The sequence below is a fragment of the Pseudoalteromonas phenolica genome (assembly GCF_044788725.1).
Lineage (GTDB): Bacteria > Pseudomonadota > Gammaproteobacteria > Enterobacterales > Alteromonadaceae > Pseudoalteromonas > Pseudoalteromonas phenolica_C.
This window is the reverse complement of the sequence record NZ_CP173161.1, coordinates 402,983-518,325: the sequence shown is the minus strand read 5'-3', so window position 1 is coordinate 518,325 and position 115,343 is coordinate 402,983. Positions and strand designations below refer to the sequence as shown.

The window sequence follows — 115,343 nt, the reverse complement described above, 5'->3', positions numbered from 1 at the left end:
ATTACCAACTGTGCGGCCTCTGGAATGGTCATAAAGAATCGCGTAATATCAGGGTGAGTAAGCGTAATAGGCCCACCTTCTTTTATTTGCCTTCTGAACAAAGGCACAACAGAACCTGATGAGCCAAGCACATTACCAAAGCGCACCATGCAAAAACGGGTTATGTGCTTTCCTTTTTCTTTATTCTGAGCAAGACCTTGCAAACATAACTCTGCCATACGCTTTGTTGTACCCATCACATTCGTTGGGCGCACAGCCTTGTCTGTACTGACTAAAACAAAAGTTTCCACTTTGGCATTAATTGCAGCTTTAGCTGCATAAAAGGTACCAAACACATTATTTCTGACACCTTCTACAACGTTGTGCTCAACTAGTGGAACATGTTTATAGGCTGCTGCGTGATAAACCGTTTGCACACCAAATGCTATCATACAAGTCTCTAATCGATTAATATGCTGTACAGAGCCCATAATAGGTATAAGTTCTATGTCTAGACCTTGCGCTTTAATTGTTTCATTCAATTCTTTTTCAATCGAATAAAGCGCAAACTCTGTTAATTCAAATAAAACAAGCTTAGTGGGAGCCTGTTTAATAATTTGTCGACACAACTCCGAGCCTATAGAACCGCCAGCACCTGTGACCATCACAGACTTGCCTTTTATATTGGCATTCAATAAATCTTGTTTAGGTGCTACAGGGTCTCGACCTAACAAATCTTCAATTTCAACATCTTTAATTTCATCAAGCGTAGCACGACCTTCAACAACGTCTGCCATACCTGGGATAGTCATCACTTCTACCGATAGGTTTTCAAGCTGAGCAAGAATTTCTTTACGACGAACTCTACTTTCACTCGGCATTGCCAATAAAACTTTTTTTACTTTTTTCCGTTCAATTAGATTAAAAATACTACTGAATGCAATAACAGGAATACCTTGCAAAATTGCACCTTGCTTAGACTTGTCATCGTCTATAAACGCACTCACATAATATTCATCGCCTGCACCAATTGCCGGCGCTAATTGGCGCCCTGCAGAACCAGCTCCATAAATAACAACCGGCGTTTTATTCACAGTTGCCAAACGCCCAACCATTGCACGCACCATAATGCGTGAGCCACCAACTGACAAGATAAGCAACCAAGCGTAAATGATCGGCATAGTTCGAGGGATAAAAACATGAGAAAAAAACGATGCCATAACTAAAACAACAGTACTAATTACTGTACCAACCAAAATAGCCCCTATTGCATGCGCGCCAACATATCTTAAGACGGCTCGATAAAGGCCAAGATTAATAAATGCAAATAAACTAACGGGTAGCAACAGAGATAAAATAAACCAATTCTTGATTTCAAAAAATGGCGATAAACTATCAAGCCTGACGATAAGAGCCAACCAAAAAGCACTAAAGATAAAAATTGAATCGATTAAAAGAGTAAGAAGGCGCTTTTTAGAACGTGACGCATTAAGAAGAGAACGGAACCAACTATCCACTGTAAATCCTTGAGCTAACAAATTTCAATCACATTGACTAATGATTTAGTTATAAGTAACAAATATACACAAATTTTCAACTACTGTCATTTGAGAATTCTAAATAAACACGCTATTGTGGTTTTATAACGTCAAGCTCATCATCTGTACCATAAGTATTAGCTTAAAAGCACAATCAATCAAAACCCATCGCCGTAGTTGACGAACGAAGTAATAATTTGATGGAAAAAGCGCGTTGTAATTACTAAATCACAACGCGCTTGATTTTCTGCACTAATAAAATTTTATTTTGCTAGAGCACTGTATTTCGTTCATGATCTAACTTTTTTGAATCAACTGAAAGACCTCTTCCATAACTTCAGTAGTTTTTGCTATTTCAACCTTTGTCAAAGTGGGGTGCACCAAAAACATTAGCGCAGTCTGACCTAACTCAACAGCATTCTTTAAACGCTCAACAGGTCGCCAAGGTGTATTATCAAACGCTTTTTCTAAATAAACCTCTGAACAACTACCTTGATAACATGGCACACCGCGAGCAACTATTTCGTCAATAATACGATCACGGCTCCAGCCTTCAACTAACCGCTCAGGCTTAACAAACATATAATGCTTGTACTCTGCATGTACAATATAATCTGGTACTTTAACCAAACGAATAAAATCAAACTGACTTGCTACTTTGTCTAGCTCAGCACTATATTGTTGACGCTTTGAAGTCCAATCTTCCATAAAGGTTAGCTGAATTCGACCTATTACAGCCTGCATCTCTGTCATACGCCAGTTGGTACCAAAGCTTTCATGTAGCCACCTAAAACCAGGAGGATGCTTGCGGTTATAAATCGCATCAAAGCTCTTCCCATGATCTTTGTAGCTCCACATTTTAGACCATAACTTCTTTGAGTTAGTAGTCACCATACCACCTTCGCCGCCTGTGCTCATGATTTTGTCCTGACAGAAGCTCCAAGCGCCAACATGACCTATTGAACCTACAGATCTGCCTTTGTATTTTGCCCCATGAGCCTGAGCGCAGTCTTCTATTACATAAAAACCATGCTGTTCACTTAAAGCCATAATATCATCCATTTCTGCAGGCATACCCGCTAAATGAACAACAATTACAGCTTTAGTTTTAGGTGTTAGCACTGCCTTTATTGATTCAGCTGTAATCGCTTGGCTATTTAAATCTACATCAGCAAATACGGGAGCCGCACCAGCCGTTACTATACTACTTGCCGATGCTAAAAATGTACGAGGTGTTGTAATTACTTCGTCACCTTCTCCGATACCTAACGCTTTCAATGCAATGTCTAATGCAAGTGTACCGTTGCCTAAAGCAACAGCATATTCACAATCTGACCATGCTGCGAATTCTTTTTCAAAATCGCGACATTCTGTTCCTGTCCAGTAATTAACTTTATTTGATAAAACTACACGACTAACAGCATCAGCTTCTTGCTGAGTAAAACTAGGCCATGGAGAAAAGGGTGTGTTTAACATAATATTCCTAATTACTTTTTGTGCACAGAAGTACTTAAAATTTTACTTTTTTAATTGTCGCTGGTGAACCATATGCAACTATATTATCTGGTAACTCTCTTACAACGGTACTACCAGAGCCAATTAAACTATTCTCACCTATTTTAAGCTGCTGATTAATTTTACTACCTAGGCCAATCCAACTTTTAGCACCAACAGTAACATTCCCAGCTAATGAAGACGCTGGACAGATATGAGCAAAGCTTTTTATATGGCAATCATGCTCTACTATTGCACCAGAGTTTATAATGACACCAACTTCAATATGTGTGAAAGCATTGATGACAGCATTGGCAGCCACAACAGTGCCTTCACCTAACAATGCCCTTGTACTAACATAAGCTTTTGGGTGTATTAAAATTGGAGATTTAAGACCTTTATTTAACAATTTAAGTAACCTATCAGATCTTATTTGATTATCTCCAATTGCCACAAAAACTAAGGCTCCCCTTTCTAAAGAAAGCATATCTTCACTGGTTCCTACAACAGGCCAACACTCGAGAGTAGTTTTTTTGGGGTATTCATCATCATAAAAACAAACTGAATAACCTAACAGCTCGGCAATATCAGCAATGACTTTTCCGTGTCCGCTAGCCCCTAATATATGAAGGTTTGTAGCATCGCTACTTTTCATGGTTGCTTCCTTTAAATGGCTCAATTGTCACGTGCTCGCCAGATGTAATCCCTTCCCTTATAAAAACTTTTTTTACAGTTAGTAGGAGAATCTTTAAATCTAAAAATAAACTGCGATTGTCTACATACCAAACATCCAGCTTAAACTTTTCTTCCCAACTAATTGCATTTCTTCCATTTACTTGCGCCCAGCCAGTAATACCTGGCCGAACATCATGACGTCTGGCTTGCTCACTATTGTAAAGCGGTAAATATTGAACTAACAAAGGCCTCGGGCCCACTAAGCTCATATCACCTTTTAAGACATTAAATAATCCAGGTAACTCATCTAAGCTAGTAGATCTCAAAAACGCACCAAATTTTGTCATTCTTTCAGAATCAGGGAGTAAATTCCCACTTTCATCTTTAGCATCAAGCATTGTTCTAAATTTCATCATTTCAAAACAGCGCCCTTTAAGACCAGGTCGAGTCTGCGTAAATAAAATAGGAGAACCTAGTTTATACCTCACCATGAGTATCAATATTAGTAAAACAGGCAAAAAGACTACCAAGGCAAACAAAGCCACTAAAAAATCGAATAATCGCTTGATCATTTAGGCAGTTTCCTTTCTTGCAGCTCGTAAAACTTAATAAACTCCTCTACTATTACATGCTCAGAAAATTCACTATAGACACGCTGTAGTGCACGTTCACTCATCATTTCAAGTTGAGGTTTATTTTGGCATAAGCTTAACATTTTAAATTCGATATCTTTTGCATCTTTGACTTGATGTAAAATACCAGTCTCATTATCAACAATAGCGTCTGATAACCCATAAATACGAGAAGCTAATGTTGGAAGTCCACACGCAGCAGCTTCAATAACAACATTTCCAAATCCTTCTCTATGGCTTGGTAAACAAAGTAAATCAGCAGCAGAAAAGTAAGCAGAAATATCATCACTAAAACCGCAAAAAATAGCGCCTTCAGTTTTATTCACTTCTGGTAAGAGACCATCTTCATCTGCACCTACTATAACTAGTACAGCTGGAATTTTTTTTGCAACATTCTTAAAAGCGGTTAAGAGTTCAGGAACTCCTTTATCTATTTTTAAACGTCCAGCATATAAAAAAACAAATTCATCACCTGAGAGCTGCAATTTACTTCGTATTTTGTCGCTTTTCTCCTGAGAGTATTGGAATTTGGAGAGGTTCACTCCTGAAATTGACCCTTGACCTAAAACTTGACTTTTACAAGGCAATACAACTTTATTTTCTATTAAAAAACTCTCTTGAGAAGGGCTATCCACAAGCACTGAAGTAGCTAAAAAAGCAGTTATCTTATCTAATGATTTCAAAAAAAATCGCGTCAAACCGGTTTGAGTAGCCCACACTTGACCAGTGAATGTATGAAACCTGAGTTTAACACCTGACAAGAACGAAGCGATTTGACCAATAAAGCCAGCTTTAGGGGTAAAACTATGAACTATGTCATATTTCTCAGCTTTCAATATTCGTATTAACTGAACCAGTGATAAAAGATCATCGAAAATAGAAGGCTCTCTTTTGATTGGAAAATCTACCATTTTCACACCTTCTGGCAAAAAGCTTTCATTGCCTTGCCAGCTTGAAATAACGTGTATCTCATAGCGCTTTGCTAACTCTGTGATAAATGGTATCAAAAATGCCTTCACAGTCATGGGAGAGGCAGTAATAAAAGCGACTTTATTTCTCATAACTGTCCTTTAAAACTTTTTATTTTGTCAATTTCCCTACTTACAAATTGATGTAAATCATCTTTTTGCGATGTTCCTCGATTCCTTACAGAAATCAACTTATTCATAATGCCTAACGCATGGAAGATTCGAGTTACCAATATTTTTATCTCTATTGTTAGATAAAAAAGAAACTTTACTTTTAAAGAAACCTTATTTTTATATTTTTTGCTAATTACTTGCCTTTGGTTTTTATAAGCCGAGATAACCTTAGCAAATTGTATCGAGCTTTCTTCCCTATAAAAATAAAGAGGGTCACGAATATAGCCAACTTTTAAGTCATTTTTTACCAAGGCATCGATCCACAGCTGATAATCTTCCATCAACTTCGCTTTTTCATCATATAAATTTCTAAAGTACCATTCTCTCCTCGCCATAATGGTCGCATGAGCTATCTCTGTAGCTCCTTTGATGCCATCATTTAACGTTAAATTTAAGTTCTTTTCTTTATTTGGCAATCTTGCGGACATTACATGACATGCATTCGTAATGGAGCACATCCCTGTCGAAACAACATCAACTTCAGGATTTAAGTTTAAATAATTAACCTGTTTTTCAATACGGTTTAAAGCAACTAAATCATCAGCGTCCATTCTCGCTATGTATTCACCACTAGCTAGCTTAACGATTTGATTTAAACGAGCAGGTAAACCTAAGTTTTTACCATCAGAGAAAACTTTAATTCTTGGATCTGAAAAAGATTGTGCAATAGAGAGCGAGTCATCAGAAGAACCATCATCCAAAAGTATTAACTCAAAATTATCATAAGTCTGAAGAAGTATACTTTTTATACTTTCCCGAAAATACTCTCCAGGGTTATAGAAGGGTATACCAATAGTTACTTTAATTTGGTTCATTTTCCACCATACGATTAAATGAGGCTTTCAATTACTGGATTCACTTTATAGGGTACTAAATTACTAAAATTTGAAGTCGTTAAATAAAAGTATGCTAAATAGAAAGTCAATACAGCGAAAAGCAACACAACTTTAACTTTAACAGAGTTGATACTTTGGAAAATAATTGGCCAAATTAATATTGAAGATACCGTAAAGTAAATACTCAACCTTGCAATACCTGAAGCCCCTAAACCATTGAAAACAGCGAAAACTGATATACTAACCCCAACTAAAAACAAATTGAGTAAAACCGAATACATTTGAGTGTGTATTTTTATAAAACGGTACATAAATACAAAAAACGAAGCTATGGCTAAATTGTATAGCGCAGTTAGCATGCCTGACGCTTTATTATAGTCAACATACTTTGAAAATCGCTCGTCCACACTCCCTGCTAAAGAAAACAATTCATTCAAAAATAAAGAGCTTACCGCTGAAATTACAAAAATATAAGCCAGGATCTTAAATGAAAAGTCTCGCCTTACCAAAAAATACGCAGGTATCAAGACAAGTGCTGTTATGTGAAAGAAACTAGCTATTATCACTACAAACATTAACCTTTTAAACTTTCCTTCATAAAAAGCGCCTATTGCAAAAAATGTAATAGCTAAAGCTAAACCTTGCCGAGCACCATTGAAGAAAAAGGTATAATACCCTGTGGCAATCATGAAAAAAAACGACCAATTAGGTGATAGTGAATACCTTTTTACACCACCAACTAAGCCTGCTACACATATAAAACCCGTAAAAGCAAATAACCAAATGTAATTTTCACCAAATTGCTTTGCTAACCAAGCGATGGCTAAATAGCCAGGCTCCATTGTTTGATTAAAAACATCATTCAATGTGTGAGTTTTTTCAAAAATCAAAACATAGTTAAAACTGTCACTTCCAACACTGACATCCCTTAAACTCGGAACTAATACCATAGCCACAAGAATCAAAAAGAACATTATGTTATTTAGAATGCGCCCCTGATTTATTGCAAGAGAGCATAAAAATACAAAGGTGAGTAATGAAAAATAAACTATCATGTATTTACTTATTTGTTGTTATGCAAGCCTTTCTAAATAGGCTACACACTTGAAACTTTCTCTATATAGGGAAGGTATTGTTCGTTAATAACCCTCTCCCACGAGTGCTTTAATGACTGCTCCTGAATTGTTTTAGAATTATAACTTTTCCGTAAGCAAGAGATTTTCTTCAACCCTTCGCAAAAGCCAAAATCTGTGTCTTGAATTAATACACCATTATCTTCACTAATGAGCTGTTGATTTTGGGTTGTCGCTGTTGCAATTAAGGGAAGACCTGCCAATAAAAACTCAAATGTTTTAGTAACTGGTTGCAAGTCATAATATGGAGTTATTGGAACAAACGAAACACCAATATTTGCCTTTTCTAAAAGGGCGCCTGTTTTTTCTCTTGGTACGTAGCCATGCAGTGTAACAATAGATTGAAGCTCATATTTATCAATTAAATCTTTAATTAATTGCTCATCATCAGGGCTTCCCGAACCAATAATATCATAGCTTTCTATAACATGATCTGAGGTTTCAGAAATATGCTTGTTTAGCCCTTCAATGCTAAGGTGTATATTTCGTTTCGATAGAGTTCCTACATAAATTAATTTAAGCTTCTCAAAGTTTCTATTGTGTGTATCAACAGGCTCCGCGCCCAAAGGCAACTCAGTTAATTCAGTATCTTTAAACCCCAAAAAATGACCTAGTATTTTAGAGTTTATCGTCACATTCGGCGTCAAATATTTCGATTCTTTACATAGCAAAGTATTTAATAAATAACGTTTTAAAGGATTGGCAAGTAAATATCCAGATCTGATGTCTACTATAATTTTTTGATTTGGCAGTTGATGCTTTAACCAAGAGATACCCGCAAGATATTGGGTAAACACGACATCGTAATCACCATTGCTCACTTCATCACGAAACAAACTCAACATAGCCTTACGCCCCTTTAAACCGGGTTGACAAGTATGCTCTTTTACATTTACACCTGGGTATGATAAAGACTCACCAGTCTGATCTAAAGTTAAGCCTAAATATGTAACATTATGCTTCTTGGAAGCATACTTACTCAAGAAATACGATACAACATGAAAGCCGAATTTTCCCGCATATACAACGAGTATATTTAACTTTTTTTCATCTTTTCCTACAGTCAAAATGGCTTCTCCTACAAAGCGTCTATTATTTCTGCTAGCTTTTTCGCCTGCTCTTTTCTGGAGTATTGATTTATGTAATCCAAGTTCACGTTCGATTTCAATTTACCTTCGCATTCCCATTCATGAAATAACGTTTTAAGTTCATTTTTAACTGCTTCAGGGGTCGAAGCATCCCCCCCTGCATTCGCTTTCAGTATCATTTCACTCGTAATGTCTTTATCGCCTGGCACAGATAAAATTCGCACCTGGGAAGCCAAGCACTCGTAAATTTTACTTGTTGTAATTCCTTTCTCTTGGACTGATAGAAATAGAATTAAATCGCTACTTTTAATTTCTTCTAATAAAGTCTTTCTCTCTACATAACCAGAAAATTTAAATATTTCAGGAAAAGGAAAACTTTTAATCATAGGCTTTATGAAATCAGAGCTTTGCCCAAAGAATTTAACAGACAGCTTAGAAGCTAACTCAGGGGAAGACTCTAGAAATAACTTTAAACCTTCTAAAAAAACTTCAGGAGCTTGAAATGGGTATATGGTTCCCCCATGTATGATTGTGAACTTATCACCCTGTTGTTTGATAGATTCAAATACAAAATCATTCGGATTAAATCCATTCATAACTAAATGAACCGATGAGTTGCCTCGTTCACATAGAATATCGACTATTTTTTGTGCGGCAGCCGTTTTTACAATTGCACTCTTTGTATACTGATTATCTCGTCTAATATACAGTGCTCGAGTTAAAAACTGACGAAAATAATCCATTTGATTAGTTGCCTGAATTGATACTTGCCCTATCACATCTCTATAATCTGCAATCCACGGTACATCATACTTCTTAGAGGCTTTACTGGATATCTCAGACAAATACTCCGGTAACCCTCCTGATATAATCAAATCTATATTTTCAGCTTCACAAATTGAAAATACCTTATTAAGCATTTTCTTTTTAAGATCTCCAAGAATATAAGAGCCCGAATTTAATGTGCACTTAGCTATCAGCTTTTCAAAAAAAGCTTCACCTAATGAATCTCTTCCGTTGAATTCAACTTTCACTACTCGATACTCATTTTGAAACGTATCCGCAGTAAAATTTGAATTAGTTATAAAGCCCGTTTTTTGCTCAAGATAATTTCGGCTGTTTTCAGTCCATTTAGGTGTAATGACTATGACCTCATGACCAAACTCTGTTAAATATTTAGCAAAAGAAACATACCTATTAGTAGCAGGGGAGTTTATTGGAGGAAATGAGTTGGTAAGTAATAAAATTTTTTTCATAGTCAATATCTTTTAGCTAGTAATTATAATTCATTCAATTCTAATAATTTACCAATTACTTTATCACCCTCATAGCTTACATAAGGAGGGACTCCTCCTGCGGGGGTAAAAGTTAACTCGCCAAAAACAACACGACCATTAAAATCATAAAAATCTACTCTCACGTAAGGTATTCCTTGAGACAAAGATCTTGCATACGAAACCATTTCATCCAAGCATGAGGGTTTGTCTTGATTTAATACTTGAGGGTAATAATCAGAAGCAAAGTCTAAAATATTCCAATCTAAGTCTCTATAAGTGAAAGTCAAATTTTTCTCTCGGTCAGTATTAACAATTAGGAATTTGGGTTCTCCATTAAAGCACCACAATTTATAATCTGTGGCGAAATCATGCTCATCACTCCCGATAAATCTCTCACAGATTATTCTTGGTTTAATTTTACTATAGTGAGACTCCCCCATTGATTTTGAGTAATCTGTATTCATCCACTTAGTTAAACTCTCAATCGCTTGATTCTGATCAAAAGATGATTTATCACTGACTATAATATTGCAACCACAACCATGGGTGCATTTTAAAACAAATTGATCTGGCAGCGCTTCAAAATCAATGTCTTCAACACGGTCATACACATGATAAAGCTCATTCAATATATGACTGCCTACTTTCTCTTCAACAAACCCTCTGACTTCATATTTATCAGTGCACCGAACCAGAATCGGGTTATTGTAATTTTGCATTAGCCAGATCAGCTTTTCAGTAAATAATTCTGGCGGATTTAAGTTAAGTTTGCGTCTGTAGACTACTCTATATAAGTACCTGTGTAGAAGTTTAGAAGAAACACTACCAAGAACACGCCTAATTTTAGGGTCTAAATACCAAAAGAGTTTAGAAATAACCCCTGACTTTTTTAACTTTTGTAACATTTATGTCACCTATAAATCTTTATTCTAATTTGTTAGCTTCTCTAATACGCTTAATTAACTTTGCTGGTGTACCAGCTACCACGCAATTGCTTTCAACATTCTTTGTGACAACCGCCCCAGCAGCAACTATAGAGTTGTCACCTATCTTCACCCCTGGCAGCACTACAGAATTCGCACCTAACCAGACATTTTTTCCAATTACTATAGGTGTAGTTTTGACTGGTTTAGTTCTGTTATTAAAGTCATGATTTGCAGAAATGAGCTTTACCCCAGAAGCAAAAATTGTATTGTCACCAATTTCGACACCATTAATGCCCTGAATATAACAACAAGAACTTACAGCAAATGAACCCTCAACATTTTTACCAATTTTAATGTTTCCTTTTACAATTGACGTAAAGTGAACAGACCATGGTATTGTGCTATTAATACGGAACACTCGTTGAAAAATGAAGTTAACAAAGCGTACTCCTGGATGTACAGGCCGACTTATTCTTTGTAAAAAAGCCCAAGGCCATCTCCAAGGTTTAAACTTAGAACGTACAATTTCACCATTAAACTTACTACTTCGCATCTAGTTTTCACTTCTCTTTTGTAAGTCATCTAGTTGCAACTGCTCTAGGCAGAATGCCCCCACTAAACCATTAACCCCTTGAAAGTCTTTCTCATCCCAGTTAAACGCTGTTCGAGCTAAGATGTATTGAGACGCTATATGAAAGTTCCCTTCATCTTTCTTTTTAGAACCAATATCTAAGCCCAACCTTTTGGCACCGTTTATTAGTAATAACTTGGTTTGTCTTGGAATCAGCCGTTTTATTAAGGGTGGAGTTACTGGCTCAGCTTTTTTAAAACCCACAGAAAGAGGCTCAAACAAGAATGAAAACAAATATTCATGATACAATGTGCTATTGGCTCTCAATTCAGCTGGTATGGTATACCACCAATCTATAAGTTCATTATCCCACAAAGGTAAGCGCCATTCATAACCAAAGGTTTCATAAGTTTTAGCTGTATAGTTTATAAACTTCGCAAGATGATTTTCTGTAAGCCATAACTCAAACGTAGATATATACGAGTATATGTCTTTGCTTCTTTTTTCACAGAGATTTGCCTCTATTCTTGCTAGCATAGCCCTTTCTACTTCAGGTGAAAGCGGCGCTCGATAATGGCCAAAGATATTGTAATAAACAAAGTCACTAACCCCAGCCTTTATCATATTTTTTGTTTTTCGGCTATTGAGTTCTTTGGGTACATAGCTTCCTCCAAGCACATCTGCGGCATAGCCAGGCACAATGATGCTATTTTGGGGTATAGCTCCAGAGTTGTGTAATTGGTAAATAGCTGGAAATTCCTGAATACAAGGATTAGAGCTATCACTAAGCCCTCTGATGCAGTACTTTTGGAACTCTTCAGATTCAATAGCCTCTTTCCATGTTCTGTCATTATATCTAACAATATGTATCGGATAACCAAGAGTGTCTGCAACCTGCTTTGCTACCTTATGCTCATAAGAATTCTCATTCCCATAGCTAAAGCACACAACATTCTCATACCCTTCTCTTTTTAGTGCACAAACTATTGACCTTGAATCATACCCACCACTTAATCCAGCGAATATTGTTCGACCATCAGCTGAGGCTATTAATCGTTTGGCCCAATTTGTTACTACTGAATCTAGTTCATTTAGCAGAATACGACGATCTTTTTTGCAGTCACCTTTATGGATATGCTGGTAGTAAGTTTCAATCAATAGCTGTTTTGAAGGCTTGTTAAAATATAAAAATTGACCTGCATTAAGTTGTTTTACATCTTTAAAGAGGGTTGCATTACCAATCGTAAAGCCAACACGCAGAAACTCCTCTTTAGAGCATTCATCGATCTCATTATACTGACTAAGATCCAGTATATTATCTGACAAGATAACACTGTCACTCTCAGCAGTATAAAAGATAGGAAAGCTTCTCAGGCGATCTACCGAAGCAAATATGAATTCTGGAGATTCATAATAGACAGAGAAGCAACCGTTTAAAGAGGAGACTACCGAGACTAACTCACTAAACGTCAATCCAACAGGAAATTTGTCTAACAATCTCTCTGAATGATAAAAGTCACCCTCATCGTCAAAAAAGTAACCTCTCACTTTGATGCTTCCATTTACAAACAAGGGAAAGCTGCTTTTTTGATCTTTTCTTAATTGCATATCCATTACCATTTAGAAGACCCAAATATGGGACGTAATTTTAATTTTATTTTGTCATAGTTCTGATTAATAAAGCTCAGCATTTCCTCAGAGAATAGTTTTAATTTTATACCCAGTAATAGATATAACGGGAAATAAATCAAAGCAACCACAACGAGCTGTAGGAAAGCATTTTCTTTATTAATTAGAAACAACAGCGGATAGATTGGTGCAGAACTTAACATTGAGCATAGAGCAAGCTTTGTAAAGACTTTTTTAGGGTAAAGCTCTGTCATTTTACACTTTAATGAACTACTGAGCTCTTTAAGTGAAATCATAACATCCCAGCAGTAAAGTACGATGATTGTGGCAATAATAGCACCAAAATATCCAAATTGATTAACAAGAACAAAAGTTAAACAACCATTTAGCACTAATGAAATGACTGAGTTTCTTAGTAGTATCTTGCCTTTACCCACCGCCGCCATAGCACCTTGCAATAGCGTTCTTGAAGGGATTATTAGTAAATACAGTAAAAAAGGAAGTGCACTTTCTATATACTTTTCAGAATACATAACAATAATAAATGGCGTTGCGACCAGCGCAAAATACGTCATTACTGGTAGTAATATAAAAGAAATCTTTTCAGACACTTTATGATAGATTTCTATACAAGAACTAAGTTCATTGTCACTAAAAGCCTTCCTGAATGGCACAATCATCACTATACAAACACTCGATGTGATAATACCTATTAGTGGTATTTCCATGGCCCCATTAGAATAAATTGCAAATAACTCTGGGGATGTTTTTGCCGAAACAATTATCTTGTCTAATTGTAAAGTTAACATACCAACACACATCGACATAGATAATGGTAGGCCATAACTAATCAAATCAGTGCTACTTTTAATTGAAGGATTGCAGGGAAGAGTAGTCACACAAGAAAACATTATTTTTAATGCTATAAAAGCCCCTAATATCAATAATGCAACTCGCGCCGCGACCATCCAAAATGGATCTTGGAAGTATACACAAGCAACTATTACTCCAAGACCTACAAGTAAGTTAGTAACCACTTGATATACTGATAAGGTGTTTACTTTATTTGCAACAACCAAAAATGAGTTTATTACAATATTCGGCGCAGCGAATAGCATTAAAAAGGCAATTAGAAATAAAACATTACTTAACTCTGCATTACCAAAAGTGTTTGCTATTAAAGTGCCGCCCCCCAAATACAAAGCTAGTGCGATTACCGAACCAGACAAGGTGCACACGATTAAAGATTCAATTAATATTGATTTACGCCTATCGGTTTCAACAGGCAAAAAGTAAAGAAGTGCAGATCCCATACCTAAACCTATAAATGGGGTTGCGACCTGAAATAGTAGGAGAGATTGACGATACGTAGCCAATTCCTGCATAGAAAGGAGCCTTGCAGATACCATCATAATAACAATTGAAATTATTGTATTGAGCAATTGTCCGATTGACAAAGCCAATACTTTTTTAGATTGTTGGCTGATAATCCGACTCCTAGCGGTGGTTCGCAGCATCTTAGTATTTTGATAAAATTGGCTTCGCTAATCCAGTTGTATTATTTATGAAGCTACTAAAAATAAATTGAAAGCTGCAAAACGTCTTATGAATTAGAGATACCCATGCATAGGCAAGCTAAACACCGAACTTGCTAAACGCTCTGCCACCGGAAAATCACCTTGCTGATAACCTAGCGCTTTAAACGCAGTTTGTTGATGCATACACGTGCCGTAGTAGACCATAGTTGGAACGCCTTCGGCTTTGTATTTAGCCATCTCTGCATCTCGGTCTTCCGCTACTAACGTATACTGAGCCCATGAGCTAACATAACCATTCGGGACAATCGGTGTTTTATATATACCTTTTAATTCTGCAGTGTACTTTTCTGCAGCTTTATTGCGATTGAGCAGTTCCTGGGGAAACGCAGCTAGCTTTTCAAGTAAAACCGCCGCTTGAATCGTATCAAGGCGTGAATTCATACCAATACGCACATTGTCATACTTATCTTTGCCTTTACCATGTACACGGTATGACTTTAGTAGTTCTGCATATTCATCATTATCTGTAAATAATGCACCACCATCACCATAACAACCTAACGGCTTTGCTGGGAAAAAGCTTGTTGTCGCTATGTCGCCAAATGAGCCAGCGCGTTTTCCATTGATTTCACCACCAAAGCCTTGCGCTGCATCTTCAATGATTTTTAAACCATATTTATCTGCGATGTTTCTAAGCCCAGGATAGTCAGCAGGTAGACCAAATAAGTCGACAGCAATAATTGCTTTAGGTTTTAATTTACCCTCTGCGATGACTGCTTCAATACGCTTTTCTAGGTCAATTGGGCAAATATTGAATGTATCTTCATTAGAATCAACAAATACAGGCGTTGCACCTTCAAAGGCTATGGTTTCTGCTGTTGCAAAGAACGTAAATGTCGGGCAAAAAACCGCATCACCCTCTTTAACATCTAACACCATCAGTGCGAGCGTTAATGCATCAGTACCATTTGCGCAGCTAATGGTATGTTTAACACCGACATATTCTGATAACTGCTGCTCTAACTCTTGCACTTCAGGACCCATGATGTAGTGACCATGGTCTAGCACTGTTTGAATGCGTGCATCGATTTTTTCTTTTAAGTGCTGATATTGCGCAGCCAAATCTATAAATTGCATTAGATTAATTCTTAATTGTTCTTAATACTTTTGCAGGATTGCCAGCAACAATCTCGTTGTTACCAACGTTTTTTGTTACAACAGCACCTAAGCCTATTAGCGCATTACTCCCAACATTTACACGCTGTTTAATAGTTGAATTTGGTGCAATTCTTGTGTTTTCACCTACACAAACATAACCACAAAATGAAACCCCAGCGGTTATAGTAGAACCTTTGCCAATATTCACATCATGAGCAATATGTACGAGATTATCTAGCTTCACATCATCTTCAAGCACTGTATCTTCAACTGCACCTCTTACAATGGCGGAATTATAACCGACTTCAACTCTATCTCCTAAGCGAACGCCTCCAATAAATGGCTGACGCAATATGGATTCACCATCTTGAATAAAGCCATAGCCTTCACCACCGATTGTAGCACCAGAACGAATAATACAATACTCTCCAATCACAGTACCAGAATGAATAACTACATTGTGCTCAATAACAGTATTGCTACCTATGACTACACCATCTTCAATTACTGTGTTCTTTCCTATTTTAACGCTTTCACCAAACTTAGGTGACTCACAAAGCGATTCAAAACCGTACTCTAACCCAACATGGTTAATTAATTTAACCAACTTCACAGTTGGATTTTCAGCTAGTAAGCATGTATATCCTTCAATAGCTTGAGGAGTAATCAATACAGTTCCTTTAGCTGGCAACTGACCCTTAACGTAATCACATATACTGTTGTTACCACCTACATTAGAGTCTGAGATAAACTCAATTTGTTGCTCTCCACCTTCGACCAAGCTAAGACCCAGAAATTCACAGACTTCATTTAACGAGATCGGTTTGTTTAACTTTGCAGCCATAATTAGTACCCCTAATACAAATGTTGACCACCATTCATGGCCAAATTACTTCCTGTGATAAATGCTGACTTTTCAGATGCAAGGAAAAGTACAGTTTCTGCGACCTCCTCAGGCTCCCCCATTCGACCAACGGGTATTTCACTAATAATTGTATCTAATATCTTTGGAGCTATTTTGCTTGTCATTTCAGTTCTTATATACCCTGGTGAGATAGAATTAACAGTAATACCTTTTCGAGCTCCCTCTAAAGCTAAAGACTTTGTTAACCCATAAATTCCAGATTTAGAAGCTGCGTAATTAACTTGTCCAAACTGACCTTTCTGACCATTCACTGATGAGATATTTATTATCCTACCGTAACCATTACTTTGCATTAGAGTGAAGGCCAATTTACACATATTAAAGCACCCTGTTAAATTTGTGTTAATCACCTCATTCCATTGCTCAAACGACATCTTTTTAATAGAAGAGTCTCGAGTAATACCCGCGTTATTCACTAATATATCTAAGCGTCCAAACTGTTCTTTAACTTGTGCGATTAACTTCTCGCAACTTGAATGGTCAGCAACATCTACTTCCAATAGGTGTAGGTGCTCATTGTTATCAAATCGCTTTTTCTTCCAGTCTGTTGCACGCTGTGAAGAACCAGGTCTTATAGTAGCAATTACAACCACTCCATTACTAAGAAAGCTATCTACAATGGCTGTACCAATTCCGCCGAGAGCCCCTGTTACGACTGCTATTTTTTTTCCTGACTTCATAACCTAATCCCTTGATATTTTATAAAACCTTAATTAGTAATGGATGTGCTTTCTCGCCTGCTTCAACAATATCTTGAACTCGAATGTTCTCAACAGTCTCAATCGCAATACGGTTTTCATCAATACCAAAACCATTCCCTGCCAACACATTTTGATAGCTTTGCGTATGTAGGTCTGTAAAACCGCCTGAAAACTCTAGCTCTTCAGTGTTATCACCGTCATTGATTGTGATACTACGGTAAGTAAGCTTTTCACCTTTCACTGCATTGTCAGGTAGATTGTTTGAGTCGATTGATAAGAACCACTTTACGCGCGCGCGCTCATACTCAAGATAACCACTTGCTGTTTTCTCATCTCTGAAATGCACTTCATTGCTTTTCAGCTCACCGAAGATGAAGTGCAGCATGTCATAGAAATGTACACCGATATTTGTCGCTACTCCACCAGACTTATGATCAAAGCCTTTCCAAGACTTCATATACCACTTACCACGTGAAGTCATATACGTTAGGTCTACATCAAACACTTTATCCGCTGGTGCAGCTGCTACTTTTTCTTTTAACGCAATGATAGATGGGTGTAGACGTAACTGCAGAATTGAATTTACCTTTGCCCCGTACTTTTTCTCATACTCTTTTAGAATATCCATATCTTCTGAGTTTAGAACCAATGGCTTTTCACAAATTACGTCAATACCATTTTTAAGTGCATACTTCATATGTGGTGCATGCAGATAATTCGGACTACAAATTGCAATGTAATCTAACTTCTTACCACGCATTTCTTGATCTTCAACAAATGCCGTAAAGCCTTCAAACTCAGTGAAAAACTCAGCTTCTGGAAAATGACTATCCATAATGCCAACTGAGTCGTTAATATCCATTGCTGCGACAAGGTTATTACCAGTGTCTTTAATTGCACGCAGGTGACGTGGCGCGATATAACCCGCCGCACCTATTAATGCAAAATTTTTCATTTTATATAAATTCCCTAAAGTCTAATATCTGCTTCTGATGGCTTAAGCACGTGTTTAACGTCATATAAAACATGCTTATCTTTACCGAATGAGCGGAGTTTCTGTTCACCCATTTCCTTTAACTCAGAATGATCAACAGCAAGTACAACACCATCATATTTACCTTCTTCAAGCTCGGTAATCAGCTCAAGTCCATATTCGTGCTTAACTTCAGTAGCATCTGCCCAGTTGTCATAAACATCAACAGACATATTAAAGTCTTTTAATTCGTTTACTATATCGATGATTTTTGTGTTACGTACATCTGGGCAATCACCTTTAAAGGTAAAGCCTAGAATAAGTACTTTTGCTTCATCTATATGAATCTTTTTACTAGAAAGTTTCTTTACTAGTTGCGTTGCTACATATTCACCCATACCGTCATTGATACGACGACCTGCTAAAATCACTTCTGGGCGGTAGCCTACTTCCTGAGCCTTGTAAGTAAGATAATAAGGGTCAACACTGATACAGTGACCACCAACCAAACCAGGCTTAAATTTTAAGAAATTCCACTTTGTACCAGCTGCATTAAGCACTTCTTCGGTATCAATATCTAGACGGTTAAAGATTTTTGCAAACTCATTAATAATCGCAATGTTCAAGTCTCGCTGGGTATTTTCAATAACCTTTGCAGCCTCCGCCACTTTGATTGAACTCGCTTTATGTGTCCCTGCTTCAACAATTGCGCCATATAATGTATCAACAAAGTCCGCAACCTCAGGAGTTGAACCCGAAGTGATCTTCATGATTTTTGTGAGGGTATTCACTTTGTCTCCAGGGTTAATACGCTCTGGGGAATAGCCAGCAAAAAAATCTTCGTTAAACTTCAACCCTGAAGCTTTTTCTATTATTGGCAAACATACTTCTTCTGTTGCACCTGGATAAACTGTAGATTCATAAATAACTACATCACCTTTTTTAACGAACTCACCTAACATCTCTGAAGCTTTTTGTAGAGGTGTCAAATCTGGAACATTGTTTTCATCAATAGGAGTGGGTACTGTTACTATATAAACCGTACACTCAGACAAATCGTTTTTTTCACTAGTAAAACGTAATCCCTTTGCTGACTTCAATGCTTCATCTGCAACTTCTAAGGTTGAGTCATGACCTGACTTCAGCTCTTCAACACGCGCACAGTTGATGTCAAAACCCTGTACATTAAACTTTTTCGACAATTCTACAGCCAGCGGTAAGCCAACATAACCTAAACCAATAATACCAATTTTTAGGTCTGTTAATGAATCCTGCAACATTTTTTAAGTCTCTTTAATTTCAAATAGTTCTGCAAATAAGGAAAAACAGTTTTTAACAACACTAAACTTTCAATATGGAATTAGTGCATTAAAAACTAGATTACATTACTTTCCTGACTTGTACTCATAGTTGTAATAACCATAATAGCCATAAGCATTACTGGCTTTCTTTTGTACACCGTTAAATACAACACCTTTCACTTGAATCCCATTTTGTTCAAAGCGATTTCGTGTTAACTCAATTTCTCGAATATGACTTTCTTCGAACCGAGTCACAAGTAACAAGGTACCTGTATGGGCACCAACGATTGCCGGATCTGTTACAGCTAAAATTGGCGGAGTATCAACCAAGACTATGTCATACTGACTTTTAACCTCATCGATTAGTTTGCTAAAGTTGCTATGCATTAATAGCTCTGATGGGTTTGGTGGAATTTGACCTCTTGTAATTACGTCAAGATTATCGACAGATGAGCTTTTAATTACATCTTTTAGTTCTAAACGACCTGATAGGTAATCGCTTAGGCCATTTTCCCACTTCATCGCAAACTGTGTTTGTAAATAACCTTTACGCATATCAGCATCTATTATAAGTATCTTTTTGCCGCCTTGAGCTAAAACGGTTGCAAGATTTACTGATACAAATGACTTACCTACACCCGGACTTGGACCAGAGATCGTAATAACATTATTTGTTGCTTCCATCATTGCAAAGTGAAGACTGGTTCGTAGACTCCTTAATGCTTCGATAGATAAATCAGCTGGATTATCAACTGCCAAAATAGATTTAGCTTTGCCCCTTGCGCCTTTTCTAGCCTTAGAGAAACCAACTAACTTAGTTTGATATTCAGAGTAAGGTACACTTGCATACACAGACAAACCCAATGCTTCTATTTCACTAGGGTCTTGAACTCCTCTATGCAGTACTTTTTTTAATATGACGATTGCTACAGCTAAGAACCCCCCTAGAAAAGTAAATACAGCAACAATAATAATCTTATTTGGTTTAAATGGTCTTAACGCGCTAGATTCTGCATAATCAATAACTCTCACATTACCAACTGTACCAGCTCTAACAATATCCAACTCCTGTGTTTTACTTAAAAGAAGCATATATATTTCGTTATTGACTTCAACATCTCTTCTTAAACTCAGTAGCATCTGTTGAGTTTTCGGCAATCCACCTACCTCACTAAGCAAGTCTTGTTTTTGTGCTTGAATTTGACTAATCTTTCCTGCAACACTTTGATAGAGCGGATGTTCGCTTTTGAATTTTTGACTCATTTCAAGGCGCTCTAAATCCAGCTCTTGCAGCTTAGTATCTAATTCAACAATACGCTCTAGAATCGATTCAGTTTCAATTGAAATATCAACAGACTGCTCGGCTATTTTAAATTGGTTATATTTGGACTCCGCATACTCTAATTGCTGTTTGACAATTGGCAACTGCTTTTGCAGAAAGTCCAATGACTTTTGAGCTTCAGCACCATTTCTAGCAATATTTTGTCTCATGTAATTGTCGGCAAGGGAATTGATAAAATTTTGGGCTTCACTAGGATTAGCAGAGTTCATTTCGAGCACTAATATACCGGTATTTCTACCTTTTTCGTATATTGTCAATTTATTTTGGTAACTTAATATGGTCGCTGATCTCATTCTTTTCCTGATCACAAATTCAGTTCCAGGTCGAGCGACCAACTCTTTAAGTGTTAAACTGATGGAACCTTTTGTTGCTGGTTTGCCAACAACACCATCTAAAATGAGGTTTTCACCACGAAAAAGCTGAAACTCACCTTCCTCGCCAGCAATAAGTATAAATGTCGCACCTATCAAACTTTCTGGTAAGCTAAATTTGAATACATCTATCTTCTCTCCGCCCCAGGCATAACTTGACGCTCCGAATTTTGGTTCAGCTAAAGAACTATCAGATGATGGCACATATCTTCTATAAAACCGCTCTCCTATGTAAGGAAATAGTTTTGGCTTTGCAAATAGATCTAATTCTAAATCATCAACAGTTTTACCAATAATTGCTCTAGACTTAAGCAACTCAATTTCAGCATTAGAATTTGATTTACTATCAAAAACTGCGCTCATTTCATCAAGGCCTGGCAAACTTGCTTTTTTATTCTCTACATGAACAATCGCATTCACTTTATAAATAGGTGTAGCAAACATCGCTTTAATCACGCCGATGACCATAAAGAACAAAGTAAATGCAATAACAAATAATTTTCTATCGATAATTGCACCGACATAAGCCATTAACTCTATTTCTTGCGCTTGTTGAGTGGTTTGCTTAGATTGCACACCACTTAAGTTTGATTGAGCGTTCATTGACTCTTTCATCCTCATAAATACTTCTGCCAAGCGCTGCAGGCGCTATCAATTAATTCGTATACATGCTCGAAAGCTTCACGGCTTTGACGGTAGGGATCAGGCACTTCTTTATCTCCCAACCATTTACCTAATAAAAATGTTTTACCACGAGCTTGCGGATAACGTGAGCATAAATCTTCAAGATGACGCTTTTCCATCACTAATATAACGCTGTTATGAGTAACAAGACTTGTGCTTATTTGCTGACCCTCGTGTTCAGACATATCAACACCATGCTGAAGAGCCAATTCTTGAGCAAAACTATCGGCCGACTTACCTTCAAGAGCAGTTAAACCAGCTGAACTTACCCTAACGTTTTTACCTGCAAGTTTACTTTTTAAAACGTACTCCGCAGTAGGGCTTCGGCAAATATTACCTGCACACACCATTAAAACACTATCAAACATACTGTTTTGCCTACTACTGGTTATCTATATCTTGAAGTCTATCAACGCTTGTTAGTGCTGGTAACAATAAGCTGATCACTTTATTCCATCGTGCAAGTGGCGCACTAGTTACATAGACGATATCTTGTGGGCCAAGTTCGAATTGCTCTGCAAGTACTAGTGACGCAATATTTTTGGCATGCAGTTGATATACATCCGCTATCACACCATCTCTTTCTAAATCGCGTTTACGTAACACAAAAATACCGTTGGCATCTGCACTTCGCTCATCAATACCACCGACTTCGCTGAGCGCTTCAGCTAGATTAAGACCATAGCGATTTATTTCAACTGTACCGGCTCGCTTTACATCACCTAACACATAAACATTTCGTTGGTCGTTGCGGCTTACGTGTACAACATCTCCGTGTTGCAATAAACGGTTTTGCGAAATATCACCTTTTGAATAAAAATCATCTAAACGAATTACTTCTGTATCGTTGCCACGGGTAAACGTCACCGTTTTCCAGTCAGCACGCTCATTAAGACCACCAGCTTGGGTTATTGCATCGATTAAAGTCAGAGGTGTCTCTGTAACGGGAAAAACACCAGGCTGTTTAACTTCACCAGTTACATAGACTTTTTGACTTATAAAACTGACAACCTTTACGTCAATTTGTGGATCTTCAATTACACGACTTAAACGCTTTACTAGCTCTTCTCTTACTTGAGAGACAGTCATTCCTAATGCAGGTACTTTTGGTGCATATGCAAAAGTAATTGTTCCATCTGGCTGAACTTTAAAACCGTCAAACTCAGCAGAACGTTGGACTGCTGCTGGAATTGTTAATTCTGGGTGGTCCCATACGCCAATAGTGAGCACGTCACCAACACCTAACTTGTACTCGTAAGAAGATACGTCCAATCCAGCTTTTGGCATTTTTCTTTGTAAGTCAGTGTTTTGCAGGTTTTTTTTGTGTAGCGAAATTAATGCAGAGTCAATGAGTTGGATATTTACCTTCTCTAATTCCTTCTCAAGGTTTTCTGTTTGCTCACCCTGTTGTAATCCCTCAAAATGACCGCCAGGTATAATTGTACAGCCACTCATTGCCAGAAAACATGCTGAAGCAATGATAGTTTTATAGCTTTGCGCCATTCGTTCTTCCCAAAATCGTTCTTGTTAGCCTTGTTTGATACCAATAAAAAACTGATATAAAGCCTTTGTGTAAAGCTTGGTAATTAAACCACTTGTGGAAATCGTTAGCAAGTAATAGGTATGTGAATTTTCTAGAATTACATAACATCTTAGCCCCTTCCAAAAAAAAACTTTTATTTCAGCGCATTAAAAAGAATTGGTCTTCTAAAACCTCACCAAATTCAATTTTTACATATCAGTAACAAACTGCGCTACTATATCAAGCCAACTTTTCTATTGTTAAATAAGAACTAAGATGAGTTTTAGTTATGAAATACATCTTATTCTTTCTAGTTAATTTAAAGCTCTCATTTTTAATGAATATTCTCACAATGAAAAACAATATTAAACTGGTATTATAGAATCACTCAGAACTAAGAAAAATTACGTATTCTTTTACATTCCACTTTAATAAATATGATCTTTAATGTAATTAAAAATAAAACGAGGATAATCTGACAGAAGCCTTTTCCTTACATGACTATGTAAGATTGCTCTTTGTAACCAACGTACGCCTAATTTTTTAACTATCGGATGATAGTAATCTCCTTTTGTTGCTGTTTGCTCTAAAAAGCCACCACAAGTGTAAAACTCTCGTGCGGAAGGTACACCGTCAACAACCTTTACAAGAAACTCTTCTTGGAGAGGAGTACCCATGCCAATAATAACAATATCAGGTTCTAATATTTCTAAACCTTCTATACAACCTTTCTTTTCTTGCTCACCATTAAAATATCCATCAATACATAAGACAATATTAAGCTTTGGAAACAACTCTAATAGCTTGCTAGGTAAAGTTTTAGCATGCTCTGGCTTACCACCGATAAGCGCTATTTTTAGGTTATTTTCTTGGGCTCTGGCTAGTGTATCTTGCGCAATCGATGAAAGGTCAAAGCTCACCCTATCAATCTTATGCTCGCAGAAAATATTATGAAGTTTTGTATGTAGGGCACCGTCAGAGAAAATTAAGTTAAAGCGTGATGATAAATCTGGCTTGTCTAATAAAATTGGATATGAAAATGGATTTACAAATGTTGCTATTATTTTTTCACCACTATCTTCAAGGTAAACATCATTAACTTTCTGCTCCCATACACTTTTAGACACTATTTGCCCATCAAGTTCATGCATTGTTTTCATAAATATCTAACCCTATACTACATAACTAGAAACTAATTTAATTGATACGGAAGCAATTGCTTTAGTGAATACTTTAACAAAACTATCAAGATGCTTTATTTTAAACGATACTCATGAAGCGGTTTCATTAAAACGATCACAATCAGTGAAAAAAAGATAATCGAACTACTAAAAGCAGATACAGAAAGCCCATTAACTGAAATAATACCCAGTGTAAAAAATGCCGCCCTGTTATCAAACCCTTTCGATTTAAGTATGCATATTGTCAAAATGCAAAGTATTAATATTACTAATAACCCATGCTCTAGAAAAACACGTAGCCAAAAAAGATGTAAGATGAGTGGATAACATACCCCATCACTCACTCTCGAAAACAAACTTTGATAATAAGATAACTGCTCACATGAAGCTGGTGTTAAGGGAGTTAAAGGGCTGTTACCTAATAAGAGCTCTTTTAAGCCCCAACCGGATAAGTTCTCGACAAAAACCATAAAGAATACATACCTATCAACGCCCTCCAACCCACCTGAAGTCATTCTAGACATAATTATTAACAATGCTAGCGAGCCGATCACAAATAACGCTCCAAGTTTAAGTAACTGAATAAGGTTGATTTTATAAAAAGGCCTAAATTGGTATAGGTATATCAGAACTAAGCAGAGTATGGCTGATCGAGAACCTGACAAAACTATCACAAGAGAAAATAATATAAACTTCCATCCATTGGATTTACCAAAAAACACATAAACTAAATACAGCACCGACAAGAAACACATTTCAAAGTTGTTTTCTGTATAGAGTGGAGGTCTTCTGTCTCCCATTATATGTGCCATTGAGTATTTTACTAAAAAGAACCCCATCAGGAATAAAAAACCCTTAGAAAAATACTCAACAGAAACAATTTCTCTTTTAACTAAACCACTCAAAATTGTGAAATAGAGTATAAATTTTAAAGATAATAATAAATCTCTAAAATGGGCACTACCAAAGAAATAGTGAACATATAAAAAATGATAAGAAATGTACGCTAATAAAAAAATAACTATAAGCGTGAACCCCCTAGTAGTTTTAAATAGGAAAATACTAGAAAAAATGAGCAGATCAAAAACAAACGTAAAGTATAGCTCAACACCTACTAAGTAGAATGTAAATGAGAACAAAAAACACAACGCAAAAAGCGCTGAAGTGACAGATTTATAACTCTCACCCAGCCATATAGGTTTAGTTAGCTTCATGATAACCCAGAGAGCATCTCTTTTACTTTGACTTCCATCGAAAGTCTTTCATGTGCATACTCTCTAATTTTTGATTTTTCTATAAATGAGGCTGGCCGCAACGAGCTCAATAAGTCAACAATTGGTTGAATACTTTCATCACATGGGACTGTGAGTCGAAAAGCAGGATTATCCGTAAAATCTACATCTATACCAGAGCCAAGTATCATTAAACCTCTTGCTGCATACTCTCTTGTTTTTAAATCCGCAGCCTCAAAAACTCCCTTTCGATGTAAACCAAGACTGGAAACTCCGATATGAGCTTTGCTATAAACTTGATCTAACTCTTGTTTATTTAGCATGCCTGTAAAAGTAACATTCTTTAAAGATAGAGCATTCGTCAAATTCTTTAAATTCTCTAACTCTTCTCCATCTCCCGCAATAGTAAGGTGGTATTTATTTGGATGCAGGCTATCTATCTTACTCAAAGCTCTCAGAAGTCTATCGTATCCATGCCAATATGCAATGAGTGCTACTGAGACAAGTTGAATCGGTTGTTCATCTGATAAAGTTGACTCTGAAAGCGGGAGTTTATCAACTAAGATTCCATTTCCCATTTTCTTTGTTTTACCTTTTAAACCAAAAGAAAACCAAAATGACTCCTTAGAGTATTGAATTACCCTGTTTGCAGGCCATAACACCCAAGGCCCAGAACAAAGGAGAATCAAATATTTTGCATACCCACCCAGTGTTTTCGTGTTTAAGATTTCACGGGCAACAACACACCTTGGTGTTGGCACATCAACAATTACCTTTTTCCCCTTCAAGCGCAAAAAGCAAATGATAAAAAATAGTAAAGGAGAGAAGATTAATGAATACCGGAAAAAAACAAACTCAGCTTCAGTCTTTAATGCAGCAGCAAGCATTTTAAAACCACCAGATATGGATAGGCTAAAAAACGAACTTTTAGATTTATACCCAACCTTCTCAAATGCTTCCACTGTATTTAAAAGTTTATTAGCAACACCTGGACTATTTTCAAAGTCAATTAGAGAGTAATAATCAACTTTCTTCATTTTGCTTTCCCTTAAAATAAAACTCTTTAATCAGTGCAATAAGCACACCAAGGAAACCACCAAAAAAAACAAACATCAACAATATAATCAACCTCTTAGGGCCCGATTTGTCAGATGGTAAAAAAGCGGGGTCTACTACAGTAAAAACAAATTCAGTGTTTACTGAAGCAAGCATTTTATCTTTCTCTTCGGCAACTAGCATATTAATAAAGCCTGTTTTAATTTCTGAGTCACTTGTATTTGAAATCGCGTCTTTTAAATAAGCAATCTTTTTATTTGATTTTTCTATTGCTTGGTTACGTAATTCATTATTTATATATTGAATTAGGTTATTTAAAGTGCTATAAGCAACATGAGGACTTACATGACTAACAGAAATGCTTACAAACCCTGTTTTGTCATCTAAACTAAGGGACAAATGCTCACTTCGAAAATTCTCTGACAATTCTTTATGTGTCGGCTCTTTACCTTTCAAGATGGTCTCTTCTCTAAGCCACTCTTTACCGTCATATAGCTTTTCATTGAAGAAAAGAGTATTCGAAGTTGGCTCCCAAGATTTGGATGCAAAAAATACTGCTTCTAAATTATGCTCATTCAAAAACTCTCCGATAAAATTATTCCCTTCTAAAAGTTTTAAAGCAATTGAAACGTAGTTATCTTGACCTTGCTTTCCTATTCCAAGCATACTCAACCCGCCGCTTAAAGCCCCTAACCCATTAGAACCGCTAGCATTTAAACCTTTCTCCGGCATCAGTTGAACATGGGAGGTATACAAGTTAGGTAAACTTAAACTATAAAATAAACCAGAAATTGAAGCTAAAAATATAAAAAGAGCGATAACCCACTTTTGTCTTATTAATGCATTTAAAAAAACCGATAGATCTATATCGTCGTTAGATAGTTCGCTTTTATTCATGTAAAACTCAGCCTTAAAACTGTATTCAAATTCATTTCTTTCCCCACTCATTCTTAAGGTATAACCTGTTATAAATTCCAATTATGGTGTAATTATATTTATTGTTCTCAACCTTCTGTGGTTTAGACAGTAATGAACCTAATTGCAAGAAGTGATTTTCAAAATCAGCCCTTAGCTTCCTCTTATAAATACATTTTTTAATGTATTTAGGAAGTATAGGATAAGTAGCGTGAGCCAATTTTCTAAACATGCTTTTTTCTGCAGCATTTTTTTTAGCAAGGCTATTCCTATCTCCGGCTTGAGATTCATAAATTTTCGAAACCTCTTCATTATACCAAAGCCTTTCCTTTCTTACTAAAAGAGGAACTCGACACCAAAACTCCACAAACTCTTTATCCCATAAAGGTAACCACCAATCGAAACCAAAAAACTCATATGTTCGAACGGAGTTAATAATATACTTTGACTGCCGCTCTCTCCAATCCCAACATTCATATATATTTGCATATGATGTATTTGTCTCTTCAAAAGACATAGGTAAATCGTCTTCAATCTTTTCTTTCAAGACAGAGCTATTTGCAAAAGTACTACTAGACTCAATAGGGAGACATGAATAATGATCTAATATTATTCGCTTTATAAGCTGGCTTTTATTTAGTTTTTCATTACTAAATACCTCGCTAGGAATATGTGAACCTGCAACAAAGTCTCCGCTATGTCCAGGAACAAAAATAGCATCCTTATCCACTACCCCTGAGCTCTTCAATTCATGTACTGCCAACCAATCTTGAATATGAGGTAAAGAAACTCCTTTAGAGGCCATTACCTGAAAAGCTCTTGCTTCTTCAGAAAACCACACCTGGTTCCACTTCTCACTTGTGTATTCAATAAAATACCAAGGATAACCTAATGTATCCGCTATATTTTTACTGAAGGTTGACTCTTTGTTTCCTGATTTCCCATAAGAAAAACAGACTACATTTTTATAATTTAGCTTCTTAAGTGTTGAAGCTATTAAGCGAGAATCAAAACCACCTGACAGAGGAAGAACTATTTGCCTTCCGTTTGCAATAGTTAATAGCCTAGAAAACACACTATCTATAACTTCTCTTAAGTTACATTCAAGATCACCCAACAGGTACTCAGCAGGTTCAATGTGATCAAGCAGGAAATAATCATGAAACTCTACCTCGCCATTTGATTTTCTTATTTTCACCAATTGCCCTGCTTCTACTTGTTTAATATTCTCATGCAATGTGTTTGAGCCGCATACATAGCCTGTTAATAAAAACTCATCATAAGAATGATTACACATGGCATTTGAGCCGAGTAACTCTTTTATCCACTCAAAGTCATCAGAAACGAGTATGCGATTCTCGCTTACTGAGTAGAAAAGAGGTATTGTTCTTGCCCTATCAGTCACCAGATAGACATTCTCTTCATCTTGAAAATGTATAGAAAAGAATCCGCAGAGCTCACGAATAACTTCAGATATAGTGGCACCACTAACTATATTTCCAAAAGCCTCAGTATCAATAATTTTACCGTCGTATACTGGCCGCCCAGTTACTTTTGAGGTCTCAAGAATGTTACTCATTACACTATAACTCATGTATTATTTTCCCTAGCTAAAGTTAAATGCTCAATAAGGCTTTTTATGATTACATTAGTTTTATAATTTTCTTTAACATTCAAAGAAATTAAATCAACATTGAATTTCGTTTTATTTTCTTTAAAGAAAAGCATTGTCTCAGCTAACTCATTTATATTACTTGGCTCTACCAACCTTCCATTTTCAGAGTCAACAAAGTCAACCGCCCCGGTCCCTTTACTAGCTATAACTGGCAGCCCTACACTCATTGCTTCAATATAGACCACACCAAAAGCCTCATACTTACTTGGTAAAACAAACACATCTGATTTTTCTAGATAAGCTGCAACCTGCTCTGGTGAAGCATGCCCTGCGAAATAAACCTGTTTACACAAGTCAAGCTGCTTACAAAGCAGTTTAAGCTTCTCTTTCAGAACACCATCGCCAACTATATATAACAAGTCATCACTTTGTACTATTTCGTGAAAAGCTCTAAGTAGGTTTTCATGATTTTTTAATGGGATAAGACTTGCTACACATATAAAGACGGTGCCCTTTTTAGGTGATACCGTTTTTACCTTAAAACTTTCAGTATTAACTAAGTTTGGTAATGTTTCGATATTGGAGCTAGGTGCTATACTTTTGATAAATGGGATTAGTACACTCGAGACACACAGTATTTTAGACGCATGCTGAGCAGCAAGCGCAACCTCTAAAAGTGACATTTCTTTTTTCTCAGCACAGGATACGAATTGATTGTTTGAGAACCGCCCTCTATGCTCTGTAACGATATATGGGATATTAAACTTGCTTTTGATTTTAAAAGCAGCAAAACCTGCCCATATGAGGCTATGTGCATGTATGACATCAGGGGTATAATCATTATTTTTACTGAATTTTTTAAATACTTTATAACTCTTATATGCATATAAAAAAGCATGTAGTCTATCTAGCCTAGGTATACCCGGGATTTGACTCACAATAACTGAAAGCCTTTTGTCTTGTCTTATATTATAATCTGCAAAGAAAATACATATTAGCGCCTTTACCCAAGATAAAAAATTACGCGGCGAAACTCTCTCTATAGATAAAACTTGAACATCCTGCTGCTGTTCAAGCAAACCCTCAGCTTGCGCTTCAAAAAACCCCCCTCCATAAGGAGGGTACCATGATGGTAAAACAAGAATTTTCAAAACTTTGCCTTTTTTATTAAGTAAAATTGCAAACTAACTAAGGAAAAAGAAATCATAAATCGACTAAGTTCGGAGTATTCACTCATTGAGAAGTAAACAACCAAAGTAGGTAAGAGGTAATAAGTAATATGCTTCAGATGTAGTGCATATACTCGTAACAGACTCACATTTAAGTTAGCAAATACAATTCCTATAAAACACAAAACAATCAGTGCGTTTAGAATAGAAAAGTAAATAAGCGCGTCTAAAAAAGACAGACGAGATAATAAAAAAATAAATCCCACTCGGATACACAAAACTATAGAATCAAATTGAGCACCAAGCTTTTGCTTTTCAATTGCAACTAAGACTGAACTTATAGGAGATGCTGTAAAAACAAAATAAACCCAAAGTAACAAATATTTTGATATTTCCCCAGCTTCACTCCATTCTTCACCAAATATTACAGAAAAAAGTGTTGGTAGATACATAGAAAACAACGCAGCCACAGGCGTTGAAATAGCAATAAGTTGCGTGTGAATCTTTAGCGTTTCACTATTCAGTCGCCCCTTTTCTCTATACTCACGTGCATTAGATAAAAATACGTTACTGACCGCAGTACCAACAATAGATACCGGTGCCATTAAAACTCTCTGAGCAAGAACATAAAGGCCTATTGCACTAGCCGAGTAAAAAGAAGAAAACAATATCACAGGTAGCATTGTGCTAGATGTATTCGCTAAAGAAGCGATTAATGAGTATTTAGGAAAGTTGATATACTTTCGAGCAACAGCTCTAACTTCCATAATTTTAACTGTTTTATAATATAAATATATCTTTCGAAAGTTAATAAAAAAAACTAGTGAAGATAAAAAAGCAATAAAGTAACCATAAACCAAACCAAACAAAGTAAAAAAGGAGCACAAAGATTGAGAGACTGCCATAGAAATAGATTGTACAACTTTTGATATACTAAGCATTTTAAACTTAGAGGTTCTAATACAGTAGAAATTAAAAACTTGATAAGCACCACAAAAAAATAATGTTACAGGCAAAAAGTACAAAACATTTTTAGCACTAGAAATACCCAGTATAGATGAGATCTCTTCAGTATATATAAATATTGGCACACTAATTATTGAACAGACTACAGTTAGAATAAACATGCATAGCTGAATTACTGCCTTAGCAATTCGATGAGTTTTAATTAACGGTAATGCCAATTCATATTTAAAACTTGCAGCAACAAGCAAAATCGTAGAGACACTTAAGAAAACTCCAAAGGTACCAAATTGTTCTGTAGTATAAAGTCTAGTTAATAGAGGGGATATTAATAGCAAGAGCACCTGCGCTGACGCTGTACCACTTGCTAGAGTTACAATATTTTTAGTGAATTTACTATTCATTACTTTAAACGCTAAGTGAGCAAATACCCATGCATAGGCAAGCTAAACACCGAACTTGCTAAACGCTCTGCCACCGGAAAATCACCTTGCTGATAACCTAGCGCTTTAAACGCAGTTTGTTGATGCATACACGTGCCGTAGTAGACCATAGTTGGAACGCCTTCGGCTTTGTATTTAGCCATCTCTGCATCTCGGTCTTCCGCTACTAACGTATACTGAGCCCATGAGCTAACATAACCATTCGGGACAATCGGTGTTTTATATATACCTTTTAATTCTGCAGTGTACTTTTCTGCAGCTTTATTGCGATTGAGCAGTTCCTGGGGAAACGCAGCTAGCTTTTCAAGTAAAACCGCCGCTTGAATCGTATCAAGGCGTGAATTCATACCAATACGCACATTGTCATACTTATCTTTGCCTTTACCATGTACACGGTATGACTTTAGTAGTTCTGCATATTCATCATTATCTGTAAATAATGCACCACCATCACCATAACAACCTAACGGCTTTGCTGGGAAAAAGCTTGTTGTCGCTATGTCGCCAAATGAGCCAGCGCGTTTTCCATTGATTTCACCACCAAAGCCTTGCGCTGCATCTTCAATGATTTTTAAACCATATTTATCTGCGATGTTTCTAAGCCCAGGATAGTCAGCAGGTAGACCAAATAAGTCGACAGCAATAATTGCTTTAGGTTTTAATTTACCCTCTGCGATGACTGCTTCAATACGCTTTTCTAGGTCAATTGGGCAAATATTGAATGTATCTTCATTAGAATCAACAAATACAGGCGTTGCACCTTCAAAGGCTATGGTTTCTGCTGTTGCAAAGAACGTAAATGTCGGGCAAAAAACCGCATCACCCTCTTTAACATCTAACACCATCAGTGCGAGCGTTAATGCATCAGTACCATTTGCGCAGCTAATGGTATGTTTAACACCGACATATTCTGATAACTGCTGCTCTAACTCTTGCACTTCAGGACCCATGATGTAGTGACCATGGTCTAGCACTGTTTGAATGCGTGCATCGATTTTTTCTTTTAAGTGCTGATATTGCGCAGCCAAATCTATAAATTGCATTTAATAATTACTTCTACGAATTATTTAATTGAAACAAAGCCGTTTTCTAACTGATATTGCTCACCTGTATGTTCGCAGGTTGCTATATCATTCCCTTCAAGCGGTAGGTCTAGCTGCTCACCGTATTTGCTTATCCAGCCAATTTGTTTGGCCGGTACACCAACCATAAGAGCAAAAGGTTTTACGTCTTTATTGATAACAACACCTGCACCAACCAGTGAGTATTCACCAATGGTTACACCACAGACTATAGTACTATTTGCACCTAACGTTGCGCCACGCTTTACTAAGGTATCGCGGTACTCCGTTTTTCGCTCTATAAATGAACGTGGATTATAAACATTAGTAAACACCATGCTAGGACCACAAAACACGTCATCTTCTAGGTAAACATTGTCATATACTGAAACGTTGTTTTGTACTTTTACATTGTTACCAATCGTAACTTTGTTGCCGACAAATACGTTTTGACCTAGTGAGCAATTTTCACCTATTTGCGCGCCACCACACACATGCACAAAGTGCCATACACGCGTGTTTGCACCTATTTGCGCACCTTCATCAACAATGGCGCTTTCATGTACATGGTAGCTCATAGGTTATAGCACCTTAGATAGTAATGGATGTGCTTTCTCGCCTGCTTCAACAATATCTTGAACTCGAATGTTCTCAACAGTCTCAATCGCAATACGGTTTTCATCAATACCAAAACCATTCCCTACCAACACATTTTGATAGCTTTGCGTATGTAGGTCTGTAAAACCGCCTGAAAACTCTAGCTCTTCAGTGTTATCACCGTCATTGATTGTGATACTACGGTAAGTAAGCTTTTCACCTTTCACAGCATTATCAGGTAGATTGTTTGAGTCGATTGATAAGAACCACTTTACGCGCGCGCGCTCATACTCAAGATAACCACTTGCTGTTTTCTCATCTCTGAAATGCACTTCATTGCTTTTCAGCTCACCGAAGATGAAGTGCAGCATGTCATAGAAATGTACACCGATATTTGTCGCTACTCCACCAGACTTATGGTCAAAGCCTTTCCAAGACTTCATATACCACTTACCACGTGAAGTCATATACGTTAGGTCTACATCAAACACTTTATCCGCTGGTGCAGCTGCTACTTTTTCTTTTAACGCAATGATAGAAGGGTGTAGACGTAACTGCAGAATTGAATTTACCTTTGCCCCGTACTTTTTCTCATACTCTTTTAGAATATCCATATCTTCTGAGTTTAGAACCAATGGCTTTTCACAAATTACGTCAATACCATTTTTAAGTGCATACTTCATATGTGGTGCATGCAGATAATTCGGACTACAAATTGCAATGTAATCTAACTTCTTACCACGCATTTCTTGATCTTCAACAAATGCCGTAAAGCCTTCAAACTCAGTGAAAAACTCAGCTTCTGGAAAATGACTATCCATAATGCCAACTGAGTCGTTAATATCCATTGCTGCGACAAGGTTATTACCAGTGTCTTTAATTGCACGCAGGTGACGTGGCGCGATATAACCCGCCGCACCTATTAATGCAAAATTTTTCATTTTATATAAATTCCCTAAAGTCTAATATCTGCTTCTGATGGCTTAAATACGTGTTTAACATCATATAAAACATGCTTATCTTTACCGAATGAGCGGAGTTTCTGTTCCCCCATATCCCTTAACTCAGAATGATCAACAGCAAGTACAACACCATCATACTTACCTTCTTCAAGTCATATAAAGCACTTAAGAGATACAATAACCATCATTCAAGCGCCATATAGCCCCCAGTTCTTACTTTTTATTATTAAAATTTCTTCTTAGCCAACGGCAAAATCGCCAAGAATGGAGAACCATAAAGCTATAACCAGCACACAAACATACAAACACAATTAAAACGATCAAGTCTGGGAAATGAAAAAACTCAAGAATAAACCCACATAAAGCACTTATAATAGATAGTGAGACTAAGACTAGCAGAGTTTGCCTAGGTGTTAATCCGCCTCGCATGAAAATATGATGTATATGATCTCGGTCTGCCACAAAAGGTGACTTCCCTTTTCGAATTCTCCTTACAATAATAGCTAGCATGTCTATAATTGGAAGGGCAGCAAAAAATAACAATGTTACAGGTCTAACTATAACCTGCCCGGATTGACTTGATTCTACCGATAACCATACGACCGTGAGGCCCATAAACATAGAACCTGCATCACCCATGAATATTTTTTTATTGCCTATAGGTTTGAAGCCCAAGTTAGCCAATAGGAATGGGATGAGGCAAGAGACCAGTATCAAACAGCCCATAAATACATAGTCATTACCATTCAAAAATGCCTGTATTCCTAAAAATGTGTAGAAAATTGAAGAAACAAAACCCAATAAACCATCTATACCATCTATCATATTAAATGCATTAATCACTGCCAGTACAGCCAATACAGTGAATACTATGCCTGTATTATGAAGCTCAATGTCGCTACCTAATGAAAATAAATCACCCAACGTAAAAAAGTGTTTTTCTAAACCTACAATTAGGATAAGTGCGACTAAACTTTGTCCAATTAAACGTGAACGGACCGTTAAATCATATTTATCATCCAAAACACCAATAAATACAATAATTGCACTTGCAACAAGAAATAGATCTCTTTTTAGTGAAGAATCTTGAAAGAATAAAAACATAAAAGCGGAAGCTATAAATACAGCCACCCCACCAACTAAAGGAATTTGCCCATTATGGCTCTTTCTTTCACAGGGAGAATCTAAAAGGCCTAAAGGAACTGCCAAACGGTGCATTAGTAACACAAAGATCCCTGAAACAAAAACACCAAAACAAAAAGCTGTAACAATAAAAGGAGTTGTCATATTAATACTATACTTTTAACCTGTTATATTCTTGCAATCGCCGCAACACCAACACCTAGCTGGTAGAAGATCTGAGTTGCTGTGCTCCAAAGTGTTAGATTATCCATATGAGATGCGTCCATAGGGACTACAATGGTGTCTCCTGGCTCTAACTCATTTTGGTAATTAACCGAAAACCATCCCGATGACTTAGGGATAAATACAGCACCGTTGGCTTTAATTACGTAGATTTGGTCTTCTTTGGCTCTGTCTTTAACACCACCACTTAGTTCTAAATACTGGTCAATTGATACACCTGATTTAAATAAGTGCGATGACGCGTAGTTAACTTCACCGATAATAGAAATTGAATCTTGCTTACCTGGAATGTAAAGCGCATCACCGTCTTGCAATACTAAAGAGTCGCGCTTTGCCAAAATGTCTGGTAAATCAATAACCAAACGGCCAACTGCTTTAACACTCGCAAGATCTTTAAGCAGCTTGTTCATTTCTTCATAGCTGATGGTGTTATTCATACCGATTGATTTTTGGAAGCTTTTTGATGCAATGTCTTTTCTCAACTCTTCAGAAAGCTTAGATAGCTGAAGCTGCTCTTGCTCTTTAATTGACTCTCGAGTAAAAATTGCAGCCTTCGGTTCTGCATATTCAGATAAGCCGCCGGCACGCTTTATTACATCTTCTAACGTTTCGCCACGACTCACAGTATAAGTACCCGGGAATTTAACCTCACCTTCTAGTGTAACTTTGTAGCCATGCTGCCAATTTGGTTGCATCAACACATTCAATGTATCTTTGCTCTTTAAAGGCATCATTAACGAAGAAGGTTCGTTAATATTGATTTGAATATGTTCAAATTGTTGACCGCTCTGATTCACAAATCGAGTTAGTTCGGCTTGTTGAATATAAGCTGACTCAAGTAATCCGCCTGCCGCTGCAATTGCATGTGCAACCGTTGAATTATGAGTAAGTGGGTAAATACCAGGGAAGCGTACTTGGCCTAAAACTTCTATTGTTGCATTTTGCTGTGTCGAAGTTGCTTGAAACTCTAGTCTCTTTAACAAAGGTTGTAGCAATTCGGTTCTGCTAAATGTTGCGTACTCGCCCTCTTGCTCAACAACCTCTTGCTCTTCTTCCAGAGCAATCTTTTCTAACTCAAACTGCACAACTTCATCGAAAGTTTGTACTTTATTCTTGAACTCTTGATATTCGAACAAGTGCCACAACTTTACTTTCTGCTGTTGAAGCTTCTGTTCTTCAGTAAGTGCTAAATTTGCTAAGGCCTGCTCTTCTGTTTCACGATACTCAAAACGACTAAAAACATACACTTCGTCATTTTTGTTCAGCAAAATATTCTTGTTCTTTAATGCCTCTGCTAATGAAAACTGTATAACTTCAACATCTCCAATTTCTGTCTTTTCACGAACGATAAGCGCATAACTGTAATCTGCTTGAGGTAGTAGATCAGCTTTTAAATTGTGTAATAACTTATCTACAGTCAGGTTTGGCTGCCATTCATAAACACCAGGCCTAACAACTGCACCTATCAAGGTAACTGAGTCTACAACCTCTTTATTTACCTCTTGGACTGTAAATGTATCACCACCTTGCGGTATAAAGTTTGAGTTTGAATTTGAAAAGTCAGCTGAGATAGCGAGGCTTTTAGCGCCATTTTTAATACGGCGTACTTGCACCTGCTTGGTAAATGCATTTTCTTTAAACCCACCAAACATCTTCACTAATGACTCTTTAGTATCTGATTTTGCCAGCTCAAAAATGCCTTCGCGTTTAACAGCCCCCTTGACGGTAACCTGAGGGCCAACTGAAGGGATAAAAATCACATCACCAGAGCGTAGAGTAATATCACCACTCGCATCTCCATCTAGTAACAGATCGTATAAATCTAATTTTGAAACTGTCTTGTTATTACGCTTAACTTGAATATTTCTTAAGCTTGCAATTTCTGTTAATCCGCCGCTTGCATGTAATGCATGTGTCACAGTTGATAATGCTGAAACAGTATAGCTACCTGGTTTGTATGCTTCTCCTACGACCATAATACGCATAGAGCGAAGTTCAGCCATCGAAACAAAGACATTTAGACCAATTGCTTCTTGAGAGATTTTGTTTTTAATAAGTTGTTTAAACTCACCATAGGTTACCCCAGCTACTTGTACAGGTGAAAAATCAGGAATAGTGAGGCGCCCTTCATTATCAACAACTAAGGTATGTGAAGCACTTTCTTTACCGTATAAATTGACATTAATTGTGTCACCGCGACCAATAATATAATCCGCAGGCACTGAGACATTATCTACTGGCGTAAAGGTAGATGGCTCACCTGAAAAAAGCTCATAACCAAAAGGTTTTAAAGGGTCTTCTGTCGGATCAAACTTGTCTTTCGGATTTTCTTCAAGGGGTGTATTTGTATTTCTTGGCTTTACCGTGTTATCAATATTTTCAACATCTTGACTTTTATTTGTCATATTATTGAGCGATGATATATTGATACCGTATTGTTTAGCTAGCGCTTCTTGCTGTGCTTTTGGTAGCTTTTTAAACTGTTCTATTTGTTCCGCAGTTGGGGTAAATGCTAACGTAGTACATGAAAATAGCACTACAATCATCGCAAAAACACGTTTAAAAAACATATTCAAACTAACATCCTATAAGTCGTGGCCAAAAAGATTGCATATTCTACACGAATAGTCACCCATAGAAAAAGGGACTTTCGTCCCTTTCTGCGTCTTTCTAGAGATTTTATCAGTCCAGTTTGTTAAAAACTGTAAACTAATGTCAATGAAGTCTCTGTATCTGTATTTTTTTTCTCTTCACTTACATCTGAATTATGCGTAATGTTATATGCAAACTTCATTTGTAGTGAGCCATTGATTTTTGTAAGAAGCGCTGATTCTGAGACTGTTTTCGTGTTTGTATCACCATATTCCATTGAAAGAAGTTGTGTGAAACGCGCATTTTCAGAAACCTGCCAGTTATAGTCTAATTTAGCAACGCCAATTACTTCGTTTTCAGATTCGCCAGCTAACGAGTTACCGCTGTCATCCAGCTCTGAGCTGTCTTCTTGGTACTCAAAACGCTTAACACCCGGACCAACCTCTGCATTTAGATACATGTTATCGCTGTTAAACAATCGAAGACCGTAACCAACAGAAAATACGGCTTCATTACGGTAAGCACCAAAGTAGTCTGAGTCATATGAACCATATACAAATAGGTGACTATGATCTTCGTTTAACTTGTAGTTACCTTGAGCTGAAGCTGAGTATTTTTCGTTCGTACGCTCTTTTTCACGCTCACCAGCTTCATTTTCAATTTCATCTTCTTTATAGATGCCACTTAACTTGTACTCATTATTCCAGTTTTCTAAGTGGTGTTTCGCTTTAATGCCACCTTTAAGTGTTGTCGTTGAAGTGTTACCACTGGTAACAATTGCGCCAACTTCACTTGTCACATCCCATGTTTTTTTCTCTTTTGCTTCCTCTGCAAAACTGTGAGTTGATGTTGCTGCAATAACGCAAAGAGATAAAAGTCTTAATTTCATTTATCAATAACCCTGTAATTAATCTTTATGAAGGTGAACATCCATTTGAGGATATGGGATTGTAATATCTGCTTCATCTAAAGCAATTTTAATATTTTCGACTAACGCAAAATATGTCGGCCAATAATCAGTTGTGTTAACCCAAGGGCGAACTACAAAGTTCACACTTGAATCAGCTAAAGCCTGAACAGCTACGGTATAAGCTGGCTCTTTTAGAATACGTGCTTCTTTATCTAATACACTCTTTAAAACCTCTTTCGCTTGGCGTAAGTCAGCGTCATAGCTAACCCCAATAACAAGGTCAATACGGCGCGTTTTTTGGCGAGAGTAGTTAACAATTGCTCCACCCATAATCGCTGAGTTTGGCATGATAATGGTTTTATTATCTGGTGTACGTAGCTCTGTAGCAAAAATTTCGATGCGCTCTACGCTACCAGCTTGGCCGCCAGCTTCAATGTAATCACCTGACTTAAATGGGCGTAATACAATAATCAGTACACCTGAAGCAAAGTTTGAAAGTGAACCTTGAAGAGCTAAACCTACAGCTAAACCTGCAGCACCTAGGATAGCAACAAACGAGGTTGTTTCGATGCCCACTTGTGAAAGCGCCATCAAAACTGTTGCCGCAAAAACAAGCGCATAAACAATGTTTGAAATGAAACCGGCTACAGCCTTGTCGATTTTTCTTTTAGCAAATGCTTTTTCAGTTAAATTACTAAAGAATTTAGCAACTTTTAAACCGATAAGCAGAACTACAATGGCTAAAATACCTTGTAGAGCATAGTGGGTGATTAGATCTGAGTTTTCATTGATCCAATTGATTAGAACTTCCATGCACTCTCCTTACATTTATGATGAGCGAATTTTTGCGCATTATACACGCTGAATATGAACATTACCTTTACGGAAAAATACTTTTTTATTAAATTTAAATAAAATAAAAATTATGCTTTGCAAGCTTATCTTTTTTATGTATTATGCGCGCCACACCAAACGAGGTGTTATTGCGGCGGCTGTAGCTCAGTTGGTAGAGCCCTGGATTGTGATTCCGGTTGTCGTGGGTTCGAGCCCCATCAGTCGCCCCATCTTCTCTTTGCTAAGTAAGTTCTTATTTAGCCTATTTCAAAGTATTAAAAAACCTTAAGTTTCAACACCTTCAAAATTACTTAACCCTGCTTCTCTAAATATTTTTTTATTCGCTGATTTATATTTAGCTTTCTAACTTACTTTGCACAAAAGCCATCAGCTCATCGACAGGCATGGGTTTACCAAGCAAGAACCCCTGGATTTCATCACATCCCATCTGCTGCAATCTTTCTAGCTGAACTTGAGTTTCAACGCCCTCAGCTATTGTTTTTAGTCCAAGATTTTTACCTAATGAGACAATAAGCTCAGCAATCGCACCGGTGTCGCTATCAGGAATGTCCTTTATAAACGCTCGATCTATTTTTAAACGTGATAAAGGCAGCTTTTGTAAATAACTTAATGACGAAAACCCAGTACCAAAATCATCAATTGCGACTTCTATACCGTAGCTTTTTAATTCATCGAGCGTGTCTATCACACTACTGATTTCGTCCATAACAACACTTTCTGTTACTTCAAGCTCAATTTTACTACTAGGCACATCATATTGCTCTAATGTATTCATTACTGTTGTTGCGTAATTAGCAGTTTTGAATTGAGGGACTGAGACATTAACAGCAACACCGATATCTAAACCTAACTGGGCAAACCGTTTTTGCTGCAAACAAGCCTGCTCTAAAACCCACTGACCAATTTCAACAATAAGGCCTGAGCTTTCTGCTAAAGGTACAAAGATCGCAGGTGAAATATATCGGCCGTTATCTGAGGGCCAACGAAGCAGCGCTTCACACCCTATTATCTGTTGGTTTTTGGCGGAAAATTGTGGCTGATACCAAACTTCGAGTTTGTGCTGTTCGAAGTCGCTTCTTAACTGTCGAATTAACCCCAATCTCCAAGCCATTTTTTCTTCTAGATCTGGTGTATACCAATCAAACACTTTGTGACTTTGCTTTGCTTGGTTTAGCGCAATATAGCCTTTCTTAAGGGTTTCTAGTCCTGTGTCACTAAAATCTTCACACTTACATAAACCCATATGGAAATGTATCGATAACAAATGTTCTTTTAACTGATAAGGAATGGTTAATTCATCAATCAAAGACTCTTCGTGAAGCGAAACCGTAGGTAGTAGAAAAGCAAATACATCAGCGCCAATTCTCGCAAGTGTTTTTGCATTTGGAATATCTTGCTCAAGGCGTTGCATGACAGCCATGAGTAATTGATTACCGACTTCCTGACCAAGACCATTATTGATATCTGAAAACTGAGCAATATCTAATAAGATGAGTGAAAGCGCTTCACTGCGATTGGTTTTTTCTAGTTGTTCAACAAAACTTGTGCGGTTAGCTAGCTTTGTAAGCGGGTCTTTATAAGCCACCTCTCTAATTTGACTAAACAGTTTAATATTGTCTAATCCGACACCTACATTGGCTAAAAATATCTCAGCAAATTGAATTTGTCTTGGTAAGGGTTGCAAAGCTAATTCAACAAAAATTGCAGCTTGTTCGTTATCTTTTTCTAAGAATAGGGTGAGATCATGCTCTGTCTGTTGATGCCGCTTTTGCTCAATGCATGTTTTAACTTGCATAATAGCGCGGCCATTATCGAGCTGTTCAACTCCCTGTCCTATATATTCATGGTATTGTGTCGTACCACCTAAAATAACTAATGAACTTGTGCCTGAAACTTGAGCGCATACAAAACCATTAGCATCGTTCGCCAAAATGTTAGCTAACTGCATCACCACTGACTGGCTAAACCCGCTAATATTGTTATGACCTAAAATGGCATTTGAGGCATCGAGAATATTTGCAAGCCCTTCACTTTGCGCTTCTAGCTCGCAGATTTGTTGAAATGAACGCAGCGCTGTCATTAAAGATGTAACCAGCTTACTTCGTGTCAGCTCTGTCTTCATTTTGTAGTCATTTATGTCGTATTCACGTATTACTTGTTCTTCAGGTGCATGACCCGGTTGACCCGTTCGTAAAATAATACGCACATTATTGTTATCGAGCTCGTCGCGCACCTTTTTAACGACTTTTAAACCTGCATCATCACTTTCCATCACTACATCGAGCAACAGTAAGCATATTTCAGGGTTATGAATGAGTTGTTGAATGGCTTCTTCACCAGAATAAGCATGGTGAAAGCGCAGCGCTTTTCCCCAAAACTCTACGCCTGATAAAGCGAGTTTGGTTACGGAGTGAATTTCAGGATCGTCATCAACCACCAGAATATCCCAATATCCCTGTGGCAAATTGCTTTCTGGAGTATCATCTTCGTGATCTAAAAACAAAAAGTCATCTTGCTCAGACGCCATTCAAAATCCTTCAACTCTTACCGCTTTAGTTAAAGTTTTATTATTCTTAATAAAACATAAATGAAGTGGGTATGTACGCTTTACCTTAAGATATAACTTAATTGTTAGCAGAGGTAAACCCTAGAGACCACAACAAAAATTTCTAAGTCACGACTTATTTATTTAGGTCATTAAACTATTATAGACTATCTTATCGAAATAAATACAAATCCAAATTTATCATTTTTGCTCAAGGAGCATACTTATTTCTGTTAGAGCCAAATCAATCAAAATATGCTTATTTGCCCTTGTCATTGGGTTGCTTATTGTTGTTTGCTTACCCCGTCAATTTAAGATAGAGCATCAGGCTGAAATTCATGGCTCGTTTGATGATGCAAAACTGATCCTGTTTGACATCAAACACTGGCCCGAATTAATGGCATGGAAGAAATATAATGATGATTTTGAACTGCACATTTCTTCGCCCAGTAATACGCTGGGTGCAAATGCATTCTTGCAATCACTTAATACTGATATTGAAATTAGTATTACGCGCTTGACCGATAACGCTATTCATTACTCTCTTTTAGTTAATAACGAACACAGTATGTTCGGGGTATTCTCAATAGATAAAACACCACATTCTCTTCAGCTAAATCACGTATTAAAGGGAACCATTCATTCAACTGTGAGTGGAGGAGTGACTGTTTTATTTATTCGCTCTTTGGCCGATAACATGTTTAGGTCAAGTGTTAATAATCTTCAATCCCAATTAAAGCTTGCTCAGAAGGATCTAAAATGACGGTCAAGAAAGCGAACAGTAAGGCCAGCCTAGCTCTGCTCATAGAAGAAAAGCTAGGTTATCCGATGGTAAAAAAGAGCAATATAACCAGAGCGCCTAGCAACTCGGAATATTCTCCTCAGGGAAAGCGCACCATAGAGTACTCAGTTCAGGCAAATCATTCTGCGTTAAAAAGGGCCCTGAAACGCCAACAACTTCAAAAAATACAACGACAAATCAATATAGAAGCTATTATGGCCGGTGCACTCAGTTTATGCCCTGACGTAGTGAGTAAAGGTCGACCTGACCCCGATTGGTTAGAGCACTTTATTGCGCTAGCAGAAGATATTACCAATCAAGCAATGCAGACTTTATGGGCAAAAATATTGGTAGGAGAAACCTTATCACCAGGTACTTTTTCAATTAAAAGCCTGCAAACCTTAAAACAAATGACTCAGAAGGAAGCTAATGCATTGCAAAAATGCGCACCCCTTTGCGGTTTTGTTGAGCATGAAGGCAGCTACTTAATTATGCTGGGGTATTACAAAAAACCTTCTTTTTTCGATCTTTTACGCAAAGGAAATAAAGAATCAATCAACTTAGCCCAGTCCGGATTGAGCTTTCCAAATATTCTAACGTTAATGGATATAGGTTTGATATACAGGAAAGAAATTGAGTCTCCGAGCTTAAAGCAAGGGCAAAGTTTTACTTTAAGCTTTCAAAATAAAAAGCTCACTCTCACCGCAAAAAGCAATGAACTTGTTTTGAGCTATTACAAGCTGACCCAAACTGGTGAAGAGTTAAAGCGCCTGATCACTGCACCAGTCAATAAACAATATAAGCAGCTATTAGAACAGGCTATGCAGGAAGAGTTTACTTGTGAATGGAGCTAGGTTTTTAAGAGGTAAGCGGTAAGCGGTAAGCGGTAAGCAAATTATCAAAGTCCACAAAAAATCGCGACATAAAGTCGGCGCCTACAGGGGTACAATTGCCCTTTGTAGGCGCGGGTTTACCCCGCGCAGATTTAATAAGTGCTCGTCACCTTGAATTTAATTCAGGGTCTATTTACACAAGAATAGATCCTGACCTTCGTCAGGATGACAACGATAAGCCAGTTTAACTTCTCAAGTGCCCTTTCCAAGTACCCTTTCAATAATTCTTAATCAGGAGAGCTGGTGTTAAAACCTAGGAAAGAGCCACAAATTATCAAATTTAACCCAATAAAAAAACGCGACATAAAGTCGGCGCCTGCTGGGGGGGAATTGTCCTTTGTAGGAGCAGGTTTACTCCTCGCAGATTTAATAAGTGCTCGTCACCCTGAATTTATTTCAGGGTCTATTTACGCAAGAATAGATCCTGACTTTCGTCAGGATGACAACGCTTGGTAAGTTTAACTTTTTAAACTTAGAGAAGCGCTACAAGTTATCTGGACTAACTAACCAATACAAAAAAGCGCGGGATAAACCCGCGCCTACTAAGATTTTATTTCTCGTAACTCGCTAATTTTTAACTCACCAGCTCATTACTTTCAGCTTTCATGCTTAGAAATGAACCTGAATACCCGCAAATGGGCCTGAAGCTTCTAAATCAGTACTGATGTCATCAACATCATCAAGTTCTACGATAAACGAACGGTATCCGGCACGGATTGCAATATCTACCGCAAGGTTGTCAATCACTTCCCAAGCGATACCAACTTGATAATCTTGGATTTTACTATCGTCGATTGCAAGCAAGTTACCTTCTGCAAATACACTCAGACCTGTTAATGGTAAACCTACCTCACCGCGTAAATAACCTAGTGGGATTGGCGCAGAGAAATCAATAGTTTCTGTTCTTGACTGGCCTTCAACGGTACCTTGTACCGTCGCGTCACCATCAAAATGTTTAACAGTTACACCGAAGTCTATAGATACTAAGTCGTTATCAAATAGTTCGTAGTAAAGCGTGTAATCCATATGGCTGAAATCAGTCATTAGGTTTGCGTCTGTACCCACTGTGAAGTTTTGGCCATCGAACTCAAATGTTTCTGTTAGACGAGTTTTACCATCTAACTCTAATTGTGTGTACTTCAACTTGATATTTGGAACCAGTGGCACTGGGTGCTCAAACGCCGCATAGTAGCTTGAGAATGTCTTGTCTTCAAAATTGAAGTTTTCTGCCTGACCTTTACCTGCAAAGCTACCTGAGTTTTCACTCTGCCAGCCATCAGCCCCTACGTATAAACCTAACAACATATCTGCTTTTGCAACGGGTGCTAAGAAAGCCATTGATAATGCTGCAGCTAAACAGTACTTTTTCATTTTTTATCCTTGCGCTAGAAGTTCACTGAGTTCAATAAGAGCTGCATTTGCTCTTGATATATAGTTTGCCATTACCAGCGAGTGGTTAGCAACAAAACCAAAGCCATTACCATTTAAAATCATTGGACTCCACACGGTTTCTTGGGTTGCTTCAAGCTCGCGAATAATTTGCTGTAAACTAACTTTAGCATTCTTTTTCTCAAGTACATCAGCAAAATCATGTTCTACCGCTTTTAAAAAATGTAAAAGTGCCCATGTAGCGCCTCGAGATTCATAAAATACATCGTCAATTTTCCACCATGAAGTCTTAACTAAGTGATGACTAGGTGCGTGAGTTGCCTGATTTGCAGCTGAATCTCCCGCTAAATCAGTATTAACTCTATCTTGACCAACACTTGCGCTTAATCTCTGACTTAAACTGCCTAAGCGCTTTTCAGCTTCTTTTAACCAGCTACGTAAATTATCAGCACGAGCATAAAACTGACTTTCTCTATCTTGAGGATTAGCAATCTGATCACGGTACGTTTTTAATTGCTCAATACCTACTTGATATTCACCCTCAGCACTTGGCCATAACCAAGCTGTCGAACTGATATTAAATTGCGGCTGTGCTTTTTTAAGCGCTGGATGCTCTGTCGATTGAGACTGAGAGCGACTAAAATCTTTTCGCATCGATAACGCCAGATCTCGCACCATTTCAAGTGCGCCATATTCCCAAGCAGGCATATTATCCATTAACACACTCGGTGGCATTTTATCATTCGATAAATATCCGCCTGGCTTATTAAGCAGCGTTTCACTCACCTCAATCAAAGCCGTAGTAGTGACATAGCCGGGTACAATCTTTACTTGCTGTTGCTCTGCTGTTTGCTTCGCCTTTTCAACGACATTGAAAGCACTAGGCTCTATACTCCAGTACACAGCAACAAAATAACTCAGTACAAAAAGCACACCAATCGCTGCGCTGATCTTTCCTAAATGTTTTTGCATAACCCCTCCTTAATGGTGATTATGATGAGCATGTTTCGGCTTTTCAAAAGCGTCTTTCAATGAAACAACTTCAACAAAGCTGTACAACCTGTCACCATTATCAAAATATAACGTCAATTTACGTTTCTCACCGACTTTTAGTTCAGATTCAGGCTCAAATGCCATTAAGTGAAAACCACCAGGTTGAAACACAATTTGCTGATTAGCTGGCACTTCAACAAAATCGACTTTTTGCATGTGCATCATGCCATTTTTGTGTACATGTTCGTGGATCTCAACGCGTCCTATGCCTGTGATAGAGGCTTTCTTCAAAGATACAAGCTTGTCTGTTGGATTATGAATGGTGAAATAGGCAGCCGTTGATTTAGCCGCAGGTAAAAAAGTGCGGATCTTCGCATCCGTTACCATGAGTTCTTTTTGTATATCATGGTGCTCGTGGCTATGACCTTCATGCGCTTGTGACATACCTGAGAATAATAGCGCAGCCGCCAGAGAAAGAGTTCTTAATAACATGCGTATTCCTTTGAAAAAGTTTAACTTGCAACATCATAGCATGAAAAATCAAGAAACCCTTTGATCTGGTAGAGATCTAGTATGCTGGAGACTCTTCCTTAAGTAACCAAGCTAATCCAACTAACATAAGTAATGGCAGAGCAATAAAGATGGAATTAAATAATAATGCTAACACTAGCCCAATGAGCACAACTAACACCAATCCAATTACTCCGACACTCACTAATGCCACCAGCGCAATGACAGCAATAATGCCTGCTAAGAGCGCGAATAATTCGATACCGACCCAGCTTATTTCCCAAATAAATTCAGGCATCGCAAAGAACATCACAGGCGTTTGAACCCAGCTTAATGCGCTTACAAAAAGAAGTGCCGCTAATAAAATTAATGCTGTTTTCATATCTACCTCCTTTGCCTCTATTACTTAATTCGCTTTTACTGTTTTGGCCATAACACGGCACAAAGTCCATAAGCCATAACAGTCAGCATTGGGAACTTCAAAAACACAAGTACTGTTAATACGCGCGTTAACCACACAGGTAAGTCGAAACGCTCCGCCAGCCCAGCACATACACCTGCTATTTTCTTTCTCGATAAAATACGACGACATGTTTTGGTTGTTTGTTGCATATTCATAACTCTACTCCAGAAGAATTTAGGGAGGCGCCTCATTGCGCCGAGCCTGTCAAAACGAATTAATACCTAGCAAACTTTTATTTACTATGCAGAAGTTGATTGCTCTACAGCCTGCTTGCCAGACACTTTTTGTTTCAATGCAGCCAGCTCTTCGCTTAGCTTTTCGTCTTGTTCCATTTGCTTGAACTCTTGATAAACATCATTTTTACCAAGGTCGTAGCTTTCAACTTGCGCTTCGATACGCTCCACTTTCTGTTCTAGCTGCGAGAAACGTGCGTACACGTTTTGCACTTCTTCGCTGTTCAGCGTACTACGTACTTTCAACCGTGCTACTGCGCTATTTTGTGCTCTGTAAAATTGCTGCTGTTTTGCTTTTACCTCTGCAATTTTATTACTTAGCCTACCGGCATCTTCATTAAGCTTTTGTAGCGCGTCTTCTAGTTGTGCCGCTTGCTTTTGGTTCTCTTCCTGAGCATCTACAAGCTTTTGCTTTTCGATAAGTGCCGCTTTAGCTAAATCATCACGCTCTTTACTGACCGCTAATTCAGCTTGTTGCTGCCAACGCTCAATACCTTTTGCTAAGTCATTGTGTTGACGAGATAAACCTTTTTGCTCTGCGATGATCTGTGCAGCAGTTGAACGACACTCAGCCAAGGCATCTTGTAGCTCACTCTCAATCTGCGCAGTCATTTTTTGTGGATCTTCTGCTTTGTCTAAAAACGCATTAATTTCTGATTTAATAAGATCTTCAATTCTGTCGATTAAGGCCATGTTCTGCTCCTATGCATTTGGCAATTGGGTTACTAAAGCTATTCCAATCTTTGTGCCAACAAATAAAAACAATTTAAAACATAAACTTAACTGTTTTTGGGTAGTTTTTACAGGAGAGGTAAATTTAATGATTTCGTGAAATAAACTAAAAAGTAGTCAATTTAGTCAACATGAGAATTGTTTGCAGATTATTGTCGGGCTAAAGCCACGACCTACAGGTGAGGCCCATCACGATATTTTTGTAGGTCTTCATTTACGGTTACAATCCAACAGCTGAAACCATCATTGTTATGTAGGTCGTCGTTTACGGCGACAACCCAACAACAACCAAAACCGCATATGTAGGCGCGGGTTTACCCCGCGCATTTTTACACTAGATTTAAAGTCATCGAATATAAAAACAAAGAAGCCGCTGATTTAGCGGCTTCTTTTAACACTACTTAAAGTTCAGGCACGAACGTCAGTGCTTTTTCCATGACCTCAATACCAGAACCCTTCTTATGACCATTTTCTGATAAATGACGGCGATACCCTCTCGCTCCCGGCTGATTTTGGAAAATACCTAACATATGGCGAGCAATATGCCAGAAGTTCGCACCTTCACTCATTTGTGCTTCAAAGTAATCATACATGCTGCGAACCACTTCATGGCGAGTCTGCGTAAACGCTTCACCACCGTACAACAACTCATCAACCTGCGATAACATAAATGGGTTGCTGTAAGCTTCACGACCAACCATAACACCATCAATATGCGTTAAGTGATGCTGACATTCTTCAATGGTTTTAACGCCACCATTAATACTGATGTGTAAATCTGGGTAATCTTTTTTCAACTGGTACACACGCGGATAATCAAGCGGTGGGATCTCACGGTTTTCTTTTGGACTTAACCCCTGTAACCAAGCCTTACGGGCATGGATGATAAAATCATCACAGCCCACATCTTTAACCGCTTCAATCAACGTGGTTAAAAACTCATAGCTATCTTGCTCATCAATACCAATGCGTGTTTTTACCGTCACAGGCACATTAGTTTGCGCTTTCATCGCAGCAACACACTCAGCCACCAGCTGCGGCTCAGCCATTAGACACGCACCAAAGCGGCCGTTTTGTACACGATCAGATGGGCAGCCTACATTTAGATTTATCTCGCTATAGCCATATTCATCGGCTTTTTTCGCACACTTTGCCAATGCTTCAGGATCTGAGCCACCTAGTTGCAGCGCCACAGGTAATTCATGCTCACCAAACGCCAAATAATCACCTTTACCAAATAAAATGGCACCGGTCGTGATCATTTCTGTATACAGCACCGCATGTTTAGACAATTTTCTATGGAAAGTTCTGCAATGACGGTCAGTCCAATCCAGCATAGGTGCAACAGAAAAACGGCGGTCTAGTGCTTGAGTCGTCACAAATTACCTCTAACTATATGATCTTAATGCAAAGCATTTATCAGCTTTGATTGTGTAGGGTTTGAATTAGGCAAAGCCTAAAAATAGCGGTGAATTATATCATTCATTAATAGATATAAAAACGGCCACATAATGTGGCCGATTTTATATCAGTAGAATGCTACCTACAGTAAAAATTAATACCCGTTTGGGTTATTGCTTTGCCAGCGCCATGTGTCTTCCATCATTTCATTGATGCCGCGCTCGGCTTGCCAACCTAACTCGTTTAAGGCTTTTTCTGGCGCTGCGTAACAAGCAGCTATGTCACCAGGACGACGCGGTTTAACTTCGTAAGGAACTGGTTTATTTGCGGCTTTTTCAAAAGCGGTGACCATTTCAAATACTGAATAGCCGTTACCTGTGCCTAAGTTATAAATATGCGCACCAGCTTCAACATTGATTTTATGTAGCGCTTTTAAGTGGCCGATGGCTAAATCAACGACGTGTATATAGTCACGAACGCCAGTGCCATCTTTGGTATCGTAGTCATCACCAAAAACACCGAGTTGCGCAAGTTTACCAACCGCAACTTGTGAGATGTAAGGCAGTAAGTTATTTGGAATACCATTTGGATCTTCACCAATACGGCCTGACTTATGTGCGCCGACTGGGTTGAAGTAACGCAAAATTGCAAACGCCCAACGCGAGTCAGATTTAGCAACATCTTGCAGTACCATTTCAACCATTAGCTTAGACGTGCCATATGGGTTAGTTGTGCCTCCAACCGGGAAGTCTTCACGAATCGGTAGGCTTGCAGGGTCACCATAAACCGTTGCCGATGAACTAAATACCAACTTAAATACACCGGCATCACGCATTGCGTCTAATAAATTTAAGGTGCCTTGAACGTTATTCTGGTAGTACTCAATTGGTTTTTGAACCGACTCACCCACAGCCTTTAAACCTGCAAAGTGAATCACTTGTTCAATACTATGCTTTGCAAATACTGAGTCTAAAAACGCTTTATCTAAAATATCACCTTGATAAAAAGCGGCTTCTTTACCCGTGATCTCAGCAACACGCTTCAATGATTCTGACGATGAATTACTTAAGTTATCGACAACAATCACTTCGTCGCCTTGGTTTAGTAGTTCTAAAACCGTGTGGGAACCAATATAACCCGCACCACCTGTTACTAAAATTGCCATCACTAGCCCCTAAAAATTTTATCCTAAATATAATCGTTTAATTGTAACTAACATCAAAAAAGATTGCTTCGAGAATTATAGTTTTTGACAAACAAATGCCATTTTGCCTTGTTTGTAACTTAAACGGGTGATTTGTGAATCACAATACGAAGTAAAGTTATGCCACTGAGACACCTGCTTTGGCTGCTCAATATTACGTGTATAAATGCGGTTATCAATGGCATAAGCAACAGTATCTGAATCAATCCAGGTGTAATCGCGTACTTGCTGTGGCATCACAAAGTGTTGCTTAACTTGCTGGGTTTTAGGTGAGAAAGTCGCAAACCAGTGCTGTTTATCTGCTTGATATGTGAATGAGTAAAGTGCACGTTTTTCGTTATACGCCAAACTTCTACCAATATCACCCGCGACCACTTTTGGTAGGTGGCCGGTTAAGTCTGTATATTGAAGAGTATGCGGCTCTCCGAGAATAAACATCACTAAATCTTCGGTGTTGCCCCAAGCGTGATAACCAACCGGTTCAATATGGTCGAAAATACGTTTTGGTGCTTGGCTTTTGTCGAATGGATAAAACCATAGCTTTTGTTTACCGTCAGCCTCAACAACAATACTAGATAAACCCGCATCATGGGGATATAAAGTCGGAGAATACTCTGACACCGGTGTATTCGTTAAATTCTCAGCGCTGGCTTTATTAAAATCATAAAAGAATAAATCCATCTGACTGTCATTGCCCTCGCCCACCGATTGGGTAAAATAAATGCCCGACTCAGTTACTAGCGGCTGATTATGATAGCCTTTCGCATCTGTAATAGGTGTTACTTTTATGCCATTGTCTAGTTCTGTCGCTAAATAAATCTGACTGCTCGGCATTGTGTCAGCAAACGCTGTTGTTGCTAAAAATAAGCTACCAAAAGCAGCCATCATCATTTTCTTATTCATGAAAATCCCTGATTTTATCATTCTTTTATAATTGCTTTTTTTATTAAGCTGCGTGGTTGTCGCTCTATCATAACGAGGCTTTTTAAATTCACCAAAAACAAAACACACATACAAAACAGTGAAGGCCTAAATTTGAAACACTTGCTATCTGTTTACCATAGGGTAACATCAATTTGGTCAGTATTTTTTATGCGCTTATAATTACAATCATTAGCAGGTTAATATGTCTCAAAAACACCCGATCATTGCGATAACTGGTAGTTCAGGTGCTGGCACCACCACCACTACCAATGCCATAAAGCATATTTTCCGCAGCCTTGAGGCAAATGCTGCTTTTGTAGAGGGCGATAGTTTTCATCGCTTTACTCGCCCAGAAATGGATAAGCTTAAGCGCGATGCCTTACAAGAGGGCAAACATATTAGCTACTTCGGTCAACAAGCTAACGACTTTGCAGGGCTTGAGGCACTATTTAGAGAGTATGGGGAGCATGGTACTGGCAAACTTAGACACTACCTACATACCTTCGATGAAGCGGTGCCTTATAACCAATTACCCGGGACTTTTACCCCTTATCAAGATTTAGAGCCGAACTCTGACATGCTGTTTTATGAGGGGTTACATGGTGGTGTAGTAACCGATGAGCATGATGTTGCGAAGCATGTTGATTTACTGATCGGCATGGTGCCTATTGTTAACCTTGAGTGGATCCAAAAAATGATCCGCGATACTAATGAGCGCGGCCATTCTCGTGAAGCTGTGATGACCTCAATTGTTCGTAGTATGGATGATTACATTACCCATATCACGCCGCAGTTTTCTCGAACACACATTAACTTTCAGCGCGTACCAACCGTTGATACCTCAAATCCATTTAGCGCCAAAGATATCCCTTCATTAGATGAAAGCTTTGTGGTTATTCGCTTTCGCGGCATCGCCAACGTTGATTTTCCGTATTACCTGCAAATGATCGATGGCAGCTTTATGTCTCGAGTAAATACCCTTGTTGTCCCTGGAGGGAAAATGGGCCTAGCGATGGAGTTAGTACTAACCCCGCTTATAAAAGACCTACTGGTGAAAAAGAGAGCGCTTGAGAACATGGCACCAGTCGATTTACCTATTTAGCTTTATCACTTAACTATTCACGATTTCTAACACTTATCCCGTGGTCTAGCCGCTCATAAAGCATTAGACTAGTTGCTCAATTGAAAAAAGGAGCACGGGATAATGCCTTCTTTAAAAATACTTGTTGGCTCACAAAATCCGGTCAAAGTGGCCGCTGCCAAAGAAATTTTCACACAGTACTTTCCTGAGCACACGCTTGATTGCCAAGGTATGCATGCCCCAAGTGGTGTGCCCGATCAGCCTTTAGGGGAAGACGATACCCGCATTGGTGCCGAGAATCGTGTTAAATACCTAATAGAACATCATCAGGCTGACTTTTACTGTGCTATGGAAGGCGGTGCAAATCAGTTTAGCTACGGCCCTGCCACCTTTGCTTTTGTGGTAATTTCAAACGGCAAACAAACCAGCATAGGTCGTAGTTGCAACTTGCCGCTACCACAGTCGGTGTATGATAAATTGCTGGCGGGTGAAGAATTAGGTCATGTGATGGATGATTTATTCAATACCGAAAACATCAAACAAAAAGGCGGCGCGATTGGTTTGCTGACCAATCATCTAGCAACACGCGAAAGTAGCTATACACAGGCTTTATTACTTGCGATGGCGCCATTCAACCACCCTGAACTCTACAATAAGTGATAGCACGATGCAGTACACACATATTTTATTTGATGCAGACGAAACCCTATTTAGCTTTAACGCCTATCTAGGTTTGAAAACCATGTTATTAAACTATGGTGTTGAATTCAGTGAGCAAGATTATCAAGGATATAAAGACGATAACGCAGCGCTTTGGGTGCAATATCAAAATGGTGAAATTAATGCAGAAACGCTGCAAGTCACTCGCTTCACAAAACTAGCGGCAGAGCTCAACGTTAGCCCTCAAGAATTAAACGACGCATTTTTAGATGCTATGGCGGAGATATGTCAGCCATTGTTAGGCGCTAAAGCCCTGCTTGAGTCGTTACATGGCAAAGTAAAACTTGGGATCATCACCAATGGTTTTACCAAATTGCAGCAAAAGCGTTTGGCCCATACCGGCTTTGCAGATTACTTTGAAGCTCTGATCATTTCCGAGCAAATAGGCAAGGCAAAGCCTGCATCCGAACCTTTCGAAGCAGCATTAGCAAAACTGGGTAATCCAGATAAAAGTAAAGTACTGATGGTGGGTGATACCTTAGAAAGCGATGTGCTAGGTGCGAATCGTTTTGGCATAGATAGCTGTTGGTTACAACACGCGGGTGTTGAAGGCAAAAAAGGTATTGAGCCAACCTATACGGTTAGTTCCTTGTATGAATTGGCAGATTTATTGGCTGATAAAATTGCTGCGTAGATTAATATTTGCCATTGTCGCCATAAATGACGACCTACATGAAAAGACCGATGTAAAATCTCGCCTACTATGAAAAGTTTGTTTTAAATGTAGGTCGCGGCTTTAGCCCGACAAATTATATCAAGATAACTCAAATATTAACGCTGCCAATGAGACAAAAAAGCACGATACCAATCGTGCTTTTTTGTGTGGTTATCTGATTTATTAAAGACTACGTTGACGTAGCACTTCAAATAAACAAATTCCCGTTGCTACTGATACGTTCAAACTTGATACCGTACCAACCATTGGAATTTTAACTAACACGTCGCAATGCTCACGCGTTAAACGGCGCATACCGTCACCTTCAGCTCCCATAACAATCGCCATAGGGCCTGTTAGATTCGCATCGAACACATGCGTATCCGTTTCACCTGCAGTACCAACGACCCACACACCGGCTTCTTTAATGTCACGTAATGTACGTGCTAGGTTAGTTACTTGAATAAGTGGAACGGTTTCCGCTGCACCACAAGCAACTTTACGGGCTGTACCGTTAAGCTTTGCAGACTTATCTTTTGGCACAATCACGCCGTGTACTCCAGCCGCATCTGCACTACGCAAACATGCACCTAGATTATGTGGATCAGTAACACCATCTAATACTAAAAAGAAAGGTGTTGCTTCACGGGCAATGATCTCATCAAGATCTTTTTCGCTGTACTGACGCGCAGGTTTTACACGTGCCATGATGCCTTGGTGCTGCTCACCATTGGCTTTGTTATCTAACGCTTTACGCTGCATAAATTGCACTGAAATGCCAAATTTACGCGCTTCATTAATTACAGGATTCAAACGCTTATCTTCACGACCTTTTAATGCAAAGATCTCTAAAAAGCGCTCAGGTTCATTCGCTAAAATTGCTTCGATAGAATGAAAACCAAAAATTAATTCACTGCTCACTGTCTTTATTCTCCTGCGCTCGGTTTATTACGCTTTCGGGCATTTTTACCTGGGCGCGTTTTCTTTGCTTTGGTCTTTTTAGACTTTTTAGCACCCGTTGGGTTATCGAGTGCTGCCTTCTTGGCTTTTTTTAGTTTGCCTTTAGGCGTCGTCTTTTTGCCTTTTTTAGGCTTTTTACCTTGTTCGGTACGTTTTGAGCTGCGCTTGCCATTATGGCTCTCGCCTCGAGTTTCACTCGCTTGCTCATCCGACTTAGTCGATTTACCCGGGATTTTACCTGCTTTAAGCTGCTCTCGCACGCTTGGTTTACGACTCGGTTTATCTGCCGAGCGGCTTGTTGAAGGCTTAGCTCTTCGGCGCGCATAACGGTCTTGCACTAACTCACCCGCAAGCACCAGATTGATACGGCGTTCGTCTAAACTGACTGACGACACTTGCACTTGTAACTTGTCGCCTAAACGATAAACCTGATGACTGTGCTCACCCACAAGGCAATGTTTCGCGCCATCAAAATGGAAGAACTCATTACCCAGTGTCGACACATGGATCATGCCATCGATTTGTAACTCATCTAGGCGAACAAATAAGCCAAAATTAGTGACTGATGAAACCACACCGCTAAACTCACTGCCAACATGATCTTGCATAAACTCACATTTCAGCCAGTCGGCTACTTCGCGAGTCGCATCGTCTGCACGGCGCTCGGTCATTGAACACTGTTCACCCAACTGATCGGCTTCATCATTTTCATAAGCATATTCGCCAGATGTTTGCTGACCTTGAGATGCTAAAATAGCTTTGATCGCGCGGTGCACAACCAGGTCAGGATAGCGACGGATTGGCGAAGTAAAATGCGCATAAGCCTTTAACGCCAAACCATAGTGACCGATGTTATCAGGCTGATAAACCGCTTGTTTCATTGAGCGGAGCAACATGGTTTGGATCAGCTCTTGCTCTGGACGCTCACCCAATTGTGCGAGTGCTTCGGTCAACTCTAACGGAGATGGGTCATTAGCAAGGTTACTTTCAATACCCAAGTCATTTAAAAACTGTCTAAAGTGGCTCAGCTTTTCTTGATCAGGCTCGTCATGCACACGATACAGCGCTGGCGCTTCGTGCTTTTCAAGCAATTTAGCTGCAGCGACGTTTGCTAAGATCATACACTCTTCAATGAGTTTGTGCGCATCATTACGGACGACAGGTACGATTGATTCAATCTTACGATGTGCATTAAACACAAAACGCGTTTCAACCGTTTCAAACTCAATCGCCCCGCGCTGCTGGCGAGAAGACTTAAGGGCCATATACATTTGGTGCAAATCAGTGAGATGTGGCACTTCCTCTGCATATTGCTCACGCAGCGCTTCATCGCCTTGCAAAATACTGTGTACTTTGGTGTAAGTTAGTCGTGCATGTGAATTCATCACCGCTTCGTAAAAACGATAACCAGATAAATTACCGGCTTCTGACACAGTTATTTCTGCCACCATACATAGGCGGTCTACTTTCGGATTCAGTGAACACAGGCCATTTGATAACACTTTTGGCAGCATAGGGATCACTTGCTCAGGGAAATAGACTGAGTTACCGCGCTCTATCGCTTCTTTATCAAGCGGGCTGCCTTTTGGTACATAGTGCGAGACATCAGCAATTGCGACCCATAAACGCCAGCCACCTGACTTTTTGCGTTCACAGTAAACTGCATCATCAAAATCTCGGGCATCTTCACCGTCTATGGTCACTAGCGGTAAGTGACGTAAATCGACACGCCCTTTTTTATCTGCTTCTTCTACAAATTCGCCGTGCTTTGAAACTTGATCAACGACTTTGTCAGGCCATTCATGGGGAATATCATGATTACGAAGTGCCACTTCGATTTCCATGCCCGGTGCCATATGGTCACCCAGTACATCAGTCACACGACCTACTGCATTCATTTGACGACTTGGACGCTGCGTGATCTCCACTTGCACCATTTGGTTGTGACGCGCACCACCTTCGGAGCCTGGCAGAATAATAATATCTTGCGTGATCCTTGGATCTTCTGGCACCACCACCGCAGAGCCATATTCCACGAAATAACGGCCAATAATCGGCGCGCGCTCACTCTCTAGCACACGAACAATACGCGCTTCGACTTTACCGCCGCTGCCGCGACTGGCCGCTTTTGCAAGTACGATATCACCGTGTAATACCGAATTCATCTGGTGTTTAGCAATAAACCAATCTTTTGGCTCACCTTCAACGACTAAAAAGCCAAAGCCATCACGATGCCCAATCACACGACCTTTCACTAACCCATCGTCAGTTGGGATCACGTAGCGCTTAAATTTATTAAAATGCAGCTGACCGTCACGCTCCATTGCACGCAAGCGACGCTTAAATGCAATTTGTCGGTCTTCTTCAAATACATTAAGACTGCTACAAAGATGGCTAAACGTCGTGGCTTTCGCTGGGGCTTTTTTGATGTGCTCTAAAATAAACTCGCGGCTTGGTACCGGGTTATCGTATTTTTCTTGCTCTCGTTGGAGATGGGGATCCTGTTTTGTCATTCACTGCTATTTTCGAATAAAGTTACCTCTATTCTAACGCACTTCTGAATAATGACCTAACTATCAAGATGAAGCTTTTATAAACAATTTAGTTTTTCGAGTAATATTTCGATTATGCTGTAAATTGTTTTTGAAAATTCTGCAAAGCCAGTGCATTTTGTTTTGCGTAATGATGCAGTGCTCGCCAATCAATTACCTGCTTAGCTTTTACGGCTTCACTAGTTTCTTTTAAGGCTGTTGCAAGTGCTTTTAGACCAAGCTCTGAGCTCTCTTTAATTAAAGCCTGTAATTTTACTTCAAGCTGATCTAAGGCTTGAATATCAGCTAAACCTTGTAACTGAGCAAACTCGTAATCAAAGGTATCTGCTAAATACATCAATTTCGTATTTAAGAAGTGACTATCATACTGTTGGTTTAATTGAACAATTACTTGCTCGTCTAATAACTGCAAAGGGTTAATTTGGGTTTTATGCGCAGTACCAATGTGCTCTAAAACAGACAATAATGTGGCGCCTGAAATAGGTTTTTCTAAACAATAAGTAATACCATGTTGCAGGTATGTTTGCTGTGCCTGCTCATCAGCGTCTCCGGTCAAGGCTATCACAGTCGGAGTTTGAGCCGGTTTTAGCTGTGTTTGAAGGCTTTGCCACCACGCAAGACCGTGGCCGTCCGGTAAATGCATATCGAGTAAAATCACATTAAACGATTGCTTATCTATGGCAGCGCTGGCTTCGGTGAGTGTTTGCACATATTCACAAGTCATTTTTGAGTCTTGTAAATAATGCTTTAGCACTTCTTGATTAAGTAAGTTGTCTTCGACTATAAGAATTCGATTAGACTCAAGCGTACCACTGTGTTCACTTAATTGGGCTTTTTGTTTGACCTGAACAGGTGCATCACACACTGGTAAATTAAGCATAAAGGTAAATGTTGTGCCTTTGTTTACTGTGCTTTTAACCATGAGCTCTCCGCCTAGGTTATCTACTAGTTGTTTGCTTAAACTCAGACCAAAGCCTGCGCTATTACTGATATTGTGTTCAAGATGCGAGCTTGCAAAAGGCTCGAAAATATAATCCAACGCACTTTGACTCAGGCCTACACCGGTATCTTCAACTGAGAATTTAATTAACTGACTTGCTTGTTCAACTTGCTCATTTTGTTCCTGCACACTCACAGATAAAAGCACTTCTCCTTGTTCTGTATATTTAATCGCATTTGAAACAAGATTTTTTAAAACAACAGGAAGGGACTCTTTATCGGTCAAGAAATATAGCGCATTTAAACGTTCATCAATGCGTATTTTAAACGAAAGCCCTTTATTTTTAGCGAGTGGTAAAAGCAGCTCATGCACCGAGTGCACTTGCTCTGCAAGATTAGTAGGCTTTAATTGAGCACCAACTTGCTCGCCCTTCGCTTGCAGCAGAACTTGATTAGCGAGGTCTGATAAAGACAATGCCGCTTCACTGATCACATCACATAATTGCGCATGTTTTTGAGGCTCGCGAGGTATACGCTTCAACATATCAGCATGGCCAACAATTGCGTTCAACGGCGTTCTTAGCTCATGACTTAACATCGTTAAAAACCGCCCTTTTAACAAACTCGCCTGCTGATTTTTCTGTGCTAAGACGGCCATTTTTTCCAATTGTTGCGCACCACACAAAAGGTTAAATGCCACACATAAAATAATAGGCAAACACACAGTCGCAGCGATCACTAGGACCTGCATGGTATTTAAACTGCTCAAGATAACCGTGTTTGGTTTCGCATCAAGAGAAACTAAATGAATTGATAAAACGGCAAAAACACTTAAACATGCAATCAAAAAGCCCCATCGAGATAAATTAGTTCGTTGGTGCTGGCTCGAAACACAAAGCATTAGCGCTCGAATAGACAAGCCCATAGCCATAGAGACTAATGAGTAAGCTGCGATGTAGCGCATAGCTCGATTTGAATCAATGAAGCTATACCAGGCAGAGAGGCCAATATAAATACAACCCATAACCACCCAGAGCTTTGCTGAATGTGAGACTTTAAAGAATTTTTCGGTGCCATTTACAAAGAAATAAAATGACGCAAATAAGCAGATTAAAGCGGTGAAAGTTATAACTTCTGGTTGATAGCTAATGCCAATTAATAGCAAACAGGTCAGTGCCATTAGCTGCATAGAATACATCCATTGCTTTACGCCTTCCGCAGTTTGATACATGAACCAGTTAAGTGTCATGACACAGGCAGAAATAATCGCTGTTAACGACATGATTGGCATCGCGAAATGTAGTTCTTGCATAATCCACTTATTTTGAACTAGGAAATTAGGATGAGTTTAATACTTAAAAATCTGATTTTGAAGTTATTTAATAGAGTAAAAACCTTACTCTATTAAATAAGCGTTTCACTTTTTGCAATACAGTATACTTAGAAAAGCTTTATAACCAACCTTTTTGTTTCGCAATTCGGGCCGCATCTACTCGGTTTGTTGCATTTAATTTGGCAATCGCCTCTGACAAATAATTGCGGATGGTCCCTTCACTGAGAAAAAGTTTATCGGCTATTTCAGAGGTTTTTAACCCTTCACTAGCAAAGCGAAGTGCTTTACGTTCTTTTTCTGTCAGTGGATCACTGTCTTCTAAAGCACTCATTGCTAATTCGGGATCAATGACTTTTTGTCCTAGCATGACTTTTTTGAGCGTATTAACTAAATACTCACTGGGCGCTTCTTTTAATACAAAACCCTTTACTCCCATTGCCATGGCACGACGAATATAACCGGCTCTTGAAAAGGTCGTCATGATCACCACTTTGCTATGCGGGTACTTTTCAATGACTTGCTCTGCAAGCTCAAGCCCTGTCATATTTGGCATTTCAATGTCAGATAGTACGACGTCTACATCCTGCTCTGCTAACACCTTTAGTCCTTCAAGGCCATCTTGCGCTTGCGCTACGACTTCAATTTGCAGATCTAATCCCAACAGTGCGCTGATAGCCCCTCGGACTAAACCTTGATCTTCTACCACCAGCACTTTAATCATGCTGTCATCTCCTTAAAATGAATGTGCAACGCCATACCAGAATTGATACAAATATCACACTGGCCACCTAAAGCATTAACTCTCTCTTTTATACCGTCAACACCATTACCAACCTGGTATTTCTTAACTTTACCATCGTCTTGAATGCTCATCGCGACCACCCCATTGTCGGCAGTGAGAGTTAATTTCACATGCTTTCCTTTACTATGGCGAATAATATTGGTCACGGCCTCTTTGAAAATAAAACAAAGGCTAGATTCCTGCTCGGCACTCAACGGAACCTTCTCGATTTGTTTTTCTACGATAAACCCAGCATCTTGCAGACGCTTTATAAGTACATCAATTTGTGCGTACAAGCCAACTTGTTTTAACCCAGAAACAGCCTGCCGCACTTCACTGAGTAATGTTCTTGCAAGCTCTGCGACTTGCTCTGATTCTTGTGCTGCCTGCTCGCTTGCTCCGGCCGATGATAGCTTGCTAGCAAGCTCAGCTTTAAGTGCTATCGACGATAACGAGTGACCTAGCAAATCATGTAAGTCTCGAGCAATACGCTCTCGCTCAGCTATCGCCCCGAGTTGTTCTATTTTTTGTTCACTCTGCACTTGCTGTATTCGATAGAATCGCTCTCTTTGCTCCATCATGCCAAAAATAAACAAGCCAATACTGACGATTGCCGCAGGCGCGACAAAGTACATCGACTTTACAGGAACAAAGAGCAACGCACTGATTAAAATCACGACCAGTAAAGCCGCCATCATCGCAAAGCAGTACTTTCTGCGATAATTAAAGCCACAAAAGAAACCAATAAAACCAAATAGAGAGTGGGTACCATAAGTAATATATGTGCCTAAACAACAGAGTAATGCCATCGCTGCCAGCACTGGAGTGACCGTTTCTCCTTTCTTATAAAGTGCAATGCCATACAGAGTAACAAAGGCTGCGTAAATCACGATTTGCGCAGCTATATTGCTTACAGCTAAGGTATGCCAATTAGTCAAAAGTGGAAAAAAGAAAAAACTCGAAAAGAATAAAGGTCCCCAGTTCCAAAACTTTTTATTTGGGTGCGCAAGCGCCATGTTGTGTGGCTTATTTAACTGATCCATCTCGATTCCAAAAAAGCACTAATAGGTACATATACTTACATAGACTAACTGCTATTCATAATTTGTTTAGTGACAAGTGTCATCAATGATAGACTCAAAAAAAAGACAACTCGACACACTCATGCGCTCAGAACAATCTGCACTTATTCAGCTCCATACTGCTGTATTACTATTCGGTGGTACTGCGCTATTTTCTAAACTCATCGCCTTATCAGCGCTTGATATTACGGTGTACCGTACAGCCATCGCCTTTATTGCCCTTGTTTGCTTACTCAAGTTTCAAGGTAAAGCCATCGCTCTTAATCACAAAAAAGATTACGGCATCGCTATAATCTTAGGCATTGTCGTTGGTTTACATTGGGTGACTTACTTTGAAGGTATGCAGTTGGCTGGCATTGCGACTGGCATTATTGCTTTCTTTACTTACCCGGTGATCACTGTGTTTCTAGAACCTTTCTTCAGTAAACAAAAACTTAAAAGCAAAGACATCATCAGTGCAGTAACGGTTTTATTCGGAATTTACTTACTCGTACCAGAGGCAAACTTAGGTAATGACGTCACATTAGGCATAGTCACTGGGATTTTCTCAGGGTTGTTATTTGCATTAAGAAATCTACTGCAAAAGCAGTATTTCTCATCTTATGGCGGTCCACAAACGATGCTTTATCAAACCATTGTGGCTAGTTTAATGCTGTGTGCTTTCGTTGATGTTGGGCCAGCTGACTTACCAGAACAAGATATTTGGTTGCTACTATTGGCAGGTATTATTTTTACCGCGGCGCCACATGCGCTCTTTGCCAGCAGTTTAAGATTTCTGTCAGCCACAACCGCCGGATTAATTTCTTGTTTACAACCCTTGTACGGGACCGTATTGGCTTTTATGCTATTGTCAGAACAGCCAAATATGATGACTTTAATAGGTGGTTTGCTGGTCGTCAGTGCAGCCTGTTTTGAAACTTGGTCAATCACAAGGAAAAAAGCCTAATGCAGATCTTTGCGCACCGAGGTGCCAGTGGTAACTATCCTGAAAATACAGCTTCTGCCATTACAGCGGCTTTGCAAGCGCAAGTTGATGGCATAGAACTCGACGTACAAAGTTGCGCCGATGACTTTGTGATCATTCATGATTCTTGGTTAGACCGTACCACAAATGGTACTGGCCGAGTGGTTGATACACCATTTTCAGAAATAGCCAAACTCGATGCAGGAAACGGTCAAAAAATACTTAACCTGCAGCAAGTGCTCGAGTTAATTGGCACGCAAACTCAAATTAACCTTGAGCTCAAACATACCTTTGGCCTTGATAAATTAGTCAGTACACTCGAACAAAATGTAGCTGATGGCATTATTGAACGTGAGCAGTTGTTAATTTCTTCGTTTGATCACCACCAACTTAAATGGCTTAAGCAAAATCTACCTTGGGTTAAAATAGGCGCTTTAACCGCCTCTATCCCGCTTAACTATGCCAACTTCGCAGAAAACCTGCATGCTTACAGTGTCCATTTAGACAAGAATTTTATTAACCATGAGTTTGTTGCTGATGCCAAGCAAAGAGGCCTAAAGGTGATGACCTATACGGTCGATAAACAACAAGAAATTGAAGAAATGCAGAACCTAGGCGTTGATGGTATTTTTAGTAATTACCCATGCTTCGCTAAAATGATTTTGTCGCGATAATGCAAGAAATCCCTAGTATGTTCTAAGATTAAAAGAAAATGGCGACAATAAGAGCCAAAATATGAGTCTATACATGAGTTTATATAATCAAATTGAACAGAGTTTCTTTTTTACTCTCTCTAGAAAGATATTCGGTAACCTGAGCTTTTTGTTTGCTTTTCAGCTCATCACTTTATTTTGGCTGTATGCCGAGTTAACAGAAGACAATCAAGGTACAGGGTTATTTTGGTTGATGGCACTTGGCGCTGTCGGCGGTTTTATTTTCACGTTGTTTTACATGCGATTTCTTATAGTGCGCCCAATTAAAGCCATGCGTGATACGCTTGAAAAAATTAACCGCGATGACGGTAATTTAGAAGCTAAGCTACCTCAATTTACTTACGATGAATTTAGAGAAGTAAGCGAGCAATATAACCACTTTACCAGCCGCTTAAGTGAACTACTCAACACCACTTATCACAGCGCTGAAGTCGCAGCCCACTCTAATCAAGAAGTCACTCGCTCCATGCAGCAAACCTCTGAATTAGGTGCGCAACAGATTTCGAGTAGTGACTCTATTATTGCAGCTAGTGACCAAGTTACCCATAGCCTACAAAGTATTGTGGGCAACACTGATCAGGTTTATCAGGCCAATACCGAAAGCCTGCACTTTGTGCGCGGTTCATCGCAGTCTTTGTCTACTTTAGTTGGCGAAATTCAGCACATTACACAGTTGCTTGGCAATTTTGCTAATACTGTCGCAGGACTAAAAGAGAACAGTGACAATATACGTAGCATCCTCAAAATGGTTGAAGAGTTTTCAGATCAAACTAACTTATTGGCATTGAATGCGGCAATTGAAGCGGCACGAGCTGGTGAAGCAGGTAGAGGTTTTGCGGTGGTGGCAGATGAGGTTAGAAACCTATCAGTGAAAGTAAACGATGCGACACGTCAGATAAGCGACTTCATCAACCAAATGGATGTGTTAGTCGGTGAGACACATCAAGAGTCACAACAGTTGATCAGTCATTCAAGCTCGGCTGAAAAAGCCATCAGCGAAACGTCTGGCGGCTTTACCAACATGTGCAGTGACTTTGAGCATAACCAAACTCAACTCGAAGAAATAGTGAGTGCCGTACATCAACTTGAAACAACACAAAACCACACCCACCAAACGGTACTTAATATTGTTGAACTTGCGCAACAGGCAAAACAGCAAATTGATGCCGCTTCAGAGCAGTGCCAACAAGCTCAAAAACTCACACAAACGACGCAAAACGAATTACGCCGCTTTGTGAGGTAATTAAAGTCAGATGTCACATGTGTTAGGCACGTGTGACATCAAAGGCAATCACCTCTTTAATCGAATCCTTACCCGTCGCTAGCATCACGAGCCTGTCAATGCCTAGCGCAACACCCGAACATTGCGGCAAACCATGTGCGAGCGCCGCTAAAAAGCGCTCATCTACTGCCACTTCTGACAAGCCCATTTGCACTCTGAACTGATTATCTTCCGCAAAACGCGCTGCTTGCTCTTTGCTATCGGTGAGTTCATTAAAACCATTGGCCAATTCCATGCCTTTAAAATACAACTCAAAGCGCCCTGCTACGCGAGTGTCATCTGGATTTAATTGCGCCAATGCTGCTTGTGAGGCTGGAAAGTGATATACAAAACAAGGCGCTTCAATGCCAATTTTAGGCTCGACTTCCATGCAGAATAGTAATTGTAACAGCGTTTCTTTATGTGTTTCGTTTGCAGCAATATCGCCATAGCCTTTTTCGATAGCGACTTGCTTTAGCTCCCTCAGCGTTGCTTCAAGGGGGTCTAGACCTAATACATCTATAAAGACTTGTTGATAACTCACAGAAGTGGCTTTTTTGCAATTCAATATAAGCTGCATCAGCTCATCAATCTCGTTCATTAAATCAAATTCATCAAATCCCGGACGATACCACTCCAACATAGTAAATTCAGGGTTGTGATGACGACCCGATTCTTCATTACGAAATGCTTTGGCTAATTGATAAATGGCGCCACTGCCTGCGGCAAGTAAGCGCTTCATGGCAAACTCAGGAGAGGTTTGCATGTATAAAGGCAAACCTTCGGCATTGCCTGGGCCCACAAACTCAGTCGCAAAAGTCGCTAAATGAACATCTGTCACACTGGCAGCTGATAAGCTTGGCGTTTCTACTTCCATCACATCACGCTCGGCAAAAAACTGACGGATCTTCGCAATAATTACCGCACGCTGTTTGAGTGTTTGAATATCCGCACTCGGTGCCCAGTTAATTTCTGACATACTATCTAACTCTTTTATAAATTTTCACCATAAAAAATCCCAGCCGAAGCTGGGATTTTTTGGTCTCATAAATAACTAAAAGTTACTTCACTCGACCTACATATTCACCGCTACGCGTATCTACTTTCACTACTTCGCCAATTTGAACGAATAGTGGCACACGTACTACTGCACCTGTAGTGAGTGTTGCAGGCTTACCACCAGTACCAGCAGTGTCACCTTTAAGGCCTGGATCAGTATCAGTGATCTCTAGCTCTACGAAGTTTGGTGGAGTTACCGCGATTGGGTTACCGTTCCAAAGTGTAATTGTACATACGTCGTTTTCAACTAACCATTTTACGTTGTCGCCCATTGCTTTTTCATCAGCAGCGATCTGCTCAAATGTGTCGTTGTTCATGAAATGCCAGAACTCACCGTCTGTGTATAGGTAAGCTAGCTCAGTTTCCATTACGTCAGCACCTTCTACTGAATCACCAGACTTGAAAGTCTTCTCAAGTACTTTACCTGAGATCAATTTACGGATCTTAACGCGGTTGAACGCTTGGCCTTTACCCGGCTTAACCATTTCATTTTCTAAGATGGTGCACGGCTCGCCATCGATCATAATTTTTAGGCCGCCCTTGAACTCGTTGGTGCTATAATTCGCCATCGGTATCCTCTAATCTTCTTTTATCGAGTAATAAACCTGCTAATGATACAAACAAATGAAGTAAATTTGCATAGTAACTGGCAAAAAGAATTGGCAAATGTGGTCACTTGCCCCAAAAAACTAGTAGAAATACTTGGTTTGGAGGCTCACTTCACTGAAAAAGACCTTGAAGCACGTCGTTTATTCCCGATGCGTGTACCACTGCCATTTATAAAGAAGATGCGTTTTGGCGATCCGAATGACCCCCTATTACTGCAAGTGCTACCTCAGCACCAAGAATTTATTACTCAAATAGGCTACAACAAAGATCCTTTAGAAGAACAACAAAGTGCCATACCGGGTTTATTGCATAAATATCGCTCTCGTGTGTTAGTGATGTTTAAAACCGGCTGCGCGGTGAACTGTCGATACTGCTTTAGGCGCCACTTCCCGTATCAAGATAACCAGGTAAATAAACAAGCTTTGCTCGAAGTGGTTGAGTACTTAAAAAATCACACGCATGTGAATGAAGTTATTTTAAGTGGCGGCGATCCTTTAATGGCCAAAGACAATGCCATTAGTTGGTTTTTAGAACAATTAGAACAACTACCACAAATTAAACGACTGCGTATTCACAGCCGTTTACCTGTGGTGATCCCTGCCCGTATTACCCCTGAGTTATGCGAACGATTTAAAGCAAGCCCACTAAAAATCATCTTTGTGAATCATATTAATCACAGCAACGAAATTGACGATGACTTTGAACGCGCTATGCAAATGCTTAAACAAGCGAATGTGACGCTACTTAATCAAGCGGTTTTGTTAAAAGGGATAAATGACACTGTAGAAGCGCAAGTCGCACTGAGCGAACGACTATTTGAGGCGGATATTCTGCCTTATTACCTACACTTACTAGACAAAGTAGAAGGTGCCAGTCATTTTGATATGTCTGAAGAAGCTGCACTTACTTTGATGGCGGGTATGCTAGCTGAACTACCTGGCTTTTTGGTACCCAAGTTAGTAAGAGAAATCGGCGGCAAAACAAGTAAGACGCCGATTGATTTACAGCTGCGCTAATATCAAAAAGTACGATTAAACGTACACGTTAATATTATTGCCTAAAGTTGCTGTGGTTGATTTTGCAGGACTTTGCGCAGCAGCGCTCGACCCTGCGGCTTCAATCAAAGCAAGTGCAGCTTTACCATCTGCTTGTTGCTGCGACTTGGCAAGTTTAGCGCTGTATACTTCGCCACTCTCGCCCGCACCAGACATAGCAGGTAGGTTACTTCCGGAAATATTCATAAGCATGTACCTGACTTTTTAGTTGAATCCTCGTAAACTATCGGCCGATTTACCGACAACTTTAGGAAAAACATGCAAGCTGTTATTGAAAAACTCAATGAAAATCTAAAAGTCGTTTACCGTCAAGCACTTGATGCTGATAAAAAATTAGATGAATTACAGCAACAAGGGCATGGAAAGTTCACTGCATTATTCGATAAAAATGCGGGCTTTGATTTTGAAGCAAAACGCTTCAAGCCTTATGTGTTAGATACAGCCGCTGACGTTGAAGCACTCAGCAAAATGGAAAATTTAGACGAAGAGAAACTAAAAGCAGTGGTGTTTAAAATTCAAAACTTACTGCAATTGCTAGCGACTTTCAAATAAGCCGCGTGACTTTCCTTCTTATAGTTACAAAAAAGCTGTCTTGCGACAGCTTTTTTAGTTTTTTTATACCTATTATTTAGGCTTGTTGGCCCTTTGCTTATTCGCACCAACTCTCGGCTTGGTATTGGCCTTTTTAAACTGACTAAACCCGGTATGACGCGTCAGTGCTGGTTTGCCGCCTTTACGAGCTTGTTGACCATGACCAGTACCTTTTTTGCCGCGCTGCGCTTTTTCTTGTCTGGTTTCGTCTGGCACCAAACAATTTGGCCCACCACCGATTAAATTCGCTTTACCCATGTTTCGAAGCGCTTCACGGATCATCGGCCAACCTGCAGGATCATGGTAACGTAAAATGGCTTTGTGTAAGCGGCGCTGTCTAGCCCCTTTCGGCACACTCACGACTTCTTTGTTGTTCTTTATATTGCGCAGTGAATTCATCTCTGTATGGTAAATCGTCGTCGCATTTGCCATTGGTGACGGGTAAAAGTTTTGCACTTGGTCGAGCTTAAAGTCATGGGCTTTCAGCCACAGCGCCATGTTCACCATATCTTCGTCGGTCGTGCCCGGGTGAGCAGAAATAAAGTACGGGATCAAATACTGCTTTTTACCCGCTTCTTTAGAGTACTTATCAAAAAGCTCTTTAAACTTGTCATAAGTGCCCATGCCCGGCTTCATCATTTTCGACAGCGGACCCGACTCAGTATGCTCTGGGGCAATTTTTAAATACCCGCCTACGTGGTGTGATACTAACTCTTTCACATAACGCGGATCTTCAATGGCTAGGTCATAACGTACACCTGACGCAATCAGGATCTTTTTGATGCCTTTTACATTACGTGCTTTTCGATACAGGTTAATCGTTGGTGTGTGATCAGTATCCATGTGCTTACAAATATCAGGAAATACGCACGATAAACGACGACAGGTACTCTCAGCCTTTTTGCTCTTACAGCGCAGCTTGTACATGTTAGCTGTTGGACCACCAAGGTCCGAGATAACGCCGGTAAAACCCGGCACTTTGTCACGAATTTGTTCGATTTCATCTAAAATCGACTCTTCTGAACGACTTTGAATAATGCGTCCTTCATGCTCTGTAATAGAGCAGAAACTACAACCACCAAAACACCCACGCATGATGTTTACCGAAGTTTTGATCATATCGTAGGCAGGGATCTTTTCATTGCCATATTTAGGATGAGGCACTCGCTGATATGGCAAACCAAACACCATATCCATTTCTTCGGTTTCTAGTGGAAACGCTGGCGGGTTCACCCACACATAACGGTCACCATGGCGCTGATATAACGCACGAGCACACCCTGGGTTGGTTTCTTGGTGTAAAATACGTGAAGCGTGGGCATAAAGCGGCTTATTCACACTTACTTGCTCAAAAGCAGGCAGCTTTACATACGCTTTTTCCCATGGTTTTAATTTTGGCGGTTGAACAACGATAGGTTTGGCTTCTTCTGCTTTTAAGTCTATGCCTGCTTTGGCAAACTCTGACTTGCTACAGCCCACATCATCGGCACCGTATGGGTTTGGAATTGGGTCTATCTTGCCTACTTTATCGATGGCTGTTGAATCACTACCACGCCAGCCCTCTAACGGCTCTTTGCGGATAACCGCAGTACCGCGAATATTCTGGATCTGGCTAATGTCATCACCAGCTGCAATACGATGCGCCACTTCAACTAACGGACGCTCAGCATTACCGTAAATGAGTATGTCAGCCTTAGCATCAAAGATGATGCTGCGACGTACTTTTTCTTGCCAATAATCGTAGTGGGCAATACGACGTAAGCTGGCTTCAATACCACCAATTACCAACGGCACATCTTTATAAGCTTCGCGACAGCGTTGGCTATATACCACCACAGCTCTGTCTGGACGTTTACCACCAACATTACCCGGCGTATAGGCATCATCGTGACGCATACGTTTTTCAGCCGTATAACGGTTGATCATCGAGTCCATGTTGCCAGCGGTTACACCAAAGAATAAATTTGGTTTGCCCAGTGACATAAAGGCATCTTTATTTGACCAATCGGGCTGCGCAATGATACCAACTCTAAAACCTTGTGCTTCTAGCACACGACCAATGACAGCCATGCCGAAGCTTGGGTGATCTACATACGCATCACCGGTTACTAACACAATGTCACAGCTATCCCAGCCTAGTTCGTCCATCTCTTGTCGAGTTGTCGGAAGAAAAGGTGCATTGCCATAACATTCCGCCCAATATTTGGGATAGGAAAACAGTGCTCGTTCCGCTTTTAACGCGTTCATGTAAATTGCCCCAATAGAAAAAAGGCGCAGATTATACCGCATATCGAACCATGCTGGAATCTGAAACAGTCGCAGTGAGCTCGTTACGTTTATTAGTAACTGCTAGGGTGTTGAAAGTAGGAAAAATATTGAGAACAAATTTTAGACAAAAAAATGCCACCTTGCGGTGGCATTACACACGGGATTATTTCTACTTTTAGATAGAAATGCTTTACTTCCAACTTCTCATTTTATGACCCTTTAGGGCATAGAAGAGGATAAATAGGTAACATGGTAATAATACCAGGTATGCTGTTTGGCTAGATGCAACGGTTGCTTCAGAACCTTTTGCTAAACCTAGGAAAAGTGGACCAAAAGCACCACCAGCTATACCCATAACTAATAAACCAGAAGCTACACTAGTTAGCTTGCCAAGTCCAGACAAAGCTAGTGGCCAAATTGCCGGCCACATGATCGCGTTTGCTAAACCACATAATGCTAAGAAGAATACCGCAACTGGCATTTCACCAAATGTCGGTACGTTTAGCGTAGCCGCACTATCTACAAATGCAATTCCCAATGTTAGAACTAATCCTAAAACGCCTGAAATTGTTAAAGCTGTTTGTTGAGAAATTACACGTGGGATTAAAATAATACCCAATACGTAACCGGTTACCATAAATGCCATAGTGTAAGAAGTCATTACACTATAGTTAGCAACGCCCAATGAGAGTGCAAATGAACCAACCGTGTCACCTGCAATTACTTCAGCCGCTACGTATAAAAATAATGCAACAACACCTAACGCTAAGTTTGGGTGCGCTAAAGCTTCTTTCACAGTACCAGTAGACTTATCATTGTCATCTTCCTCTTTAATTTCAGGAAGTGGCGCAAATTTAATACCTACAGCAAATAAACCTATGAATACCGCAAGGCCTAGATAAGGCATCACTAAGTTACCAGCCATAGCGTCTTTTTCTACTTGTGTAAGCGGACCCGTTGCAGCGGCTTCATTAAAGCCACCTAACACAAGCGCAGTGAATGCTAGTGGTGCAATAACACCTGCAAACTTGTTAAGAATACCCATGATACTTACACGCGCAGCTGCCGATTCTTCAGGACCTAAACGCACTACGTAAGGGTTAACTGCAGTTTGTAGAATAGTTTGTGCGATACCCATAGTAAACTGTGCCACTAGGAACAATGCAAATACCTGAGTTTTAGCTGCAGGGATATATAACAAAGCTGTTACCATCATCATACCGATACTGATGGCCATGCCGTTTTTATATCCCACTTTTTTAACAAATTTCGCTGATGGGATAGCAGTAAATGTCACTGCAATATAAAAAGAGAATAAGATCAGAGATGCCTGAATAGGGCTCAAATCAAAAAGTTGCTGTAGATACGGCATTAATGAACCATTTAACCAGGTAACAAAACCCAGAATAAAGAACATCGCCGCAACGATAGCCAAAGGAATGGCATTGCTTTTAGTCGTCGTTGAATTTGACACAGTTGCTTCCATAAACTTCTACTCGTTGTGTGATTTTAATTATGTCAGATAGGCACAATGCCATAAAATTTTTCAGCGTTTTGCACTTCAAAAACCAAAAATGACAGCGCTGACATTTAACTTTACGTTAAAATTTGTTCTATTACTAGCCTTACCAGATATTAAAAAAGGGCCTTTCGGCCCTTTGTTTGATGGGTAGACTCTTTACTAAAGTGTTAACTGCGTAACACGGCTAAACTTTTTGCCGTTTAATGTTGTACGTAATTGCACCGTATTTTTACCACTTACAGAAACAGGTGAGGTGTACTCAGACCAAGATTGACCACCATCTGTACTGTATTGAATCACTAAATGTGGGAACGCAGAATTAGCCACTAGCTGACTATTTTCTACTTTTGCGCCTGGTACAGGTAAATTGACATTAATACCATCACGCTCAAGTTTAGCAAGCTCTTTCACACTCAATGCAGCAGCATAAGTGTGCCAGTCTTTAGCAAATGCCTTTGGTTCAATCTTACTGCCTTCCCAGCTTGCTTGATGCCATGCTCGTTCAGCTAAAGCCAACAAACGTGGGAATACCATCGCCAGTACTTGGTCTTCTGTGCGGATAGTTTCACTCCACACTTGGCCTTGAATACCAAGAATATTCTCTGGCTTCTCAAGTTTAGGTAATTCACGACCAACAAGCGCTTCTAGGTTTACAATTGGTTCTCGGGCACGCGTATAGTCTGCGTTAGCATATACATCGTCAGGCATGTAGCTGAATACTTTTTTAGTATCTGCATAACGTGTTGCCCAGTAGTAACCTCGCTCTTCTGGGTGTGCTTCGTATGGGTGATCAAAGTACAAGTGTGTACCATGAGATAAAATTACCTGATAACCGCTGTTAGCAAGACGATGCGCTCTATCTGCCACGCCCCATTCCCAGATGTTATCCCATACGTTCGCTGTAAAGACTTCATTCGGGAATTCATCTCGCTTAAACGGGTTTACTCTGTCATACATCAAACCATCTTCCCACGCACCTGGTGCAATACCACGCTTAGCAAACATAGCTGCAATACGCTGAGTGAAATAAGGTTTTAAATCATTGGTACCCGCTATGCCATTACCCGGTTTATCGAATAAAGCCTGACATGCTGGAGATTTAGCCCATGAACCAACGCCAACTTCATCACCACCAAAGTGTAAATTGGTCAAGCGTGTACCGGCGTCACGATACATATTTTGTAATTCGTAGGTGACTTTTTCCATAAAGGCATAAGATGATTCTAAACACACATTTATCGAGTTATCGGTATAGTTTTGTACCGTAATATATTCAGAAGTATCTTGTGGATCACTCAGCAAATACGCTTTTGCTTGCTCGGGCTTTCCCTCGGCCATTAGGCGCGCATAGCGGGCCTCCATAGCTTTTACAGATGCTCTAGCATGACCAGGGCTTTCTATTTCTGGAATAATGTCGATGTGTCGTGCTTTAGCAAATTTAAGTAACTCTACAAATTCGTCTCGGCTCACATAACCATTGCCTGAACCTGATTTAAATGGACCAGTGCCAAGTTGCGTAAGTAAGCATTTGCGCTCTTCTAGATCGAAACAACGATACGCGCCTATGTCTGTTAATTCAGGTAGACCCGGGATCTCTAAACGCCAGCCTTCATCATCAGAGAAGTGCCAATGGAATTTATTCATTTTATAACGACCCATCTGTTCAACCATTTTGAACAGGGCATCTTTACCATGGAAGTTACGACCATTATCGTAATGCATGCCACGCCATGAGAAGCGTGGTGTATCTTCAATTTCTACATTTGGTACTGATACTAAATTTTGTGCATCAGCAGGGAATAGCGCTAAGAAACTTTGAATGCCGTAAAACACACCCGCGTTGTCGCTACCAGTGATAACTACTTTGTCATCATCAATTTCTAGGTGATAACTTTCGCTCGCCACTTTACCATCTACTTTTAATGCGTCATTCACTTTTAAGAAAATGGTCGGTGTTTTACCTGCGGCAATATGATCGGCTTCAGCATCTAAGTTCAGCCCGTAATCAGCTAGATCTTCTTGAAATACCGCAATTTCTGATTTTAATCGTCCCGCAAAACGAATTTGCCAGTCATTGTTAAGCTGAGCAGTTCCACGGTTGAAGTCTACAGCTAGGGGTTTGGGAATAATGCGCTTTAATGCATCTTCTTTGCTCACTTCAACACGGCTTTGATTGCGCTCAAAACGCAGAGTTGGTGTGGCTAATTTTGTTTGGTCTTTAGGATTGTTATATCGATAAAGCTGGTTATCACGCTCGATAGGCGCCACAAACGCTTTAAGATCTTCAGTATCTGTGTTGCCAAAAATAGCTGGCTTTAAGCCTTTGCTAACAATAAATGCTCTTGGCATAAAATCAGAATATGTAATTGCCCATGCAGCCCATTCAAACTGCATACTTAACGTTTCACCTGCCGCTAAACCCGAAAACTCTGACGATGGAGTCACACGATGTAAGTCACCATTGATGTGCTCAACTTGAATGCCCGGCGTATTCGATTTTAATATGCGTCTAACTGAATGTACGTAAATTTCCCACTCAGCCTGACCTTTTGGCAGTGCTACTGAAGAGTTATTTGTAATTTGAATTGCGCCTAATGACGTCGACGCACCGTTATGAAAGTTATCTTTGATAACAAAAGTCAGCTCAGTGCCTTTTGCAAAACTATCAACTTGTTGTTGATATAAACCAGCCTGAGCAAATAATGGCATCGCCACCATCATACTCGCTAGAGCAAATTTCTTGTTTATCATTTTAGCTCCTGGGTAAACGTAAAGATGTGCCGACTCACTTTAAACTGCAATAAGCATAGGACGACTTGCCTCGAACTGCATGCCACAGCAACCAGTAATGAAACATGTTTGGCTGCACCAAATAAAAATGATTGCTATGCATTCGATTATTGCATCATAGTAAACGCAAAATGACAGCGCTATCAAATATTTTCCATAAAACTGTCATAAAATAAAAAAACCCGCAATTTCGCGGGTTTAGATAAATTAAATTTTATTAAATTGGTAGTATAAATAGATTTTTACCAAATTTTTACGCGTTTCTCAGGTGCCAAATACATCGCATCACCTTCTTTGACGTCGAAGGCTTTATAAAACTCAGGCATATTTGGCAGCACCCCAATTACGCGATAATGACTCGGTGAATGGCTGTCTGTCATCAGGCGATTACGTAATTCTTCATCACGATATTTACGACGCCAAATTTGCGACCAACCCATAAAGAAACGTTGTTCACCCGTGTAGCCATCGATCACTGGCGCTTTTTCATTACCTAATGACAACATATAAGCTTTATAAGCGACCGTTAAACCACCTAGGTCGCCAATATTCTCACCCAGTGTCAGCTCACCATTAACATGTGCATCTTCAAACGGTTTAAATGCATTGTATTGTGCGACGAGTTGGTCGCCACGCTGTTCAAACTGCGTAAGATCAGACTCGCTCCACCAGTTACGTAAATTACCGTTACCATCGTACTTGGCACCTTGGTCGTCAAATCCATGACCTAATTCATGCCCAATCACAGCACCAATCGCACCATAGTTTACGGCATCATCGGCTTCTAAATTAAAAAATGGCGGTTGTAGAATAGCAGCAGGAAAAACAATCTCGTTATTCACTGGGTTGTAATATGCATTGACCGTTTGCGGGGTCATAAACCACTCACTGCGATCAACCGGCTTGCCAAGCTTATTGCGCATATCAGCATAAGCCCATTGGTTATAGCGCACATAGTTACCGAGTAAATCGCCCGATTGGATCTCCAGCGCAGAATAATCTTTCCACTTATCAGGGTAACCTATTTTAGGCGTGAACTTACTTAGCTTATCTTTCGCAGCTACTTTGGTGTCTGCACTCATCCATTCAAGGTTATCAATTGATTGCTCAAAGCCTTTAATTAAGTTAGCAACCAAGTCTTGCATACGCGCTTTTGCTTCAGGTGGAAAATATTCTTTTACGTAAATCTTACCCAGAAGCTCTCCTAAAACTGAATTACTGGCATCAACCGCTTTTTTCCAAGTTGGTGATTGCGCTTCTAATCCTCTCAGCGTTTTACCATAGAAAGAAAATTGTAATTCAACCATGTCACTGCTTAGCTTATCAGCATGTGCATTAACAAAATGAAAAGTCAGGTAGTGCTGCCAAGTAGTCAGCTCTGTTTGTTGATAAATATCTGCCAGTTTTTCTAAGTAACTAGGTTGGCTCACAATCAGTTCGTCTAATTGCAGATTTGATGCAGTTAAGTAAGCAGCTAAATCAAAGTTGCCCAGCAACTTATTCGCCTCTGCAACGGACATTTTGTTATAAGATTTGCTTGCATCACGAGATTCAACACGACTCCACTGTGCAGCTGCAAGCTTAGTTTCAAGCTCAATCACTTTAGCTGCCACCGCTTCTGCTTCTTTATAACCCAGTGAAGAAAATAACTGCGTGATGTAGTCTTTGTATTGACCACGGATAGTCACAAACTTGTCGTCTTGTTTGCTGTAATAATCTCTATCAGGAAGCCCCAAGCCTGACTGGTAAAGGTAAAGTGCATATTCACTTGAGCTTTTAGCATCATTATTAACATACCAACCAAATGGATTACTGCCACCTTGTTGCAGCGTTTTCGCCATTAATTGTGGTAACTCAGCTTTACTGTTAAGCCCATTAATTGCATCAACATAAGGGTAAATAACACTTAAACCTAGCTCATCACGCGCAGCGACATCTAAATAACTTCTATAAAACGCTGCAAGCTTACCTTCATCCGTTTTTGGATCGTGACCAGCTTGTGCTAGCTGTTCAAGGATGTCTTTTAATGCTTTTTGAGACTCATCGTATAACTGACTAAAAGATCCAAAATTTGATTTATCAGCTGGGATCTCTGTTTTCTCTAACCATTGACCGTTTACATGGTAGTAAAAGTCATCTTGTGCACGCACACTCTTATCCATATTCTCAAGTTCAATGCCTGACACAAGTTGAGATTCAGCTTGTGTAGCTTCTACCTGCTCAGCCTTTGCAGTCGGCTTTTGTTCAACTTGAGGCGCTTCACTACAGCCTAAAAGGCCCAGTGAAAAAGCCACACTCAATGCGGTTAAAGAAAGTTTTCTCATAATGTTTACCCGATGTTTTTATTTTTTAGATGAATACATTAGCAAATATAATCTCTTGCGCATTATTTATTTTGTAACGCTTTAATAATGGCAACATTTGCGGCAGGAAACGCCCAATTGTGAAGCTCATTAATTGCAACCCATTGTGATGCTTGGCCTTCAAGTCCTGTAGCTTCACCAGAGAAATCTTCAACGATATGAATAAATAATTTTACGCACTTATCTCCATAGTCATGCTCAATATCAAGCAAACTCTGTGAGCTATGTACGTCAATATTCACCTCTTCTTTTAATTCTCTCGCCAATGCCTCAGTCACTGATTCGCCATTTTCAATTTTACCGCCCGGAAATTCCCACAAACCACCTTGATGTTGAGACTCATCACGTTTAGTAATAAATATGTGCTCATCGCGCTTGATCACACCAACTGCTACTTCAACTACTTTCTTTGTCATTTTTTTCTCCGATAAAAAAAGCGACTAAAGAGTCGCTTTTTTAAAAAACATTGAATGAGTGGTTATTTTAACTTACCACAACACTGTTTAAACTTTTTACCCGATTGACATGGGCAAGGCTCATTACGGCCAACTTTAGGCTCTGTACGTGAAGCAACAACTGCACCTTCAGGTACTTCACCGCCTACATGTTCAGCTTCTTCGTGCTGGTATTCACGCGGCGCTTGCTCTGAACGTCGATGTTGTTCTTCAACCTTTTCAACATCTTCTTCAGCACGTACTTGTACTTTCGCAAGGATACCAACAACATCTGTTTTAAGGTTTTCAAGCATTGCAGAGAATAGTTCGAAAGATTCACGCTTGTATTCTTGCTTCGGATTCTTCTGAGCATAGCCACGTAAGTGGATACCTTGACGAAGATGGTCCATTGCAGCTAGGTGATCTTTCCAATGTTGATCTAGGCTTTGTAGCATTACAGCTTTCTCGAAATGACGCAGTACATCTGGACCTACCATCAATTCTTTTTGCTTATAAGCACTGTCGATCTCTTCAGTGATACGCTCACGTAATGTTTCTTCGTAAAGCTTGTCATCATCAGCTAACCATTGAGAAATCGGTAAATCTAGTAAGAAGTCAGCTTTAATTCGATCTTCTAAACCAGAGATATCCCACATTTCTGCTAAGCTTTGTGGCGGAATGTATTGGTCGATCATGCCATTCACAACATCACTACGGATAGCTGTAATAGTCTCAGAAATATCGCCTTCTTCAAGTAGCTCGTTACGCTGCTCGTAAACAACGCGACGTTGGTCGTTTGCAACGTCATCATACTCAAGTAACTGTTTACGAATGTCGAAGTTACGCGCTTCTACCTTACGCTGTGCATTTTCAATGGCGCGGTTTACCCAAGGGTGCTCAATTGCTTCACCGCGTTGCATGCCTAGCTTACGCATCATGTTCGTCATGCGCTCACCGGCAAAGATACGCATTAGTGCGTCATCCATTGATAGATAGAAACGGCTCGAACCTGCATCACCTTGACGACCAGAACGACCACGTAGCTGGTTATCAATACGACGTGATTCGTGACGCTCTGTACCGATGATGTGAAGACCACCCGCAGCAATAACGGCATCATGAGTTTCTTGCCACTTCGCTTTAATTTCAGCGATTTGTTCTTCCGATGGGTTTTCTAGCTTAGCTACTTCACTCTGCCAGTTACCACCTAATACGATATCTGTACCACGACCAGCCATGTTAGTTGCAATGGTTACTTTGCCTGGTAAACCTGCATCAGCAACGATGTCTGCTTCTTGCGCGTGGAATTTTGCATTCAGTACGTTGTGTTCAATCTTTTCTTTGCGTAAGAACTGAGATAAGTACTCTGAGCTTTCGATTGAAATCGTACCTACAAGTACTGGCTGACCACGTTCTTGACAATCTTTAATGTCTGCAAGAATAGCCTCAAACTTTTCATCTTGTGTTAAATAAACTAAATCAGCACGATCATCACGGATCATCGGGCGGTTAGTTGGAATAACAACAGTGTCTAGACCATAAATTGACTGGAACTCGAACGCTTCGGTATCTGCTGTACCTGTCATACCAGACAGCTTTTCGTAGATTCGGAAGTAGTTCTGGAAAGTAATAGACGCAAGAGTTTGGTTCTCGTTTTGAATGCGCACACCTTCTTTTGCTTCTACAGCTTGGTGCAGGCCTTCTGACCAACGACGACCTTCCATTGTACGGCCTGTGTGCTCGTCAACGATGATAACTTCATTGTCTTTTACAACGTAGTCTACATCTTTTTGGTAAAGCTTGTGTGCACGAAGTGCGGCATAAACATGGCTTAATAGCGAAATATTACCCGCTGAATATAAAGAGTCACCCTCTTCAATTAAGCCGTTTTCAATTAATAATTCTTCAACTTTTAACTGACCGCGCTCTGTTAGGTGCACTTGCTTAGATTTTTCATCAAGGGTGTAATCACCGTCACCTTCAACACCTTCTTCGTCTTCTTTTTCTTGCAGCGTTAGAGACGGTACTACAGTGTTAATTTTTGCGTAAAGCTCTGAGCTGTCTTCTGCAGGACCTGAAATGATTAATGGCGTTCGCGCTTCATCGATTAAGATTGAGTCAACCTCATCCACAACTGCAAAGTGCAATGGACGCTGTACACGTTCTTCAATGCTAAATGCCATGTTATCGCGAAGGTAGTCAAAACCAAACTCGTTGTTCGTACCGTACGTGATATCAGCAGCATATGCTTGCTTTTTCATATCAGGCATCATGCCTGGTACGTTACAACCAACAGTTAGACCTAGGAATTCAAATAGAGGACGGTTTGTTTCGGCATCACGCTTAGCTAGGTAGTCGTTTACGGTAATAACGTGAACACCTTTACCTGTGACACCATTAAGGTAAGCGGGAAGAGTTGCAGTTAACGTTTTACCTTCACCGGTACGCATTTCTGCGATACGGCCTTGATGCAGCACCATACCACCGATCATCTGCACATCGAAGTGACGCATACCATAAACACGCTTTGATGCTTCACGTACTGTTGCAAAAGCTTCAGGTAAAATATCGTCAAGGCTAGTGCCTTGCTCGTAGCGTGCTCTAAACTCTGCTGTTTTCGCTTTTAATTCTTCATCTGAAAGCGCGCTATATTGTTCTTCTAATGCATTAATTAATGCGACCGTCTTTGTTAGTTTTTTAATCGTACGGTCATTACGACTACCAAAAATCTTGGTAAAAATATTAGCTATCATGTTTAAACCATTTCACTCTAGTGATGGCTGACCTCATATCCATTTTTAGGATTGGATATCATTGGCCACCCTGCGTCCTGTTGGCAGTAAAAGCAATCAAGCCTTACTGAGTGCCGAATATAAAATTGCCTCTATCATACCAGACTCACGCTGTCTGCAAACCTTTGAAATGCAATCAGCCAAAAAAGCTTTGGCAATTCATTTGTTCCGCAAGATGGTCCAACTGGTAATTCTTTTTATATGGTGACGATTACAAGATTTTTCAAGCGCCGTTAACAGCTAAATGTATTAATTTCTCATTAAGAAATACCACAATCCCCGACCACTTGATTTCTCGACTGGCATTATGCTGATATACTTTAGAGAGTTAATTTTGATGTGACGTCTGCTGTATGGCTAAAAATCGCTACGACCCAAAATCTATCGACGAGCTGATGGGAAAGTGGTCAAACAAGATCACCCAATTTGGTGCGAAAACTGACAGTTTGCAAGTATTACAAGCAGAGCTAGACAAGGCGCTTGGCCCTATCTTGTCTAAAAAATGTCGCGTTGCAAATTATCGAGAGGGTACTTTAGTGATTGAAGCCGTTTCTGCCACATTAGCAACTCGACTTAACTATCTGAAACTAGATATTTTGTCTCACCTTAGACAAAACGGTTTTGCTGAATGCGGGCAAGTGAAAGTCACTTCTAACCCAGATGCACAGTTAAGATTAAGTGAACCAAAGCCTTCCATAAAGCCACTAAAAAGCGGCCGTACGATGAGCGAAAGCACAGCTGAACAATTAACAGAGCTTGCAGCGCATGCCCCCCCGAGTTTACAAGCCAAACTACTCAAGCTCGCTACCCACGCGGCAAAAAACAAGCAAAAAAAATGACGCTAAAAAGCGTCATTTTTTATAATTAATCTGTATTAAGCTTTCGCAAGCTCCATACCTGGCGCAGGCATGTGGATTGGCTCTTCAAATGTCGCCCATTCCCACGCAGATTCAGTCGCCATAATTTGACGTAACAATTTGTTATTCAAACCGTGACCTGACTTGTAGCAAGTGATCTTGCCTAGAATATTATGGCCAGCCATAAACATGTCACCGACACAGTCTAAAATCTTATGCTTTACAAACTCATCATCGTAACGCAAACCGTTCGGGTTAAGTACTTTGTACTCATCTAGAACAACCGCGTTATCCATGCTTCCACCTAGTGCAAGGTTGTTAGCATGCATGTATTCGATGTCTTTCATAAAACCAAACGTACGTGCACGACTGATCTCTTCAGTAAAGCTCTGTGCCGTTATATCAAGAGCAATGCGCTGACGGCTATCATTGATCGCAGGGTGATCAAAGTCGATCTCGAAATCAATGTGGAAACCATCATAAGGGGTAATTTCAGCCCACTTATCACCGTCTTCTACACGTACAGTTTCTTTGATACGAATAAAACGTTTAGCAACTTGCTGCTCTTTGATACCGCCTTTTTGTAATAAATAAATGAACGGTAATGCACTGCCGTCCATAATTGGTACTTCAGCACTATCTAATTCAACAACAAGGTTATCAATACCCAGGGCTGCAACAGCGGCAATAAGATGTTCTGTGGTCGATAAACGCACGCCATCTTTGTTAGTCAAACATGTACATAACTGTGTGTCGCCAACAGCTTCTGGTGTAGTTTCAAAGTCAACAACAGGATCAAGGTCGACACGACGGAATACAACACCGGTATTCTCGCTCGCTGGTCGGAGAGTAATGGTAACCTTTTCACCTTTATGTAGACCGACACCTGTCGCTTTAACAACTTCAGCAATTGTACGTTGTCTAATCATAACTTCGCCTATTCATGTCACTTGGACCGCGGATTGTATCACAGATACGACCAGCTGCCAATCGTTTATTATGTAACCAGTTTGTTAGTCAGACTGTTTACGTAAAAAGGCAGGAATATCAAAATAATCGCCTTTTTCAGTCTCACCAGACGCAGCTGGCTTGCTCTCTGGAGCCGGTGTTTTAGGAGCTTGAGTTGTTTGACTCTGTGTTTGCTCCGGCGCACTTGTTGGCTGCTCAGTGCTGGTTTGTGTAAAGCTTGGTACAAACATACCTGGCTGACTTGATGCTGGCGCAGCACTTTGTGCGTCACTACCAGAAACTTGCTTCATGCCATTATCAATAATGCCAAACTGAGGACGACGGTCGCCACCTAAGCCTGTTGCAACTACAGTTACACGTAGTTCATCACTCATTTCTGGGTCAATTACCGCACCGACAACCACAGTTGCGTTTTCAGATGCTAATGCCTTCACATGATTACCAACCACTTCAAATTCTTCGATGGTGATATCCATACCAGCCGTAATATTAACCAAAATACCTTTCGCACCAGTTAAATCTACGTCTTCTAACAGTGGGCTAGAGATAGCCGCTTCTGCAGCTTCTTGCGCACGGTCTGGACCAGATGCCGACGCTGTACCCATCATTGCTGTGCCCATTGCCGACATAACTGTACGTACGTCTGCAAAGTCCACGTTGATAAGACCAGAGCGTGTAATAAGTTCAGCAATACCTTGTACCGCACCGTATAGTACATCGTTCGCTTTCGCGAATGCGTCTAACAGTGTAGTGCCTTTACCTAAAACCTTAAGTAATTTGTTGTTAGGAATTGTAATAAGTGAATCTACAATTTCTGACAACTCACCGATACCTTGATCTGCCGCAGCCATACGCTTTTTGCCTTCAAGGTCAAATGGGCGTGTTACCACTGCAACGGTCAAAATACCTAAATCTTTGGCTACACGCGCAACTACAGGTGCTGCACCAGTACCCGTACCACCGCCCATACCAGCTGCAATAAAGACCATATCAGCGCCATCTAACGCCTCTTTGATCGTTTCAATATCTTCTTCCGCAGACTTGCGGCCTACTTCAGGGTTTGCACCCGCACCTAAACCAGATGTGATCTGAGTACCTAACTGTACTGTTACATCTGCAGATGATTTACGTAGCGCTTGCGCGTCTGTGTTAGCAGCAATAAATCGCACACCTTCGATTTCTTGTTTTACCATGTGCTCAACAGCGTTACCGCCGCCGCCACCAACACCGATCACTTTGATCACAGCTTCTTCGCTGTGTTGTTCCATAATATCAAACATCATTCACTCTCCGACTCGAGTTTAAAACTCACCTTGGAACCACTTTGAAACGCGGCTCCACCAACTCACGTCCGCATCTACTCTCGACTTTTGTGCATTAACCGAATGTAGAGAACGACCGTATTGTAACAAACCTACGGCAGTTGCATATGCAGGATCGTCAACATAATCTGTTAAACCTGTGATATTTACAGGTTTGCCTATTCTAACTGGCATTTGGCAGATATCTTCAGCCACTTCTAGTGCGCCAGCCATTTTTGCAGTACCGCCTGTTACGACTAAACCTGCGGCAATTTGATCTTCAAAACCAGAACGGCGAATTTCTTCTAATGCCAGTTCAAATAATTCTCTGAATCTTGGCTCTACCACTTCAGATAATGTATGGCGCGACATCAATCGCGCTGGACGCCCACCGACACTTGGCACTTCAATGGTTTCTTCACTGCTGGCCATTTGACTGCTAGCACAAGCATATTGCACCTTTAGCGACTCAGCGTGTGAGATTGGCGTCCTGAAAATCTTTGCTATGTCGCCCGTTACTTGGTTACCTGCCACTGGGATCACTGCGGTATGGCGCAATGCACCATTGACATAAATGGCCAAGTCCATGGTACCACCACCAATATCAAGTACTGCGACACCTAACTCTTTTTCATCATCAGTCAAGACCGCATAGCTTGATGCCAATGCGCCAAACGTTAATTGGTCAACCTGAAGACCACAACGCTCAACACATTTCTCAATGTTTTTGGCCATATCATTTGAGCAGGTGATGATATGGGCTTTCGCTTCCATACGCACACCACTCATGCCCAGCGGGTTCTTAATGCCCTCTTGCATATCGATACTATATTCTTGCGCCAATGAATGAAGCATTTTGCGCTCTGCAGAAATAGGCACTGAACGAGCGATATGCATTACATTATCCATATCGTCTTCTGTCACTTCTGCATTATTAATCGCAACAACGCCACTCTCGTTTTGACACTGAATATGCTTACCTGAAATGCCCAAGTAAACCGAGCCAATTCGGCAATCAGCCATTAATTCAGCTTCGTCGACTGCGCGGCGAATGGAATCAGAAACCAGGTTGAGATCGTTCACTCCCCCTTTATCCATTCCATGAGATTCCTGACACCCCACGCCAACGATGCTGAGCTTATTATCTGCTGTTATCTCACCTACCGTTGCTACCACTTTTGAAGTACCAACATCGAGGCCGATTACTAAGTTTCTTTCTACTGACTTAGTCATGCTTCACTCTTATTTTGTTGTTCTGTTTGTGCTGGAAATTTCCAGCTCACCGCAAGGCCGGTGTCATACCTTAAATCTACCGTATCAAGTACCGCCCCTTCAGGCATTTGCATACTTGGATACACATCTATAAATCTTTGTACTCGTTTGGCTTTTTCTTCACGTCCGAGATTAAGGCGAACGCCGTTTTCTAGCCACAATTGCCAAGCAAAGCGCTCTGATAGCGCCAAGCTCACCAAATTAAATTCATTCACAGCCAGCATATCTTTAAACTGCAAGAAAGCTTGCCAAGCTTCTAACTCACTGCCTTCAGGCCCGTATAACTGCGGTAAATAAGCCTGTAATGCTTCATTATCAGCCTGAAACACCTGTCCTTTGGCATTTAATAACAAGTCACTGTTCCAAATTGCCACGGGCTTATGTTCAACAATGTAAACCTGTAATTCATCAGGCCATTGTTTTCTTACCGACACAGTCGCTACCCAAGGTAAAGTCTGTACCGAATGCTGTACTGATTTAACATCAAGTTGAAAATAACTACTTAAATCAACCTGTTTAATAGCAGTCACCACTTCTTTATCTGTGGTATATTTTGGCTTGCCAAGCACCACTATTTTTTTTATTTGTGCATCTTGGTTTTCAACAAGCCAATCAGAGATCCAATATCCGCCACGAATAAGAAGACCAGTAACCAATACGAAAAAGCCCACACTCAATATTTTTTGCCAATTGAGCTTCTCATTCACTAACTGAGCTTTCTCAAAAAGAGCACGCATATTAAAGCGTTTGCTCCAAAATGCGAACAACTAATTGCTCAAAAGTTACACCCACCGCTTTGGCCGCCATGGGTACCAAAGATTTCTCTGTCATGCCTGGCACTGTATTCACTTCTAATAAGTAAAATTGACCATTTTCGTCTTGCATCGCATCAACACGACCCCAACCTTGTGCACCAACAAGAGCAAAAGCATGCGTCGCCATAACTTGTAATTGTTGCGTATGCGCATCGCTCAAAGCTGCTGGGCAGTGATATTCAGTACTATTTACTTTGTATTTGGCCTCGTAGTCATAAAAGCCACGCGGGGTTACCATTTCAATAACAGGTAATGCTTCATTACCTAACATAGCAACAGTAAACTCACGGCCGGTGATCCATTGCTCAACTAAAACCTGATCGTCATACTTAAAGGCATTATTCAGTGCATCTGTTAATTGCTCTGCAGTTTCGGCTTGAGCCATACCTATGCTTGAGCCTTCATGGCTTGGCTTCACCATGACTTTGCCAAACTCATTAATAATGTTGGCTGCATCAAAGCCCGCTTTCGCATCAACAACCGCAAATGCCGCAGTGCTTAATTGTGCTGACTGGAACAGCTGCTTACAGCGAATTTTATCCATTGCCAAAGCACTGCCCAACACACCACTGCCAGTGTATGGAATCCCCATAAATTCAAGTGCGCCTTGAATGGTGCCGTCTTCACCACCACGACCATGCAAAGCGATAAATACACGATCAACCCCTAAGGTCTTTAGTTCTGAAAGCGCACGTTCCGCTGGGTCAAACGCAAACGCATCAACACCTGCAGCAATCAGAGCATTCAACACGGCATTGCCTGAGTTTAATGACACTTCACGTTCAGCTGACGTTCCGCCTAGTAATACTGCTACTTTACCAAACTGTTTCATTATTCACCTTTTAACGCAGCGATTGACATCTCAGTTGCTGCCAACTTCTTAACGATTTGACCAATGTTGCCCGCGCCTTGCGTGATCACAAGGTCGCTGTCTTGTAAAACATTCGAAAGGACTTTGCCCAACTCTTCATTGTCTGAAACATGAATTGGCTCAACACCTCTTTGACGTAAGCTACGGCATAAGCTCTTGCTGTCTGCACCTACAATTGGGGCTTCGCCAGCACTGTATACATCTAACAAAATAAGCTGATCAACTTTTGAAAGTACTTTGACAAAGTCTTCATATAAATCACGAGTACGCGTAAAGCGGTGCGGCTGATAAATCATCACTAATCGACGTTCAGGCCAGCCTGCTTTTGCTGCTTCAATGGTGACATCAACTTCAGATGGGTGGTGGCCATAATCGTCAACTAGCATCACATTACCTTGCTCATTATCAAATGTGCCGTAATGTTGGAAACGACGACCAATGCCTTCAAACTCTGTAAGTGCAGCTAAAATCGCAGCATTGCTTATATCATGATCTTTTGCCACGGCAATCGCCGCAGTCGCATTCAACGCGTTGTGTTTACCTGGCATGTTTAAATGTACGGCGATCTCTTCACCAGACTTAGTCACAACTTTGAATTCGCTGCTATTTACCGTCTGCTTGAAGTCTACTAAGCGATAGTCTGCCGCTTCATGCTCACCATAAGTAATTGTCGGGCGTGCGAAACGAGGAATGAGTTCAGCGGCAACGTCCGAGTCAATACACACCACAGCCAAGCCATAAAAAGGCAAATTATGGATGAACTCTACATAGGTATCTTTCATCTTTTCGAAGTCACCTTCGTAGGTATCCATGTGATCCGCTTCGATATTGGTAACAACCGATACCATTGGCTGTAAATGCAAGAAAGAAGCATCACTTTCATCGGCTTCGGCGATTAAATAATCACTGGTGCCTAACTTGGCATTGGTACCCGCACTATTTAACAGACCGCCGATGACAAACGTGGGGTCAAGTTCTGCTTTAGCAAAAATGCTTGCGATCAAACTGGTGGTCGTTGTTTTACCGTGTGTACCCGCAATGGCGATACCATGACGATAACGCATTAGCTCAGCCAACATTTCAGCACGACGTACAATTGGAATTCGCGCCGCTTTCGCAGCTTTAATTTCAGGGTTATTGACATCAATCGCTGTCGATACCACAACCACATTGGCATCTTTAATGTTATTTTCGTGATGACCAATAAAGACTTCAGCGCCCGCTTTAATCAAACGCTCTGTCATCGCGTTTTGTGCTATATCGGAGCCTGTAATACGATAACCTTCATAGGCTAGTACCTCGGCAATACCGCCCATACCAGCACCGCCAATACCGATAAAATGTATGGTATTGATGCGTCTCATTGCTCTTCGATTATTCGCTTCGTTCACTTGCGTCTCTTTCTCTAAATTCATTTATTTTGCCAACTCACCACACACCTTCGCGACGCGTTCGGTGGCATCAAATTTCGCCAACTGCTTTGCTTTATCAGCAATCTCAGACAATAAGCTTGGCTGTTCAAAATACGGTGTTAATAATTCAACTAATCGCTCAGTCGTAAAATCATGTTGCGGCATAAGCAAACCGCCTTGTTGATCGACTAAATAGCGGGCATTTGCTGTTTGATGGTCGTCAACCGCATGCGGTAATGGCACAAACAAAGCTGCTTTTCCTGCTGCAGCCACTTCACTGACAGTTAAAGCTCCAGCACGACAGATCACCAAATCAGCCCATGCATAGGCTGCATCCATATCGTGAATAAATTCATCAACTTGTGCATCTAATTCGCGACCAACATAAGCACTTTTGAGTTTATCTTGGTTATTTCGTCCACTTTGATGGCGTACACGCAACGAAAAGTCTTTTGCCAATGTCGAAAATACCTCTGGCAAGCGCTCGTTTAACACTTGTGCGCCCAATGACCCGCCAACAACTAGCACATTCAACTGTTCAGTCTGTGGCTTTTTAGCAATAGAACTGACACTGGTTCGAACCGGATTGCCAACCACTTCAGCTTTATTTGCAAAAGCATTAGGAAAGGCTGCCAATACTTGATTAGCGACTTTTGCCAAAAGCTTATTACTAAACCCAGCCACAGCATTTTGCTCGTGGATCACCAAAGGCACGCCAGATAATTTTGCAGCAATACCAACAGGGCCCGTGACGTATCCGCCCATAGCTAAGATCACCGCAGGCTTGCGCTGTTTGATAATTTTCTTCGCCGCCAAAATGGCTTTTAGCACCATAAATGGCGCTTTGAGTAAACGAGTTATCCCGTTACCACGCACCCCTTGCACTTCAACAAAATCAATCTCAAAACCATGCTTTGGCACTAATTGCGCTTCCATTCTGTCTGCAGTGCCTACCCAAGATACAGTCCAACCTTGTTGCTGCATATGCTCTGCAACCGCAATGCCCGGGAAAATATGACCGCCCGTGCCACCGGCGACCACCATTAAATGTTTATTCACTGTCATCGTCGCCCACTCCTCGCCGTTGCTTGTCGGCTCGATAACTTAGTTTCAAAATCAATACGCTGCAGTACACCCGCTGCAATCACCATAATTAAAAAGCTCGACCCGCCGTAAGATACAAACGGCAACGTTAAGCCTTTGGTCGGTAAAATGCCTGCGCTGGCACCAATGTTCACCATAGTTTGAAACGCAAACCAAATACCAATGGCCAGCGCAAAATAGCCTTCATATTCTTTACCATGCTTTAATGCTTTCTGGCCGATTAATAAGGCTCTAAATACCAAAACACCAAGCAACAGCAAGATACTGGTTACACCGACAAAGCCTAGCTCTTCAGCGATTACCGCAAAAATAAAATCGTTATGCGCCTCAGGTAAATACTGTAGCTTCTGCACACTATTACCTAGGCCTTGACCAAACCAACCACCTTGGCTGTAAGCCATTAATGACTGTACTAACTGATAACCTGCTCCAAATGGGTCATCCCAAGGGTCTAAAAAGCCAGTAACACGTCGCCAGCGGTAGGGTTCGAATACGATCAGTACCACTATCAAGCCAATGCCCGTTAAGATCAGCATAAAAAACTGCCATAACTTAGCGCCCGCTAAAAACAGTAATCCCACCGTCGTTACGAACATTACAACGACTGTGCCTAAATCCGGTTGCTTTAAAATCAATAGTGCGTAAACAGCAAAAACCGCCATAGGCTTGGCAAAGCCCTTTAAATTTTCTTGTACTTCTTCACGTTTACGAACCAAGTAACCGGCAATGTAACTAAAAAAGTAAAGTTTGGCGGCTTCAGCGACCTGAAAACCTATCGGCCCAATGGGGATCCAACGTTTCGAGCCATTCACCTCTCGGCCTACTACCAGTACTAAGCACAATAGAAATAGCCCAAAGAATAATAAATAAGGATTACACTTCTTCCACCAGTTCATTGGCACGCTAGTGCTAAACCAAAATAAAAAGAAACCTAATCCTAAAAACACCCCGTGACGCATCGCTATGCCATAAGGGTTGTTATAAAGTCGCTCAGCCACTGGCATAGAAGCACTGGTCACCATCACAAAACCAATGCCGATTAAACACAGCATGGCGTACAACAAAGGCACATCAAAAAGTGCATTTGACTGTTTTGGCGTAAGTTGCATTCTTAGCTCAGCGAAGGTCATCATGGTGCAAGCTCCGCTACGGCTTTACAAAAAGCCTCACCACGAATCATATAATTCGGGAACATATCTATGCTCGCACAGGCAGGTGCTAATAACACTGCATCGCCGTTTTGTGCCAGTGACTGCGCCTTTAAAATGGCTTGTTGTAAATCAGCAACTAGGTGGCTTTGTTCATGTAATGGTAAAAACTTTGCACCATCTTGACCAAAACAAATCACGGCTCGACAAGCTGCTTGCAATGGCTCACGCAAAGGTGATAGATCAGCACCTTTGGCATCACCACCTGCGATAAGCACGGTTTTATTTACATCGTCTTTTAAGCTTTCTAGTGCAGCGACTGTCGCACCGACATTGGTCGCTTTAGAATCATTAAAGTATTTAACTCCTGCAACATCAGCCACTAACTGACAACGGTGTGCAAGGCCTGTGAAGTTTTTAAATGCTGTTGCAAATGCCCCTTTATCAATGTTAAGTGGCTCAAGTAATGCCATCACAGCCAACGCATTAAACTGATTATGTTTACCCACCATAGTCAAGCTAGAGACAGGTAAAACAGGCTGTTGATGTGCAGCGAAATACAAATCACCGTCATGAGTCTGAAGGCAATAATCGGCTTGCGCTAATGCCACACTCACACCGATACCTGCATTGGCCAGTGTATTATTGTCTATAGCATTGAACACCACGTGCTTGGCATGTTGATAAATTCGCTGTTTCGCTTGGCAATAGGCGGCGAAATCTGGGTAACGATCCATATGATCTTCAGTAACATTTAAGATCATGGCACTGGTACAAACTAGGCTTTGTGTGGTTTCAAGCTGAAAACTCGATAATTCTAAAACAAACACATCAAAATCTTGCTCAAGAAGATCGAGTGCTGCGGTACCAATATTGCCACCTAACCCCACTTTATAACCGGCTTCTTTAAGCACTTCAGTAGCAAGACTCACCACCGTCGATTTACCATTTGAGCCAGTTACAGCTATTACAGGTTTCGTGTTCAAGCGAGCAAACAGCTCAATATCACCAATAACTTCAACGCCTTGCGCTATTGCCTCAGCGACACTTTGCTCAAATAGAGCAATACCAGGGCTGATAATGATTAAATCAGCACTCGGTAAACTTGCCTGTGCCAGCGAGCCAAAAACTGCTTCGCAGTCAGGCGCATTATCAGCAAGCCATTGCGAACCCGGCGGTACAGCACGACTGTCGACCACACGCGGCGTGATACCGTGAGACAGTAAAAAACGCACAATGCCCAGACCGGTAATTCCCAGTCCGAGCACAGTGATGTTTTTATTTTTTAACTCGTTTAAATACTGCATTTATCTGATCTTCAGCGTTGCTAATCCAGCGAGTACTAATACAATCGAAATGATCCAAAAGCGCACGATCACGCGCGGCTCTGGCCAACCCTTTAATTCATAATGATGGTGAATAGGCGCCATTCTAAAAATACGCTGGCCACGTAGCTTGTATGACCCCACTTGTAAGATAACTGACAAGGCCTCCATCACAAACACACCACCCATAATCAACAGCACAAGCTCTTGACGTACTAAAATCGCGATAATGCCCAACGCACCACCTAGCGCCAATGAACCTACATCGCCCATAAACACTTGTGCTGGATAGGTGTTAAACCATAAGAACCCAAGGCCCGCACCAACAATGGCAGTACATACTACGACCAGCTCACTAGCCAGTGGTAAGTGCGGTAAATGTAAGTACTCCGAGAAATTTGCGTTACCAGTTAAATAGGCAATAATCGCAAGGGCTGAAGCCACTAAAATAGTCGGAACAATCGCCAAGCCATCAAGACCATCGGTGAGGTTTACGGCATTAGATGTACCGACAATCACAAAATAGCTCATGACCAAATAGAAAATACCAAGCTGCGGCATCACCTCTTTTAAGAAAGGCACAACCAACACAGTTTCATTCGGATTAAGTGACGTGAAATATAAGAAGCTCGCAACAGTCATGGCTATAACCGACTGCCAGAAATATTTCCAACGTGCAATTAAGCCTTTTGAATCTTTGCGGATCACTTTGCGATAGTCATCAACAAAACCAACAACGCCCAAACTGCCTAACACAAATAGCGTCACCCATACGTATTTATTACTTAAATCGCCCCACATTAGGGTGCTGGTAAAAATGGCGCCTAAGATCAACACCCCACCCATAGTCGGCGTACCAGACTTAGATAAATGAGATTCTGGACCGTCATCACGCACAGTTTGACCAATTTGCATACGCTGAAGTGCTCGGATCAAAATCGGACCAAAATAAAGCGATAACAATAACGCGGTTAAAATACCTAAAATCGCACGTAGCGTTAGGTAAGAAAAGACGTTAAAGCCACTGTAATACTGGGTTAAATATTCAGCCAACCACACTAACATGCTGATACTCCATCTGTGGCTGCTTGTTCACCACTTGTTGTTATTAATTCTTCTACTAGTAATTCCATACGCGCACTGCGAGAACCTTTTACTATCACAGTACATGGACCATTTTGCGCCGCTAAAGTTTGGTTAATTGCAGCTAATAAATGTGGACGCGTTGAAAAGTGTCTATCGGCAATTTCAAACACATCGCTGCTATAACGACTCAGTACCCCTAGGGTAAATAACGCATCGATACCTTGCTGTTTGGCATATTCACCAACTTCTTGGTGATACTCACGAGCATGTTCACCAAGCTCCCCCATATCACCTAGCGCAAACACCTTATAGCCCGGCATTTTAGTCAATAAATCGATTGCCGCTTTGACCGAGCGCACATTGGCATTGTAGGTATCGTCAATCACAGTTAAATTTTCGTTGACCTTAATAAGGTTCACACGGCCTTTGACTGCACTCATGCTCTCAAGCGCCGCAGCCACCTCATTTAGGCTAGTGCCGAGCTCAGTGGTCAAAGCTGCTGCAATTAGAGCGTTGGTGACATTGTGCTCACCCGGTAACGCCAGTGTCACAGGTACTTTTTGTTCACCATCACAAAGTAAGAAACTGGCGTGCGCAGTGTCGTTTAGCGTGACTTGTTCAGCCCAAATATCGAGCTGTTCATGGGTGGCAATGCGTTTGATGCGCTTATCAAACATGCTGCTATCCCACATCTGGCGAAACTCAGGGTTAATATCGCAATTAAAAACAGCACAACCATTTGCTTTTAAGCCAGAGAAAATCTCACCTTTGGCCTGCGCCACACCTTCAATTGAACCAAAACCTTCAATATGTGCTGGTGCAACATTACAAATGGCAGCAACGTCTGGTTTGGTCATTTGCGTGGTATAAGCAATCTCACCAATATGGTTTGCACCAAGTTCAATCACCGCATACTCGTCGTCTTCTGACAAACGAATTAACGTCAGTGGTACACCGATGTCATTGTTAAAATTGCCATTGGTTGCCAGCACTTTGCCTTTTTGCGACAAAATCGCTGCGCACATTTCTTTTACTGTGGTTTTGCCCACACTGCCCGTAATAGCAATGGTTTTTGGCGCTACTTGTGCCATTACGGCAGCACCGATATGTCCTAAAGCTAAACGAGTATCGGCTACCACAAACTGAGGAATATCGCACTCCACTGGTTTATCGACAATCGCTGCTATGGCGCCTTTTTCATACGCTTGCTGGACGAATTTATGTCCGTCAAAGTTTGGCCCTTTCAGCGCTAAAAACACCTCATCATTTTTTATTGTTCTGGTGTCGGTGTTGATATTGCTGACAGATAAATTCTCGCCACAACTTACTGGGGTGTTTAATACGGCTGTAAGCCAAGCAAAATCCATTGTGATCATGCTTTATCCCCTTTTAAAATTTTCATTACCCATGCTCTGTCACAGAAGGTGATCGTTTGATCACCGATAATTTGATAATCTTCGTGTCCCTTACCAGCTACCAGTACCACGCCTGAAGCAGATGTTTGCTCAACCGCGTAAGCAATGGCTTTAGCTCGGTCAGGTTGGCAGTAAGCATACTCAGGTTGACTGAGCCCAGCCTTAACGTCTGCGATAATATCGTCGGGACTTTCACTACGTGGGTTATCACTGGTGATCACCAGTTTGTCGGCGTTTTGCTCCGCCGCTTGCGCCATCATCGGTCTCTTGCCTTTATCGCGGTCGCCCCCGCAGCCAAACACACAAGTCACTTGGCCAGGTACGTGCTGCTGAAGCGCTTGTAACGCCAAAGCCAGCGCATCTGGAGTGTGGGCATAATCAACCACACACGTCGGTTTACCTTCAACCGAAAATGCCTGCATACGACCGGCAACTGGCTTCAAAGAAGAAACCGCATTACACAACCCATTAAAGTCATACCCTTCAACCAAGAGCGCCGCCATCGCAGCCACCAGGTTATAAAGGTTAAATTGACCAAATAGCGGTACATTAATCGTCGCTTCACCCCAAGAAGTGGAGAGCGTTGCACGAATACCGGCCTGATGACATTCAGCCTCATCAAACCAAACAAACTGAGAAAAATTGTGTGCCGTTGGCTTTTTGCCATATACCACTAGATTGCTAAAACTAGATTGTGCGATCCAGCTTTGGGCAACTGCATCGTCATGATTTAAAACACAGTGTTTCGGCATACAGTCAGTAAACAGCAAGCGCTTAGCTTGTGCATAACTGTGCATGTCGCCATGATAATCTAAATGGTCACGAGACAGGTTGGTAAAAACCGCCGTACTAAATTGTGTTTCTTTTACACGGCCTTGAACTAAACCATGAGACGACACCTCGATAGCTGCTAGCTGATTATGTTCTGCAAGGGTTGCAAAAATACGTTGTAAATCCACAGCCGACGGTGTGGTATTTTGCAGTGGCGTTAAGTCATCTACTTTGCCATAACCCAAAGTACCTACAACCGCAGCAGGTGCATCAATGGCATCTGCAAGCGCAGCTATCATGGCTGTTGTGGTTGACTTACCATTGGTGCCAGTTACACCAATTACTTTTAAGCGCTCGGTCGGATTCTGATAATAGATTTTGGAAATTTCAGCAATCCGCTTAGCCAAATTCTCAACCGGGATCAACAAACCTAGGCTTTGATCTAGTGCCGTAAAACTCGTTGCATCAACCAATGCACAACTAGCGCCATTGCTAAAAGCCGCAGTAATAAAGTTTTCGCCATTACTTACATGGCCTTTAATGGCAATAAATACATCATTGGCTTTTACTGCACGACTATCGAGCTGTAAGTCAGCAGTTTGTGTGGGGATCTTTGCCTCTGAAGGTTCAATGTTTAACGCTGCTAATGCGTGAGATAAATTAAAGCGCATCTTTTTTCTCCGACAAATAAGCAACGCGGCCTTTATCTGGTGCCACATTCAAAATACGTAATGCGTTCGACATGATTTCAGCAAATGCAGGGCCTGCGGTTTGACCACCGTAGTAAACATCGCCGCCAGGTTCATTGATCATCACCACCACAGCTAAACGTGGGTTCGTAACTGGGGCAACACCCGCAAAGTAACCAACATATTCGTCACCATAACCACCGGCTACCGCTTTCTCTGAAGTACCGGTTTTAGCTGCGGCACGGTAACCATCCACTTTAACATTGTCTGCAGTACCGCCTTTTTCAAATACGGACTCCATCATTTCAATAACGGCTTTGACATCTTCTTCTTTGAAAATACGTTCACCTTCTGGCGCCGATTTTTGTTTTAAGATGGTTAATGGACGAGAGATACCACCCGACCCCATTGTGGCGTAAAGTCTAGCAACTTGAGCTGTGCTTACAGAAACCGCATAGCCATAGGATAAGGTCGCTATTTCAAAATCAGACCAACGGCGGTTTGGATAGAAAAGGCCGCTACTTTCGCCCACCATCATGGTGCCTGTATCTTCACCAAAACCTACTTTTTGATATAAACCAACAAGGTACTCTTTAGGCAGCATTTGACTAATTTTAGCCACGCCCATATTGGATGATACTTTAAGAATTTCTCTGAGCGTCATCTCTCCATGATTGCGAGTATCTTTAACTAGGCTACCACCTAACCTCATCCAACCAGGGTAAGTGTTGATCGTATCATCGGCTTTGATCACGCCGTGATCTAAACCAGCCAAAATAGCTAAGGGCTTCAACGTTGAGCCCGGTTCAAATAAATCGGTGATTGCTCTATTACGACGTTTATAAGGCTGAGCATCTCGCATATCATTGGGGTTGAAGCTTGGGCTATTGACCATCGCCAGTACTTCACCTGTGTGTACATCAACCACCATGGCTGAACCCGATGTTGCTTGATAGCTCAAAACAGCACTTTTAAGCGCTTTATACGCGATAGCTTGAATACGTAAATCGATACTCAGTTGGATATCTTCCGGTTCGACACGTTGTTCTTCAGATAAAACTTGCACTTCTCGACCGCGGGCGTCTTTTCGAATGGTACGTTTGCCTTCCGCGCCAGTTAGCGCTTCTTCAAACAACTTTTCAACGCCTTCAATCCCTTCACCGTCAATATTCGTGAACCCCAACACGTGGGCCGAGACTTCTCCGCTCGGATAATAGCGTTTTGATTCATCGAGTAAGTGAATACCTGGCAATTTCAACTGACTGATATAATTCGCTACCGCAGGGGTTACTTGGCGTTTTAAATAAACAAAGCGTCTTGCGGGGTTGTCACGTAAGCGTTCATCGACCTCTTGGTAATCGATTTGCAACACATCTGCTAATTCACGCCAACGAATATCATTGTCATATCGCACTTGCTTGCGATACGTCATTTCTTCTTCATTTTCCGCTAACGCTTTATGATCTTCTTTGTCTTTGCGAGCCTTTCGCAGCACCTTCTTTCCAAGGGCCTTGTCGAGTGCTAATGGATCAGCATATACACTCACTACAGGCACACTTACTGCCAACTCTTTGCCGTTTCGGTCGAAGATCATACCGCGCTGAACTTTGAGCGTTTCAACACGTACGGTACGTTTCGCGTTTTCTTGCCTTGCTTGATCCGGTTCGATGACTTGTAAGTAAGCAGCTCTAGCCATTAACGTGATGAACACCATAATCAGTACAGTGCAGACAAGTGCAAAGCGCCAAGTAATTAAGGTTTTAGGAGTATTAGACTTGGCTTTCTTCATGGCAGCACCACCACTTGCTCGTCTTTACTGGTTGGACGCTTCATTTCAAGTTGCGTGGTTGCGACCTCTTCGATGCGCGCATGTTGTGAATAGAACTCTTCTTCAACCAGTAAATAACGCCATTGCAAATCAAGCTCATCGCGTTGTTGGAGTAATTTGTCTTGTTGAATAACCTGTTGGCGAGACAAATAAGTAACCTGTACCACACCCAAAGCCGAGGCAAAGATACAAATAAGCAAAAAGCCCGTTAGCTTATTCGCTAAAAGGCCTGCAAATATCTCGTTAAACAGCTTAGGCTGTCGGCTTTGTGGTTTATTCATTATAGTTTTTGTGCAACTCGCAATACTGAACTACGCGATCTTGGGTTAGCAGCAATCTCCTCAGCAGTTGGTTTAATTGCTTTACCTAGCGCTTTCAGAGTCAGGTTTTTATTTAACTGTGCTTCAGTTAATGGCAACCCTCTTGGTACGGCTTCGCCTTTACTTTGTTTCTTGATGAACTGCTTAACAATGCGATCTTCCAAAGAGTGGAATGAGATCACCACCAAACGTCCACCAGGCTTTAATACCGACAACGACGCTTGCAGTGCAGTTTGAATTTCTTCTAATTCGCTATTGATATAAATACGAATAGCTTGGAAAGTACGTGTTGCTGGGTGCTTGTGCTTATCTTTCACTGGTACCGCTTCATCAACTAGATCAGCCAGCTGCTTGGTAGTGGTAATCGGTGTTTCGTCGCGGGTTTCAACAATTTTATGCGCTATGCGACGGCCAAACTTTTCTTCACCATATTTTTTGATCACAAACGCGATATCTTCTAATTCCGCTTCGGCTAGCCACTGTGCTGCACTTCGACCCGATGTAGGATCCATACGCATATCAAGTGGGCCATCTTTCATAAAGCTAAAACCACGGTCAGCATCGTCTAATTGTGGTGAAGAAACACCAATATCTAATAAGATGCCATCAACTTGGCCTAGAATACCCGCTTCTGTTGCCACCGCTTCGATATTCGAAAAGCGTGTATGCGCAATATTAAAGCGTGCATCATCGGCAAACTTTTTAGATGCTTCGATCGCTTGTGGATCCTGATCGATAGCTTGCAAACGGCCTTGCTCACCTAAACGGCTTAAAATTTGACCCGAGTGGCCGCCTCGACCAAATGTGCCATCGATATAAGTACCATCTGCTTTGATGTCTAACGCGTCTAGCGTTTCATTCATCAAAACTGATACATGGGTAAATTGCGCAGTCATGCGTTGTGTAAGCCTTTTTGTTTGCTAAAGCGAAAAGTTTTCAAATTCCGGCGTCATTTCAAAGTCACCTGCACGCTCAATTTCAGTATCAAGCTGCATTTGCTGGTGCCATTTCGACTCATCCCAAATCTCAAATTTATTTAATAGCCCTATGAGCATGATCTTTTTCCCCAAGCCTGCGTAATTACGTAGTGCCGGAGAAAGTAAAATGCGGCCATTCTTATCTAATTGGTAATCAGTGGCGTGCCCGACCAACATTCGCTGCAGTCGGCGAGCTCTTGGGTTCATACTGGAAAGCTTTACCAGTCGAGCGGCAATCTCATCCCACTCGCTGCGAGGGTATAACCAAAGGCATGGTTCGTTAATCGCAATAGTGCAAATCAGCGAGCCCTGTTCTTCAGACAAAAGCGGCTGACGATACTTAGTTGGTATCGCAAATCGACCTTTATCATCTAAATTTAGCGCACTTGCACCTGAAAACATGGAGCAACCAACCTTATCGTATTTTTAACCCTTCAGATCCAATTTGATCCACAAAAAACCACTTTTTCCCACAACTGCACAGTCTATGACTTGAGGAGTATTTTTGTCAAGCCGAAAACTAAGCCGAAAATATCAAAAAACCCAGATAAAATGCGGCTTTGCTGAAAGCCTATGAAATGGTTAAGAAAACCTAACAAGGTGGGTTGAAAACTTTTTTATAACAAAATTTTCATCTATTTTTCGCATTGTGCGAAATTCTCAAGAATGAAAATTGACCAGATAAAAAAGGGACAAAGCTAACTTCATTTTTGTACAAAGAGTAAGCATCTAAACTGCTAGACAAACTTGGCGATTGACTGGATTTTTTATACAATTACCAGTCTTGCTGCAGCTTGTCTCTGGACGTTATTATTTTAAATTTATCAATACCACGTCGATTTAATCGCTTATTGTTCTTGCTTTGCCTTCCAGGCCTAGCCGTGATCCTTTTCCAACTATTGGAAGAGCGTACAGACATATTAAAAGAACATGAGCAGCAAGCACGTGCGCTCGCATTACAAATCTCCCAGCTACAACGAGCCGATTTAGACAATACCAAACGCCTATTAAATCAACTTGCCATGCATGATGATTTATTACAGGCTGAAAACGGACAATGTAGTAAGTTACTTTCGCACGCGAGTTTGATCACCCCAAATATCGCCAATATTGGCTTAATCGATCTCGAGGGGAATGTCTTATGCACAGTAAAAAACACCACACAAAACATCAGTATCAAAGATAGACGTTACTTTCAGACAACACTTTCAACGCAAAAGTTTGCGGTAGGCCAATTTCAAGTTGATCGCTCAATAAAGCGTTTAACCGTCAATTTTGCAATGCCTGTATTTGACGCTCAAGGGAACCTAACCCATGTATTAGCAGTCGCAAAATTGCTTGAACAATGGAGTCAAAGCCTTAACCAACTTACCTTACCTGAAGACTCTCTGGCGATTATTACCGATGCCGATCATAATATCGTCGCCAATTACCCTTTTGATTATGGGTTACTAGGCACTAAACCAGATAAAAACTGGCCTTCGCTGAATTTTCATGGCGTATTGCAATATCAAGACTTAACTGGAGAGCGACGTATCTACCTTCGCCACCAAATCGAAGGAAACGATCTAAATAATCAGCTGACTTTGCATTTATCGATCCCTTTTGAAAATGCCATTGCTACAGCAAACAAAAAAGTAGGCATGATTTTATGCGTATTTTTAGTAGCCCTATTGTTGATGTTTTGGCAAGCGAGAAAACAGTTAAATCGTGTGTTACTGCAACCTTTAAAGTCGCTACAAAATGCTTTAGATGCGTTTGCCAAGGGTAATAAAACCTCTTGGCACCAGCAACCGCTCTCTCCTGAGTTCAAAGATGTGGCGATCCACTTTGAGCATATGGCGACACAGCGTCTTACAGCTGAAAATGCCCTTGCACATAAACATGCTGAATTAGCGAGCCTAATTCATGCCCTCCCAGATACTTACATACGTATCGATAACAAGGGGAATGTGCTGGCCTCCAATGTCACTTTTTCATTACCGCCAAAACACATAAGCGATTTACTGCCTCCACAACATTGTGAACAGCTGCTCGAAACATTGAGAAACAGCTTAAACACTCATACTAACCAGTTTGAATTTTATTCAAATATCAAAGACGAAGTACGTATCTTCGAAGCCCGAACAAATGAGCTAAAAACACATCAGCAAGCTATTGTGGTGCTGCGTGATATCACCGAACGCAAACAGCAAGAAAATGCCATGAAGTTAGCCGCTATGGTGTATAACAACTCAAGCGAAGGCATGACCATCACCGATGCCAACGGTATGATTCTTGACGTAAATCCAGCCTTCGAAAAAGTAACTGGTTACACAAAAGACGAAGTACTCGGTAAAAACACGGCGATCTTAAGCTCAGGTAAGCACAGTAAACAGTTTTATATGGATATGTGGCAACAGATCCAATCTAAGGGTGCCTGGCAGGGTGAAATAATCAATAAGCGTAAAAATGGCGAGCTATTTACTGAGTGGTTAACCATAAACTCAGTCTACGACAAAGCTGGAGAGCCTTACCAAAGAGTGGCCATCTTTACCGATATCAGCGAGAAAAAACGCCAAGACGAACTCATTTGGCGACGTACTCATTTTGATCAGCTAACTGAACTTGCCAATCGCTTAGAGTTGAAACGCCACTTAAAGCAAAAGTTGAACGAAGGTGTTGGACTTGCGATCCTGTTACTCGATCTCGATCACTTTAAAGATATCAATGACAGCCTAGGACATTACCACGGCGATAAACTTCTCAGAGAAGTAGCCAATAGGCTCAATCAATTAGTCGCAAAATGTAGCTTAATTTCACGCATTGGCGGCGACGAGTTTGTACTCGTTATTTCTGAACATACTGAGCATGAGCAATTAATGCAGATCAGCGAGCAAGTTCTTAACTTATTAAGGCCTGCGATTATGCTCGATGGCGAAGCATGTCATATCAGCGCCAGCGTTGGGATAGCGACCGCCCCTAAAGATGGCAACACGAGTGGCTTATTACTTAAAGCAGCTGATCAAGCAATGTATCTTGCAAAACAACAAGGTCGAAATGGGTTTGCCTTCTTTGATGCGCAAATGCGTCAGGCTACCGAACAACGTATGCAACTACTCAAAGACTTGCGCATTGCTATTCAGAAACAACAATTTGAACTGTACTTTCAGCCGATTGTCGATATGCAGTCACGTCAAGCGATTAAGGCTGAAGCCCTGATCCGATGGCAACACCCAGAAAACGGCATTGTCAGTCCTGCGACTTTCATACCTCTTGCTGAAGAGACTCAGTTGATCTTAGAGATAGGTGAATTCATATTTGAGTCTGCCTGTCGAACACAAAAGAAATTACTGGCTGCAGAAAAGCAAGTACAGCTTAGTATTAACGTATCCCCAGTACAGTTTTCTTCCAAACATAGTCGCTTACTCGATTGGAAAACACATCTCGATGAGCTATCACTTAACGCAGAGCAATTTGTTATTGAGATCACTGAGGGCTTAATGATGAACGCACAACAGCGTACCCAATCACGCTTAACGCAGCTCTCAAAGCAAGGGTTTGCGCTCGCTCTTGATGATTTTGGTACTGGTTACTCTTCGTTAGCCTATTTGAAACAGATGGATACTGACTTTATCAAAATCGATAAACGCTTTGTCGATGGTATTGCCGAAAGCCCTGATGATCTCGCACTATGCGAAGCCATGATAATGATGGCCCATCAATTGGGCCTAAAAGTGATAGCTGAGGGCATAGAGACAGAGGCGCAACACCTGCAATTGCTTGCTGCAGGGTGTGATTTTGGACAAGGTTATTACTATGCCAAACCATTACCAGAGAAAGACTTTTTAGCGTTTATTAATAATGACTAACTCGCCACCATAAGCAGCTTTTAACGCTCCAGTAAACGCTTTAATAAAGTCATTAAAGCGTCAATTTCTATTGGTTTACCTAAATGCGCTGTAAAGCCAGAACCTAAGTACATTTTCACGTCCTGCTCCATTACATTCGCCGTTAAAGCCACTATAGGGAGTTTTGGCAATTGCTGCTTAATAATCTGACAGGCCTGAACGCCATCCATTTCTGGCATTTGAATATCCATTAAAATCAGGTCGTAATGCTGACTCGATGCCATTTGAGTGGCTTCGAGCCCATTTTCAGCAAAACTAATACTCGCCCCTGTTGGCGTCAGCATGGCGCCAATGACCAAGCGATTTACTTGGTTATCTTCAGCAACCAATATTTTAAAGTCCTGTAGATCAGGTAGATCGGCATGAACCTCTTCTTTTTCATTCACTTTATCTGCAGAAACGGCTTTTAACGGAAGCATAATTTTAAATGTGCTGCCTTTTTGTAATTCACTCGTTACAGTAATTTCGCCCCGCATCAGATCAACTAACTGTTTTGAAATCGACAGCCCTAATCCTGTCCCGCCATATTTTCTTGTCGTTGAACTATCTGCCTGCTCAAATCGATTAAATAAGCGGTTCATTTGCTCTTGGCTTAGCCCAATACCAGTGTCTGTGACCTCTATACATACATTGTCTTTATTAAGTGCAAACACATGCACTGTGATTGCTCCTTCAGAGGTAAACTTAATGGCATTAGACACCACATTCTCTAATACCTGTTTAATACGAGTGCTATCACCTTCTCTGTACTGCCAAAAATCAGCCTCAAAGTCACATGTTAGTGTTAATTCTTTTGATTTAGCCGCTCGAGCTTGGTTTCTGAGCACTTGATTAACTAGCACTTTTACAGAAAAAGGCGCTGTTTCAATTGCAACTTTACCGGCTTCTAATTTTGAGAAATCTAAAATATCATTCAAAATCGCCAACAGTGAACGACTTGAGCTAAGTGCATTACTAACTAATTCATTATGTTTTTCACTCAGCGCGGATTTTAATAACAGTTGCAAAGTACCAAGAATTCCATTCATAGGTGTGCGAATTTCATGGCTCATATTCGCCAAAAACTCACTCTTAACTTTATCTGCGTGTTTTAGCTCAACCACTAACTCTTCTAATCTAGCAGTTTGTTTATCTACTCGAACTCTCAGCTGTTCATTAAAGCCAGCTAAAATCATAGTAAATGACATGCCCAGAGCAGCAACAATTAAACCTATAGTGAGTGTTAACCAACTTAACCAGTCTTTATTGTTATTTTCAAAAACTTCGGTGCTTTCAAAACTTAATTTCCAACTACGGCCAAACCAATCCAATTGATATTCTGTTGTAAAGTGTAAATCATGCTCATTGTGCGCAGTTTCAGGTGTATAGCTATACCAAGTATCCTGTTTAGATAAGTCACTTAAGGTATAACTAAAGCTATGCTTGTATCGACTGGTCGATAAAATGCGCTCAACAATCACGTCTATTTCAAGAACGACTTCGCTTAGCCCCAATAATTTGTTTGGATCGTTTTTATCGTAAACAGGAAAATAAACGACATTACCCGTCGCTTTGTTAGTTTGCTGCGCCAAAACTAAAGGTGCTGTGGCGATAGGAATATGCTGCTTTATCGCTTTTGCCGCAGCGACTCCTGCAATAGGATGACTATAAACATCTAGTCCAACTGCAGGGGCATTAACGTTATAAGGGGCAATAAAACTAATGGGTAAGAGCGTGTCGCCAATGTCATTGCTACCCGGTGCCTGTTTGATTTTTGCATCTGATATGCCCGCCATTTGCAATTTCTTTTTCCAAGCCGCAACTTCATTTGCTGGCACATATTCTACCCAACCCAAGGCTCTGTATAACTCGAAGTTGTCGCTTAAGAAGTCACTATAATGTTCAAACTCATTGATTTTCATAGCATGACCGGTTTGCATCAGCACACCTAAAGCTTTTAAATCATTTTCTACTGAGTTCTTCAATAGCTGCATAGAGACGAGTTTTTGTTCAGTGATATTGGCAAAACGGCTATATAAATTGTCGAAGTATACGGTTCTCGAATAATTAAAAGTCCAACAAACGGTAATAAAGAGTAAGAAGGCCGAGGCTAAGATCCACCTTTTATGACTCACTTCGCTATAGCGCTTGCTTTTAAATAAAAAAGTACAAATCGGTAAAAAGAATAGTACCCCAACCGTATCACCTACCCACCAGGTAAACCACACGAACAATAAACTGTCTGAGTGAATAAATCCTTGTTGTAATAAACTCCAAGCCCCTAGGGAAGAGGACACGATACTCGCGATTGGACCAGCTAGCAGCAATACTTTGATTAAGGTTTCGGCATGTTGAAAATTTAAAGGAAAACGACAAAAGCGCTTTATCAAAGAGTAAGCAAAAATGCATTGCAACACAGCCCCAGCGCTGCGCAACGCATTCCAAAACAAATTAGATATTTCAAAAGGTGAGCTAAAGAAGCCAGAATTATAAGTATTTACAAGCAAAGTACCGATAAACAACGGCAATAGTGAAAAACGCCCAAATGCTAACAGGCAAGCGATCGACCAACCAGCCGCAGGCCAAATCGCACTCGCAAAGCCAGGTTCAATATTAAACAGCGTGCCAAACAAGCCTAACAGAAAACAACTCAAGGCAATGCCTATAAAAAATACCCCTTTGGTTGTTAACGATGAGGTTTCTACGCCTTCGGCTTTTAGCATAAACATAAATACATAATTTCAGACATTATAAAAACATAGCATAACTTATCAGACAAAGCGGTGTTTTACATCAAAGTGTAAAAACACAAATTGTATACAATATTTATTTCCGCTATTATCTGGCTTCTATTTTACTAAACAGAATCCCGTCATGCGTATCACACTCATTATTCTTTGTTTGTTGGCCACACTTATGGGCTGTCAGTCAAAAACCATACACACTGTAGAGGACACTCCAATGACCCTAGATAATTTAGCAGAACAATATGTCAAATTAACGCTAGCTGTTGGTGAACATCACCCTTACTACATCGATGCTTATTATGGTCCCAATGAATGGCGTACAGGCGAGAAACGTCCATTAACAGAGTTAAAAGCTGATATCACAGCATTACTTGAACAACTTAATCGTATTCAAAGCTCACCAGAGTTGGCACAACGTAAAGCATTTTTACAAGTTCAAACTAAGTCTATGCTTACTTTTATTCAGCTTATTAATAAAGAGCATATTAGCTTTGATGATGAGTCGCTTCGTTTATACGATGCCGTTTCTCCAAACATTACAGAAGTCGAATTAGATAAAGCACTTGTTCAATTAGACACAATGCTACCGGGCTCAGGATCTGTCAGCGAGCGCATGAATCAGTTTATTGAGCAGTTTGTGATCCCTACCGACAAACTTGATAGCGTATTTAAAGCCGCAGTGGCTGAATCTCGTAAAAGAACCAAACAATACATTGAGCTTGAAGATCAAGAAAGTTTCACTATTGAGTATGTACAAGATAAGGTGTGGAGTGGCTATAACTGGTATAAAGGCGATAGTTTTAGCCTCATTCAAGTAAACACTGATTTTCCTATTTACATTGCGCGTGCTGTTGACCTAGCCAGTCACGAAGGATACCCGGGGCACCATGTATTTAACTCTCTGATGGAAAAACATTTAGTTAATGGCAAAGGATGGATTGAATACTCGGTTTACCCGCTGTTCTCGCCAATGTCACTGTTAGCCGAAGGCAGTGCCAATTATGGTGTAGATGTCGTATTCCCTCATGCCGAACGCATTCAATTTGAAAAAGACGTGTTATTTCCACTGGCTGGATTAGACGCCAGCAAAGTCGAAATTTACTATCAAGTACAAGAAGTTAAACAACAATTGTCGTATGCAGATAACATGGTTGCAAAGCGTTATTTAGATGGCGAGATTAATGACCAAGAAGCCGTAGAGCTATTGGTAAAATACACCTTAGTCACCGAGAAAAAAGCACAGCAGCGACTGGGCTTTATCAAGGCAAATCGCGCGTATGTGATCAATTACAACCTTGGTCAAGACATCGTTAAAGACTATATTGAAAAACAAGCAAAAGCTGGCACTCACGCTGAGATATGGGCACTGTTTAGCGAACTGCTCGCCAACCCTAAAACGGCCAGTATGATGCAATAAAAGTAATTAAATCTTATTGTAGAAGCTGCCATTGGCAGCTTTTTTATTGCTCTTAATTCCACTTTTATCTCTCGTACTCCTTTAAAAAACTAGTATTCAAAGCACGCCAATCCAGTTGCTCTTAAAATGCAGCTTTACAAAATAGTACAAGTGAACTATTTTAAAAAATAACACTTGTACTATTTTTGGTTTCCTATGAAATTTAACTATTTTCACAACAAACAAAGTCGCTTTGGTTTGCATAGTTTCACGCGCGCACTCTCTGGAGGACTAACAAGTCTGTCACCTAAAGTAAGTCTTTCTCTGGGTAAAAAACTATTATTAAACCCATTTGGTAAACGCAGTTATGCCTTTAAAGCATTACAGCCGTTAGAGGTTCACAATATCAACACTTCACTTGGCGATGCTCATGTTGCAGTATTTGGTGAGGGTCGTGAATTGGTCATTGTCAGTCATGGCTGGGCCGATAATAGCTCAGGGTTTGAAGCCATGATCGCTCACCTACTCACACAAGGGTTTAAAGTCGCAGCTGTAGATCATGTCGCACATGGGAAATCATCAGGAAAGCACACTCACTTGCTGAACTTTATCGAAACACTGAGCGAAACAGTTCAATACTTCGAGAAAAACAATCAACAAATACATGCCATTGTTGCCCATTCAATGGGCGCAGTAGCAACGCTCAATTTGCCAATGGATTTACTCAAACATAAAAAGTTAGTACTAATCGCGACACCGATTAATTTCTTCGAATTGATGTTTGAAAAAGTCGATAAAGCAGGCATTTCAACTAAGCTACTCACTCATGTACTCGAAAGCATAGGTAAGCAATTTGGCAGAGATTGGCAAAGCCTATGCCTCAGTCAACACACAGAGAAACTGTCAGACAATATTTATTTTGTACACGATGAGCACGATAAATATGCCAGCTATCAAAGTGTGTCTGAATATTTAGCTGCACAAAAACCCTCGCTATTCACAACCCAAGGGCTTGGTCATAGAAAACTTTTAGGGGATACTAAAGTGATTGAACATATCAGCAAGGTGATCACTTCTTGAGTAGCAAAGGCGAACGCACCCGTAATGAAATCTTAAAGCAAAGCATTATTTACAGCAGCCAATTCGGTTTGGCTGATGTTACGATAGGCAGTGTTGCCAAATTATGCGGCTTATCTCGTACAGGCGTTATTTCACATTTTAAGAATAAAGAAGACATGCAGATCGCCATTTTGCAATATGGCGAAACGCTATTCATTGAAAGGGTGATCACGCCTGCACGATGTGAAGCGCCTTTAGATCATCTACTTAAATTGCTCGATTGCTGGAGTACCTGGATCAACGATATGTTTAACGATCCTAAAATGAGCTGCCCGTTTATTAAAGCCGTTGTTGAATTTCAAAACCGCCCTGACTCGCAAGTAAGAAGCTTTGTTATCGCCCAGCAAGAACGCCTGCTAGGCTACCTTACACACCGCATTGAACGCTGTATTGAACAGAAAAAGTTCTCATCAAATATTCCGAGCCATGTCATTGCTTATGAGCTTTATAGTTTATATTTAGGCCATGCCATCACCAAGTATACGCTTTCTGAGAGCGCAGCCGGGGGGCTATTTAAGCAAAGTGTGTTAAGGCTGATAGAACAATACCGAGCGTAAATTCACGTAATAACAATCCTCAGTAACACTTAATCATTTTGAGGATTGGTATAAGAAATTAAATTAATCTGCTTATCAGAATAATTTACAACACCTAAAGCAGGTTTTCCGTGATAGTTTATACTCTAATTTTCTCAGCTTATTTTCTATGTTTAGGAAAGATAAGCTCTTATTAGACAAACAACAATAATCACAAGGGCGTGCTTAATATGTTGAGTACAGAGTCATTCATAGCGACTTTTTCTAGGCGCTACAAAATCGCACTGCTCGTTATCGCACTGGCAATGACTACCTCATTTTTCATACTCAACACACAACAGGCTAAGCAAGAAGCTTATGCCAACATTATTAATATCGCCGGCGAGCAGCGAATGCTATCGCAGCGTACCGCGCTACTGGTACATCGAATTCAGCCCATCATCTCCTCCTCAGAAAAACTGCGTTTCGAGCTTTCACTGGTTACAGAGAAGCTATTAAAGAACCAAGATTTTCTAAAGGATAAGTTTTCAGCTACTAATAGCGAATTTAAGCAACGGCTCGAACAACACTTCGAAAGTACATCATTGCCAGCACGAGTTACGCAATATACAGAATTAGCTTTAGGTGTTTTAAAAGCCCCTACTCAAGAAAACTTAGCCAACTTTACTCAATTTAATAACGACTTATTATTAACCGACCTCCACCATACCGTGGTGCTCTTTGAACAAGCTGCTTTGGCACAAAACACGACCTTACAAAGAGTTAATCTGGCCCTGTGGGTCATTTCGCTATTGCTCATTGTCTTTCTCATTTTCGCTATATTCAGACCCACTCAAGCTTGGCTTTCTAACACTTATAAAAGTTTATTGTTAGAAAAGAGGAGGGTTAAAGACGTGCAGTTTGCTATCAATCAACATGCCGTTGTTATGCGCGTTGATAAGCATACCAATCTACTTTTTTATAATGACAAATTTACTCAGCAGTATGGTTTCGAAAAGAAAGAGCTCCTTGGAAAAAGTGTAAAAGCTTTACACAGTGGTATCCACAATCAAGCATTTTACGACACCGTAACTAACGCCATAAAAAATCGTGAAGTGTGGCAAGGCGAAATTTGCAATAAAGCCAAAGATGGCCGCCTTTATTGGTTCGACACCAGTATTGTGCCTATCAAGCACATTGAAAATGAAGTTGATAGCTCTATCATCATTCAACACGACATCACTGAAAAGAAACGTACGCTAGAAGCGCTCACTCACATTCATCAAATCACCAGTGATTCGGCACAATCTCTCGACGAAAAAATAGAGCGTTTGTTAGTGTTAGGCAGAGATATTTTTAATTTGCCTCTAGCCATTATCAGCAACATAGACGAAGCAAATAATACTTATTTAGTTAAATATGCCTCAACCCCTAATGGGGCAATTAGCCCCGGCGCGGTATTCGAGTATCAACACTCTTATTGCCTTCATACCCTTAATGCAAATCACGCTATTGCCTATCATCATGCAGGGCAGAGCGATATTGCCACACACCCTTGTTATGAAAATTTTGCACTAGAGAGTTATATTGGCTGCCCGCTAGTAGTGTCAGGCAAGCGCATAGGGACGCTTAATTTCTCGAGTCCTGAAGTCACCCCGCACGCCTTTACCCAAACTGATCTCGAAATTGTGCAATTACTGGCCCATTGGATCAGCCATGAGTTTATGCGTGAAGAACAAGAAAACAAATTGCTTTCACAGCAACAACTCATGACGCAAATGAGTGAACAGGCCAATATAGGGGCTTGGGAAGTCGATTTAGTTGCAGAAAAAGTATATTGGTCAGACATGACCAAACAAATACACGAGGTAGAAGCTGATTTTGAACCACAGCTGAGCACAGCCATCAACTTTTATAAGCCTGGGTTCAGTCAAGAACGTATTTCAGAACTAGTTGCTCAGTCGATGCAAACCGGCGAGCCCTACCAAGAAGAACTGCAAATTATCACAGCCAAGGGCAATGAAGTCTGGGTTGAGGCCAAAGGGCAAACGGAGTTTCGAGACGGCCAGTGTATTCGCATGTTCGGCTCATTCCAAGATATTACCGAACGCGTCGAAGCGCAAAACAAACTGAAGTTCAGTAATCAAAGGCTCGAGTTTGTTTTAGATTCTACCGGCGTCGGCATTTGGGATTGGGAAATTGATTCGGGTAAAACCACCTATAACGAGCGCTGGGCAAATATTTTGGGGTACAAACTCAGCGAATTGGAACCTACTGACACGTTAACTTGGGTCAACCTAGTACACCCTGAGGATTTTAAATACTCAGAGCATGCACTGCGAGAACATTGGAACCGAGAGAATGAGATATATCTGTGTGAAATTCGCATGAAACACAAACTCGGTCACTGGGTCTGGATATTAGATACTGGTCGTGTGGTGGAATGGCACATTGATGGCTCGCCAAAACGCATGATAGGCACCCATTTAGATATCAGTGCCTCTAAGCAAGCCGAGCAAGATATCCAAGATAAAAACGAGCGTATGGCACTGGCCGCCGACTCTGCTGGTATTGGTATCTGGGACTATAACCTGGTCGATAACACCCTCACTTGGGACAGTTGGATGTTTAAACTCTATGGCGTAGCCGAGTCCGACTTTTCCGGTGCCTATGACGCTTGGGAAAGTGGTTTACATCCTGACGATAAAGTCGCAACAGAAGCGTTATTACAACGCGCCATCGAATATGATGAGAAGTTTGACACCCAATTTAGGATCATCTTACCAAATCGACAAGTTCGTCATATTAAAGCCTCAGCCATCAATAAAGTGAATGCTGAAGGCCAAGTAACCAACATGATAGGCGTGAATTATGACGTAACTGAGCGCGTAGAGTATGAGCATGTGTTGCAACAAGCGAAAACAGCCGCCGAAACAGCAGTCATAGCCAAAAATGAGTTCTTGGCCAGTATGAGCCATGAGATCAGAACCCCCATGAACGGGGTCATTGGGATGCTTGATTTACTTAAAAGTAGTCAGCTGTCAGATGAACAACATCATCGCGTTGCAATTGCGCAAAGCAGTGCAAATTCTCTATTAACTCTGATCAATGACATTCTCGACTTCTCTAAGATTGATGCCGACAAACTCGAGCTAGAAAACATTCCATTCAATCTAACCACTATGCTAGGAGACTTGTGTGAATCCTTTGCCATGACGATTGAATCCAAAGGTTTAGAGTTAATACTTGATACCACTGAACTTCCAAACAAACTCATCGTGAGTGATCCTGGTCGGATCCGCCAAGTGCTGACTAACCTGATTGGTAATGCCATTAAGTTTACTCATCAAGGTGAGATACTCGTTTCTGCGCACCTTCAAGGTGAGCGATTAGACACGCAAGAGCTGATATTAAAAGTCAAAGATACCGGCATTGGTATTGCGCAAGACAAACAAGCGCATGTCTTCGAAACTTTCAGCCAAGCTGACTCTTCAACCACCCGAAACTATGGTGGAACAGGACTTGGCTTAGCCATTGTGAAAAAGCTATGTAATCGAATGGATGGCTCAATCTCTTTGCAAAGCAAGCTTGGAGAAGGCAGCGAATTTACTTGTGTATTAAGAGTCTCTAGCTGCGAGAAAAATGATACGACAGTGCCTGATGTCGATATTTCTTCACTACATATCTTAGTTGTTGATGATAACGAGACCAATCGAGAAATTCTCGATAAACAACTCTCGCAATGGGGCGCTCAAGTGACCACCTGTAAAAGCGGTGAGGATGCCATTGGGCTGTGTACACCTGTGCCCAATACTAAACACAGCAGGTTTGATATTGCTATTTTAGATATGCAAATGCCTAGAATGAATGGGGTTCAGTTGGCTGAGAAACTGCAAAAACTCGAAAACTGTCAGCAAATGCAATTGATAATGATGACGTCTATGCAAACTCGAGGTGATGCACAATATTTCGCAAAATTAGGGTTTAAGGGGTATTTTCCTAAACCGACAACTCATCAAGATTTAATTAGTGCCCTGAAAATTATTTCAGATAAAGGCGCCTCATTAGAAAAAGCTAAACCCCTAGTCACACATCATTATATTAATGAGCTACAACACGCCAAAGAAACTCACCAAACTCGAGAGCATGAATGGTTAACAGCGCTTAAGATACTCTTGGTTGAAGATAACCCTGTGAACCAAATTGTCGCCAAAGGCGTGCTGAAAAACTTAGGACTAGAATGCGACTGTGCTGAAAACGGCCAACAGGCTTTAACGCAACTTAAATCACAAGCAACGCCCTATGATGTCATCTTGATGGATGTACAAATGCCCGAAATGGATGGCTTCCAAGCTACACGTCTCATCCGACAGGGTGAAGCGGGTTTACACCATCAATCTACCTATATCATTGCCATGACAGCCAATGCGATGAAAGGTGATAAAGAAAAGTGCTTAGATGCGGGAATGAATGAATATATTGCCAAGCCAATCAACTTAAATGCGTTGAAAACAGCCCTGCTTAGCACAAATACAAGGTCATCAATGGGCTCAAGTCTCAAATAAAAACGCCCACTCATGGTGGGCGCTTGGTCGTTCTTTACTTCGAGGCTTATCTATTAACGAATTGACTGTACGATAAAGTCCAGTACATCATCGCCAGATGGTCGATAGCTCAAATCAAATAAAGGCGTCGGTTTATTTACTAAGCCACGCTCTACCACTTCATTGGTAATCGCAAAATCAAGTAACCCTGTTTTGCCCACCAGCAAGTTATCGAGCGACTGCGTTTTTGCCAGTTCAACGATATCTCTAAAGCCACTGAGATAGAGATAATCTTTGGTGAACCCACCACCCCGATAAACACGGGTTGTTAAGGTAAAGGCAAACTCTCTGTCTAACTCAAACTCACTCACTAAAGTGTGGAAGGTTTTCACAAAGTCGCGATGCTTGAGCATATAGTTCACGGCGATAACACGCAGTGCCAAAGTTTGCAGGCGCGATAGTGTTAAACTCCCCGAACAATACTCACTGTAGATTGCTAAACCTTCTTGAGTATGAGTATTACCTGACAAACCTAACCCAAACACCTTCAGCGGTTGCTTTTTAGCATTCAGCGTCGTCACCATATGAATGCCTAACTCATGAAAAGCAAAAGCATGAATTTCTTTTTCGGTAAAACTGGCGTCTCGGTTAACCAATAACAACGCTTTATCGTTATTGACCATGGCCTTAGCAACTATTTTTGCCGACTTTTCGATGCGACAGTTTAAGCCCCACTCTTGCGCCTGGGCTTTAAAGCAAGCGATTGCCTCATCCGCATTCAGCACTTTTTCACTTTCATCAGTTTGTGGCTTTAAGTGCAGTAAGAATCGTGCATTCGCAATGTCTTCTTCACTCGGCTCGCCATAGTATTTTAATGAGTTATACATAAACTCATCGGTACCTATGGTGGCCAACAAATCAATTTTGTTCGCCAAATTATCGATGATATGACGATACAACTGCTGAATATCGGCATCGAGAATATTATCAACCGGTAATTTATAGAGCTTTTCTCTGAACTTATAAGGGTTTAGATCTAGCTGCTTATAGTTAAAACTCGGCGCAATATAGCTATTTTTCAAAAACTTTTTACGCTGCGCTTGCAGGTTTACTGGGTTAATAAAGTTCAGCGTTTCAATATGACGACATAACGAGAATAGCGCTTTATCAACTTCTAGTACCTCAGGGCTGATACTTGAAGACAGCATATCGGCTTTTTGCATGCGTTTTTTACTGCCAAAACGGCGAATAAAATACGCAGCGGTTTCAGAGATAGCACTCTTAAAGCCTGCTTTTAACTCTTCAAGCACCAAAGGATAAACATCGCCCGATGTTTCATCCATAAAGACTTTTTTGACTTCTGTTGGTAACACTAGGGTGTTATCAAAGTGTGCATTCACATGACTTATTAAATAACCACGACCGTGAAACACTTCGTCTGTTGCAGCACGCACTGATAAGTTAGGCAATTCAATCTTGTTCAATTGCTTCTCAAAGTGCTTAACCACACTGCCCCAACGCTCGACATCAATTTGCCCAGAGCCAATATTAAACGTCGGCGTGTCTTTTTCGATGCGCTTGTAGTTGTACGAGTGAATATCAAACACAATTGCTCGACTAAACAGTGACTCTACTTTAGCAATAATCGCTTCAAGCACATTATAAAAAGACTCATGTTTAGCTTGGCTAATTGCACGCTGCTTCGCACTTAAAGGCTTTTGCCACACCTGTTTATTCCACGCCGTTTTAAAATACGTAGACAGAGTTTTGGCACGATTTAAGTCGTATTCAAAACGCGAGTCGTTCCCTATCAACTGAATAGGAAACGACGAGATCAACTCATCGGTATAAGGATCTTCTTCGAAAAAGCGTTCATCTTTACTGAGCATAAAGGTTTTTTCGAGATCTTTACGTAAACGGTGGCCGTTATGAATGGCCGCACAGATCACCGGCGTATATTCATCAATTTTAATAATAAAGGCGCCGCCTTCGACTTCAGCGTGAAAGCTCTCACCCTTATTAATTTTCGCGATGCACGCCTGCTCAGACA

Annotated in this window: 95 protein-coding genes and 1 tRNA gene (3 of these 96 only partly in view); 18 read left to right on the top strand and 78 right to left on the bottom strand. The window is 40.5% G+C overall.

Features of this window, described 5'->3' with window-relative positions:
* The 35 genes from ACH784_RS02405 to ACH784_RS02235 all read right to left on the bottom strand — a co-directional run.
* Positions 1-1,496: the 5' portion of a polysaccharide biosynthesis protein gene (locus ACH784_RS02405; protein WP_404393240.1), read on the bottom strand. It extends 463 nt beyond the left edge of the window; only the first 1,496 of its 1,959 coding nucleotides appear in the window; the start codon lies at positions 1,494-1,496; its stop codon lies off the left edge, out of view.
* Between the two features lie 318 nt (positions 1,497-1,814).
* Positions 1,815-2,993, bottom strand: a complete 1,179-nt coding sequence (locus tag ACH784_RS02400) for a DegT/DnrJ/EryC1/StrS family aminotransferase (protein ID WP_404393238.1) — start codon at positions 2,991-2,993, stop codon at positions 1,815-1,817.
* Between the two features lie 34 nt (positions 2,994-3,027).
* Positions 3,028-3,666: an acetyltransferase gene (locus tag ACH784_RS02395; RefSeq protein WP_404393236.1), complete on the bottom strand. Its 639-nt coding sequence runs from the start codon at positions 3,664-3,666 to the stop codon at positions 3,028-3,030.
* Positions 3,656-4,258 (bottom strand): sugar transferase, encoded by a 603-nt coding sequence (locus ACH784_RS02390; protein ID WP_404393234.1) that lies wholly within the window; start codon positions 4,256-4,258, stop codon positions 3,656-3,658. Before ACH784_RS02390 ends, ACH784_RS02395 begins: the two co-directional genes overlap by 11 nt.
* Positions 4,255-5,379, bottom strand: a complete 1,125-nt coding sequence (locus ACH784_RS02385; protein ID WP_404393232.1) for a glycosyltransferase family 4 protein — start codon at positions 5,377-5,379, stop codon at positions 4,255-4,257. Before ACH784_RS02385 ends, ACH784_RS02390 begins: the two co-directional genes overlap by 4 nt.
* Positions 5,376-6,275, bottom strand: coding sequence for a glycosyltransferase family 2 protein (locus ACH784_RS02380; protein WP_404393230.1), 900 nt, complete (start codon positions 6,273-6,275; stop codon positions 5,376-5,378). The genes ACH784_RS02385 and ACH784_RS02380 overlap by 4 nt, the downstream gene beginning before the upstream one ends.
* A 14-nt stretch (positions 6,276-6,289) precedes the next feature.
* On the bottom strand, positions 6,290-7,351 hold the full coding sequence (locus ACH784_RS02375) for an EpsG family protein (RefSeq protein WP_404393228.1): 1,062 nt from the start codon (positions 7,349-7,351) through the stop codon (positions 6,290-6,292).
* A 41-nt stretch (positions 7,352-7,392) separates the two neighbouring features.
* Positions 7,393-8,496 (bottom strand): glycosyltransferase, encoded by a 1,104-nt coding sequence (locus tag ACH784_RS02370; protein WP_404393226.1) that lies wholly within the window; start codon positions 8,494-8,496, stop codon positions 7,393-7,395.
* A gap of 11 nt (positions 8,497-8,507) precedes the next feature.
* Positions 8,508-9,773, bottom strand: a complete 1,266-nt coding sequence (locus ACH784_RS02365; RefSeq protein ID WP_404393224.1) for a hypothetical protein — start codon at positions 9,771-9,773, stop codon at positions 8,508-8,510.
* Positions 9,774-9,796: 23 nt separating this feature from the next.
* Entirely contained in the window at positions 9,797-10,699 is a 903-nt protein-coding gene (locus ACH784_RS02360; RefSeq protein ID WP_404393222.1) for an ATP-grasp fold amidoligase family protein, read from the bottom strand.
* A 19-nt stretch (positions 10,700-10,718) separates the two neighbouring features.
* Positions 10,719-11,273 (bottom strand): acyltransferase, encoded by a 555-nt coding sequence (locus ACH784_RS02355; RefSeq protein ID WP_404393220.1) that lies wholly within the window; start codon positions 11,271-11,273, stop codon positions 10,719-10,721.
* Entirely contained in the window at positions 11,274-12,899 is a 1,626-nt protein-coding gene (locus ACH784_RS02350) for an asparagine synthase-related protein (protein WP_404393218.1), read from the bottom strand.
* Between the two features lie 5 nt (positions 12,900-12,904).
* Complete coding sequence (locus tag ACH784_RS02345) at positions 12,905-14,437, bottom strand: oligosaccharide flippase family protein (protein WP_404393216.1); 1,533 nt, start codon at positions 14,435-14,437, stop codon at positions 12,905-12,907.
* A 93-nt stretch (positions 14,438-14,530) separates the two neighbouring features.
* Positions 14,531-15,595, bottom strand: a complete 1,065-nt coding sequence (locus tag ACH784_RS02340; protein ID WP_404393214.1) for a DegT/DnrJ/EryC1/StrS family aminotransferase — start codon at positions 15,593-15,595, stop codon at positions 14,531-14,533.
* A 4-nt stretch (positions 15,596-15,599) separates the two neighbouring features.
* Complete coding sequence (locus ACH784_RS02335) at positions 15,600-16,460, bottom strand: hypothetical protein (RefSeq protein WP_404393212.1); 861 nt, start codon at positions 16,458-16,460, stop codon at positions 15,600-15,602.
* Positions 16,461-16,471: 11 nt separating this feature from the next.
* On the bottom strand, positions 16,472-17,221 hold the full coding sequence (gene phbB / locus ACH784_RS02330) for an acetoacetyl-CoA reductase (RefSeq protein WP_404393210.1): 750 nt from the start codon (positions 17,219-17,221) through the stop codon (positions 16,472-16,474).
* Between the two features lie 19 nt (positions 17,222-17,240).
* On the bottom strand, positions 17,241-18,197 hold the full coding sequence (locus ACH784_RS02325) for a Gfo/Idh/MocA family oxidoreductase (RefSeq protein ID WP_404393208.1): 957 nt from the start codon (positions 18,195-18,197) through the stop codon (positions 17,241-17,243).
* A gap of 14 nt (positions 18,198-18,211) precedes the next feature.
* Complete coding sequence (tviB, locus tag ACH784_RS02320; RefSeq protein ID WP_404393206.1) at positions 18,212-19,495, bottom strand: Vi polysaccharide biosynthesis UDP-N-acetylglucosamine C-6 dehydrogenase TviB; 1,284 nt, start codon at positions 19,493-19,495, stop codon at positions 18,212-18,214.
* A 105-nt stretch (positions 19,496-19,600) separates the two neighbouring features.
* Positions 19,601-21,832, bottom strand: a complete 2,232-nt coding sequence (locus ACH784_RS02315; RefSeq protein WP_404393204.1) for a polysaccharide biosynthesis tyrosine autokinase — start codon at positions 21,830-21,832, stop codon at positions 19,601-19,603.
* Between the two features lie 14 nt (positions 21,833-21,846).
* Positions 21,847-22,281: a low molecular weight protein-tyrosine-phosphatase gene (locus ACH784_RS02310; RefSeq protein WP_404393202.1), complete on the bottom strand. Its 435-nt coding sequence runs from the start codon at positions 22,279-22,281 to the stop codon at positions 21,847-21,849.
* 13 nt (positions 22,282-22,294) lie between these two features.
* A complete protein-coding gene (locus tag ACH784_RS02305) occupies positions 22,295-23,416 on the bottom strand; it encodes a polysaccharide export protein (protein WP_404393200.1) in 1,122 nt (373 codons plus the stop codon).
* A gap of 447 nt (positions 23,417-23,863) precedes the next feature.
* Positions 23,864-24,595, bottom strand: coding sequence for a WecB/TagA/CpsF family glycosyltransferase (locus ACH784_RS02300; RefSeq protein ID WP_404393198.1), 732 nt, complete (start codon positions 24,593-24,595; stop codon positions 23,864-23,866).
* Positions 24,596-24,690: 95 nt separating this feature from the next.
* Entirely contained in the window at positions 24,691-25,830 is a 1,140-nt protein-coding gene (locus ACH784_RS02295) for a hypothetical protein (RefSeq protein ID WP_404393196.1), read from the bottom strand.
* Positions 25,827-26,885 (bottom strand): glycosyltransferase, encoded by a 1,059-nt coding sequence (locus tag ACH784_RS02290; RefSeq protein WP_404393194.1) that lies wholly within the window; start codon positions 26,883-26,885, stop codon positions 25,827-25,829. Before ACH784_RS02290 ends, ACH784_RS02295 begins: the two co-directional genes overlap by 4 nt.
* A complete protein-coding gene (locus ACH784_RS02285) occupies positions 26,872-27,801 on the bottom strand; it encodes a Wzz/FepE/Etk N-terminal domain-containing protein (RefSeq protein ID WP_404393192.1) in 930 nt (309 codons plus the stop codon). The genes ACH784_RS02290 and ACH784_RS02285 overlap by 14 nt, the downstream gene beginning before the upstream one ends.
* 31 nt (positions 27,802-27,832) lie before the next feature.
* Complete coding sequence (locus ACH784_RS02280; RefSeq protein ID WP_404393190.1) at positions 27,833-29,413, bottom strand: asparagine synthase-related protein; 1,581 nt, start codon at positions 29,411-29,413, stop codon at positions 27,833-27,835.
* Positions 29,410-30,585: a glycosyltransferase gene (locus ACH784_RS02275; protein ID WP_404393188.1), complete on the bottom strand. Its 1,176-nt coding sequence runs from the start codon at positions 30,583-30,585 to the stop codon at positions 29,410-29,412. Before ACH784_RS02275 ends, ACH784_RS02280 begins: the two co-directional genes overlap by 4 nt.
* Positions 30,582-31,970, bottom strand: coding sequence for an oligosaccharide flippase family protein (locus ACH784_RS02270; RefSeq protein WP_404393186.1), 1,389 nt, complete (start codon positions 31,968-31,970; stop codon positions 30,582-30,584). The genes ACH784_RS02275 and ACH784_RS02270 overlap by 4 nt, the downstream gene beginning before the upstream one ends.
* A gap of 11 nt (positions 31,971-31,981) precedes the next feature.
* A complete protein-coding gene (locus ACH784_RS02265; protein WP_404393184.1) occupies positions 31,982-33,052 on the bottom strand; it encodes a DegT/DnrJ/EryC1/StrS family aminotransferase in 1,071 nt (356 codons plus the stop codon).
* 20 nt (positions 33,053-33,072) lie between these two features.
* Positions 33,073-33,648: a DapH/DapD/GlmU-related protein gene (locus ACH784_RS02260; RefSeq protein WP_404393182.1), complete on the bottom strand. Its 576-nt coding sequence runs from the start codon at positions 33,646-33,648 to the stop codon at positions 33,073-33,075.
* 3 nt (positions 33,649-33,651) lie between these two features.
* Positions 33,652-34,608, bottom strand: a complete 957-nt coding sequence (locus tag ACH784_RS02255; RefSeq protein WP_404393180.1) for a Gfo/Idh/MocA family oxidoreductase — start codon at positions 34,606-34,608, stop codon at positions 33,652-33,654.
* 234 nt (positions 34,609-34,842) lie between these two features.
* On the bottom strand, positions 34,843-35,916 hold the full coding sequence (wecA, locus tag ACH784_RS02250) for a UDP-N-acetylglucosamine--undecaprenyl-phosphate N-acetylglucosaminephosphotransferase (protein ID WP_404393178.1): 1,074 nt from the start codon (positions 35,914-35,916) through the stop codon (positions 34,843-34,845).
* A 23-nt stretch (positions 35,917-35,939) separates the two neighbouring features.
* Entirely contained in the window at positions 35,940-38,564 is a 2,625-nt protein-coding gene (locus tag ACH784_RS02245) for an SLBB domain-containing protein (protein WP_404395164.1), read from the bottom strand.
* 125 nt (positions 38,565-38,689) lie between these two features.
* On the bottom strand, positions 38,690-39,475 hold the full coding sequence (locus ACH784_RS02240; protein ID WP_404393176.1) for a YdiY family protein: 786 nt from the start codon (positions 39,473-39,475) through the stop codon (positions 38,690-38,692).
* Positions 39,476-39,493: 18 nt separating this feature from the next.
* Entirely contained in the window at positions 39,494-40,309 is an 816-nt protein-coding gene (locus ACH784_RS02235; RefSeq protein WP_404393174.1) for a mechanosensitive ion channel family protein, read from the bottom strand.
* 175 nt (positions 40,310-40,484) lie between these two features.
* Between ACH784_RS02235 and ACH784_RS02230 the strand changes: the two genes are divergently transcribed.
* A tRNA-His gene (locus ACH784_RS02230) sits at positions 40,485-40,560 on the top strand.
* Between the two features lie 125 nt (positions 40,561-40,685).
* Here ACH784_RS02230 and ACH784_RS02225 read toward each other — a convergent pair.
* Positions 40,686-42,878, bottom strand: coding sequence for an EAL domain-containing protein (locus tag ACH784_RS02225; RefSeq protein WP_404393172.1), 2,193 nt, complete (start codon positions 42,876-42,878; stop codon positions 40,686-40,688).
* Positions 42,879-43,176: 298 nt separating this feature from the next.
* Between ACH784_RS02225 and ACH784_RS02220 the strand changes: the two genes are divergently transcribed.
* The 3 genes from ACH784_RS02220 to ACH784_RS02210 all read left to right on the top strand — a co-directional run bounded on the left by ACH784_RS02220 (position 43,177) and on the right by ACH784_RS02210 (position 45,026).
* Positions 43,177-43,659 carry a hypothetical protein gene (locus ACH784_RS02220; RefSeq protein ID WP_404393170.1) on the top strand — a complete coding sequence of 161 codons (483 nt, stop codon included), beginning with the start codon at positions 43,177-43,179 and terminating at the stop codon, positions 43,657-43,659.
* Positions 43,656-44,531, top strand: a complete 876-nt coding sequence (locus ACH784_RS02215; protein WP_404393168.1) for a TIGR03899 family protein — start codon at positions 43,656-43,658, stop codon at positions 44,529-44,531. Before ACH784_RS02220 ends, ACH784_RS02215 begins: the two co-directional genes overlap by 4 nt.
* Before the next feature lie 282 nt (positions 44,532-44,813).
* On the top strand, positions 44,814-45,026 hold the full coding sequence (locus ACH784_RS02210) for a hypothetical protein (RefSeq protein ID WP_404393166.1): 213 nt from the start codon (positions 44,814-44,816) through the stop codon (positions 45,024-45,026).
* A gap of 153 nt (positions 45,027-45,179) precedes the next feature.
* Here the strand turns inward: ACH784_RS02210 and ACH784_RS02205 are convergent, their stop codons facing one another.
* The 9 genes from ACH784_RS02205 to ACH784_RS02165 form a co-directional block, all read right to left on the bottom strand.
* On the bottom strand, positions 45,180-45,941 hold the full coding sequence (locus ACH784_RS02205) for a TIGR04219 family outer membrane beta-barrel protein (protein ID WP_404393164.1): 762 nt from the start codon (positions 45,939-45,941) through the stop codon (positions 45,180-45,182).
* Between the two features lie 3 nt (positions 45,942-45,944).
* Positions 45,945-46,931 carry a DUF2333 family protein gene (locus ACH784_RS02200; protein ID WP_404393162.1) on the bottom strand — a complete coding sequence of 329 codons (987 nt, stop codon included), beginning with the start codon at positions 46,929-46,931 and terminating at the stop codon, positions 45,945-45,947.
* Between the two features lie 9 nt (positions 46,932-46,940).
* Positions 46,941-47,444 (bottom strand): copper chaperone PCu(A)C, encoded by a 504-nt coding sequence (locus ACH784_RS02195; RefSeq protein ID WP_404393160.1) that lies wholly within the window; start codon positions 47,442-47,444, stop codon positions 46,941-46,943.
* Positions 47,445-47,520: 76 nt separating this feature from the next.
* Positions 47,521-47,844 carry a hypothetical protein gene (locus ACH784_RS02190; RefSeq protein WP_404393158.1) on the bottom strand — a complete coding sequence of 108 codons (324 nt, stop codon included), beginning with the start codon at positions 47,842-47,844 and terminating at the stop codon, positions 47,521-47,523.
* A 35-nt stretch (positions 47,845-47,879) separates the two neighbouring features.
* Positions 47,880-48,080, bottom strand: coding sequence for a PspC domain-containing protein (locus tag ACH784_RS02185; RefSeq protein WP_404393156.1), 201 nt, complete (start codon positions 48,078-48,080; stop codon positions 47,880-47,882).
* A gap of 84 nt (positions 48,081-48,164) precedes the next feature.
* Positions 48,165-48,851, bottom strand: coding sequence for a PspA/IM30 family protein (locus ACH784_RS02180; protein ID WP_404393154.1), 687 nt, complete (start codon positions 48,849-48,851; stop codon positions 48,165-48,167).
* 440 nt (positions 48,852-49,291) lie between these two features.
* Positions 49,292-50,227: a tRNA dihydrouridine(20/20a) synthase DusA gene (gene dusA, locus ACH784_RS02175; protein ID WP_404395163.1), complete on the bottom strand. Its 936-nt coding sequence runs from the start codon at positions 50,225-50,227 to the stop codon at positions 49,292-49,294.
* Positions 50,228-50,445: 218 nt separating this feature from the next.
* Entirely contained in the window at positions 50,446-51,456 is a 1,011-nt protein-coding gene (gene galE / locus ACH784_RS02170; protein WP_404393152.1) for a UDP-glucose 4-epimerase GalE, read from the bottom strand.
* 75 nt (positions 51,457-51,531) lie between these two features.
* On the bottom strand, positions 51,532-52,398 hold the full coding sequence (locus ACH784_RS02165; protein WP_404393150.1) for a hypothetical protein: 867 nt from the start codon (positions 52,396-52,398) through the stop codon (positions 51,532-51,534).
* Positions 52,399-52,621: 223 nt separating this feature from the next.
* Between ACH784_RS02165 and ACH784_RS02160 the strand changes: the two genes are divergently transcribed.
* The 3 genes from ACH784_RS02160 (at position 52,622) to yjjG (ending at position 54,854) form a co-directional block, all read left to right on the top strand.
* The gene (locus tag ACH784_RS02160; RefSeq protein ID WP_404393148.1) at positions 52,622-53,521 is read left to right on the top strand and encodes a phosphoribulokinase; all 900 of its coding nucleotides are present in this window, start codon (positions 52,622-52,624) and stop codon (positions 53,519-53,521) included.
* Positions 53,522-53,623: 102 nt separating this feature from the next.
* Positions 53,624-54,160 (top strand): inosine/xanthosine triphosphatase, encoded by a 537-nt coding sequence (gene yjjX / locus ACH784_RS02155; RefSeq protein WP_404393146.1) that lies wholly within the window; start codon positions 53,624-53,626, stop codon positions 54,158-54,160.
* A gap of 7 nt (positions 54,161-54,167) precedes the next feature.
* Positions 54,168-54,854: a pyrimidine 5'-nucleotidase gene (gene yjjG, locus ACH784_RS02150; protein WP_404393144.1), complete on the top strand. Its 687-nt coding sequence runs from the start codon at positions 54,168-54,170 to the stop codon at positions 54,852-54,854.
* Positions 54,855-55,058: 204 nt separating this feature from the next.
* On the opposite strand, the gene rlmB is transcribed toward yjjG, so the two are convergent.
* The 5 genes from rlmB to ACH784_RS02125 form a co-directional block, all read right to left on the bottom strand.
* The gene (rlmB, locus tag ACH784_RS02145) at positions 55,059-55,796 is read right to left on the bottom strand and encodes a 23S rRNA (guanosine(2251)-2'-O)-methyltransferase RlmB (RefSeq protein ID WP_058028683.1); all 738 of its coding nucleotides are present in this window, start codon (positions 55,794-55,796) and stop codon (positions 55,059-55,061) included.
* A gap of 5 nt (positions 55,797-55,801) precedes the next feature.
* Positions 55,802-58,348 carry a ribonuclease R gene (rnr, locus tag ACH784_RS02140; RefSeq protein WP_404393142.1) on the bottom strand — a complete coding sequence of 849 codons (2,547 nt, stop codon included), beginning with the start codon at positions 58,346-58,348 and terminating at the stop codon, positions 55,802-55,804.
* Between the two features lie 112 nt (positions 58,349-58,460).
* The gene (locus ACH784_RS02135) at positions 58,461-60,638 is read right to left on the bottom strand and encodes a hybrid sensor histidine kinase/response regulator (protein ID WP_404393140.1); all 2,178 of its coding nucleotides are present in this window, start codon (positions 60,636-60,638) and stop codon (positions 58,461-58,463) included.
* A gap of 139 nt (positions 60,639-60,777) precedes the next feature.
* The gene (locus ACH784_RS02130; protein ID WP_404393138.1) at positions 60,778-61,380 is read right to left on the bottom strand and encodes a DNA-binding response regulator; all 603 of its coding nucleotides are present in this window, start codon (positions 61,378-61,380) and stop codon (positions 60,778-60,780) included.
* Positions 61,377-62,483 (bottom strand): sensor histidine kinase, encoded by a 1,107-nt coding sequence (locus tag ACH784_RS02125; RefSeq protein ID WP_404393136.1) that lies wholly within the window; start codon positions 62,481-62,483, stop codon positions 61,377-61,379. The genes ACH784_RS02130 and ACH784_RS02125 overlap by 4 nt, the downstream gene beginning before the upstream one ends.
* A gap of 121 nt (positions 62,484-62,604) precedes the next feature.
* On the opposite strand from ACH784_RS02125, the gene ACH784_RS02120 reads away from it, so the two are divergent.
* The 3 genes from ACH784_RS02120 (at position 62,605) to ACH784_RS02110 (ending at position 65,442) form a co-directional block, all read left to right on the top strand.
* Positions 62,605-63,468, top strand: a complete 864-nt coding sequence (locus ACH784_RS02120) for a DMT family transporter (RefSeq protein ID WP_404395161.1) — start codon at positions 62,605-62,607, stop codon at positions 63,466-63,468.
* Positions 63,468-64,160: a glycerophosphodiester phosphodiesterase gene (locus ACH784_RS02115; protein WP_404393134.1), complete on the top strand. Its 693-nt coding sequence runs from the start codon at positions 63,468-63,470 to the stop codon at positions 64,158-64,160. Before ACH784_RS02120 ends, ACH784_RS02115 begins: the two co-directional genes overlap by 1 nt.
* Positions 64,161-64,233: 73 nt before the next feature.
* Positions 64,234-65,442 (top strand): methyl-accepting chemotaxis protein, encoded by a 1,209-nt coding sequence (locus ACH784_RS02110; RefSeq protein WP_404393132.1) that lies wholly within the window; start codon positions 64,234-64,236, stop codon positions 65,440-65,442.
* 22 nt (positions 65,443-65,464) lie between these two features.
* Here the strand turns inward: ACH784_RS02110 and epmA are convergent, their stop codons facing one another.
* Positions 65,465-66,439, bottom strand: a complete 975-nt coding sequence (gene epmA, locus ACH784_RS02105) for an elongation factor P--(R)-beta-lysine ligase (RefSeq protein ID WP_404393130.1) — start codon at positions 66,437-66,439, stop codon at positions 65,465-65,467.
* Positions 66,440-66,521: 82 nt separating this feature from the next.
* A complete protein-coding gene (gene efp, locus ACH784_RS02100) occupies positions 66,522-67,088 on the bottom strand; it encodes an elongation factor P (protein WP_058028675.1) in 567 nt (188 codons plus the stop codon).
* Between the two features lie 42 nt (positions 67,089-67,130).
* Between efp and epmB the strand changes: the two genes are divergently transcribed.
* Positions 67,131-68,144 carry an EF-P beta-lysylation protein EpmB gene (epmB, locus tag ACH784_RS02095; protein WP_404393128.1) on the top strand — a complete coding sequence of 338 codons (1,014 nt, stop codon included), beginning with the start codon at positions 67,131-67,133 and terminating at the stop codon, positions 68,142-68,144.
* Between the two features lie 15 nt (positions 68,145-68,159).
* Here the strand turns inward: epmB and ACH784_RS02090 are convergent, their stop codons facing one another.
* Positions 68,160-68,369, bottom strand: coding sequence for a hypothetical protein (locus tag ACH784_RS02090; protein ID WP_058028673.1), 210 nt, complete (start codon positions 68,367-68,369; stop codon positions 68,160-68,162).
* Between the two features lie 72 nt (positions 68,370-68,441).
* Here ACH784_RS02090 and ACH784_RS02085 point away from each other — a divergent pair, with 72 nt between their 5' ends.
* On the top strand, positions 68,442-68,735 hold the full coding sequence (locus ACH784_RS02085) for a hypothetical protein (protein WP_058028672.1): 294 nt from the start codon (positions 68,442-68,444) through the stop codon (positions 68,733-68,735).
* A gap of 72 nt (positions 68,736-68,807) precedes the next feature.
* On the opposite strand, the gene ACH784_RS02080 is transcribed toward ACH784_RS02085, so the two are convergent.
* From ACH784_RS02080 to secA, 6 genes are all read right to left on the bottom strand, one after another.
* Positions 68,808-71,021, bottom strand: a complete 2,214-nt coding sequence (locus ACH784_RS02080; protein WP_404393125.1) for a YgiQ family radical SAM protein — start codon at positions 71,019-71,021, stop codon at positions 68,808-68,810.
* Positions 71,022-71,232: 211 nt separating this feature from the next.
* On the bottom strand, positions 71,233-72,528 hold the full coding sequence (gene nagP, locus ACH784_RS02075; protein ID WP_404393123.1) for an N-acetylglucosamine MFS transporter NagP: 1,296 nt from the start codon (positions 72,526-72,528) through the stop codon (positions 71,233-71,235).
* Between the two features lie 195 nt (positions 72,529-72,723).
* Positions 72,724-75,315: a family 20 glycosylhydrolase gene (locus tag ACH784_RS02070; RefSeq protein WP_404393121.1), complete on the bottom strand. Its 2,592-nt coding sequence runs from the start codon at positions 75,313-75,315 to the stop codon at positions 72,724-72,726.
* A 281-nt stretch (positions 75,316-75,596) separates the two neighbouring features.
* Positions 75,597-77,678: a M13 family metallopeptidase gene (locus ACH784_RS02065; RefSeq protein ID WP_404393119.1), complete on the bottom strand. Its 2,082-nt coding sequence runs from the start codon at positions 77,676-77,678 to the stop codon at positions 75,597-75,599.
* A gap of 62 nt (positions 77,679-77,740) precedes the next feature.
* Complete coding sequence (gene mutT, locus ACH784_RS02060; RefSeq protein ID WP_404393117.1) at positions 77,741-78,133, bottom strand: 8-oxo-dGTP diphosphatase MutT; 393 nt, start codon at positions 78,131-78,133, stop codon at positions 77,741-77,743.
* Positions 78,134-78,195: 62 nt separating this feature from the next.
* The gene (gene secA, locus ACH784_RS02055; RefSeq protein ID WP_404393115.1) at positions 78,196-80,904 is read right to left on the bottom strand and encodes a preprotein translocase subunit SecA; all 2,709 of its coding nucleotides are present in this window, start codon (positions 80,902-80,904) and stop codon (positions 78,196-78,198) included.
* A 392-nt stretch (positions 80,905-81,296) separates the two neighbouring features.
* Here secA and ACH784_RS02050 point away from each other — a divergent pair, with 392 nt between their 5' ends.
* Positions 81,297-81,782, top strand: a complete 486-nt coding sequence (locus ACH784_RS02050) for a DUF721 domain-containing protein (RefSeq protein ID WP_404393113.1) — start codon at positions 81,297-81,299, stop codon at positions 81,780-81,782.
* Positions 81,783-81,817: 35 nt separating this feature from the next.
* Here ACH784_RS02050 and lpxC read toward each other — a convergent pair whose 3' ends face one another.
* From lpxC to mraZ, 16 genes are all read right to left on the bottom strand, one after another.
* On the bottom strand, positions 81,818-82,729 hold the full coding sequence (gene lpxC, locus ACH784_RS02045) for a UDP-3-O-acyl-N-acetylglucosamine deacetylase (RefSeq protein ID WP_404393111.1): 912 nt from the start codon (positions 82,727-82,729) through the stop codon (positions 81,818-81,820).
* An 84-nt stretch (positions 82,730-82,813) separates the two neighbouring features.
* The gene (gene ftsZ / locus ACH784_RS02040; RefSeq protein WP_404395159.1) at positions 82,814-84,049 is read right to left on the bottom strand and encodes a cell division protein FtsZ; all 1,236 of its coding nucleotides are present in this window, start codon (positions 84,047-84,049) and stop codon (positions 82,814-82,816) included.
* Positions 84,050-84,070: 21 nt separating this feature from the next.
* Positions 84,071-85,303, bottom strand: coding sequence for a cell division protein FtsA (gene ftsA / locus ACH784_RS02035; protein WP_404393109.1), 1,233 nt, complete (start codon positions 85,301-85,303; stop codon positions 84,071-84,073).
* On the bottom strand, positions 85,300-86,079 hold the full coding sequence (locus tag ACH784_RS02030; protein ID WP_404393107.1) for a cell division protein FtsQ/DivIB: 780 nt from the start codon (positions 86,077-86,079) through the stop codon (positions 85,300-85,302). The genes ftsA and ACH784_RS02030 overlap by 4 nt, the downstream gene beginning before the upstream one ends.
* 1 nt (position 86,080) lies before the next feature.
* A complete protein-coding gene (locus tag ACH784_RS02025; RefSeq protein WP_404393105.1) occupies positions 86,081-86,989 on the bottom strand; it encodes a D-alanine--D-alanine ligase in 909 nt (302 codons plus the stop codon).
* Positions 86,989-88,443 (bottom strand): UDP-N-acetylmuramate--L-alanine ligase, encoded by a 1,455-nt coding sequence (gene murC, locus ACH784_RS02020; protein ID WP_404393103.1) that lies wholly within the window; start codon positions 88,441-88,443, stop codon positions 86,989-86,991. The genes ACH784_RS02025 and murC overlap by 1 nt, the downstream gene beginning before the upstream one ends.
* The gene (gene murG, locus ACH784_RS02015) at positions 88,444-89,499 is read right to left on the bottom strand and encodes an undecaprenyldiphospho-muramoylpentapeptide beta-N-acetylglucosaminyltransferase (protein ID WP_404395158.1); all 1,056 of its coding nucleotides are present in this window, start codon (positions 89,497-89,499) and stop codon (positions 88,444-88,446) included.
* A 2-nt stretch (positions 89,500-89,501) separates the two neighbouring features.
* Entirely contained in the window at positions 89,502-90,674 is a 1,173-nt protein-coding gene (ftsW, locus tag ACH784_RS02010) for a cell division protein FtsW (protein ID WP_404395156.1), read from the bottom strand.
* Complete coding sequence (gene murD, locus ACH784_RS02005) at positions 90,674-91,999, bottom strand: UDP-N-acetylmuramoyl-L-alanine--D-glutamate ligase (protein ID WP_404393101.1); 1,326 nt, start codon at positions 91,997-91,999, stop codon at positions 90,674-90,676. Before murD ends, ftsW begins: the two co-directional genes overlap by 1 nt.
* Entirely contained in the window at positions 92,000-93,082 is a 1,083-nt protein-coding gene (mraY, locus tag ACH784_RS02000) for a phospho-N-acetylmuramoyl-pentapeptide-transferase (protein ID WP_404393099.1), read from the bottom strand. It lies immediately after the preceding gene.
* Positions 93,076-94,479 carry a UDP-N-acetylmuramoyl-tripeptide--D-alanyl-D-alanine ligase gene (murF, locus tag ACH784_RS01995; protein WP_404393097.1) on the bottom strand — a complete coding sequence of 468 codons (1,404 nt, stop codon included), beginning with the start codon at positions 94,477-94,479 and terminating at the stop codon, positions 93,076-93,078. Before murF ends, mraY begins: the two co-directional genes overlap by 7 nt.
* Positions 94,476-95,960 (bottom strand): UDP-N-acetylmuramoyl-L-alanyl-D-glutamate--2,6-diaminopimelate ligase, encoded by a 1,485-nt coding sequence (locus tag ACH784_RS01990; protein WP_404393095.1) that lies wholly within the window; start codon positions 95,958-95,960, stop codon positions 94,476-94,478. The genes murF and ACH784_RS01990 overlap by 4 nt, the downstream gene beginning before the upstream one ends.
* Positions 95,950-97,767, bottom strand: a complete 1,818-nt coding sequence (locus ACH784_RS01985; protein WP_404393093.1) for a penicillin-binding transpeptidase domain-containing protein — start codon at positions 97,765-97,767, stop codon at positions 95,950-95,952. Before ACH784_RS01985 ends, ACH784_RS01990 begins: the two co-directional genes overlap by 11 nt.
* Entirely contained in the window at positions 97,764-98,087 is a 324-nt protein-coding gene (gene ftsL / locus ACH784_RS01980; protein WP_404393091.1) for a cell division protein FtsL, read from the bottom strand. Before ftsL ends, ACH784_RS01985 begins: the two co-directional genes overlap by 4 nt.
* Positions 98,087-99,022, bottom strand: coding sequence for a 16S rRNA (cytosine(1402)-N(4))-methyltransferase RsmH (gene rsmH, locus ACH784_RS01975; protein WP_404393089.1), 936 nt, complete (start codon positions 99,020-99,022; stop codon positions 98,087-98,089). The genes ftsL and rsmH overlap by 1 nt, the downstream gene beginning before the upstream one ends.
* Positions 99,023-99,046: 24 nt before the next feature.
* The gene (gene mraZ / locus ACH784_RS01970) at positions 99,047-99,505 is read right to left on the bottom strand and encodes a division/cell wall cluster transcriptional repressor MraZ (RefSeq protein ID WP_404393087.1); all 459 of its coding nucleotides are present in this window, start codon (positions 99,503-99,505) and stop codon (positions 99,047-99,049) included.
* A gap of 479 nt (positions 99,506-99,984) precedes the next feature.
* Between mraZ and ACH784_RS01965 the strand changes: the two genes are divergently transcribed.
* Positions 99,985-102,954, top strand: a complete 2,970-nt coding sequence (locus tag ACH784_RS01965; RefSeq protein WP_404393085.1) for an EAL domain-containing protein — start codon at positions 99,985-99,987, stop codon at positions 102,952-102,954.
* Between the two features lie 20 nt (positions 102,955-102,974).
* Here ACH784_RS01965 and ACH784_RS01960 read toward each other — a convergent pair whose 3' ends face one another.
* The gene (locus ACH784_RS01960) at positions 102,975-105,695 is read right to left on the bottom strand and encodes an ATP-binding protein (protein ID WP_404393083.1); all 2,721 of its coding nucleotides are present in this window, start codon (positions 105,693-105,695) and stop codon (positions 102,975-102,977) included.
* Positions 105,696-105,846: 151 nt separating this feature from the next.
* Between ACH784_RS01960 and ACH784_RS01955 the strand changes: the two genes are divergently transcribed.
* The 4 genes from ACH784_RS01955 (at position 105,847) to ACH784_RS01940 (ending at position 113,314) form a co-directional block, all read left to right on the top strand.
* Entirely contained in the window at positions 105,847-107,136 is a 1,290-nt protein-coding gene (locus tag ACH784_RS01955; RefSeq protein WP_404393081.1) for a hypothetical protein, read from the top strand.
* 195 nt (positions 107,137-107,331) lie between these two features.
* Positions 107,332-108,195, top strand: coding sequence for an alpha/beta hydrolase (locus tag ACH784_RS01950; RefSeq protein WP_404393079.1), 864 nt, complete (start codon positions 107,332-107,334; stop codon positions 108,193-108,195).
* Positions 108,192-108,791 (top strand): TetR/AcrR family transcriptional regulator, encoded by a 600-nt coding sequence (locus ACH784_RS01945; protein WP_404393077.1) that lies wholly within the window; start codon positions 108,192-108,194, stop codon positions 108,789-108,791. Before ACH784_RS01950 ends, ACH784_RS01945 begins: the two co-directional genes overlap by 4 nt.
* A 209-nt stretch (positions 108,792-109,000) precedes the next feature.
* Positions 109,001-113,314, top strand: coding sequence for a PAS domain-containing protein (locus ACH784_RS01940; RefSeq protein ID WP_404393075.1), 4,314 nt, complete (start codon positions 109,001-109,003; stop codon positions 113,312-113,314).
* Positions 113,315-113,367: 53 nt separating this feature from the next.
* Here ACH784_RS01940 and ACH784_RS01935 read toward each other — a convergent pair whose 3' ends face one another.
* A protein-coding gene (locus ACH784_RS01935) for a flavohemoglobin expression-modulating QEGLA motif protein (protein WP_404393073.1) crosses the window boundary here: on the bottom strand, positions 113,368-115,343 show its 3' portion. Its footprint extends 10 nt past the window's final position; only the last 1,976 of its 1,986 coding nucleotides appear in the window; its start codon lies beyond the right edge, outside the window; the stop codon is at positions 113,368-113,370.
* Positions 115,337-115,343, bottom strand: the final stretch of a protein-coding gene (gshB, locus tag ACH784_RS01930) for a glutathione synthase (RefSeq protein ID WP_404393071.1). Its footprint extends 1,040 nt past the window's final position; only the last 7 of its 1,047 coding nucleotides appear in the window; its start codon lies off the right edge, out of view; it ends in the stop codon at positions 115,337-115,339. The genes ACH784_RS01935 and gshB overlap by 17 nt, the downstream gene beginning before the upstream one ends.

Bases quoted from the DNA above. Each gene is read 5' to 3' on its own strand.
- ACH784_RS02200 (WP_404393162.1), bottom strand. From the start codon at position 46,931: ATGCAAAAACATTTAGGAAAGATCAGCGCAGCGATTGGTGTGCTTTTT.
- ACH784_RS02135 (WP_404393140.1), bottom strand. From the start codon at position 60,638: ATGCAAGAACTACATTTCGCGATGCCAATCATGTCGTTAACAGCGATT.
- lpxC (WP_404393111.1), bottom strand. From the start codon at position 82,729: ATGATTAGACAACGTACAATTGCTGAAGTTGTTAAAGCGACAGGTGTC.
- ACH784_RS02305 (WP_404393200.1), bottom strand. From the start codon at position 23,416: ATGGCGCAAAGCTATAAAACTATCATTGCTTCAGCATGTTTTCTGGCA.
- ACH784_RS02160 (WP_404393148.1), top strand. From the start codon at position 52,622: ATGTCTCAAAAACACCCGATCATTGCGATAACTGGTAGTTCAGGTGCT.
- ACH784_RS02065 (WP_404393119.1), bottom strand. From the start codon at position 77,678: ATGAGAAAACTTTCTTTAACCGCATTGAGTGTGGCTTTTTCACTGGGC.
- ACH784_RS02265 (WP_404393184.1), bottom strand. From the start codon at position 33,052: ATGCAATTTATAGATTTGGCTGCGCAATATCAGCACTTAAAAGAAAAA.
- ACH784_RS02390 (WP_404393234.1), bottom strand. From the start codon at position 4,258: ATGATCAAGCGATTATTCGATTTTTTAGTGGCTTTGTTTGCCTTGGTA.
- ACH784_RS02355 (WP_404393220.1), bottom strand. From the start codon at position 11,273: ATGCGAAGTAGTAAGTTTAATGGTGAAATTGTACGTTCTAAGTTTAAA.
- ACH784_RS01985 (WP_404393093.1), bottom strand. From the start codon at position 97,767: ATGAAGAAAGCCAAGTCTAATACTCCTAAAACCTTAATTACTTGGCGC.
- ACH784_RS01960 (WP_404393083.1), bottom strand. From the start codon at position 105,695: ATGCTAAAAGCCGAAGGCGTAGAAACCTCATCGTTAACAACCAAAGGG.
- murC (WP_404393103.1), bottom strand. From the start codon at position 88,443: ATGAATTTAGAGAAAGAGACGCAAGTGAACGAAGCGAATAATCGAAGA.
- efp (WP_058028675.1), bottom strand. From the start codon at position 67,088: ATGGCGAATTATAGCACCAACGAGTTCAAGGGCGGCCTAAAAATTATG.
- ACH784_RS02080 (WP_404393125.1), bottom strand. From the start codon at position 71,021: ATGAACGCGTTAAAAGCGGAACGAGCACTGTTTTCCTATCCCAAATAT.
- epmA (WP_404393130.1), bottom strand. From the start codon at position 66,439: ATGTCAGAAATTAACTGGGCACCGAGTGCGGATATTCAAACACTCAAA.
- ACH784_RS02085 (WP_058028672.1), top strand. From the start codon at position 68,442: ATGCAAGCTGTTATTGAAAAACTCAATGAAAATCTAAAAGTCGTTTAC.
- ACH784_RS02240 (WP_404393176.1), bottom strand. From the start codon at position 39,475: ATGAAATTAAGACTTTTATCTCTTTGCGTTATTGCAGCAACATCAACT.
- ACH784_RS02260 (WP_404393182.1), bottom strand. From the start codon at position 33,648: ATGAGCTACCATGTACATGAAAGCGCCATTGTTGATGAAGGTGCGCAA.
- secA (WP_404393115.1), bottom strand. From the start codon at position 80,904: ATGATAGCTAATATTTTTACCAAGATTTTTGGTAGTCGTAATGACCGT.
- murD (WP_404393101.1), bottom strand. From the start codon at position 91,999: ATGCAGTATTTAAACGAGTTAAAAAATAAAAACATCACTGTGCTCGGA.
- ACH784_RS02380 (WP_404393230.1), bottom strand. From the start codon at position 6,275: ATGAACCAAATTAAAGTAACTATTGGTATACCCTTCTATAACCCTGGA.
- mraY (WP_404393099.1), bottom strand. From the start codon at position 93,082: ATGTTAGTGTGGTTGGCTGAATATTTAACCCAGTATTACAGTGGCTTT.
- ACH784_RS02290 (WP_404393194.1), bottom strand. From the start codon at position 26,885: ATGAAGAAAGTTGATTATTACTCTCTAATTGACTTTGAAAATAGTCCA.
- ACH784_RS02395 (WP_404393236.1), bottom strand. From the start codon at position 3,666: ATGAAAAGTAGCGATGCTACAAACCTTCATATATTAGGGGCTAGCGGA.
- ACH784_RS02245 (WP_404395164.1), bottom strand. From the start codon at position 38,564: ATGTTTTTTAAACGTGTTTTTGCGATGATTGTAGTGCTATTTTCATGT.
- ACH784_RS02340 (WP_404393214.1), bottom strand. From the start codon at position 15,595: ATGCAATTTATAGATTTGGCTGCGCAATATCAGCACTTAAAAGAAAAA.
- ACH784_RS02130 (WP_404393138.1), bottom strand. From the start codon at position 61,380: ATGATTAAAGTGCTGGTGGTAGAAGATCAAGGTTTAGTCCGAGGGGCT.
- ACH784_RS02090 (WP_058028673.1), bottom strand. From the start codon at position 68,369: ATGAATATTTCCGGAAGTAACCTACCTGCTATGTCTGGTGCGGGCGAG.
- ACH784_RS02115 (WP_404393134.1), top strand. From the start codon at position 63,468: ATGCAGATCTTTGCGCACCGAGGTGCCAGTGGTAACTATCCTGAAAAT.
- rsmH (WP_404393089.1), bottom strand. From the start codon at position 99,022: ATGACTGCGCAATTTACCCATGTATCAGTTTTGATGAATGAAACGCTA.
- ACH784_RS02190 (WP_404393158.1), bottom strand. From the start codon at position 47,844: ATGAAAACAGCATTAATTTTATTAGCGGCACTTCTTTTTGTAAGCGCA.
- ACH784_RS02345 (WP_404393216.1), bottom strand. From the start codon at position 14,437: ATGCTGCGAACCACCGCTAGGAGTCGGATTATCAGCCAACAATCTAAA.
- ACH784_RS02120 (WP_404395161.1), top strand. From the start codon at position 62,605: ATGCGCTCAGAACAATCTGCACTTATTCAGCTCCATACTGCTGTATTA.
- ACH784_RS02185 (WP_404393156.1), bottom strand. From the start codon at position 48,080: ATGAATATGCAACAAACAACCAAAACATGTCGTCGTATTTTATCGAGA.
- ACH784_RS02400 (WP_404393238.1), bottom strand. From the start codon at position 2,993: ATGTTAAACACACCCTTTTCTCCATGGCCTAGTTTTACTCAGCAAGAA.
- ACH784_RS02165 (WP_404393150.1), bottom strand. From the start codon at position 52,398: ATGAATAAGAAAATGATGATGGCTGCTTTTGGTAGCTTATTTTTAGCA.
- ACH784_RS02235 (WP_404393174.1), bottom strand. From the start codon at position 40,309: ATGGAAGTTCTAATCAATTGGATCAATGAAAACTCAGATCTAATCACC.
- ACH784_RS02030 (WP_404393107.1), bottom strand. From the start codon at position 86,079: ATGCGTGCTCTTTTTGAGAAAGCTCAGTTAGTGAATGAGAAGCTCAAT.
- ACH784_RS02360 (WP_404393222.1), bottom strand. From the start codon at position 10,699: ATGTTACAAAAGTTAAAAAAGTCAGGGGTTATTTCTAAACTCTTTTGG.
- mraZ (WP_404393087.1), bottom strand. From the start codon at position 99,505: ATGTTTTCAGGTGCAAGTGCGCTAAATTTAGATGATAAAGGTCGATTT.
- ACH784_RS01955 (WP_404393081.1), top strand. From the start codon at position 105,847: ATGCGTATCACACTCATTATTCTTTGTTTGTTGGCCACACTTATGGGC.
- galE (WP_404393152.1), bottom strand. From the start codon at position 51,456: ATGGCAATTTTAGTAACAGGTGGTGCGGGTTATATTGGTTCCCACACG.
- ACH784_RS02225 (WP_404393172.1), bottom strand. From the start codon at position 42,878: ATGGCGTCTGAGCAAGATGACTTTTTGTTTTTAGATCACGAAGATGAT.
- ACH784_RS02385 (WP_404393232.1), bottom strand. From the start codon at position 5,379: ATGAGAAATAAAGTCGCTTTTATTACTGCCTCTCCCATGACTGTGAAG.
- ACH784_RS02325 (WP_404393208.1), bottom strand. From the start codon at position 18,197: ATGAAAAATTTTGCATTAATAGGTGCGGCGGGTTATATCGCGCCACGT.
- ACH784_RS02255 (WP_404393180.1), bottom strand. From the start codon at position 34,608: ATGAAAAATTTTGCATTAATAGGTGCGGCGGGTTATATCGCGCCACGT.
- mutT (WP_404393117.1), bottom strand. From the start codon at position 78,133: ATGACAAAGAAAGTAGTTGAAGTAGCAGTTGGTGTGATCAAGCGCGAT.
- dusA (WP_404395163.1), bottom strand. From the start codon at position 50,227: ATGCTGGATTGGACTGACCGTCATTGCAGAACTTTCCATAGAAAATTG.
- ACH784_RS02280 (WP_404393190.1), bottom strand. From the start codon at position 29,413: ATGAGTTATAGTGTAATGAGTAACATTCTTGAGACCTCAAAAGTAACT.
- ftsL (WP_404393091.1), bottom strand. From the start codon at position 98,087: ATGAATAAACCACAAAGCCGACAGCCTAAGCTGTTTAACGAGATATTT.
- ACH784_RS02050 (WP_404393113.1), top strand. From the start codon at position 81,297: ATGGCTAAAAATCGCTACGACCCAAAATCTATCGACGAGCTGATGGGA.
- phbB (WP_404393210.1), bottom strand. From the start codon at position 17,221: ATGAAGTCAGGAAAAAAAATAGCAGTCGTAACAGGGGCTCTCGGCGGA.
- ACH784_RS02285 (WP_404393192.1), bottom strand. From the start codon at position 27,801: ATGAATAAAAGCGAACTATCTAACGACGATATAGATCTATCGGTTTTT.
- tviB (WP_404393206.1), bottom strand. From the start codon at position 19,495: ATGTTGCAGGATTCATTAACAGACCTAAAAATTGGTATTATTGGTTTA.
- ACH784_RS02295 (WP_404393196.1), bottom strand. From the start codon at position 25,830: ATGAAGCTAACTAAACCTATATGGCTGGGTGAGAGTTATAAATCTGTC.
- ACH784_RS02125 (WP_404393136.1), bottom strand. From the start codon at position 62,483: ATGGATCAGTTAAATAAGCCACACAACATGGCGCTTGCGCACCCAAAT.
- ACH784_RS02110 (WP_404393132.1), top strand. From the start codon at position 64,234: ATGAGTTTATATAATCAAATTGAACAGAGTTTCTTTTTTACTCTCTCT.
- ACH784_RS02270 (WP_404393186.1), bottom strand. From the start codon at position 31,970: ATGAATAGTAAATTCACTAAAAATATTGTAACTCTAGCAAGTGGTACA.
- ACH784_RS01990 (WP_404393095.1), bottom strand. From the start codon at position 95,960: ATGCGCTTTAATTTATCTCACGCATTAGCAGCGTTAAACATTGAACCT.
- yjjX (WP_404393146.1), top strand. From the start codon at position 53,624: ATGCCTTCTTTAAAAATACTTGTTGGCTCACAAAATCCGGTCAAAGTG.
- ACH784_RS02310 (WP_404393202.1), bottom strand. From the start codon at position 22,281: ATGTTTGATAGTGTTTTAATGGTGTGTGCAGGTAATATTTGCCGAAGC.
- ACH784_RS02195 (WP_404393160.1), bottom strand. From the start codon at position 47,444: ATGTTATTAAGAACTCTTTCTCTGGCGGCTGCGCTATTATTCTCAGGT.
- ACH784_RS01940 (WP_404393075.1), top strand. From the start codon at position 109,001: ATGTTGAGTACAGAGTCATTCATAGCGACTTTTTCTAGGCGCTACAAA.
- ACH784_RS02070 (WP_404393121.1), bottom strand. From the start codon at position 75,315: ATGATAAACAAGAAATTTGCTCTAGCGAGTATGATGGTGGCGATGCCA.
- ACH784_RS02335 (WP_404393212.1), bottom strand. From the start codon at position 16,460: ATGGCTGCAAAGTTAAACAAACCGATCTCGTTAAATGAAGTCTGTGAA.
- epmB (WP_404393128.1), top strand. From the start codon at position 67,131: ATGATACAAACAAATGAAGTAAATTTGCATAGTAACTGGCAAAAAGAA.
- ACH784_RS02215 (WP_404393168.1), top strand. From the start codon at position 43,656: ATGACGGTCAAGAAAGCGAACAGTAAGGCCAGCCTAGCTCTGCTCATA.
- ftsZ (WP_404395159.1), bottom strand. From the start codon at position 84,049: ATGTTTGATATTATGGAACAACACAGCGAAGAAGCTGTGATCAAAGTG.
- yjjG (WP_404393144.1), top strand. From the start codon at position 54,168: ATGCAGTACACACATATTTTATTTGATGCAGACGAAACCCTATTTAGC.
- ACH784_RS01950 (WP_404393079.1), top strand. From the start codon at position 107,332: ATGAAATTTAACTATTTTCACAACAAACAAAGTCGCTTTGGTTTGCAT.
- rnr (WP_404393142.1), bottom strand. From the start codon at position 58,348: ATGACAAAACAGGATCCCCATCTCCAACGAGAGCAAGAAAAATACGAT.
- ACH784_RS02375 (WP_404393228.1), bottom strand. From the start codon at position 7,351: ATGATAGTTTATTTTTCATTACTCACCTTTGTATTTTTATGCTCTCTT.
- ftsA (WP_404393109.1), bottom strand. From the start codon at position 85,303: ATGACTAAGTCAGTAGAAAGAAACTTAGTAATCGGCCTCGATGTTGGT.
- ACH784_RS02365 (WP_404393224.1), bottom strand. From the start codon at position 9,773: ATGAAAAAAATTTTATTACTTACCAACTCATTTCCTCCAATAAACTCC.
- ACH784_RS02180 (WP_404393154.1), bottom strand. From the start codon at position 48,851: ATGGCCTTAATCGACAGAATTGAAGATCTTATTAAATCAGAAATTAAT.
- ACH784_RS02315 (WP_404393204.1), bottom strand. From the start codon at position 21,832: ATGAACGCTCAATCAAACTTAAGTGGTGTGCAATCTAAGCAAACCACT.
- ACH784_RS02025 (WP_404393105.1), bottom strand. From the start codon at position 86,989: ATGAAACAGTTTGGTAAAGTAGCAGTATTACTAGGCGGAACGTCAGCT.
- murF (WP_404393097.1), bottom strand. From the start codon at position 94,479: ATGATCACAATGGATTTTGCTTGGCTTACAGCCGTATTAAACACCCCA.
- nagP (WP_404393123.1), bottom strand. From the start codon at position 72,528: ATGGAAGCAACTGTGTCAAATTCAACGACGACTAAAAGCAATGCCATT.
- ACH784_RS02300 (WP_404393198.1), bottom strand. From the start codon at position 24,595: ATGAAAACAATGCATGAACTTGATGGGCAAATAGTGTCTAAAAGTGTA.
- ftsW (WP_404395156.1), bottom strand. From the start codon at position 90,674: ATGACCTTCGCTGAGCTAAGAATGCAACTTACGCCAAAACAGTCAAAT.
- ACH784_RS02205 (WP_404393164.1), bottom strand. From the start codon at position 45,941: ATGAAAAAGTACTGTTTAGCTGCAGCATTATCAATGGCTTTCTTAGCA.
- ACH784_RS02350 (WP_404393218.1), bottom strand. From the start codon at position 12,899: ATGCAATTAAGAAAAGATCAAAAAAGCAGCTTTCCCTTGTTTGTAAAT.
- wecA (WP_404393178.1), bottom strand. From the start codon at position 35,916: ATGACAACTCCTTTTATTGTTACAGCTTTTTGTTTTGGTGTTTTTGTT.